This window comes from Rubrivivax rivuli, from assembly GCF_004016505.1.
Taxonomy (GTDB): Bacteria; Pseudomonadota; Gammaproteobacteria; order Burkholderiales; family Burkholderiaceae_C; genus Rubrivivax; species Rubrivivax rivuli.
This window is the reverse complement of the sequence record NZ_SACR01000006.1, coordinates 1-112,961: the sequence shown is the minus strand read 5'-3', so window position 1 is coordinate 112,961 and position 112,961 is coordinate 1. Positions and strand designations below refer to the sequence as shown.

The following is a 112,961-nucleotide window of genomic DNA, read 5'->3' as shown; positions in this document are numbered from 1 at the left end:
TTCTGCAGCATGGCCTTGGCCTTGGCCTTGTCGCCGAAGGCCAGCGGCCAGCCCGGCACCTTGTAGTAGAGGACGCCCAGGCTGTTGTAGGCGCTGCCGTCCAGCGCGTTGGCATCGATCTGCATCGCCTGCTCGTACAAGGCCTTGGCCTGCTTCACCAGGCCCAGCGCGCCCAGGCCGCCCTTCTCGCCGGCCAGCGAGCTGACGACGATGCCTTCCCAGATCAGCGGTTCGCTGCGGCCCGGGAAGGCCTCGGTGGTCTGGTGCGCCTTGGCCACCAGCGCCTCGTAGCGCTTCTCGCGTTCGGCGGCGGGGGTCTGGTAGCGCACCACCTCCCAGCCGCGCTGGAGTTCCTGCACGGCGTCGTCCACGGGCGCGGCGTTGGCGGTGAATGCGCCCAGCGGCAGCAGGGCGGCGGCGGCCAGCAGGCGCACCAGGGTGCTCTTGACAGGGGTGTTCATCGGTGTGTTCACGTCGGTCTCCTCAAGGGGTGGAAGGGGTGGAAGGCGCGGTGGGCTGGGCGCTGCCGACCTGCCCGGGCAGGCTGCGGCGGTGGGCGGCGAAGCTGCCGTCGAGCAGCGCGCCGAGCAGGCCGTTCAGGCGCACGGCCAGGCGTTCGGGCCAGCCGATGAAGCGTTCGGCGGCGCCGCTTTCGATGAGCCCGCGCAGCGCGCGGGCCACGGTCTCGGGGCTGTCGCTGGCGGTGCCGGTGGCGGCGTGGTGGGCCTGCACCTCGGCACTGTTGAAGCTGGTGCGGGTGGCCCGCGGCGCCAGCGTCTGCACGCGCACCGGGCCGCCGGCCAGTTCACGGCGCAGGGCTTCTGCGAAGCCGTGCAGGCCTGCCTTGCTGGCGCCGTAGACGCTGTAGCCCGGCACGCCGATGCGGCCCAGCGCCGAGCCGACGAAGACGATCTGCGCCGCCGGCAGGCGATGCAGATGCGGCAGCAGCGCCTGCACCAGCAGCAGGGGCGCGAGCAGGTTGCTGTGCAGCACCGCCGCGGCCTCGGCGCCGGGCACCTGCGCGAAGGCGCCGAAACACGGCTGCCCGGCCGCCAGCACCACCACGTTGCAGCGGTGCGTGGCCGCGGCGCGGGCCACGGCCAGCACGCCCTCGGGCGTGTTCAGGTCGGCCTGCACCCAGGCGTCGAAGGCCGCCGGTTCGGGCGCGCTGGCCCCGCGGCCCACGCCCACCACCTGCGCCCCGGCGGCGCGCAGTTCGGCAGCGGCGGCGCGGCCGATGCCGCCGCTGGCCCCCGTCATCAACACCCGGGCGTCGGCGGCCTTCATGCCAGGGCCTCGGCGGGCTGGGCCGGCGCGGCGGCGGGGCTGGCCACCGGCTGCGGCAGCGGCAAGCCCCGGAAGACATCGCCGTACAGCCGGAAGAAGGCCCGTGCGGCGTGCACGATGTCGGCCTGGTCTTGCGGCTGCTCGATGGCGTCCATCAGCGTGGCGAAGTGCGCCGTGTGCTCCACGTCCAGCGTGCCGTGCGAACGCAGGTAGCTGAAGGCGCTGTCGGGCAGGTGCAGCGGCTTCTGGATGGCGTCGGCCGCCATCAGCGCCAGCGAGACGCTGGTGCCTTCCAGCACGTGCACCATGCCGAAGAAGCCCAGCGGATTGCCGCGTGCGATGGTGTCGTAGGCGTAGGCCACCATCACCTCGGTGGCGTGGCCCGGGCGGCCGTGGCGCACGGCCTCGGCATCACCGCCGCAGGCGGCGATGTCGTCGAGGATCCACTCGTCGTGGCCGGCTTCTTCTTCGATGTACTCGTCCACCGCCGGGGCCAGCCAGGCGTGGTGGGCCGGCAGCGCGGCGCGCAGCGCCTGCAGCAGCGGCACCGTGTGGCGCACGTGGTGGTAGGCCTCGGTGAGGAAGGCGATGTAGCTCGGCAGCGAAACCTGGCCGCGCAGCGCGCCCTGGATGATGGGCGTGGCCAGCAGGCCCTGGCGCGCGGCGGCGGTGTCTTGCAGCAGACGTTGGTGGAAGGACATGGACAACTCCGGAGTGGAAAGGGCGTCGCGGTGGGCGGCGAAGATGGCGGCGCGCTGCGGCCGGCCGTTGGCGGTGGCCAGGCCGGTGCTGGCATCGAAGGCGGCGCGGCCGCGCACCCAGCGCTGGATGCGGGCGTAGTCGGGCAAGGTGGCGTTGGCGGCATCCACCGCCTGTTGCAAGGCGTCATCCGGCAGGCCGGCCTGCGTGGGCCAGAGCACGGCCGAGAGGGCAGGCTCGCCGTCGCCGAACACCACCGCCTGCAGCACGGCGGGGTGGCCCTTCAGCGCGGTCTCCACCCACTCGGGGCTGAGGTTGCGGCCGTAGGAGGTGATGAGCACGTGTTTCTTGCGGCCGTGGATGAAGACGCGGCCGGCTTCATCCACGCGGCCGAGATCGCCGGTGGGCCACCAGGCGGGCACGGGCGTGGGGTCACCGAGATAGCCGCTGAAGAGCGCGCCGGCCACGAGGATCTCGCCGTCCTCGGCCACGCGCAGCTGCGCGTGCGGCAGCGCGCGGCCCACGCTGCCGGCACTGTCCGGCGCGGGCGGGCACAGTCGGCCCTCGGCATCCAGCGCCGGCAGGTTGAGCGTCTGCACCGAGCCAGCTTCCGAGAGGCCGTAGCCCTCGGCCACCGGCAGCCCCAGCGCCCAGGCCGCGCGCACCAGCGGCGCCCCGGCGGCGGCTCCGCCCACGGCCACCAGCTTCAAGCCGGCCGGCGCGCGCTGGCCGCTGGCCATGAGGTGCCCCACCCAGGCGCGCAGCATCTGCGGCAGCAGGATCAGGCTGTGCGGCGCGTGCTCGCGCACCGCGGCGTCGAAGCGCGCGGCGTCGAAGCGGGACGAGCCCTGCAGGCCCAGGCTGGCCAGCGGTGGCGCGATGACGGTGGCGCCCTGCAGGCGCGGCGCCATCAGGCCGGCGATGTTCTCCAGCAGCACGCCGAAGGGCAGCGCGCAGAGGTGGCGCTGGATCTGCAGCGGCGCCAGGGCCTGCACCAGCGAGCCGGCGACCGCCTGCAGCGCTTCGCCACCCAGGCAAACGCCCTTGGGCGTGCCGGTGGTGCCCGAGGTGAAGGTGATCTTGGCCGTGCCTGCCGGCAGGGGCACGGCGGCGAACGGCAGGCGGGCCTGCACCAAGGCGCCCGTGGGCAGCACGGCGGCCATGGGCGGCAGCGCCGCGAAGCGCAGGCCCGGTGTGGCCTCGGCCCACAGCGCCGCGTGCGGCGCCGTGAGGACCAGCGTGTCCACACCCGCGGCCTGCAGCGCGTGCTGCATCTGCGCCGGCGTGAAGAAGGGCGGCAGCGGCACGTGCACCACGCCTGCGGCACTGGCGGCTTCGTCGAGCACGACGAAGGGTGCGCCGTTGTCCAGCACGGTGGCCAGCACGCGCGTGCCCTGTTCTTGCAGCTGCCGGGCCATCGCGGCCACGGCTTGCGCCAGCTGCGGCGCGCTGAAGGCCTGCTGGCCGTCGAAAAGCGCGGTGGCGGGGTTCATCTGGGCGGGGCTCATGCCTCGGTCCTCGGGGCCAGGCCGCGGCGGGCCAGGGCTTTCAGCGCCAGTTCGATCTGCCCGGCCAGCACCACGGGGTGGTGGTCGTAGTAGCTGCCCCAGTGCGCGGCGCCCTCGCCCAGCAGCGCGGGGTCGGCCGCCCCCAGGCTCAGCGGCGCGATGCCCAGGCGCAGGAAGAGGTGGCGCAGTTCTTCGGTGAGCGTGCTCACCACCCAGCGGTAGCCCTCGGCCGCGAGGTGCGGCCCCAGCAGCAGGATGAGGCGGCGGCCTTCGCCCGCACGGGCGGCGGCGAGGTGCCCCACCTCGGCGATGTGCGCCCGCGCCGGCGCCGGGACGCCGGTGGCTGCCAGCATCTGCTCGGCCGGCGCGCCGAGGTAACGCTCCAGGAACAGCGGGCCGCCATCGGCGCTGCGGTAGCCGGCGGCCGCCACGATCTCGCCCTCGGCGTCGCGCAGGCTCACGAGCACGGGCGCGAAGCTGCGCACGTCGGCGCCGTAGCGTTCGGCGAACACGCGGTGGATGAAGGCTTCCACCGCCTCGCGGCCGGCGTCTTGCGGGCCGTGCACACGCAGGGACGGGGCCGCGCGGTGCGGGAGCGGAGCGGGGGGCGCGGAGGTGATCAGGCTGAGCATCGCTGGGTCCATGCAGACCGGGGGTCCGGTCTGTCGATGGAAGGGATGCTCGGCCTGGCGGATTAAGGGCGCCTTAAGCCACGGGGCTTCAGCCCGTCATCGCCACTGGATCACCGCCGTGTCCCGCTCATCGGCGGAAGAAGTCACGGGCCACAAGGTGCGGTCGCCGAACGGGATCGCCAGACTGCCCACCAGTTCGCTCGCTTCCAGCCGGATCAGCGCAGGCGCAGGCTGGTTGCGCACATCGCCCGCCCCTGGGTCGAACAGCGCCAGCACGGCATGCCCGGTGGCCGGCGTTCTGGGGTCGCCCGTGAGGGACGCGAAATCGCTGCCGGGGATCGTCCAGCGCCCGCCTGCGGCCACCACCCCGAATGGCCACTGTTCGCGCAGGCGCGGGGGCAGGGGCACGAGCGCGGCCTGGGCCGATGCCAAGGTTTCGGGCACGCCCACGGGCGCGCCGTCGGCACCCAGGCGCCAGGCGCGTGCCAGGCCATCGTCGGCCCGCCAGGCCAACCAGCGCGCGGCGCCGTCCACGATGAGCCGCACCATCGGCACGCTGCGGTCGCTGACCTGGTAGGCGCGGTCGTTGCGCACCGTGCCGTCGTTGCCCAGCGTGCGCACACGAACGCGCTCGGGCTCCTGCACACCGCCTTCGCGCAGCACCAGCACCAGCTCATCCGGCAAGGCCTCGACCTGCGGTGTGCCTCCAAACGTCCCCGTGGGCAGGGCCCATTGCAGCCGTGCGCCCAGGGGCTGCCCATTGGCGTCGAAGCGCTGCACCACCAGGTACCGGATGGTCAAGCCGTTGCCCTGGTCGATGGCCTCGATGTAGGACATCCAGATCACCGGCGAGGCGCGGTGCGAAGCCAGCGTGACGAAGCTCGGCGTGCTCAGGATGAAGCCGTCACCGCTTTGCACCGGCAGGGTGCCCAGGCGTGCGCCCAGCAGCCGCCCGTTGGCGTCCAGTGCGTCGAGATTGAAGCGGTCGGTGACGGAAAAGCGCGCCAGCGTGGCGACCCGCAGACCCGCCGACGTGGGCAGCAGGCGGGCGGCGTAGGGCTCTTCGGGGGCGCGCACGATGCTGCCGCTGGCCACCTGCTTGCCGCTGCGGTCGGCAACGATGGTCTCGGTGTTGTTCAGCGTGACGTAGCCGTCCTCCAGCACCGCACGCGCCGACAGCGTGCCCACGGCGCTGGTGGTGACGGCGCCAAAGCCGCGCCCACCGCCATCGAAACCCACCAGACGGTCGTCGCTTTCGGTCGCCGTGCGCGTGGCGTCGGTCCACTCGACACTGCGCACCACGCCGATGTCGGGCGCGTACCAGGTGCTGGCGTACAGCTGCGTCGTTTGCGTGCCATTGCGCAGCGTGGCGCGGTCGTCGACGCGCAGCGCGCGCACCGGGTTCGGCGAGGCGGGCACCAGCACGTCTTCGAAGCCCGCCACGACACGCCAGAACGCGATGTCGATGCCGTCGGTGCGGGCGTCGTACACCGTGAACTGCTGCCCCGCGCGCAGTTCGCGCGGCAACTCGACACCGCTGATGGTGAGCGAGCGCCCCGCGCCCAAGGGCACGCTGATGCTGCCGATGGTCTGGCCCTCGGCGTTGCGGAAGAGCTCGGTGTCGGCCAGGCTGGTGTCGCTGCTGCGCTCGATCACCCGGCCGGCGGTGCCTGCCAGCATCGTCACACGCGTGCGGCTGGGGCCGATGAAGGGCGTGAACTGCCGGTACTGCCAGGACAAGCCCACCGACAGCGGCCGCAGTGGGGCACTGTCGCTCACCAGCACCTGGCCGGCCGCCGGCGCAACGGGCACGAGCCCGGTGCTGCCGCCCGTGGCCGGCGAGTTGACGGTGCCACCGCCCGTGCCCCCGCCGGCGGCCGGTACACCGTCGCCCCCTCCCCCGCCGCCGCAAGCCACCAGCATGGCAGCCACCAGGGTGATCCCTCCGAGGGTGCCGATCCACCGTCTGCTCGCCATGAGGCCGTCCATCCTGCTGCCGAAACCGAAGGCCATGCTATCGGGCGCCCATGTCCTTGGCAGGGCCTGGTGCTCGGCGGCCCTGCCTCCCTTGAATGGGTGGTGCCGCGCCACTGCTGCTCTCAGGGGCACTGCATCAACTGTCATTTATGGGCATCATCTCGGAACGTTCATCTGATCGAGGAACCGACATGCAAACCTGCAGCCTCTTCACTCGCACTGGTTTGTCTGGCATGGCCCTGGCCGCCGTGGCCCTGCTCGGCAGTGGCAGCGCCCAGGCCGTCAGCATCACCGACCCCGTCGGCGACTTCCTGCCCACCTTCGCAGGCAGCGTGCTGAGCGCCGATCTCGACGTGATCGACGCCACCGTCACCTACAACCCCACGACGAACATCTTCACGCTCAGCAGCACGCAGGCGGGGGCCGTGGGCCTCACGCCCACCGGCACCTACATCTGGGGCGTGAACCGCGGGGCTGGCGTGGCCACCTTCGCCAGCATCGGCATCACCGGCGTGCGTTTCGACGCCACCGTGCGCCTGAACCCCAACGGCACGGGCTCCATCGGCGCCACCGCGCTGCCGCCGGGCGCTGTCACCGTCTCGGGCAACGTCATCTCCGCCAGCTTCAGCGGCAGCCTGCTGCCCAGCACCGGTTTCAACCTGATCGACTACACCTGGAACCTCTGGCCGCGCGACACCGCCTTCACTGGCACGGCGGCCATTTCCGACTTCGCGCCGAACAACGCCAACTTCACCGTCACCGTGGTGCCCGAGCCGGCCACCGCTTTGCTGATGCTGGGTGGCGTGGCGGCGCTGATGCTGCGCCGCCGCTCGACAGCGGCGCGCTGAGCGCAGCCTCTACAACCGGGCTTGCCGAACTCGCGCGGCCAGTTTCTCGGCCTCTTCGCGCCTTTCGCTGTAGCGGTCCACGAGGTAGGGCGCCACCTCGCGCGTGAGCAGCGTGAACTTCATCAGCTCTTCCATCACGTCGACCACACGTTCGTAGTAGGCCGAGGGCTTCATGCGCCCGGCGTCGTCGAACTGCTCGTAGGCCTTGGCCACCGACGACTGGTTCGGGATGGTGAGCATGCGCATCCAGCGCCCCAGCACGCGCATCTGGTTGACGGCGTTGAAGGACTGCGAGCCGCCACTGACCTGCATCACCGCCAGCGTCTTGCCCTGCGTCGGGCGGATGGCGCCGAGGTTCAACGGCAGCCAGTCGATCTGCGCCTTCAGGACGGCCGTCATCGCGCCGTGGCGCTCGGGCGAGGTCCAGACCATGCCTTCGGCCCAGGCGCAGGCCTCGCGCAGTTCCTGCATCTTGGGGTGGGTGTCGGGCGCGCCGTCGGGCAGGGGCAGGCCGTCGGCGTGGAACACGCGCACCTCGCCGCCCAGCGCCGTGAGCAGGCGCGCGGCTTCCAGCGTCAGAAAGCGGCTGTAGCTGCGTTCACGCAGCGAGCCATACAGCAGCAGGAAGCGCGGTGCGTGTGCAGCCGCCAGCGGCGGGCGCAAGGCCGCCAGGTCGGGCAGCGCGAAGTGCGCGGGGTCGAGGTTCGGCAGGTCGTCGATGTTCATGAGGTGCTGGGTTCGGCCGTGCCGAACCAGTGTTGCGTGCGGTTGGCCAGCGCCACCAGCGAGAGCATCACCGGCACTTCCACCAGCACGCCCACCACGGTGGCCAGGGCCGCGCCGGATTGCAGGCCGAACAGCGAGATGGCCACGGCCACGGCAAGTTCGAAGAAGTTGGACGTGCCGATGAGGCTGGCCGGCGCCGCCAGGTTGTAGGGCAGGCGCAGGCGCTGCGCCGCGAAGTAGGTGATGGCGAAGATGCCGTAGCTCTGCAGCACCAGCGGCACGGCGATCAGCACGATGTGCAGCGGCCGGCTCACGAGCGTGGGCGCCTGCAGGCCGAAGAGCAGCACGACGGTGGCAATCAGCCCGGCCACCGCGGCCGGCTTGAGCGCCGCCACGCGCTGAGCCAGCAGCGCCGCCCCGCCCTGCCCCAGCCACAGCCGGCGCAGCACGGCGCCAGCCAGCAACGGCAGCACCACGTAGAGCACCGTCGACAGCAGCAGCGTCGACCAGGGCACCACCACTTCCGTCACGCCCAGCAGGAAGGCCGCGATCGGCGCGAAGGCCAGCACCATCACGAGGTCGTTCACCGAGACCTGCACCAGCGTGTAGGCGGCGTCGCCCTTGGTGAGTTGGCTCCAGACGAACACCATCGCCGTGCAGGGCGCCACGCCCAGCAGGATCATCCCGGCGATGTACTCGCTGGCGGTGGCGGGGTCGACCCAGGGCGCGAACACGTGCTCGAAGAACAGCACCGCCAGCGCCGCCATCGTGAAGGGCTTGATGAGCCAGTTGACCACCAGCGTCAGCACCAGGCCGCGCGGCTTGCGGCCCACGGCGCGGACCGACGCGAAGTCGATCTGCACCATCATCGGCACGATCATCACCCAGATGAACACGGCCACCACGAGGTTGACCTGCGCGAACTCCAGCGCCGCGAGGGCCTGGAAGAGGCCTGGTGTGGCCAGGCCCAGCCCCACGCCGGCCGCCATGCCCAGGCCGACCCAGACGGTGAGGTAACGCTCGAAGACGCCCATGCGAGGTGCCGCGACCGTGCGCTTCAGCGCGTGCCGATCTCGCGCACTTCTCGCTGCAGCGAGAGGCGGTCGAGACTGGCCATGGGCAGCGCGAGCATCAGCTCGATGCGGCGCTTGAGCGTGGTGGCCACCGAGAGGAAGGCCCGTGCTTTCTCTTCATCGCTGCCGCCGAGGGCCCCGGGGTCGGGCACGCCCCAGTGCGCCGTCATCGGCTGGCCGGGCCACACGGGGCAGACCTCGCCGGCGGCGTTGTCGCAGACGGTGAAGACGAAATCCATGACCGGTGCGCCGGGCTGCGCGAACTCCGCCCAGTCCTTGCTGCGGTAGCCCTCGGTGGGCAGGTACCACTGCGCCAGCGTCGCCAGGGCCAGCGGGTGCACCTGACCGCTGGGCTGGCTGCCGGCCGAGTGCGCGACGAAGCGGCCGCGGCCGAGGTGGTTCATCAAGGCCTCGGCCAGGATGGAGCGGGCCGAGTTGTGGGTGCAGATGAAGAGCACGTGGTGCAGGCTCATGGGGGTCTCCATGCAAGGGATCTTCGGGTGTTCAGCAGCTCGTGCAGGCGCCGTTGCCGGTGGCGGCGGGCGCGTCCACACCGCAGGGCTGGCCGCCGCAGCAGTGCGCCACCAGGTAATCGGTGAGCGCGTTCATGCGCGCCAGCTCGGGCCGGTAGATGAGGTGGCGGCCGTCGCGCTGCTGCGTCACCAGGCCGGCGTGCACCAGCTCCTTCAGGTGGAAGGACAGTGTGCTGCTGCTCACGCCCAAGGTGGCGGCCAGCACGCCGGGCGTGAGGCCCTGCGGCCCGGCGCCCACCAGCGCGCGGAACACGCGCAGGCGCATGCCCTGGGCCAGCGCGGCCAGGGCGGTGACGGCGGTGTGTTCGTCCATGCGGGTCTCCTTCAGGCCGGCGCGGTGAGTGCGCGCCGCGTGGGCAGGTTCAGCGTCAAGGCCCAGCACAGCACCAGCATGACGCCCGAGCCGATGAGCGCGCCGGCCAGGCCGAAGCCCTGGTACAGCAGGCCCGACATCAGCGTGCCGAAGAAGCGCCCCAACGCGTTGGCCGCGTAGTAGAAGCCCACGTCCTCGGCCGCCTTCTCGCTGCCCGCATAGGCCAGGACCAGGTAGCTGTGCACCGACGAATTCACGGCGAAGGCCACGCCGAAGAGGCCCAGGCCCGCCACCACCACCCATTCCAGCGGCGGCAGCTGCGGCAGGTCGGCCAGCACCAGGCCCGCCAGCACCAGCGGCACCAGTGCCAGCACGGCCGACCAGCCGCGCGCGGCGGGCACCTCGGTGCTCAGGCCGTCTTCGCTGCGGCTCACGATCTGCGGCGCCAGGCCCTGCACCACGCCGTAGCCGATGGTCCACAGCGCGAGGAAGGCGCCCACCATCGTGAAGGTCCAGCCCACCGAGTACAGGAAGACCGGCACGCCCACCACGAACCACACGTCGCGCGCGCCGAAGAGCATCACGCGCGCCGCGGCCAGCAGGTTGATGCCGCGGTTCTTGGCGAACAGCTCCTTGGCCGACTTCGAAGCCTTGGCCTTGCCCATGAGAGGCGGCACGAAGAACAGCACACCGCCCAGCACCAGCGCCAGCAGCCCGGCCATCAGCCACAGCGCATGCTGGAAGCCCAGGCCCTGCAGCAGCACACCGCCGAGGAAGAAGCCCACGCCCTTCATCGCGTTCTTGCTGCCGGTGAAAAACGCCACCCACTTGAAGAGCTGGCCCGAGGCCGTGCCTGCGGTCAGCTTGATGGCCGATTTGCTGGCGGTCTTGGTGAGGTCTTTGGCGACACCGCACACCCCTTGCGCCAGCACCACCCAAGCCACCGACATCACCGCCGTCCAGCTGGGCGACAAGGCCGAGAGCAGCAGGAAGCCCGTGATCTGCGTGGCCAGCCCCACCACCAGCATGCGCTGGATGCCGTAGCGCGTGGCCAGCCAGCCGCCCACGAGGTTGGCCACCACGCCCATGGCCTCGTACAGCAGGAACAGGAAAGCCAGCGTGAAGGGCGAGTAGCCCAGGCGGTAGAAGTGCAGCAGCACCAGCATGCGCAGCGCGCCGTCGCTGAGCGTGAAGCCCCAGTAGGCCGCCGTGACGATGGCGTAGTTGCGCGTGCCGGTGTTCATCGCATGCACCCTGCGCTCACAGGCCTTGCGCGTCGATGTGGCAGGCCAGGTCCACCATGCGGCAGGCGTAGCCCATCTCGTTGTCGTACCAGGCGTAGACCTTCAGCAGCGTGCCGTCGGTCACCATGGTGGACAGGGCGTCGACGATGCTGCTGCGGGTGTCGCGCGCGTAGTCGGCGCTGACCAGCGGGCGCGTCTCGTAGCCCAGGATGCCGGCCAGCGGGCCTTGGGCCGCCGCCTCGAACAGCGCGTTCACTTCTTCCACCGTCGTCTCGCGCTTGAGCTCGAAAACGCAGTCGGTTAATGAAGCATTGAGCACCGGCACGCGCACCGCGTGGCCGTTGAGCTTGCCCTTGAGCTCGGGGTAGATCAGCGCGATGGCCGTGGCGCTGCCCGTGGTGGTAGGCGCCAGGCTGGTGAGCGCGCTGCGCGCGCGGCGCAGGTCCTTGTGCGGCGCATCGACCACGACGTTGGTGTTGGTGGGGTCGTGCAGCGTGGTGATCTGCCCGTGGCGGATGCCCAGGGCCTCGTGCACCACCTTCACCACCGGCGCCAGGCAGTTGGTGGTGCAGCTGGCGGCGGTGACGATGCGGTCGCGGGCGGGCTGGTAGAGGTGTTCGTTGACGCCCACCACCACGTTGAGCACACCGCCGGTCTTCACCGGCGCGGCCACGATCACGCGCTTGGCGCCACGGTCGAGGTGGCCCTGCAGCACCTCGGGCGTCAGGAACTTGCCGGTGCACTCCAGCACCAGGTCCACACCCAGCTCGCCCCAGGGGATGTCGGCCGGCTGCGCGTGCGCGCTGAAACGCAAGGCGCGGCCGTTGATCTGCAGGCCGTCTTCGCCCGTGGCGCCGATGTCGGCGCGCCAGCGGCCCTGCACGCTGTCGAACTGCAGCAGGTGCGCGGTGGCCGCGGCGCCGCCCTTGATCTCGTTGCAGTGCACCACCTCCAGGCGGTTGCCGCCGCGGGGGTCATCGTGCGGGCGCTCGGCCGCGCCCATCGCAGCGCGCAGCGCCAGGCGGCCGATGCGGCCCATGCCGTTGATGCCGACTCTCATCAGGGATCTCCTTGGAGGTTCTTCCATATTTTGATGAATGTCGAAATATACGCCCGGTCGATGACGTCGGCGTGACACTGGCGGCCGCCCAGTGGACGCTGCACGGCTGCTGTTGTGCAATGTCGCGGATGGTGTGGTTCGTTTCGTGGTGCAGGTTGGTGTGCGGCTGGGCGGTGGCCTGGAGCCTGGCAGCCTTCGCGGGGTTCGCAGCGGCCGCGGGCATTGCGCCACCCACCCCCACTGAGGCGGGCTGGCGCCTGGTGCAGCAGGCTCAAGCCGAGGCGCAGGCCCAGCGCTGGCCGAAGGCCACGGCCCTGCTGACCAAGGCCGTGGCGCAGCTGCCGCAAGCCGCCCATCCGCGCGAGTTGCTGATGCGCAGCCTGGCGAAGCAGGGTCGTTACGCGGAAGCCGCGCAGGAGGGCCAGGCCGCCCTGGCCCTGTCCAGCGACCTGGCGCTGGTGCTGTATGTGACCCGGTTGCACATGCTGCTGGGCGACTGGGGCCAGGCAAAGGCCCTGTTCGCGTTGGCCGTGCACCGCGACCCGCTGGCCCCCATCCTGCCCATGCGCCAGGCCGAGGTGGCGTTGGCCACGGGCGATCGCGCTGCGGCGCGCCGCTACTACGCGCAGGCGCTGCCGCTGATGGAAGACGACAGCGCGCTGGACGAGGCCCCGGAGGCTGAGCGCGCCTGGCTGCGGCAGGCCTACACGGCGGGCCGCGCCCACCGGGCCGCCTGGCGCGCGTGGCTGGCCGCCTTGAAGCAACCCAGCCCGGCGCGCTGGCAGCAGGCCCTGGCCCAGGTGCGGGTGGCCTTCGGGCCGCAGCACCTGATGGTGGCCCAGGTGCTCTACGACCAGGCCCGCACCGCCCGGACACCGGCCGAACATCAGGAGGCCCTGCGCTTGCTGAACCAATCACTGGCCCTCAGCGAACAGGCACTGGGCGCGAACCACCCGCTGGTCTTGGCCTGCCGCGAGCAGATGGCCTTCGTGCTGAACATGCTGGGCCGGCACGCGGAGGCGCTCAGCCATGCCGCCGCGGCCGTGGTGGGCTACGACCGTGTGCTGCGGCCGGGCGACCTGAAGGTGCTGGGGCCCCTGGGCACGCTCGCCACGGCGGCGCACTTCCTGGGCCATGCCGTGTTGGCCGGGGCCGCGTGGCAACGTCGCGATGCGCTGGCGCACGCGCAACGCGGGCCCTTCAGTGCCCTGGCCCTGGGCACACGCATCGATCTTGCCCAGCATCACGCGAACCTGGGCGATCTGGCGCGCGCCGACCGTCTGGTGCGCGAGGTCGAGGCGCGGCTGCCCGAGGCTGCGCAAGACGCCGATCTGGCCCCTGCCCTGCGCAGCCTGGCCGCCCTGCTCGGCGGCTGGGGCGAGGCCCAGAAGGCCGCAGCCTTGCTCGGACAGGCCAGCCGCCTGCAGCCCAATCCGGCCCTCGCCGGGTTCGCCACGGAACAGCTGCAGGTCCAGCGTGCGCAAGAGCAGCTGGCGTCTGGCAACCACGACGCGGCGCTGGCCGCGCTGCGCGCGCTGCAGCAGCAGGCCGAGCGCGAGCACGGCGCCCAGAGCCGGGAGGCCCTGAGAGCCGAAGGCCGCGTGCTGGACGCCCTGACGCAGGCGGAGCGGAACGACGAGGCCCTGGCCCTGGCGCGGCTTCGCCTGCCGCGTCTGCAGCGCCTGGCCCCCGAAGCCTGGCCGCTGCGTTGGTCGAACGCGCTGTACATCGCGCTGCACAGCCCCGACCCGGGCGAGCGCCGCGACACGCTGCGCTGGATGCAGGCCGTGGCGCTGGCCGCTCCCATCGCCGCCACCTCCCGGCGTGAACTGCACTGGCACCTGGCCAGGATGCTGCCGGACCACCAGGCGCCCGCCACCGGCTTGCTGCACGGGCGCGTGGCCGTGGCGCTGACCGACACCACCCGCGCCGACCTGGCGGCCGCGGGCGCGGGCGCGGGCCGGGCCTTCGCCGTCAGCAGCCACGAGAAGTACCGCGACCTCGTGGTCGCGCTCCTGCGGCAGGGCCGCCACGCCGAGGCCGAGGCCGTGCTGCAGCGCATGCGCAGCGACGGCCTGGCCGAGCTGGCGGGCAGCGACGCCAGCCCCTCGGCACTGAGCTGCGTGCAGGACGAATGCCGCTGGCTGGCGCAGCTGACCGACATGGGCCGGCAGCTGCTGGCCCTGGAGCGGGCCGAGCCGCATGTGCGTCTGGCCCAGACGCCAGCGCTGAGCGCCGAGTGGGAGCGCCTCACCCGCGAGTTCGAAACCAGCCAGCGTGAAGCGGCCCAGCGTGCCGGCCTCACCAGCACCGAGCTCACGGCCGGCCTGCCCCCGGGCGCGGTGCTGCTGCGGGTGCTGGTCGACTGGGGCGTCGTCTGGCTGTGGGGTCACGCCCCCGGGGCGCGCGATGCGGCCGACCGGCACTTCGTCATCAGCGTTCCGCTTCCCAAGCAACCCCTGGACGAACTGCTGCAGGACCTGCGTTCGAAGCTCGGCGATGCCAAGAGCGACCTGCCCGCCCTGCGCCAGCAGCTGCAGGGCCTGCATGGGCTGCTGATCGCGCCGCTGCAGCCCTGGCTCGACCGTGTGACCGCCGGCGTGCCCGTGCCGCTGCTGCTGGTGGCGCCCGACCAGGCGCTGGCGCAACTGTCCTTCGCAGCCCTGTTCGATGGTCGGCGCTACCTGGTGGAGCGCTACGCGGTGGGCTATTTCAACGATGGCGCGCGTGCCCACATGGCCGCGGCACCCACGCTGCGCCGGCAGGCGGCCTTCGGCCTGACGGAGGGGTTGCGCGGCTACCGCCCGCTGCTACACACCCAGGCCGAGGTGGTGACGCTGGCGCAGCGCGTCCCGGGCCTGCCGCCCCGCCTGGACGGTGCCTTCACGCGGCCGGCCTTCGAGGCGGTGCTGCAGGCCAACCGCCAGGGTGGCCCCGAACGCACGCCCATCGTGCACGTGGCCAGCCACTTCGAGTTCGGGCCCGCCGAAGACCCCGACAAGGGCCTGCTGCTGGGCGATGGCAGCCTGTGGCCCTTGAGCGAGCTGCGCCGTGTGGACTTCACGGGGACCGAGCTGCTGACGCTCTCGGCCTGCCAGACCGCCGAATCGCGTGGCCTCTTGCGCCGGCGCTGGCTGGAGGTGGACGGTTTCGCGCAGCTGGCGCTGAAGAACGGCGCGCATGCCGTGATGGCGACCCTGTGGCCTGCCTACGATTGGGCGGCTGCGCCTTTGATGGGCCGCTTCTATGCGCAGTGGGGCCGGCCTGCCGAAAGCGACGCGTTGTTGAGCAAGCCACACGCTCTGCGCCAGGCCCAACTCGACCTGATGAAAGGCCAGGCCGACGGGCAGCCGCTGCGTTCCGCGCGGGGCCGCCTGCTGCAGGCGCGCCACCCGGCCGAGTGGGCGCCGTTCGTGGTGCTGGGCAACTGGCGTTGAGAGGTGCTGGGCCGCCGTGGGGCGGCCCGCACGGGCGCCCGGGGCGCACTGAAGTTGTTGCTCTGGCGCTTGTTCCCCGTCCAGGACTCCAGGGGCAGGTGGCGCTATCGAGTGCGCCCTCAACAACTACACCGTCGCGATTGTTGTCTTCGCGGGCGATTGTCGATCGTATGAATCTCTGGATTTGGGCCGAACTCAATTCGGCCAACTTCAGAATCCGCGGAGGTGGTCGATGGCTTCGGATCCTCGACTGAATGCCGCCGAGTGGGTCCTGTTCCAGTTGGAACTGGTCAACCTCATCTATCACCGGGATGAACTGGTCATGCCGGCTTCGTCTATCGACTGGCCGGCCTGCGAGCAGGCCTGAGGTCCCAGTGAGAATTTAGTCCAGCGCATGCACCAAAGTCGGATTGGTCGCACTTCAGCGGCGAGCGCTGCTTTCGGCACGAATGGTTGCAGCGGAGGAAGCGCGCATCGAACTGCGGCACAACTGTGCGCGGGTGGGTAAGGCCGCCGACGCCTAGGTATTGGGCTTCATGAGATCACTCTTGTTCGGGATGCTGCACATGGCCGGCGAGGTCAACGGTGTGCTCAAGGCAGGCAGCGACCCCACTCTCATGCATTCGAAGACCTCGGTTCCGCAGGAGTGCAACGGACTCGGGGGCAGCGCTGGCGACGTGACCCACGCGGTGCTCTGCGCCGCTGCGTACAACCTGCAGCTGACCCTGACACGTCTGCGGGTGCTTCGCTGAGTCCTACGCTCGCTGATCCCATCCAGGCGTATCGGCAACGCGGTGCTGCTCGGATTGCCAAGGGAGAATCCAGCTACCGAGGAGGTTCGGCATCCTGACGAGCCGCGCGCACGTTGCAGTACGTGCCCAGTGACTTCCAGAACGTCTCGACTCTGAGTGCAACCATTGAGTCGAGAGCTGCCGGATTGAGTTCAGTGCAGCCCACGTAGATCCAATTGAAGATCGTTGCTTGAGGCTCGCGATTGAGCCGTCACGCCTTGGAAGGCAGCCGCTCCTCTCCAGTGGCAGCCGCTTGCCAGACCCTCATGGCTTACCCCCCGCTGTCAGCGCGGCGTCTTGCCCGAAGTGCTGGATGACGGGAGACTGGGTCGAGCCAGTGGCATCCAGGGTACGCTGGCGAGCCCAGGGCCCCAGAGTCATGACGCTGATCTGGCCCTGGGCAGTCTTGGGGGCCGCACCGCGCAGGCCTTCGAGCAATTGCGCTGTAAAGACCCCGTTGGTGCCCGGACGACCGTCCTGGGCCTGTTCGGTAGCCTGAGCGCTGGCATAGAGGTGCAGCCCCATATTGCGGGCCAGCAGGCTGACACGGGCGTCATACAGACCACTCAACTTGTTGTCCAAACCACCGGCGTGGCACGTGTCGAGCACCACGAGCTGGCGCATGGCCTTGATCTTCTTGCTGGCCTCCAGGATCTCGTTGCTGGTTATGTGGCCTGAGATCTCCGTGCAACTGGTATTGAGGCACTGGGTGTCATGCGCCACGATGCCGAACAGACTGTTGGCGTCCATGAGACCGTGACTAGCCACGAACCACACGAAGGTGTCGCCCGGGCGCGCCTGAGCGGACACCTTATCCAGACTCTGCAGGATGGCAGCCTTGGTGGCGGCGCCATCGAGCAGCACATCCACGACACGGATGTTCTCTGGCTGGAACAACGTGCCGGCACGGCCATCCTCGGCGCAAGGCTGACCGCTCGCGGCCAAAGCGGTGCGGCCTGCGTAGGTGCAAGCGAAGTCGAGAGCATCCTTGCGAGCGTTCTTGAGCGCGCTAATGCCCTTGAACTGGTCGATGCCCACGCTCAACAACCACAACCGCGACGGCTCAGGCGGCAGTGTGGAGCGAAAGCTCACGCTGGCGGGCAGGCTCTGAACGGTGTTGTCTCGGTTGAAGGCAACCACAGTAATGGTGTTCTCCGCGCCAGGGATGACGTCTATCTCCAGCGTACCGCTACAAGGGTCGCCAGGTTCGCCTGGCCTGCATCTCTTTTCTGGGGCAGCGCGAACCACGCTTTCGGCTGGTCCGGCCTGGGAACTGGATGCCGGCACAAAGGCACTGGCATTACGCCGGGCCTGTGCGAAACGAGCGGCGGCCGTGCTGGAGCCTTCCAGCGGAGCGTAGGTGAGGCCTTGCGCGTCGCGGTAGCTGCCATCGCTGGCGATGAGCTTGCCGTTGTGGAAAGCGCGGACCTCGGCTACGCCGCCACCGTCGGGGCGAACTGCAAAACGCACCGTCTGCCTCGTGCCGGCCACGGTGCCCTGAGGACCCTGCAACGTCACTACCGGAGGCGGGTTACGCAAAGCCTGGACGATGGCATCGGTTCTGGCTTCAGGTACCAGACCACGGCCCTCGACTACTGCTTCCACCAAGTCAGGACGGTAGAACACATCCCAGAAAAGATTCAACGGATCCAGGCGCTCGCCGTGCGCCAGGCTTAGGTCAGAAATGGCCGATGGGTGGCTAACGGTGAAGAATCCCGAGTCCGACAGCACGGTGGCCGACTGCCCATGGCCGAGCGCAAGCAGGTGCGAGGAGCGCCCGTCTCGCACGTGTACGAACTCAAGATAAGCGGCGTCGCCAACCAACACAGCACGCTCGCCGTCAGCTGACACCAGCACACGCGAGATTTCTGAGTGCGCTCGCGACTCGCGAGCTTCAGAAACTCGGCCCTGAGCGTCAACCCAACGCCAGCGGCCATTACCATCGGACACGATAACGTCACCGCGCTCGAGGTTGCCACCCCGCGCTTGCGCTTCGCCCAACGGCACGCCCACAAGGAAGAACTGGAAGTCACAACTGCCCGGCTTCGGGGCCTTGAGCGCGCTGAGTTTATAGCCGAAGACAGGCTGGTCGGGCCAGATCATCTGCCGCTTGTTGACTCCCCTGTCTGACTTGAAGAACCAGTGGATGTCGAGTTCCCGGCCTTGCTCCCACTTGCACAGCACACGGCCCGAGCGCATGTCCACCTTCAACATCGCCCTCTCAAATGAGGCATCGCGAAACAAGCCCCCAGGCACGTATCGACTACCCCAGGCGTACACGAACCGCCCCTCGTCAAACACCGCGTCCTGCAGGACCCAGTCGTCGGCAACGGCCGTTACCACCGGCGGAGATGAGAGCGCGAAACCCACACGGCTCCAGCGCCCGCCAGTAGTCGTGAAGTGCAGACTATCGGCCCCTACACCAACGGCCGTGACCGTGGACGGCTGGACCTGCACTTGAGCGGTTAGCCGTACACCCTTCGCTTCTACCGCATACAGCCGCCGACCCAGACCGACTGCGAACACCGTGCCCTCAGCATTGCTCGCGGCCACTGCCGTCTGCGGATCCACCTCGACATCACCGAGTGCGCCCAGTGCGGTGCTGGCCAAAACGCGACCGCTACGCAGATCCAGGACGTAAAACCAAGCTGAGGAGTCAAGTACGTACACCCGATCGGAGCCGCGCACCTTTTGAGCCAGCACCACCCGTGCGCTGGCACCCTGCAGCCCTTGACGCAGCGAGCGATTCTCGAGCCCTGAGATAACACCATCCTCAAACAAGAATTCGTCACCGACGCGGGCACGAATAGGCGAACTGCTCTCCACGCGGCTCAGCGTACTACCAGCACGAGCCAGCTTCAGCAAGACCTTGCCGGACTGTACGAGCACTCCTCCGTCGGCCTCATCAAAAAACAGGCCAAGGCCGAGGGGCACGCCACGTGGACCGGGAAAGTAGGAACTGAGGTCAACTTCGCGGCGGCCACGCTCATCTGACACCAGTAGTGCAGCGCCACCACCCCGCTGGTACTCCAGCGCGGCGCGGCGCTGACCGTCGCTGGACTGGGCGAGCGCACGGTAGGCCACAGTTGGCTCGAAAGGTTGCGTGCTGCGGCGCTGACCGTCGCTAGGCTTGGCGAGCGCCCTTTTGTTGGCCGCAGCCGAGTCGAAAACAAACGTATGGCGCGCGGAATCGAGATCCAACGAGACGATGCGAAGCGGCCCGTTGCCATGGAAGGCGCATTCGTAGAGGAAGCGCCCTCGGTCGGTGACGAGGATGGGGCTGTTCCTCCAGAAGCCGCCCCAATTGTCGACGGCTGGGCACAAAAGCGCCGAGGCGAGCACCTCCTGTGTGCTTCCGTCAATCTTGTACGCCCGGTACTCATTCGCGGCCAGAATCGTGCGCCCATCGACGTGCCAGCGCGCAGTCTTTAGCCTACTGTTCGAAGCGGGTCCTGTGGTGCCCCAGGCAGACAGTGGCCACCCGATTTCGGCGAGCACCCGCCCACCCACAATATCGTAGGTGACCAGTCTTCTCGGCGTAACGACTAGAGCGCGCGTGCCGAGCACATCCACCGCCAGAGTGTCTTCGATAGCGAAACGGCGATAACGGCGCGTACCACGCGCTTCCACGAAGGACACCTCGCTCTGGGAGAACAGCGCCAGAAAGCGATCAGGGCGCGACGAAGACACGATGCCAGCCTCGATGGATTGGCTCGTGTGACCAACCAGTCGCCATGTCGGATTCGCCGGGGCGCCAAAGGCAGAGCTGAAGGAGCCAAATAGAATAAGGCTCACTAAGGCGAACGAAAACAAAGACATGGAGCCACGCATAGTCATGTCGATTTATAAGTACTGTTGGCCGGCGGATGAGGAAATAGGTCCAGCTAGCGGATAAATCCTACGTTCCAAACAAAACAAATCCAGCCCAGAAACGGGGATCGGACAGTCGAGGAAGTTTACGGAATGCTCGCTTGGTTTCGCTCAAGGCTTCAGCGTGGGTTGCCCCGCCTACGACCTCAGCGAAGAACAACTCCATGAACTTAGCAGTAGCGTCATCGTCAACAGGCCAAAGGGTCAACAAGGTGTTCGTGTTGCCTGCGACAAACAGGGCGTAAGGCAGACCCGCCACAGCATCGCCAGGCACTGCGCGACCGACCGCCGTATCGCAGGCGCTCAAGACGACCAGATCGCTGCGCATGTCGAGAACCGGCCATTCGGCCGCGGTAACGTATCCGTCTACTCCCTGTGGGTTGCCCCGCTGGCTGAGCACAAGGGCTGAATCCGAAGGGCGGTTCGAGACGTGTCCATGGCCACTGAACAGCAGATACTTGAACTGCCGAAGTTTTCCAGACTCGCTCAAGCGTCGAAGTGTCAACTCGCTGGCTGCCAGGCCGCTGAAGATCTCGATCAGGCTCTTTTGTCCGGGTGCAGCATTGCTGAACCGCTTAGCAACTGCGTTCACCTCCGTTGCGGTACCTGGTAGGTTTTCCCAGAAGATCTGCGGACGGTCAACAGAACCGGTGGGTTCGGTGATTGCTATTGAGGCAGGAGACGAAAACTGAGTGGCATTGCGCTGCTCTGCAACAGTACCAGGACTTTGCAGGCGGGCCGGTCGCCTATCCGGCCATCCATCGTTGTAGAACGCATTGCCAAAGGCAAGCAACTGCATGTTGCGAACGATTCGTTCGTACTGCCTTTCCCGAGCCTTGAGAGAAGCCAGGACGCCGAAGCTCTGAATCAGAGAAAGGGTGTGCGTTTCAACCAAATACTTCCTCTGCCCGGCGTCGAGTGCATGCATGAAGAGCGCATCAAAGGGCAGGAGTGCCAACTCCCGGTCCGGACTGATGATCCACCGTTGGTCTCGCTGTAGCTCAGGACGCAGCGGCTCGACCAGTCTCTCCTGCCAGTAAGCCTGAAGCAAGGCTGCAGCCTCTTCCCGCGTCCCTGCAGCAACTTTGCCCCCAAAGGGCATCTCTTCATTCAGTTGCTTCCACGCGAATCCTCCACCGAGCAATGTGATCAGCTGATGCCTTGGCGCGCCCTCGGCTTGTGATCCGAGCACTTCGCGCGTGGCGGCGACCGTGTGCTCGAAGTTGAGCAACCCTCCGAGTTGAATCCGCCGAACAGGATCATCGCGACGGACGAGATAAGCGTATGCGCGGCCATTCCGACGGACGCTGATACTGACGAAAACCTCATTGGGCCGGAGCATTGTCTTCGCGCTCTTCACCGACACCGGAGGCTGCAGCTCGCTCACTCGCGCGAAGTTTGGAGATTGCTTCCTGAGCATCGTCAAGAGCGCCGCAGAAGTTTCCTTGGCAGATTGCCATTCCGCTTGGGCTGCGCTGAGTTGCTGCGGCGTAGATCTGGATGTCAGCGCCTCATCCAACAAGAGACGAGCTTTTCTCTCGGCGCTAACGGCACCATCGAGTCGAAACCTGTCCTGTTGCGCCAGAGACGCCGCGGCAGAAGCACTGCGGATTTCATCGACCAGCCCCCGAGCTTTCGTGAGATCTACAAGGTCGAAGGACTTCTCCAGATCGTCGGTCTCAGCCAGCCATCCAGCAAACTCAAGATAGGTCTCTATCTGGGCGGCGAGGTAACTGGCGCGCGCACCATCCCACAGAACAGGGGTAGCGCGAACTCTCTCCGTTGCGGCGACGAATTCAAGTGCCAATGAGACAGCCTCTTTACTCTGCCCGGCCTTCCAGAGTGCAGAGGCAAGCGCTTGCAACGTTTCCAGCGTGCTGGTGTGTTGTTCGCCCAAGTGGCGCCGCTTGGCTGCATGTATCTCGCGAAGAAGTGAGGCCGCTGCTGTGGACTCACCCTGGCTCGTGAGCATCGCAGCGAGGTTATGCCGAGCGACCAATGTGTCCGGGTGCAAGTCACCGAGCAGGTTCTGCAGGCGAGCGATAACCTTTCGTTGCGCAGATACCGCCTCACCGGTCAAGCCGGTTGCCAGATAGCTGGCGGCCAACTCGCCTGCCGCGTTCACGACATCCCGCGCATCAGCACTTGCAAGAGCCTCGGGGTTGTCGAGTACTCGGTTGTATGCGCGGATCGCGTCGAAATGCCTGTCCAGAGCGGCGTAGGTCTGCGCCAGTCCGATCTGACTCACAAAAGTCTGTCGATGAGCGGGCCCCCAGCGTTTCATTTGCAGCGAAGCGGTCTCCTCCTGCAGTTTCAGCGCCAAGTCCTTCGATCCCAGTTGCCGATAGTACTTGGCCAAGTTGATGCGCCAACCTAAGGTGGACAGCGAGTCCAGACCCTGGGCCTCCCCCGACAAGGCCACGGCTTCCTCGCCCAACTCGACGGCTTTACCCAATTCACCGCTCTGGCTGTACGCTTCAGCAAGGTTGCCGAGAGCGCTGATGGTGCCCAGATGCCTGCGTCCCTGCGCTTTTGCCAAGCCTTCAACCTGGCGTCTGCGCAGTTCGAGGGCCTGAATGACGAGACCCTGCGCCGAATAAATCGAAGCCAGATTTCCCATGGCGAGCATGGTCTCGCGATGGGCATCACCCAGGCTCGCGGATCTTCGGCTCAGAACCCGCTCCTGGAGACTGCGTGCCTCCTGCAGGCGACCCAGGCGAAGGTACATTGCCGCAACACCGTTCATGCTGCTCAGTGTTTCATCATGATTCTCGCCATGCTTGTTGGTGTAATGCATCAACACCCGTTCATGAACATCCAGCGCGTCTTTGGTGCGGCCCAGTTGATAAAAGGTATTTGCGAGATTTCGGGCTCTGAACATTGCCAAGTCACTTGCGTCACCGAATAGCCGCTTCGTTAGCTCGACAGAAGCGGCTTGGTGGTCCAGCGCAAGTTCATACTGACCAAGCATGTAGCGCTGCGCGCCAATGTTGGATTGCAATCTGGCCGTCATTGGGGACTCAGAACTCCCTTGCTTACGGAGGATTCCAAGCGCAATCGAGAAAGATCCGATAGCCTCGCTATGCCTCCCAGCGGCACCCTTCTCGTTTCCAAGGCGTTCATGCTCGACCGCAAGCGGCAGCCCATCTTGCCCGAGAACGAGTGCAAGTGCGTCAATGACTTGCTGGCGCAGCTCTTTCGTCTTGTCAAACGAACTGTCAGCTCCGGCTTCGCGCTCAAGTTGGATGCGAATGCTGGCAACATCACGCCACCTCTGATTCCACTCTTTTTCCAACCAGCTCAAGCGGCGCGCTTTGAGCTGCTGCCGCTGAAGACGATGAGAAGGCGAAACGTCCAAAAAGTGCGCCAGCTCGTTTCGACGCTTCGAGTATTCGCCCGGATCCTCAATGCCAGCCAAGGCCCAGCGCAAGTATTTGTCTGCCGCGTTGGCATCACCAAGTAGGTCTGCCGAAATGCCAGCGAAGAACGCCGCATCACTCTCGGCAGGATTGTCCTTGTAGATGGCCAAACAAGTCGATAACGAATCCGCGGGATCTTGAGTCAAGACTGAGATCCGGCACTTCGCCCGTAGCACGCCTTCGTCGTGAGGGAATCGCTTCAGCCCAGCCGCAATGGCGGCTCGTGCATCGCCGAATCGCCCGGTATCTGCGAAGATGCCAGCCAGCCTCTGGTAGTCGCTTCCAGCTGCCGTTTCGGAGGCGATGAGCTCTCTTGTCAACGCTTCCGCTTGGTTCCTATCGCCGTTCGCCAGCAACTCACGCGCTTTCGCACGTCTATCGGTGTCGGCGTGAGTCGGTCCTGCTGTCACAGAGAGAAGCAGAATGGTGCAGACAAGCCATGCGCCCAGTCGGCAACCCAATCGACCCGCCATTCGACAATTCCCTATCACTTCTGCCGATTCAATTCACGCATCAGTTGCAGCCCATCAGCCACCCCGCCCGCCGTGGACCGGCCTACAGCCACAGGCAAGTCGGCCATCCGTACTTGGCGCGCGGGAGCTTGCGTGGGCGTGGCCGACTGAGGACATCTTTGTATGTCATGAGCTCACTCATCAGTTGAGAGGTGAGACTGATCCTTTCGCTGACTGAACTTTTGGCCAACGCTGTCGGCAAATCGGCCTACGTCATCTGGTAAACACAAACGGCATCACGCCCGACGATCTTCCTGCTGCGTCAAATGCCTCAATCTGCGCTGCGAAAGTTCCACGCAACGCAGGAGCCCACAAGCTGGTGCATACGCAAGTCACGCGGTCGCTGCCGCTACAGGTGAACTGGAACGACCGCCCCGGTATCCGCAAGGTCGCCCGACTTGCTGCGGGCCGGACATCGAAGACGATGACTGGCGAGCCTGCTGCATTGACGGTGATGTTTGAGATGACAGGTCCCGACGATGCGGGCACGGGTACTGGTTGCGCTGGACTGGGTGGCGTCATGCCGACTGGGGGCACGGGTAATGGCTGGATTGGCTGTGGTGTCGCCATCTGAACCGTGTACTTGCCTCGCTGCGTCACGACCGATCCATTGGTGCTCGTCAAGCGAATCTCGAAAGGCCGGTCGATCCCTGCCTGCGAAATCGGCCTGCTGCGTGCCCACTGGTTTGGCCCGATTTGCGTCATGGGCTCGGGTGGTGCGCCGGCATCCAGAAACACAACCTCAGCCTTGGCTAGCAGATTGGGGTTGGCAACCGATACGCTGAAGGTGATTGGCTGTCCTGCCAGGCTCAGAGAGGGATTAGCGGCTATCTGCTGAATGGCCAGCAACGACGCTGGCCCCAATGGTGGTGCGGACTGTGTCGAGTTGCCTTGCTTGGCTGCAAGCAGTGAGTGTGCCCGCACCAATACTGCCTCAGATTCACTTGCGGACAACTGTCGGTCAGGGAACGCATTGATCCCTGCCGCCAGTTCGTTAGCCTGTCCTTGCACGATTCCATGCGCTGACAGCACCCCCAGCAGCGTTGCGACTTCGCCGAATGGGGCATCAGCAAACGTGAGCGCAGATTGGGGCGCGCGTGGCAGCCCAGGCGACAGCAAAGTCAGCGTGCGGCCGAGCAGCAAGAACGCTTCGCCACGCGTGATCGCGCGATTGGGCTCGCTGAGGTTGCTTCCTTGAATGATTCCGGTTGCGACCGGGTCCACTGGCGTTCGCACTGCAGACAAAAGCTTCTGCAAGAACGCCTGACGCGTGACACGCTGCCCCGCTGGTATCAAGTTTGGGTCTAATGTGACCGCACCAGCGCCTGGCGCATGGTAGCCAGCATAGCTAGCGCGAGCGGTCAAGTTTGTGTGTGACACACGAGTGATCGGCGGGCAGGCTGAGGTAAACGCCAATTCGTTACCGTGACCTGCCACTTCGGTCGCTGAGATCTTGACCGCGACATGACCATAGGCGCCGAACCGATAGAAGATCAGCGCACCAATCGGTGCGGTCTCGAACCCAGCGGTGCTTGCGCGGCCCTGATCCAGCAAGTTATCGAAAGCGTCATTTGCGCTGCCCATTGCGGGCAAGCCTACAGCCTGGCGTGCGAACCGATAGCAGTAGGTTCCGCGCTTGCCTGCACCCGCTTCCCAGCAGTCCGTCCATCGCGCCCGCCCCTCGAGGTAGTTGTTGACAAATGCGAGCGACGATTGTTGCCAGGGTTGAAGCACGGCAGGTACAGGGCTCAAGGGTGTGGGCTGCGGTTGCTGGCCAACTGTCGAAGCGACGGTGTAGCTTCCGGACTTGGTGATCCACACTCCGCTGCGTGTCTGGAGTCGGACTTCAACCGGGCGATTGACGCCGGCTTGTGTGATGGGCCGGCTGCGGCTCCATTGCGCAGGTCCGGTCTGAACCAGCGGTTCCGCCACACCGCCCGCGTCGACAAAAATCAGTTCACCCCGAACCACTTCTGCCGCCCGATCGAGCAGAGCGGTGAATGTGAGATTCTGTCCGGACTGCGCAGGTTGTGGCGTTATCGACAACTGAACGATGATCGGGGCTGGGGAGGCAGATGGCGGTGGCGCCAAGTTGGGCGTTGGCGTGAGGACGGGCGGGACTGCAGGCGTCGGCGACGGCACCGCCTGCGCTACCAGCGGTTCGATCCGCAACGGCAAAGGCGCCGACAGTGCGCTGCGGCCATCCGCCGATTGCACCTGAGCGATCAAGAAGTAATCGCCGGGCTTCAGAGCCGGACTCACTGGTGCAGAGTACTGCCACGGCTCGGTGCTGCCAGCCGCGGCCAACTTCAGGTTGAACGGCGCCTGAAACACCGTGGCGCCGCGGAGGTCGTTGACAACGAGTGACGGGACCAGTCCGGCAGCGGCCGATGTTTCTGCCCGCACCGTGAGCAGACCGTCCGGCCGTGAAACTGTGTTCGCGGTGAGCAAACGGACCGCCAGCGCGGCCTGCGCTGCGCGTTGAACGGTCAGCCCCTCCAGCGCTGACCACGCGCCCTTGTTGTCCATACCTACCACCACAGCCCGCAGACTGTAGGGGCCTTCAGGTACACGGACGAAGGCGGTACCTACCGATAGATCTAGGCTCCATTGCTCAGCGCCATGGCCAAACGCCGCTGTCTGGGCCATGGGCGCGGCAGCTACGATCTGCCCAGCCGGACTCAGCAATTGCAAAGTCACTCCTTGATTGGGCAGGCTTGCCCTGACCCTGACCGGAAATGCAGCAATGCCGTTCCAAGTATTGGTGGCCGGGCGCTCCAGCGTCGCAGTTGGTGGGGGCCCTGTGTGGGCCGCTGTCTCAAACCGAACGCCGGCATACTGGTCAACTGCCGGCGGACTTGCCATCAGCGCGCGCGCTCCGCTGCGCACGTTCTCCCAGTAAGTCGACTGCACCAAGCGAAGTACATCACCCGCCCAGCCATCCCACCAGTTGCTGTGCAGGGATGCGACGCCGCTATGCCCGACGCCGTATCGCGCGGCGATCCGCGTCACGGCTTTGCTTATCCGCAAGTCCTTTGAGGTCGCCAGGACAGTCCGTTCGTCGACAGCCAGCCCATACGTCCTGAAAGTCGGCTCCCAGCCGCCCAAGCGCAACACTTCACCCATTACGACGCGGGCTCCATCAATGGTGCTGGCTTGGTACTGTTCCTTGCTAGCTTGAAACAAGGCCATTGAGTAGCCCATGATTTCGGCCAAGCGAGTGTTCACGTAATCGTTGAGCTTGGAGACGCAATTGAGCGACGCAGCACTGACCTCGCCCGGGCGCAGGGAAGCCACCGCCATCTCCGCGCCTTTGCAGGCCGTCCACGTAGCGGTGGCATGGCCCAGGATCTCAACGGCGTTCTGAACGCCAGTGGGAAGATCACTCGCCGTACGGAAGAATTTGCCGGTAAGACTGCTCAGCGCCGTTTCGACGAGCGCCCCACTGGCGGCCAATGCTGAGCCCATGTTGCCGCTCGTGGCGGCACGACCGAGGTCAACTGAACTGCCGACCCAGGCGGCCAGGAACTGCGCCCACTGCTGCAGCCGGCTTGAATCCGACGGCTGCCCCGACAGGGACCGAACCAGGTCGAACAACTTGGCTGTCGAACGGACCGCGTCTGCGCACTTGACCACGTTGCGCTCTGCACATGCGGGCACCTGCGCTACGAGCTTGAGCGACTCCGCCACGAACGTGTAGGTGCTTTCCGTCGCAGGACTACAGGCTGAGCCGTTGCTGCAGAAGAGCCGCGAGGCAAAGACCGCTCCCTCTTTGAGCACACCTGCCGCGGCTTTGCTCAGCGCCTTACCTGACTCGCCCCTGGCCAGTTCAACGTTGTAGGCGGCCTTGGCGACCAGCAGATCGACACCAGCCTTAACTAGACTGCTCTTGACTGCCAAGTCTGCTGCTTCGCGACCCCATCGCTCGCCATTGACAGTCCAGGGTCCTGCGCGGGCAGCACTGGCGTCATGCTCCATTTGTCGGGCAGTGCGGCCAAAGAATGCCAGCGCGCGCTGGCGCCCAGCACAGTCCAGGCCCTGTGAGCGAGTCGAGACCTCGCCAAGATTGGTTGCAGCCACCGTGAAGTGTGGGACCGTGCAGTCCGCCGAAACCGGCGCAGTCGCAGAAGTTTGGGCGTATGTTGTGCTCGCGCCGAACATCAGCAAGCCGACTGCGATACCGGTAGCCCAGTGCCGCGCTTGCAGAATGAGTATTGGGAAAAACAGCTTGGACTGCAAGTGGCAATGAATCAACATCACTCGCCACGCACTGTCAGCAACCAGGCGCCATAGCCCACGAATGGGCTGTGGTTTGTTGGTGTCACATCTTTGCTTGGAACGAATGCCGTTGCATTACGGAGTGCTCCGCAGGGCCCAGAACCGAGCGTGAAGGGGGTGGCGTTGCGCTGCCCTTCTGCCGCGCAGGCAATGCTCTGGCTGATCGCGGCGCTGAGAGCAACTTTGTGCCCGGCTTTCGCGTCATTCAAGACGGCTGTCCAATTCACTGGCTCCCGGGTGTAAAGAACCAGAAAGCGATTGTCGCCCGCAGGTTCAGTAATCGTGGTCGGACCGAGCAGCGTAGTGCTGGATGGACGGACGGGATGATTGCTGAGCAGAGCCTGAATGTCCTTACGGTCCGAGCCAACGTAAAGCACACTCAGGAAGCCAGGGTTGCGCACTGAGTAGTGCAGTTCAACTGGCTGTCCCAGAGCCACACGTTGACGCGAGAACCACGCACTGGCACCAAGATTCGGGTTGGAGTTGCTGGCTACCTGCTCAAAGACCCTTTCGACTCGCTCGGCTTCGCTCACAGACGAAGAGCCCGGCGCCGCACTGATCCTGACGTTAGCCAATGCCTTGTGCACATTGCTATACACCTCTACATTGTGCGGCCGGTGTGCCGAAGTGATCGTCGGTACCAGCGAGTTGATTCGCTGCTGTGCGCAGCGGCGCAGCTCGTCTACGTTCACGATGCCGGTGCCGCTGATGTTGCTCACGCCATCCCGTGCACATTGCAACAAGGCGGTGGTCGCCAGTCCACCTTGATTCTCAAGATCGAGCGCCTCCTCATCTTCGCGAGCGGCGGCTACGAAGGTGAAGTTTCTGCTCAATGACAAGCCCATCCCTCGGGCCGACGAATCTCCGGCGGGAGCAAACGCCTTGAACGAGGATCTGTTGGCAACGTTTAGGCAATGCTCTCCGCCGCGAATAGGTACCGACTTCCCGGTCAGACCGGGTGTCCCCACCTGCTGCAAGCCGCTTCGTGCGGAGGTACCGCTGGAGGCGACCAGATCCCGCAATCCGCCTGCGTGGCAGGCGTCGAAGAAGACGAATGCGTCGGAGAGCTTGTCGCGAACACCGTCCAGCGCCTTGATCAGATCGGAAGTACGTACCAAGCCAGGTACACCCAGCGCAGAACCTGCGTCCTGCGGCACCAGCGCCTCGGCGCAACCTCCAACGACCGGAAAGCTGGCTCCATGGCCCGAGTAGTACAGGAAGAGACGATCACCTTCGCGTACTTGCCCTGTAAGTGCAGTGACTGCGCGCAGTATTCCGTCTCCGGCCAACTCGGCATTCGATAGCGAACGTGCCTGCCGGGTGTCGTAGCCCAACAGCCGCGCTAGTTCGAGTGCGTTTTCGCGGTCATGTCGAACTCCAGGGAGAGGCTTGACGTGGCTGTAGTCGCTGATCGTCAACACCAGCACATGGTCCGCAGCACATGCCCAACTCGGCAACAAAATCAAGCCAAATAGACTGCAAGCCGAAAACAGAATTGAATATGCGCGGTGACGCAGGCGGACGCCATTCATGCTGATTTTCATAGACGACGGAAATGACGCACAGTGATGTCATGCACGATCACTTGGCCTGGTGCAAAGTCTTTACCCGTGCCAAGCACACCTACATTGGTGTTTCCGGAGGTCGCCGGGACAGTCAGCGTCAACCCGCGTACGGCAGCGCTGCTTGCTAATGCGCCACGCGCGCCAGTGATGAGCTTTTCGCAACGCGGCAGCTTGCCGCGAAACGGCAATAGGTTGGCTTGCATGGCAATAGCTTCAGGCAGGCATGGTTCGTACTCGATACGCAAGATCTCGTCGCCAGGGTTGTTGTCGACCTGAATGCCCCCGCGACGCTCACGAGGCAAGCGGTTGCTGCCCCCCGGCTCGACGACATACGTGTCTAGCACCTGCGAGCGCGTTGCGTCGATGCTCGTCAGCCGTACCAAGCCAGGCGTGGTCGGTATGAAGTAGAGCGCAAATACATCTCCTGAGTAAACGGTCAGGCTCAACGGCTGACCCTCACGCGACATCAAAGGTACCTCTGGCTCGGTTGGGCGAGGCAGCGCGTCTGCTTGCGGACCATTCAGGAAAACGGCCTTCATGCCCAACATCGGTTGCTCAACTGCGAGTTGAACGCCGTATGCCTGCTGATCCGCGCTGGGAAATGTCTGGGGCGGGCCGCCGGCAGGGTCGCTGATCGTCATCGCGCCCGCTGGTTGGTACGGTACTGCTTGTGCCGGTAGGGTCGAGTAACTTGGCGACGCAGCTCCTGAGGGAGATCCTGGCGGCTGCACCTTGCCGAATAGCCAGTTGAACCAGCTAGCCGAAGAACTGGTCACGCTGTAGTAGAACTGTTGTTTCAAAGCCAGCAAGAGCAGTGCACCCAGTCCCTTGCTCCCTGCGTCCTCGCCCGCAGGCCTTGCTGCCACAGCGCTGGATTGAGGCGGTACCGCGTTACCCGCGTCTTGTGCATGCAAGGCGGAGGAAGCGAATACTGTCACGATCGCCAGCGACAGCAGTCCTGCTGGAAGCAGCAGCCTGCGCTGTGATTTGCGATTTTCGATCAGAGCCTTCATACACAGCCTTCACGTTAATGGTCCGAAAGGGTTGCCGGTCTTTGTATGCCACTTCGACAATCCAGCTCCTGATACGGATCGTCCAATGATTGACGCGCTGGTTGCAGTTGCGGCTTGTACTGATTCGGGCGCCAGTTCTTCCCTTTGCGATCCACTTGAGGAGCGAACTCGCGGACGTTGCCGGGGTCGACCCAACACACGCCTTCCGTCAACTCCGAAAACAAGTTTGTGCGAGCCGAGCGACAAGTCACCTTGCAACAGAGAGGGACTTGGTAGCCTGCACGCTTGGATGCTCAAGCTAGCATCTCGCTTGTCCATTCCGTTGGACAACCTCGCGGCGGCCTTCGTCCATTGATCCCGCATTTGCAGGGGTAGGGGCTAGCAGCTCATCCGTTTGTCAAGCCGCGCTACCCCTCAGCCCTCACCTGTAAGTGGTCCACGATTTCTGGAGGAGTAGCGCTGTTTGAATGCTTTGGGACGGTACCTTCGGGATCGCTGCAAGGAACTGGGGCTGACCAGCAGTGAGCTGGCACGTCGTTCAGGCAAGAGCAGGCAGACGATCCTCAGTGCAGGGACTCATGGTGGCGGCCTACCCGCAATCGAGACCTTGGTTCAGCTTGCATTGGTGCTCAAGGTCCACCCGTTGCGGCTGATGCAGCTGGTGTTTGAAGATCTGGAGCTTCCAGCACGTCAGCAACAGGCCTATCGTCAACGCGGCGACAAGAGCGCGTTCGTTGCTGACGTCACCATCCCAGACGGCCACCCGGTGATGGTTGGCAGTACCTTTACCAAGACTTGGGCCGTGCAGAACGTAGGGTCGGTGCCATGGGAGGACCGCTATCTGAACTGCATGGACGATGAACTGCTCGTCATGACGAAGAGCGGCGAGAGGCTCGTTGTCGCGCAGCGGCTGCGGCCAACGGTCCAACAGGTTGCGGTGCCATACACAGCACCCGGTGCGATCGTGGAACTTTCTGTTGACTTCCGAGCGCCAGACGCTCCCGGCACTTGCGTCTCGTACTGGAAGAGCCATCACGCGGACGGCCGTCTCTGTTTTCCGAAGGCGGTAGGTCTGAGTTGCTGTGTGAGCGTGATCAGTTCGCGCGCCGCAGGTGACGAGCTGGGCTGATGCGGCCGGCTGGATGCGAGCTCTCTGCATCATTGCGCTTAGCTGATCGCAAGGCCTGAAAGGATGCAACACACTGGCGCGTCGGAATTTCAAGCTTGATGGGGACATCCATCGCTGTGGCTGCCACCAACCAAGGTGGTGTCACGACTGGGTGCGCTGCGCCTCCGGTGGACTGACGTTGAGCTGCGCCCTGCGGCACCCATCGTTCAGTCGAATTCTTGCGACGTGCGTCGCGACTGACCCGGCGCACGGTCTCATCCGGTCTTGGGAGCCGGGCCGTCAGCGCCGCCGCTGCAGCGCCTCGCGGAAGCGGCGCATCTCGTCTTCGCTGGGTGCGGAGAAGATGTCCTCCATCTTGCTGCCGCGCTGGCCGCGCTTGACGGCGCTGACGATGAAGAACTTCGGCTTGGCCACGGTGTCGGCGATGACGGCCTTCTTCGTGGACGGATCGATCTTCAGCGACATGCCGCCCACCACCTGGTTGCCCAGGGTGGCACTGGCCGACGCGGTGGCGTCGGTCTCGAAGGTCTCGCGCCCGTAGATCAGGCCCCGCACCACCAGCACGGTCTGGGTCTCGTCGCCCAGCAGCGCTTCCTTGCAGGCTGCGCTGGTCTTGAAGTGGCGTTCCAGCGCCTGCGGGCTGAGCAGCACCTGGCGGGTGTCGGCGATGCCGTACTGCAGGGTCTGCTTCTGGCTGCCGGCCACGCTGAACATCTTCAGCTTTTCCAGCGCCAGGCCGATCAGCGGGAGGTTCAGGCTGCCCGAGGTTGCCTGCACCTCGGTGTACATCGGCACTTCACGGATGAGCTGCTCTTCGGGCAGCGCGGCCTTGGGCACGACGCAGGAGGTGTCCTGGTCGGCCTGGTTGGCCGGGTCGAGATCGACGATGGTGCCGATGGCCGGCACCACGCCCCACACGAGTTCGAGCTGGTAGCTCGGCCTTGCCGCCTGCTTCAGCACCTGGTCCCGGAAGAACCTCATGTGCTCGCGCAGCGCCTGTTCGTAAGCTTGCGCGGCGCTGATGTTGCCCTGCACCGCGGTCTGCGTCGGGGTGGCGGTGCTGGCCCCGGCCGGGCTGGTGGCCATGGCCAGCGCCAGACCCGCAGCCAGTGCCGGCGCCCATGCCTGTGCCCGCAAAGTGGCCGAGGGTCCCGCCAGCCGGCGCTTCGCGGCTGAGGATCGGGTGCTGGGCGTGCGGACGGCAGGGAGGTTCGAGATCATGTGCAAAGCAGCGCTGCGTGCGCCTGGTCTTGGCTCAGTGGAAGAAGGCATAGCCCACGAGGATGGCGCCCACCACGCCCACGAAATCGGCGAAGAGGCCGCAGCTCAACGCGTAGCGCGTCTTGCGGATGTTGACGCTGCCGAAGTAGACCGCCAGCACGTAGAAGGTGGTTTCGGTAGAGCCCTGGATGATGGCCGCCAGCTTGCCCTGGAAGGAATCGACGCCGTAGGTCGTCATCACGTCCACCATCAGGCCGCGCGCGCCGCTGCCCGACAGCGTCTTCATCAGCCCCACCGGCAGCGCCGGCACGAAGTCGGCGTTCATGCCCAGGGCCACCACGGCCGCGCCGATGCCACCCACGATGAAGTCCATGCAGCCCGTCGTGCGGAAGACCGAGATCGCCACCAGGATGGCGATGAGGTAGGGAATGATGGTGATGGCCACGCCGAAGCCTTCTTTCGCGCCTTCGACGAAAGACTCGTAGACGTTGATGCGCCGCGCCGCGCCCACGCCGACGAAGAGCACGATCACGCCGAAGATCACCAGGCTGCCGATGAGCCCGATGGTGGCGCTCATCTCGGCCGGCGGCAGGCCGCGCAGGCCCAGGTACATCAGCCCCATCAGCGCCGCGAAGCCGCCGAAGAAGGCCACGATGGGCCACTGCAGCAGCTTGATGCGCTGCACGTAGGCCACCGCGATCAGCCCCGCCGCGAAGGAGATGAAGGTGCCGATCAACGTGGGCAGGAAGATGTCGGCGGCGTTGAAGTTGGTCAGCCCCTGGCTGGCGGCCATGCTCTGGCGGATGGCGATCACCGAGGTGGGGATCAGCGTGATGCCCGCGGTGTTGAGCACCAGGAACATGATCATCGGGTTGCTGGCGACCTCCTTGTTGGGGTTGATCTCCTGCAGCTCGCGCATGGCCTTCAGGCCCAGCGGCGTGGCCGCGTTGTCCAGCCCCAGCATGTTGGCGCTGAAGTTCATCACGATGCTGCCGCCGGCCGGGTGCGCGCGAGGTATCTCGGGGAAGATGCGGCGGAACAGCGGGTCCAGGCCCTTGGCGAAGAGCGTGATCATCCCGGCGTGCTCGCCGATCTTCATGATGCCCAGCCACAGGCTCATCACGCCCACCAGGCCCAGCGAGATGTCGAAGCCGGTCTTCGCGGTGTCGAAGAGGCCGGTCATGATCTTCGTGAAGATCAGCATGTCGCCCTGGGCCAGCTTGACCAGGGCCACGAGGAAGCCGATGAGGATGAACCCCACCCAGATGATGTTCAGGACCATCGTGCGACTTTAGCGGCCCCGCAGGCCCGCGTTGGCTGGCGCCGGCGGGCCGGCTAGCGCCCGCTGCGCCGCACGAAGCAACTCTTCTTCTGGCCGTAGGCCGGGTCGTCGCCGAAGGTGTTCACGTCGCAGGGCATGCCGTTGTTCGCGCGGCGCACGATGAACTTGCCGTTGACGCCGTAGCGCACCTCACCCGGGCCGTTGAAGCTGCAGTAGCCGCCTTCGGAGCCGCAGTACTCCCAGCCGCTGCCGTGGTTCACGCTGCCGTAGCCGCCGCCGGTGGGCATGTACTCGCAGGTCTTGTGCACGCCGTAGGCCGGGTCGCCGAAGATCTTGTACGAGCACTGGATGCCGCCCGTGACGTTGCGGTACTCGTAGCGGTTGTCGGCACCGTAGCGCACGCGCGCCGTGCCATTGACCTTGCAGTACTGGTCTTCGCTGGCGCAGCGGGTCCAGCCGGCGCCGTCGTTGAACTGCCGGTAGCTCGATTGCTGCCGGCGCTCTTCCACGCCCTTGTTGTAGCCGTCGCTGTATTCGCTGCCGCTGCCGCGGCTGTGGTAGCTGTTGTTGTAGAGCCCGTCGCGGTAGCCGCGCTCGAAATCGGCGGTTTGCTGCTCGTTGTAGTCGCGGTCGTCGCGGTGGTGCGATTTGTGGGCCAGCGCGGCGATGCCCAGCAGCGCGGCAGCGCCCACGGCCACCTTGGCGCCGTCGCTCATGCCGCCTTCCTTCCTGGTCTGCCCGCAGTCCGAAGCGTCGGCATCGGCCAGGGCCTGGTAGCGGCCTTCGCGCGTGGTCACGCGGATGCAGCTGCGCTTGCCGTTGTGCCACCAGTAGCTGAAGGCTGCGTTGCTCGACTTGCTGGTGTCGATGTGGGTGTAGCCGCGGCGCTCCAGCTCGGCCTCGCCGCCGGCGCCCCTGGCGCCGACGAGGTCGCGCAGTTCGTCAGCGGGGCCGGCCCAGGCGCTGGCCGAGGGCAGGCTCAAGGCCACGGCCAGCAGGCCAGAGACGGTGCGAAGGGTGCGTCGGGGCTGCATCGGGGGTCTCCTGCGGGCCGGTGGATCTGGGGCGCCCCGGCGCCAGCCGCGTTGCCGGAGACGGATTCATTCTTGCCGCCGCCCCGGGCCCCGTCCACCCCCGGCCGCTGGCTGCAGGCCTGCAAATCCCTAGGCCCCTGCCGCCTGCTCGCGCCTAGCATGCAGCCATCCCGATCGCCTGGAGCCCGCATGCCCGCCTTGCAGACCGACTACCTCGTCATTGGCGCCGGTGCCACCGGCCTGGCCTTTGCCGACACCCTGCTGGCGCACAGCGACGCGCACATCACCTTCGTTGACCGCCGCGCCCTGCCCGGCGGGCACTGGAACGACGCCTACCCCTTCGTCACGCTGCACCAGCCTTCGGCCTTCTACGGCGTCAACTCGCTGCCGCTGGGCAGCGGCCGCAAGGACACGCTGGGCCCCAACGCCGGCCTCTACGAGCAGGCCACCGGCGCCGAGGTCTGCAGCTACTTCCAGCAGGTGATGCAGCGCCGGCTGCTGCCCAGCGGGCGTGTGCACTTCCTGCCGCTGCACGAATGCCGGGGCCAGCCGGGCGAGCGCGCGCAGGCGGTGTCGTTGCTGAGTGGCGCCGTCACCGAGATCACCGTGCGCCGCCGAGTGGTGGACGCCGCGCACTTCATGCCCGAGGTGCCCGCCACTACGCCGCCGGCCTACCACGTGGCCGCGGGGGTGCGCCTGCTCTCACCCACGCAGCTGGCGCAGATCGGCCACCCCGCCCAGGCCGCCGAGCCCCCCGCCGGCTACTGCATCGTGGGCGCCGGCAAGACGGCGATGGACACGGGCGTTTGGCTGCTGTCGCAGGGCGTGCCGCCCGAGCGCATCCACTGGGTGGTGCCGCGCGACTCGTGGCTCGTCAACCGCCTGACCACGCAGCCCGGGGCCGAGTTCTTCATGGCCTCGATGGGCGGGATGCTGGATCAGATGCGCGCCTTTGCGGCGGCGCGCGACGTGCAAGACCTCTTCCTGCGGCTGGAATCCACCGGGCAGATGCTGCGCATCGACCCCACGCAGACGCCGCGCATGTTCCATTACGCCACGCTGGCCGAGGCCGAGGTGCGGCTGCTGCGGCAGATCACGCAGGTCATCCGCCGCGGCCGCGTGCAGGCCATCGAGCCCGACGCGCTGGTGATGGCGCAGGGCCGCGTGGCCATGCCGCCGGGCCTGGTGTACGTGAACTGCACCGCCTCGGCGGTGCGTGCGCGCCGCAACGAACCCATCTTCCAGCCCGGCCGCATCGTGCCGCAGCTGGTGCGGGTGCCGCTGGTCACCTTCAGTGCCGCGGTGTGCGCCTACGTCGAGGCGAACTACCCGGATGACGCCACGCGCAACGCGCTGTGCCGGCCGGCGCCTTTCCCGAGCGGGGTGGAGGGCTACATCGCCGCCACGCTGGTGAGCCAGATGAACCAGCACGCCTGGAACCAGGACAAGGCGCTGCGCGACTGGATGCGCGGCACGCGGCTGGATGGCTTCGGCCAGCTGGCGGCCGAGGTGAGCCGCGACGATGCCGAGAAAATGGCGGTGCTGGGCGAACTGCGCCAGACCCTGGCCCCGGCCATGGCCAACGCACAGCGGCTGCTGGCCGGACTGCAGGCCCCGGCCTGAAGGGGCGTGGGCGTGCGGCCTGCAGCCCTTGCCCCGGACCCACCCCGATTCCCGATTCCAGATTCCCGACACCCGCTTCCTGCATGCCGACACTTTTCGACCCCTTGCCGATGGGCGCGCTGACGCTGCCCAACCGCATCGTCATGGCCCCGCTGACGCGCACCCGCGCGGGCCGCAGCCACATCGCCAACGCCTTGATGGCCGAGCACTATGCGCAGCGCGCCAGCGCCGGCCTGCTGATCGCCGAGGCCACCATGGTGGCGGCCGATGGCTGCGCCTTCACCGGCGAGCCCGGCATCTTCGATGAAGCCTGCGTGCAGGGCTGGCGCAGGGTGACGGACGCGGTGCATGCCGCCGGCGGGCGCATCCAGCTGCAGATCTGGCACCCGGGCCGCTCGGCGCACAGCAGCCTGAACGGCGGCGTGCAACCCATCAGCAGCGGCGAGCGTGCCATCCAGGGCCTCATCAACACGCCCAGTGGCAAGCAGCCCTACGAAACCCCACGCCGCCTGCGTGACGACGAACTGCCGGGCATCGTCGAACTCTTCCGCCAGGCCACGCGCCGCGCACTGCAGGCCGGCTTCGACGGCGTGCAGCTGCACGGGGCTCACGGCTACCTGCTCGACCAGTTCCTGCGAGACGGCGTGAACGACCGCCGCGGCCCGGGCTTCGAGCGTTACGGCGGCAGCCTCGAGAACCGCGCCTGCCTCTTGCTGGAATGCGCCGATGCCGCCATTGCCGAGGCGGGGGCCGACCGCGTGGGCGTGCGTCTGTCGCCGCTGGCCGGCAGCAACGATCTGCAGGACAGCGACCCCGAGGCGCTGGTGGCGCACCTGGCGCAGCAACTGGGCCGGCGGCGCATCGCCTGCCTGGAACTGCGCCACATGGACCCGGCGCTGGCGAGCGAGCGCCGCATCGCGGCGGTGGCACGCCAGCACTTTCCCGGCGTGCTCCTGCGCAATGGCGGCTTCACTGCCGCCACGGCGCAGGCGGCGCTGGATGAAGGCAGCGCCGATGCCGTCGCCTTCGGCCGCGCCTACATCGCCAACCCCGACCTCGTGGAACGCCTGCGCGCCGGCGCCGCCTTGAACGAGCCCGACCCCAGGACTTACTATGGCCTGGGCGCCGCGGGCTACACCGATTACCCGCGGCTGAATGCGGCCGCGGCCGCCGGCAGCGAACAGGAGCCTTGCGCATGAAACGCGTCACCGGCATCGGCGGCATCTTCTTCAAGGCGCAGGACCCGCAGGCCCTGGGCGCCTGGTACCGGCAGCACCTGGGCATCGCCGTGGAGGACTGGGGCGGCGCCGCCTTCCGCTGGGCCTCGCCCGACAACCCCACGGGCACCGGCACCACGGTGTGGAGCCCCTTCAAGGCCGACACCGCCTACTTCGCGCCCAGCACGGCCAGCTTCATGATCAACTACCGCGTCGACGACCTGCACGCGCTGCTGGCCCAGTTGCGGCTGGAAGGCTGCCAGGTCGACGACAAGGTCGAAGCTTCGGAGTTCGGCAAGTTCGGCTGGGTGTTCGACCCCGAAGGCAACAAGATCGAGCTTTGGGAGCCGCCGGCAGGGCAGTGAGCCAGGCCAGCAGGGTGCGCGCCGGGCCAGGGCCCGGGCCGCAGACTTCCTCAAGCGCCGCGCGCCGCTGCCGAAATTCCCAACATGCGACCCGGCCTGCAAGGATTCTTCGTCAGGCAGCCCTTGTGGGTGTCCATTCCGCTGATCGTGGCGCTGAGCGTGGCGTCGTCGGTCGGGGCGCTCTTCCTGCTGACCGAACTGATGGGCCTGCCCTATGGCCCCAGCTTCAGGCGCAGCCTCACCGTGGCGATCACCGCCCCGGTGCTGGTGTCGGCGCCCATCGGGGGCTGGATCGTGCACCTGCTGCGCGAGGTGGAACTCGCGCGCCAGCAGGCGCAGGCCCTGGCCTGGAACGACGAGCTCACGGCGCTGATGAACCGGCGCCGTTTCACCGAGATCGGCCAGCGTGAGCTGGCGCTGTCGCAGCGCGCCGGGCGCCAGCTGGTGGCGATGCTGCTCGACATCGACGACTTCAAGCGCATCAACGACGAACACGGCCACAGCGGCGGCGATGCCGTGCTGCAGGCGATGGGTGTCACGCTGCCCCGCGAACTGCGCCGCACCGACCTGGTGGCACGCTGGGGCGGGGAGGAGTTCGCGCTGATGCTGCCGGACACCACGCTGGCCGATGCCGCCGTGCTGGCCGAGCGCGTGCGCAAGGCCGTGGAGCAGATGGACGCGCGGCTGCCCGGCGGCCGGCGGCTGCGTTGCACCGTGTCCATCGGCCTGAGCGAGGCGGCGGCTGCCGACAGCTTCGACACCCTGATCGCCCGCGCCGACAAGGCCATGTACCTGGCCAAGGCGGGCGGCAAGAACCGTGTGGTGGTGCAGGCGGGCTGAGCCGCGCTAGAAGCACCCTGGCGGGTGCTGGCTCACTGCCCGGCCACGAGGTGCGGAAACATCGCGCGGCGCGCCTCGTCGTCCATCTCGGTCTTGAAGCTGTGCTTGTCCTTCAAGGCGGCCGCGCGCTGCGCTGCGGGGCGCTCTGTCACGGCGTCGAGCAGGCGCTTGACGTTCGGCAGTTGCGCCCAGGCCTCGGGCCCCAGCGCGAAGGGCACCGCGCGGGCCCAGCCCCACACGGCCATGTCCAGCACGCTGTAGCTGTCGCCCAGCATCCAGGTTCGGCGGGCGAGGTGGGCTTCGAGAATCTTCCAGTGCCGCCAGGCCTCGAACTCGTAACGCTGCAGCGCGTAGGGCAGCTTCTCGGGCGCGTAATGCTTGAAGTGCACGCACTGGCCCGTGAAGGGGCCGATGCCCGAGGCCACGAACATCATCCACGAGAGCAGCGCGCCCCGGTCTTGCGCGGCGGGCAGGAACTGGCCGGTCTTCTCGGCCAGGTACAGCAGGATGGCCGAGCTGTCGAAGACCGTGGTGTCACCGTCCACGATGACGGGCACCTTGGCGTTCGGGTTCAGCGCGGTGAAGGCCGGCAGGTGCTGCTCGCCTTTGCGCGTGTCCACCGGAATGGCCTCGTAAGGCAGGCCGGCTTCTTCCAGGAACAGCGCCACCTTCATGGGGTTGGGGGCGAGCGAGAAATAGAACTTCAGCATGGCGGCAGCCTTCGTCGAAGGGCGATGGTTTGGTGGAGCTTCATTCTGTCGCCTCGCGCAGCGCATGGTCCAGCAGATGCAGGGCCAGCGCCACTTCGTCTTCACTGATGTTCAGTGCCGGCATCAGCCGCAGCAGGTTGGGGCGCGGTGCGTTCAGCAGCAAGCCGTGCGGTTGCAAGTCGCGCGCAGCGCCCACCACCGCGTCGGCGCGGGCCGTGGGCAGCACCAGCGCCCGCAGCAGGCCGGCGCCGCGTTCGGCCACGAGGCCGTGCGCCTGCACCAAGGCTTGCAGGCCCACACTCAGTTGCCGAGCGCGGGCGCGCACCTGCGCCAGGAAGTCTTCGCGGCAGACCTCGTTCACCACCGCCAGCCCCACCGCGGCCATCAGCGGGTTGCCGCAGTAGGTGCCGCCCTGGTCGCCGGGCTCGAAGCAGTTCAGGCGCTCCTGGCACAGCAGGGCCGCCAGCGGCACGCCGCCGCCCAGGCCTTTGGCCAGCGTCATCACGTCGGGCTCGATGCCGTAGAGCCCGTGCGCGAAGGCCACGCCGCAGCGGCCGATGCCGGTCTGCACCTCGTCCACGATGAGCAGCAGCCCGCGCGCCTGCGTGAGCGCACGCAGCTCGCGCACGAAGCCGGGGTCGGCGATGTTCACGCCGGCTTCGCCCTGCACGAGTTCGATCATCACGGCCACCGTGGCCGGCGTGATGGCGGCTTCCACCGAGCGCAGGTCGTTGAAGCGCGCCTTGGCAAAACCCGTGGGCATGGGCGGGTAGCGCGTGTCCCAGCCGGGCTTGCCCGAAGCCGCCATCATCGCCAGCGTGCGGCCGTGGAAGCCGCCTTCGAAGCCGATGATCTCGTGCGCGCCGCCGCGCATCTTCTGGCCCCAGCGCCGCGCCAGCTTCACGGCGCCTTCGTTGGCCTCGGCACCCGAGCTGGCGAGGAACACGCGGCTGAAGCAGCCCAGGCCCGCCAGCCGCTCGGCCAGCGCCAGCATCGGCCGGTTGTGGAAGGCCGGGCCGGGGTTCACCAGGCGCTGCGCCTGCGCAGCCAGCGCCTGGGCCACCACCGCCGGGCTGTGGCCCAGGCTGTTGACGGCCCAGCCCTGCACCAGATCGAGGTAGCGGCGCCCGCGCTCGTCCACGAGCCACGAGCCCTGCCCTTCCACGAACACGGCCGCGGGCCGCTGCGTGATGGTGATCAGGGCCTGCCCCGGGTCTTGCGCGGTGAGGTTCATGGCTTGCCTGCTCCAGTCGAAATCCATCTGCTGCACAGCGCACTGTGCCGAAACACCACCGTGGCGACCATGACGCTGTTCCCACCTTTTCCGCCATGGCAGTAGCTTCCGCAGCGCGGCATCATCCCGCCCATGGCCTGTCGCATCACCTTCGTGCTCTTCCCCGGTTTCCAGCAGCTCGATCTGGCCGGGCCCATGGCCGTGTTCGAGGTGGCCGTGCTGCAGCGCCCGGGCAGCTACCGCTGGCGCCTGGTGGCCAGTGCGCCGCCGCAGGCGCGCAGTTCGGCCGGTGTGGCCTGGCCGGTGCAGGGCTTGCCGCGGCAGCTGGGCGAAGGCGACCTGGTGATGGTGATCGGCGGTGACGGTGTCGATGCCGCCTGCGCCGATGCGCGGCTGCTCGCCTGGCTGCAGCGCGCCGGCCGTTCGGGCGCGCGCATCGCCAGCATCTGCAGCGGCAGCCTGGTGCTGGCGGCCGCCGGCTTGCTGGACGAGCGCGGTGCCACCACGCACTGGTCGCGCAGCCGGCAGTTCGCCTGCGACTTTCCGGCGGTGCAGCTGCAGCCCGACCGCGTCTACGTGCGCGAGCCCGCCCGCCGCCGCCGCGGTGCCACGGCGCCCGCCCTGCCCGAGATCTGGACCAGCGCCGGCATGACCGCCGGCATCGACCTCTGCCTGGCGCTGCTGGCGCACGACCACGGCGAAGACCTCGCGCGTGAGGCCGCGCGGCAGCTGGTGGTGGAGCGGCGGCGGCCGGGCGGGCAATCGCAGTTCTCGCCGCTGCTCGAGCTGCAGCGGCCCGAGGGCCGCTTCGGCACGCTGCTGGAGCAGGTGCGCCACCGGCTGCATGAAGATCTCAGCGTCGAGGCCTTGGCCGCGATGGCCTGCATGAGCCCGCGCCACTTCGCGCGCTGCTTCCGCGCCGAGACCGGCACCACGCCGGCCCACGCCATCGAACGCCTGCGCGTGGACGCCGCGCGCGCTGCGCTGGAAGGTGGCGAGCCCTCGGTGCAGCGCGTGGCCACCGGCTGCGGCTTTGGCAGCACCGAGCGCATGCGCCGATCTTTCCAGCGGCTGCTAGGCCGCCCGCCGGCGGCGTTCAGGAAGGGGCTGTCAGCGGCCTGAGGGCGGCTGCGCAGATCCGGCGGCACCCGGCGTGCAGGGGCCTCTCACTTCGGCAGGCAGGCCAGCATCTGCTGGATGCGTTCCGGCGTGTAGGCCGCGGCGGCGGCGGCCATCGACTGCAGCGAAACCTCTTCCTGCACCGCCATGCCTTTGCGCGGCAGCGTGGCCTGGCCCAGGATCACGTAGTCGAGCACGGCGTCGATGCCCTGGTAGGCGCGCACGTCTGACGGCGTCGTTGGCGTGCGGCCCGGCCGGCAGCGGTCGGCGCTGCCGCCGCCGGGGCGCGAGACGAACGGGGGCTTCAGGGCCAGTTCGCCCGGCCCGCAGCGCTGCTCGCGCGGGATGGGGCCCGGCTTCTGCGGTGTGACGGTGCCGGTGCGCAGCAGCTGGTGCAGCGCGATCGACCCTTCGCCGAAGGCCGGGCCGCGGTCGCCGATGAGGGCGAGGGCCGGCTGAAAGCCCGCGCCGCCCACCCACACCAGCTTGCCCATGTACTCGCGCGCCGGCGCCACGGCGATGGGCAGCGCCTCGGCGTCCAGGTAGCGCGTCTCGCCGGCTACGCGGTGCGTGACGGACGTCATCGAGCGGTAGGTCTGCACCGGCTGGCCCGCGAGGCCCTCCACCACCGGACCGGGCTTGGGCTTGCCCAGGCCGTTGCCCACCACCCACTTGCCCGCCCCGCAGGCCGTGCGGCTGCCGCCTGCGGTGAAGGGCTCGACCTCGATGGCATAGACGCAGAAGGCCGGCGAGCCGGCACCGAAGCCCATCTGCTCGGCCTTCAGGAAATCGGGGCGGCAGCCGCCGGCCTGGCAGCTGGTGGTCTTGCCGTCGGCCCAGCGGTCCAGGCCGTTGGCGATGTAGGTGAACCCGGCGTCACCGGCGGTGTACGACGCAGCGCCCCCATCGGGGTTGACCGCCAGCCGTGCGCGCACGGCCACCGAACCATCCGCGAACACGCGCGTGGCGGTCTGGGTGGTGCCCTTGCCGTCGGCCGTCTTCACGGTCATGGTGCCGGGCGTGCCGCAATCGGGCTGGGCGCCGGCCTGCAGGGGCACCAGCAGCGGGGGCAGCAGCGCCAGCAGCGCGGCCACCACTGGGCGGGCGGTAGGGAGCGGATGGCTTGCTGGCATGCGTGTCTCCTGGAGGCGGTTGGTCGGCCGAGTGTGGCAGCACGGGCTCGCGGGGACCATCCCGCTGTCGGCGCGCCTCCATCGTCGGGACGAGGCGCGGTCTTCACGCCGGAAGGCCGGCAACTTGGGGCAGAGGACGGCCGCCTGGTACCGGCCCGGCCACCTGTTCGAGCCCGAACGCAACCCGGTCGGCCGCGCGCCTGGATCCACGTGTCGCCGAAGGAGAACTGGGGCATCGCGGGGGCAGCGCCGCGGTTTTAGGTTTTTTTCGGACGGCTGCAGAGGCGCTCGGCAGCATGGGTGCATCAACGCTTCCAGCGCCGCCTGCCGAGGACCTTGCCCATGACCGCCCTGCGCCCGCCTGTGTGGATCCACCTTGCCTCCGTGTGGGGTGCCTTGATTGCAGGTCCTGCCGTTGCGGCAGAGACGCCTGCGCAGGGCCTGGCTGCCCTCGCGGCCCATGGGAGCCCCCGGTGAACGCGGCCTCGATCGACGCGCAGTCTCCTGCCCCCACAGCCCCAGCGTCAGCGCAGGCCATCGCTGGCAGCCAGCGCAGCCTCTGGCGCAGCCGCTACCTGTTCGTGCTCACCTGGGCTTTCACGCTTCTGAATTCGGCCCGCGTGCTGTCTTACCTGCCCACGCTCTGGGCCTTGGTCAGCAGCGGCGATTCGAGCCAGCACTCGCTGTGGACCTGGGGCCTGTGGATGTGCGCAAACATCACCATGGCCGCGTGGTTGTACGAGCAGCAGGGCCAGCGCTGGAACCGTGCGGTGGCGGTCAACCTCGTGAACGCCTCGATGTGCGCGGCCACCTTCATGGTCATTGCGGCGCTGCGGATGTGAGCAGCGCCGGGCCGTCGGCCAGCGCCAGCGCCGCAGCGAACACGGCGGGCGCTGCATCTTGTGCGCGGCCTTCGGCCCGCAGTGCCGTGTGCAAGGCTTCGCCGAGCGCCGCGCGCAACGCCGCCTCCACCGCGGACACCACCCGCGTCTCCAGGGCCTGCCTGGTGTCGTTCTGGCGCGTGTAGGCGGCATCGGCCAAGCCGAGCAGGCGTGCTGCGGTGCGGGGCCGGCCCTCTTGCCAGGCCAGCAGCGCGAGGTGGTCGGCCCACCATGCATCGGCATCCAGGCCGCGAGCCTGGGGCCAGCCTTCTGCGGCGGCCGCGCGGGCGCCGGGCAGGTCGCCCAAGGCCAAGCGGGCCGCCACCAGCGAAGGCAGCAAGTAGGCATGCAGGGCTTCGCGGTCTGCCTGGCGGCGGGCCATCTCCACAGCCTGCTGCAGGCGTGGCAGTGCGGCGGCCGCCTCGCCGCTGAGCAGTTCGTCATGCGCCAGTGAGTGCAGCGCGCGCACGAGCTCGAGCTCTGACTCCCCGTACTGGCGCGCCAGCCGCAGGTGTTCACGCCAGGCCGTGATCGCCCTCGGCAGGTCGCCCGCCGACCCCGCGACCAGGCCTTCGGCATACCAGCGCAGGCGCTGGCGGCCCGGGGGCGAGGCCGGATCGTCGAGCTCGCGCACCCGCTGCAGCACGGCCTCGGCCTCGGCCAGCCGGCCGGCGAATGCGTGGGTCTCGGCCAAGGAGGCCAGCGCGCGGAGTTCGCCCGCCAGATCGCCTGCGTTGTGCCACGCGGCCACCGAGCGCTGCAGCATCGCCAGCTTGGCGCCCCAGTCCGAGTGCCGGACCAAGGTGGTGGCCGTCAGCAGCAGCCGGCCCTGCAGCGCTGCGGACAGTCCGGCCTCATCGGCGCGCTCGCTCGCCGCCTGCGCCCAGCGCAGGCGCTCGGCCACGGGGTGTCTCTTGGCGATGGTGTGCACCAGGCAGCACATCCGGGCGAGCACCGTGGCCGAAGCCAGCCCCGGCGCCTGCAAGGCCGCTTCAAACGCGGCCGCGATGTCGGCCGGCCCGGGCATGGCGGCGCGCAGCGCAGGCTCATCGGGCGGCGGGCGCTCCCCCCGCCACAGGGCGGCGTGCCACTGATCGCCCAGGGGCGCCAGCGCCCGTGCCAGCCGGGCCAGCACGAGCGCCCGTTCGCCCGCGGCGGCCAGTTGCTCCAGGGCCAGCGCTCGGGGTGCTTCCAGCAGCCGGTAGCGAGGCGCGTCCTCAGGCGCCGCATCGGGTGCCGGTGCGCACTGCACGAGGGAACGGTCGACAAGGTCGGCCAGGGCCGTCGTCACGGCGTCGATCGCATCGGGCTCTTCGCTGTCGGCGGCCAGGCCCTGCACCAAGGCGAGTGGCAGCGGCCCCTGCGCGATGGCCAGGCGCCGGAACACCCGTTGTGCGGCCGGACCGAGCAGGTCGTGCGACCAGCTCAGCGCCGAACGCAGCACGTTGGCGGCGGGGTCGACCGCCGCCTCCTCGGGGCCCGTGTGGGCGCGGGCCAGCCGCGACCGCACGGCAGCCAGCGGCATCTGACCCAGCAGCGCTGCGGCCAGTTGCACGCCCAGCGCCGAGCCACCCAGGCTGGCGCAGATGGCCGCCACGTCTTCCACCTGCGCATCTTCAAGGCGGAAGCGCCGGTCGGCCTGCCGAGCCTGGGCCACGAAAAGCGCCACCGCCGCGTGGCGCAGCGCTTCAGCCGCGCTGCACGGCGCCGGCGGCACCGACAGGCCCCGGAGCGCATGCACCGTCTCGCCTGCACCATGCAGCGGTGCCTGGCTCGTCACGAGCAGCCGCACCCCGGGCGCTTCACGCCGCAGTACGGCGGTGAGATCGGCCACGGCCTGCAGCACGTGCTCGGCGTTGTCCAGCACCAGCAGCAGCCGTGCATCGCGCAGTGCCTGCGCCAGCTTCAGGGCCTGACGCGGCGGGCCGGGCACCTGGGCGGCCAGCGCCACCGCCGGCACCACCGCGTCGGGCCGGTTGACTTCCAGCAGGTCGACCCAGACCGGCGCCCGGCCGTCGACCAGGCCGCTGCGCGCAGCGACGTGCCGGGCCAGCAGCGTCTTGCCGCTGCCGCCCGCGCCCGTGATGGTGACGAAGCCGCCCTGCGTGGGGTGCGCCAGCGCTTGGGCCACGCGGGCGAGGTCGTCGTCGCGGCCCAGCAGCGGCGTGAGCGCGGCGAAGGCCGGCACGGCGCTGTCTGCGCCGGTGCTGCTGGGCGCAGGCAGCGCGCGGCCGCCCTGCAGCGGCAGCACGAACTGGTAGCCGCGGCCGGGCACCGTGGCGATGGCCTCGCGGCCGATGGCCTTGCGCAGCGCGGTCATCTGCACGTGCAGGTTGGCTTCTTCGACGATCACGTCGGGCCACACCCGGTCCATCAGTTCGGTCTTGGTGACCATGCGCCCGGCGCTTTGCACCAGCACGCACAGCAGGTCGAAGGCACGGGCGCCCAGCTCGACGGGCGCACCACCTTGTTCGAGTCTGCGCTCGTTCGCGTCGAGCCTGAAATTGGCGAACAGGATCGGCAGCATGCTCACATCGCCCCCCTGCCCGAAAGCATACGGGACCGGTGGCGCCTCAATCGCACATCAGCTCGGTCACCAGCTTGCGCACCAGCGGCAGCGCCGGTGGCTCGGCCCGGCGGGCGAGCGTGACGATGCCGAAGCGCGCCGTGGCGTTCAAGGCCGGGCGCAGGGGCAGCTCCACCAGGTCGGGCGCGGCGGCGCGGATGGCGATGAGCACCGCGTCGCTGTGGCGCACCACCTCCACCAGACTGGGGATCTCCTCGCAGCGCAGGGTCACGCATTCGGTCGGGTGGGCGCCGGGCCCGTATCGCTCGACCAGCGTGCGCGCCACCTCCTCGCTCAGCGGTGTGGAAGCGATGGGGTACTGGCGCAGCGTGTCGAAGCGCAACGTGCCTTTCCAGCGCGCGAGCGGATGGCCCTCGCGCACCAGGAAGGCGCCGCGCATCTCGACCAGGCTGCTCACGCGCAGGTCGCCAGCGGGCGCCAGGGAGCGCGCATCCACCACCAGGGCATCGAGCTCGCGCTCACGCAGGCGGCGGATCAGCGCGTCGGTGTGGCCACGCGCAATCTCCAGGTGCACCCCCGGGTGCGACCGGGCCATCGTCATCAGCAGCGGCGTCATCAGCATCGCGCCCGGTCCCGAACCCAGGCCGATGCGCACCGTGCCCGAGCGGCCCTCGCGCATCTGCCGGCCGCTGCCGGCCAGCTCGTCGGCGTCGAAGACGAGTTGCCGGGCGCGCCGCAACGCCTCCTCGCCGAAAGGCGTGAGCACGCTGCGCCGGCCCACGCGGTCGAACAGCGGCTGCCCGAGCTCGTCTTCCAGCGCGCGGATGCTGCGGCTGAGCGCGGGCTGCGTCAGGAACAGCGCCTCGGCCGACTTGGTGAACGAGCCGCTCTGCGCGAGCGAGATCAGGTGGCGGAGCTGAACCAGGGTCATGGGGTCAACCCGGAAAATGCATGAGATGAACTCATCATATAGAACCGAAGAATGCATTGGACGTTGTATCCGGCGGCTCCTACATTGGCTGCACACCCCAACCACCCGGCCCTGAAGGAGATGTCATGACGAGGTTCCAACGGTCACTGTCCCTGCTGGCGGGCTTGCTGCTCAGCGCCGGCGCCGTGATGGCGCAAAGCTGGCCGGCCAAGCCGGTCAACCTGATGGTTCCCTACCCAGCAGGCGGCCCGTCGGATGCCATCGCGCGCATCTTTTTCAACCCCCTGGGCAAAGAGCTCGGCCAGCAGGTGCTGGTGGAGAACCTCGGCGGCGTCAGCGGCGCGCTGGCGGCGCAGAAGGTGCTGGCCGCGCCGGCCGATGGCCACTTCGTCTTCCAGGGTTCGCCCAACGAGGTGATCCTCTCGCCGCTGGCCAACGCCGCGGTGAAGCTGAAGACGGAGGACTTCCGCCTCGTGCATCCGGTGGCCGATGCGGTGATGGTCTTCGTCACGCGCAAGGACCTGCCGGTGAGCAACGTCGACGAGCTCATTGCGCTGGCCCGCAAGTCGGCCGACAGGCCGCTCACCTACGGCAGCGTGGGCGTGGGCTCGCTCTACCACCTGATCCTCGAGAACGTGCAGGCGCAGACCGGCGTGAAGCTGGCCCACGTGCCCTACAAGGGCAACGCGCCGCTGCTGCAGGACATCGGTGGCGGCCAGGTCGACTTCGCCGTGCTGGTGTACAGCGCCGCGATGGGCGCGCTGGCCGACCAGGGGCGGCTGAAGGTCATCGGCCAGCTCGGTGCGCAGCGCTCGGAGCTGCTGAAGAACGTGCCGACGGCCGGCGAGAGCCAGGCGCTGAAGAACTTCTCGTACAAGATCTGGACCGGCTTCATGGTGCCGCGCAGCACGCCGGAAGACGTGGTGGTGCGCCTGCACGCGGCCATCGGCAAGACCCTGAAGGACCCGACGGTGCGTGCGCAGCTGGCGGCACAAACACAGGTGGCCGCAGCCCCGATGACGCTGGCTGAGTCGGCCCGCTTCTTCGAGACCGAGACGGCGCGCTACCGCGCCATCGCCCGGCAGATCAACCTGCAGCCGCAATGAGCCGGCAGTGACCTACCTCCTGCAGGCGCTGCAGGCGCGGGCCGGTGAATTCATCAGCCTGCGCCGCGACATCCACCAGCACCCGGAACTGGCCTTCCAGGAGCACCGCACCGCGGCCCTGGTGGCCGACAAGCTCGAAGCCTGGGGCTACGAGGTGCACCGCGGCATCGGTGGCACCGGCGTGGTGGGCACCCTGGTGCGTGGCACGGGCACCCGGCGCCTGGGCCTGCGCGCCGACATGGACGCCCTGCCCATCGCCGAGGCCAGCGGCCAGGCCTGGGCCAGCGTGCATGCCGGCGTGATGCACGCCTGCGGCCACGACGGCCACACCGCCATGCTGCTGGCGGCGGCGCGCCACCTGGCCGAGCACGGCCGCTTCGAGGGCACGCTGCACCTGATCTTCCAGCCCGCCGAAGAAGGCGGTGGCGGCGCGCTGCGCATGATGGCCGACGGCCTGTTCGAGCGTTTTCCTTGCGACGCGGTCTTCGCCATGCACAACATGCCGGGCGTGGCACCGGGGCACTTCGTGCTGCGCGAAGGCGCGGCCATGGCTTCTTCCGATTACGCCACCCTCACGCTGCACGGCACCGGCGGGCACGGCGCCATGCCGCACCGTGCGGCGGACCCCATCGTGGCCGCGGCCAGCATCGTGATGGCGCTGCAGACCGTGGTCTCGCGCAACATCGACCCGCTGCAGGCGGCCGTGGTGACGGTGGGCGCGCTGCACAGCGGCCAGGCCAACAACGTGATCCCGGCCAGCGCCACGCTGGAACTCAGCGTGCGCGCGCTCGACCGCGAGGTGCGCGCCACGGTGGAGCGCCGCATCCGGGCGCTGGTGGCGGCGCAGGCCGAGAGCTTCGGCGTGCGGGCCCAGCTGGATTGGCGGCCGGGCTATGCGGTGCTCGTCAACGCACCGGCCGAGACCGCCTTCGCGCGCGAGGTGGCCACCGAACTGGTGGGCGCGGCGCGCGTGACGCCGCAAGGCCCGCCGCTGACCGGCAGCGAAGACTTTGCCTTCATGCTGGAGCGTGTGCCCGGCAGCTACGTGCTCATCGGCAACGGCACCGACGCCAGCCCCGGCGCGGGCGGCTGCATGGTGCACAACCCCGGCTACGACTTCAACGACGACAACATCGCCACGGGCAGCGCCTACTGGGCGCTGCTGGCCGAGCGCTTTCTCGCACCCCAGGAGGCCGCCACGGCCGCATGACCCCTTGATCTTCCGCAGGAGAGCGCCCCGGCCGCGGCCGGGGCCACCGAAGGCGCAATCTCCCATGAACGCTCAGGTCCCGTACTGCACCACACCAACGCCGTCTGGAGAGCCGTCACCCGCGTGACGCACCGAAGGAGCAAGGCCCGGGCAGGCGCCCGCGCTGAATCTCTCAGGTACCGAGGACAGGGGGAGCGGCACACCACCCGGCCCGTTGCACGGCCGGGCGGGCCACCCTTCCTTCGGAGCTCTTCATGCAAGTCATCGTTCTCGGCGCCGGGCTGCTCGGCATCACCACCGCCTACTTCCTGCGCCAGCAGGGGCACGAGGTCACCGTCATCGACCGCCAGGCCGCCGCGGCGGCCGAGACCAGCTTCGCCAACGGCGGGCAGATCTCGGTCAGCCACGCCGAGCCCTGGGCCAACCCGGGCGCGCCGCTGAAAGTTCTGAAGTGGCTGGGCCGCGAAGACGCGCCGCTGCTCTTCCGCCTGCGCGCCGACATGCGGCAGTGGCTGTGGGGCCTGCAGTTCCTGCGCGAGTGCACGCCGGCCCGCACGCGACACAACATTGAACAGATCGTGCGCCTGGGCACCTACAGCCGCCAGACGCTGCAGGCCCTGCGCAGCGAGCTCGGCCTGGCCTACGACCAGCGCACCCAGGGCATCCTGCACTTCTACACGAGCACGCAGGAGTTCGACAGCGCCGAGGCCCCGGCCGCGCAGATGCGCGAGCTGGGCTGCGACCGGCGCGTGATCTCGGCCGACGAGGCCGTGCGGCTCGAACCCGCGCTGCGCCACATCCGCCCGCAGCTGGCCGGCGCCACCTACACCGCCGAAGACGAATCGGGCGATGCCCAGCGCTTCACGCGCGAACTGGCTGCACGCTGCCGCGCCGAAGGCGTGCAGTTCCTGATGAGCCACAACGTCACCGCGCTGCGCGAGGCCGGCGGCGAGATCGACCACGTGGAAGTCACCGATGACGAGGGCCGATTCCGTCGCTTCAAGGCCGACGCCTACGTGCTGGCCATGGGCAGCTTCAGCCCGCTGCTGGCCGCGCCGCTGGGCATCCGGCTGCCCATCTACCCGGCCAAGGGCTATTCGGTGACGATGCCGGTGAAAGACTCCTCGATGGCGCACCAGGTCTCGCTGACCGACGACGAGCTCAAGCTCGTCTTCTCGCGCCTGACCACGCCGCCTTCGGCAAACGGCCCCGGCACCGACCGGCTGCGCATCGCCGGCACCGCCGAGCTGAACGGCTACGACCGCGACCTCAACCGCGTGCGCTGCGAGGCCATCGTCAAGCGCACCGAGGCGCTCTTCCCTGGCGCGGGCGACACGGCACAGGCGCAGTTCTGGACCGGCCTGCGCCCGGCCACGCCGTCGAACGTGCCGATCATCGGCCGCTCGAAGGTCGGGCGCCTGTTCCTGAACACCGGCCACGGCACGCTGGGCTGGACCCACGCCTGCGGCTCGGGCAAGAGCCTGGCGCGCATCGTCAGCGGGCTGGCGCCGGAGGTCGATTTCGCCTTCACCGGCCTGCCCGCACGCCGGGTGGCCCCCCGGGGCGGCGCGGTGGTGGGGGCGCCGAGCTGAGCGCCCGCGCCGCGCGGTGGCGCACGGGGGCGGCCCGGACCGACGCCGCTTAAAGTGCAGCGCTGGCCGGGCTCAGCCACCCGATCCGCCGGCGTGTATCGACCAGCCCGCATGCCCGCCGGCGCGCTGTACCGTCGGGCTGGGTCCGTCAAGGGGGGTGTGACATGCCGGTGTCTTTGCGCCGATTGAATGCCGTGAACGCCGGGCAGCTGGAAGACCTGGCCGAAGTGCTGCACGACTGCGTGCACGGCGGCGCTTCGGTAAGCTTCATGCTGCCTTTCAGCCTGGACGAAGCCCGCGCCTTCTGGCGCGGCGTGGCCGAGGGCGTGGCGCGCGGCGAGCGGGCGCTGGTGGTGGCCGAGGTGGACGGCCGCCTCCGCGGCACGGTGCAGCTGGTGCTGGCGCAGCCGCCCAACCAGCCGCACCGCGCCGACCTGGCCAAGATGCTGGTGCACCGCCAAGCACGCCGGCTGGGGCTGGGTGCCTTGCTGCTGGCCGAGGCCGAACGCTTAGCCCGGGCCGAGGGCAAGACGCTCTTGGTGCTGGACACCGCCAGCCCCGAGGCCGAGCGCCTGTACACGCGCGGCGGCTGGGTGCCGGCCGGCGTGGTGCCGGGTTACGCGCTGCTGCCACAGGGCGGGCTGTGCGACACGCGCTACTTCTACAAGGCCTTGGCCTGAGCGGCGCTCAGGCCTGCGGCCCGCGCACGGCCTGCGCCACGGTGTAGGCCGGCCCGCGCTGGATGCGGGCGAAGTAGGAGGCGTGCGCGTCGCTGCCCGCGGGCCACTGGCGCAGGAACTCGGCTTGCGCCACCGCAGCGTCGGTCTCCACGGCCAGCGCGTCGACATGCACCGCGCCACCGCCGGTCTGCAGCACCACGCCGAAGCGGCGGGTTTCGGCCGCGCTGGGCGTGAGCGCCAAACGTGTCAGCAACCCCGCCGCATCCCCCGCGAAGTTGGGCATGCCGGTGGCGCCGTTGTTGAAGACCCACCACGGCCTTCCTTCGCCCTCTGCAAAGTGCTGGAAGACGGGCAGGCAGGTGTGCGTGCAGGCGAAGGCGTCGACACCCGAGCGCGCGAACCAGCCGCGCACCGCTTCGCGGTGTGCCGCTTCCTGCAAGTGTTCTTGCGCAAAGCCCCAGCCGGCCAGCGAGCAGGCGTCGCCGTGCACGATGCCCAGCTGCAGGCCGCCCACCTCGGCGCGCAGCCACATCGGCAGCGCTGCGAGTTCGGCGCGCTGCGCGGACGTGGTGGCGCGGCGCAGCGTGGCCAGGATGCGGTTGCTGCGGCTCACCACCTCGTCGCCCACCCAATCGGGGTAGGCACAGCCGCAGCCCGCATCTTCATCATCGCCACTCACTTCGGCGGCCAGCTCGGTCTCGACGTTGCCGCGCAGCGCGGTGTGCGCCAGCACGCCCTGCTGCACGGCGGCGAAGACGGCAGGGTCGGCGTCGAACCAGTGGAAGTCGCCGTTGAAGACCAGGCGCTTGCGGCCACGCTCGGCCTCGAACATCGCCAGCACCCGCTGCAGCGCCAGCAGGTTGCCGTAGAGGCCGCCCACCACGTACAGCACCTCCAGGCCTTGCAGTTCGGGTGCGGGTGGCGCGCGGAAGACCTCGGGCGCGTAGCGGTAGTGCAGCGGGCAGCTGCGGCCGGGGGCCGTGTCTTCGGCGGTGGGTTGAGGTTCAGGGTTGTGCATGGGCCAGCGTGTGTGGTGTGGGGTGAACTGGGCTGTGCGTGGCGGGCCCGGCCGCTGCGCCGGCGGGCGTGGTGTACAGCGCCTGCAGCGCGGCCTCGCTCACGGCGGCTGCGGGCAGGTCCCACTGCAGGCGGCCTTGTGCCAGGCCCAGCACGCGGGTGGCCAGGGCGGGCAACAGCTGCAGGTCGTGCACCACCGTCACCAGCGCCTGGCCCGGGCCGGCAGCAGCAGCGCACAGCGCGGCGCAGGCCTGCTGCGTGGCGCTGGGGTCCAAGGCCGAGGTGGGCTCGTCGGCCAGCACAAGGCGCGGGCGCTGCAGGCGCAGGCGGGCCAGGCTCACCTTCTGGCGCTCGCCGCCGGAGAGGCGCTCGGCCCGCACGTGGGCCAGGTCTTGCAGGCCGAGGACGGCCAGCGCGGTATCGGCCTCGGCTTGCAAGGCTTTCGGGAACACGCGCGCCCAGCTCAGCAGCGCGGCCCGGCCCTGCAGCCGCGCCAGCGCGCCGATGAGCACGTTCTCGCGCGCGCTCAGGCGCGGCACGAGGTGCAGGCCCTGCATGACGAGGCCGACTTCGCTGCGCAGCGTGCGCCACTGCGCGCGTGTGAGTGGCGCGGTCGCTGCAGGGCCGATCTCGCGTGCCAGCACCCGCACCTGCCCGGCCACATGCACGGGGCCGGCCAGCCCGGCCAACACACGCAGCAGCGTGCTCTTGCCAGCGCCATTGGGGCCCACGATGGCCACGCGCTCGCCGGCGTTGATTTGCAGCGCCGGCACCTGCAGCAGCGTGCGCGGGCCGGCCGTCACGGCCAGGGCCTGCACCTGCACGAGTGGCACGGGCGCCTGCATCACAGCAAGGCCACGCGGATGCGCCGCGAGAGCGCGTCGAAAGCCATCACCAGCGCAATCACCACCAGCAGCAGCGTGGCCAGCCGGCTCCACTGGAACAGGCTGACCGCCTCGCTGATCAAGAGGCCCAGCCCACCGGCGCCGATGAGGCCGAGGATGGTGGAGTCGCGGATGTTGAACTCCCACACGTAGAGGTGGTTGCTGACGAACTGCGGCAGCACCGAGGGCCACACCGCGTGGAAGAACACCTGCGTGGGCGTGGCGCCGGTGGCGCGCACGGCCTCCACCGCCGACATGTCCAGGGTCTCGATGCTTTCGGCGTAGAGCTTGCCGTAAGTGCCCATGGCGTGCAGCGCGATGGCCAGGATGCCCGCGGTGGGCCCGAGGCCGACGATGCCCACCAGCACCAGCCCGAACACCAGCGTGTGCACGGCACGCGCCACGTCCAGCACGCCCTTGGCGGCCCAGGCCAGCGGGCGCGGGGCGCGCAGGTTGCGCGCCGTCAGCACGCCCAGCGGCAGCGCCAGCAGCGCGGCCAGCAAAGAGCCCAGCGTGGCGATCTGGAAGGTCACCCAGGTGGCGCGGCCCAGGGCGGCGAGGAAGTTCGCCTCCACCTCGCGGCGGTTCTCCACGCGCAGCAGCGTGCCGTCGTCGCTGCGGTACTCCAGGCGTTCGGGGCCGAACCACACGTCCAGGAAACTCGGCCGCGCAAAGTCGCCCAGCGACTTCAGCAGGTTCTCCCAGGGGTTGCGCCCGAAGCTCAGGTCGCCCGCGGCCAGCAGCGTGAAGAGGCAGGCCGCCACCAGCAGCGCGTAGGCCGCCACCAGGGCCGCGAAGCCGCGGCGGCCCTGGTTCAGCACGCGCAGGCCCTGCAGCCGGCCCTGGCCGGGGGCGGTGGCGCCGTTCACTTCGCGGCCAGCTTGCCGGTGGCCAGGCCGGCGTCGCGGATGGGCTTGTAGAAGCTATTGCCCGCGGCCACGAAGCCCGTGTAGTTGGCCGGCAGCAGCGCGGGCTGCGTCTTCAGCAGCGGGCCGACCTCCACCAGCGCGGCCTGCAGGCGCTGCACAAACGCGGTGTCCTTGAACAGCGCCTCGCGCACGGCCACGGCGTCGTTGGGCAGCGGGGCCGATTGCCAGATGATCTTGCTGCGCTCGGCCTTGATGAGGCCCTGTTCGATCATCGCCGTGCGGTTGCGGTTGTAGTCGGCGCCGGCGTCGAGCTGGCCCGCTGTCACCTGCGTCTGGATGGCCTGGTGCTTGGTGTAGAGCACGCGGGCGAAATGCTTCTCAGGGTCGATGCCGCGCTGCTGGAAAAGGTGGAAGGGGATGAGGTAGCCCGAGGTCGAGCCCTTGTCGCCGAAGGCGAAGCTGCGGCCGCGGCCCTTGGGGCCGAGCAGGTCGTCGATGCTCTCCAGCCCCGAGCCCGGGTGCGTGACGATCATCGCGAAGTACTCGGGCTTGCCCTGGTAGAGGATGGTGGCCACGGCCTGCGCGCCGGCGTGGTGGTTCGCCAGCACATAGCCCCAGGGGCCCATCAGCGCGATGTCGGTTTCGCCGTTGGCCAGGCTCTTGGCCAGGCCTTCCCAGCTGTCCACGGTGCGCAGCGCCACGGGGCGGCCCAGGCGCTGTTGCAGGTGTTGGGCCAGCGGGCGGTAGGTGGCGTCGTTCTTCTCGCGGTCGGGCTGGAACATGCCGACGCCGAAGTTCAGCGTGGCGCCTTGGGCGTGCACGGTGGGGGCGCCCAGGGTGCTGGCGGTGATCGCAGTGACCGTGGTGTGGGCCAGCAACTGGCGGCGGGTGAGGCTCATGCGGGGTCTCCAGGTTCGACGATGGCGGGTGATGGCGCGCAGGGCGCGAAGCGGCGGATGAAGCCGCGGTCGATGCGGTCTTTCCAGCGCCAGGCCCAGGCGCCTTCCAGGCCGAAGCGCCCGCGCGAGGCGATGGCACGGCCGTCGGCCGTGGCCAGCAGCGCCAGGAAGTGGTGTTGCGGCGTGTAGCGCCGGGGCTCGCCCTGGCCGAGGGCCGCGCGCAGGTTCTTCGTGAGCACCGGGCCCATGCGCACGGCGTACACGCCGGCCTTGGGCAAAGGTTGGGCCCAGGCGGCGCAGTCGCCCACGGCCAGCACCTGCGGGTGCGAGACCGAGCGCAGTTGCGTGTCCACACGCACGAAGCCACCTTCGTCCACGGCCAGCGCGCCGCGGCGCTGCGGGTCGCGCTGCCAGGCTTGGGCCTGGGCGCCGGTGGCCCAGAGCAGCAGGTCGGTGTGCGCTTCGGCTTCGCTCGAGGGCCAGCCCTGGCCCAGCTGCACCTGCACGCCGGCCCGCTGCAGCGCAGCCCCCGCCGCACGCCGCGCCGCGGGGGCGATACCCGGCAGCAGTTGCGCGCCGCGGCTGACGAGCCGGGCGCGGATCTCGCGGCCCGGTTGTGAGGCGCGCAGACGCGCCAACACGGCCAGCAGCGATTCAAAGCCCGCGGCGCCACCGCCCACGGCGGTGACCTCAAACGCACTGCCGGCGGCCGGCGCGGTGCTGTCGGCCCAGGCCTGCAGCAGCGCGGCATAGCACGCGTGCAGCGCTGACAGGGGCCGCAGCGGCAGCACCGTGGCCCCGGGGCACACGGGTTCGTCGAGCGTGGAGCCCACGTTCAGCGAGAGCAGGTCGTAGGGCAGCTCTTCACCGGTGCTCAAGCGCACGCGGCGGCGCGGTGCATCCAGGCTATGCAATTCGGCCGCCACCCAGCGCGCACCCGCACGGGCGCAGAGCGCGGGGAAGTCGATGACGATCTCGTCGAAGCGATAGGCCCCCGCCAGCCAGCCCGGCACCATGCCCGAGTAAGGCGCCTGCGCCTGTGGCGACACCACCACCAACTGCACGCCCGGCACGGGCGCGCGCGCCCAATCCAGCAGCACCTGCGCGTGGGCGTGGCCGGCGCCCATCAGCAGCAGCTGTTTCATGCGCGCTGCGCTCGTTCGGGCCAGCCGGCGGGCAGGTGCACCAGGTCTTGCGGCAGGTCGATGTCGGGCACCGCAGGCAGCTCGGCCCAGCGCAGGCCAGCGGCACGGGCGCGTTCGCGGGTCTGCGCCATCACGGCCTCGGTGCTCCAGGCGATGCCTTCGAAGAGCTGCGGCGCAGGGCGCGACAGGCCCACCAGCGCATAGCCGCCGTCCAGCGCGGGCACGAAGACAGCATCGTGGTCGGCCAGCGCGGCACTGGCCGCATGCAGCACGGCGGCATCGAGCGAGGGCGCATCGGTGCCGATCAAGAGCGCCGGTCCTGCCGTGGCCAGCGCGGCGTACAGGCGGCGCTGCATGCGGGCGCCAAGGTCGCCTTCGCCCTGCAGCGTCAGCGTCCACATCGCGTGGGGCTGCTGCGCAAGCGCCTGGAAAGCCGGGTGCGTGGTGTCGGGGCTGACGCACAGCTCCAGCGCCCGGAAGCCCGCCGCTTCGGCCGTGGCCAGCGTGTGCTGCAGCAGGCGCGCGGCCAGCGCGGCGGCGCCGGTCGCACCCAGGGCCGGGATGAGCCGTGTCTTGGCCTGCCCGGCCACGGGGGCCTTCGCAAAGACGATCAGGCGTGCAGCCGGCCCCTTCATCCACGCTCCCAGGCGTGGAACTTGGCCACCCAGCGCAGCAGGCCTTGCGGCGCGTGGGCGCGTTTCCATTCGCCGGCCGCGTACTTGTTGGCCTCGGCCAGCGTGGGGTAGGTGTGGATGGTGCCGAGGATCTTGTTCAGGCCCAGGCCGTGTTTCATCGCCAGCACGTACTCGGCCAGCAGGTCGCCCGCGTGTTCGCCGACGATGGTGACGCCGAGGATCTTGTCCTGGCCCGGCACGGTGAGCACCTTCACGAAGCCGTGCGCGGTGCCGTCCGCGATGGCGCGGTCGAGGTCGTCGATGCCGTAGCGCGTGACTTCGAAGGCGATGCCCTGCTCCTTCGCGTCGGTCTCGCTCAGGCCCACGCGGGCCACTTCGGGGTCGGTGAAGGTGGCCCAGGGAATGACGCGGTAGTCGGCCTTGAACTTCTTGAAGCGGCCGAAGAGGGCGTTGACGGCCGCGTACCAGGCCTGATGGGCCGCGGTGTGCGTGAACTGGAAAGGCCCGGCCACGTCGCCCACGGCGTAGATGTTGGGGTAAAGCGTCTGCAGGTAGGCGTTGGTCTCGATGGTCTTCTTTGGCGTGAGCGGGATGCCGAGTACTTCCAGGCCGTAGCCGGTGACACGCGGGCTGCGGCCCACGGCGCAAAGCAGCTCGTCGAAGGGCAGCGCGATCTCCGCACCAGCGTGCTGGACGATGAGGCGCTTCTCGCCATCACCCTGCTCCACGCGCACGGCCTGGTGGCCGGTGAGCAGCGTCACACCGTCGGCCCGCAGCGAGGCCGCCACGAGTTCCGACACTTCCGGGTCTTCACGCGACATCACGCGCGGGCCCATCTCCACCTGCGTGACCTGGCTGCCCAGGCGCGCGAAGCTCTGCGCCAGCTCACTGCCGATGGGCCCGCCGCCCAGCACCACCAGGCGGCGCGGCAGCGTGCGCAGGCCCCAGACGGTGTCGCTGGTGAGGCAGCCCACCTCCTTCAGGCCCGGGATGGGCGGCACGAAGGGGCTGGCCCCCGCGGCGATGACGATGTTGCGTGTGCTCAGCGTGCGCTTCTCGCCGCCCGGCAGCGTGACTTCCACGTGGAAGGGGCTGGTGATGCGCGCGTGGCCTTGCAGCACCTCCACGCCCAGGCCGGTGTAGCGCTCGACAGAATCGTGCGGCTCGATGTCGGCGATGACGCGGTGGATGCGGTCCATCACGGCGCCGAAATCCACCTCGCCGCTGGCCTGGCTGAAGCCCAGGGTGTGGGCTTGTTTCAGCTGCTTGGCCATCTTGGCCGAACGGATGAGCGCCTTGCTGGGCACGCAGCCGTAGTTCAGGCAATCGCCGCCCATCTTGTGGCCTTCGACCAGCGTGACCTTGGCTTTCACCGCCGCCGCGATGTAGGCCGAGACCAGACCCCCCGCGCCGGCGCCGATGACGACGAGGTTGCGGTCGAAGCTGGCGGGCTGTGGCCACTTCGCGTAGACCTTGCGCCGCTGCAGCCAGCCCACGCCGGCCTTGGCCAGCAGCGGGAACAGCCCCAGCAGCACGAAGCTGCCCAGCAGGCCCGGCGAGACGATGTCGCCCGCCGACTGGATGGCCGCCAGCTGCGTGCCGGCGTTCACGTACACCGCCGTGCCGGCCAGCATGCCGATCTGGCTGACGACGTAGAAGCGCCCGGCGCCGATGGGTGTGAGGCCCATCAGCAGGTTCACCAGCCAGAACGGAAACACGGGCACCAGGCGCAGCGTGAGCAGGTAGAAGACGCCGTCTTTCTGCACGCCCTCGTTGATGGGGGCCAGACGCGGGCCGAAGCGGCGCTGGATGCCATCACGCAGCAGGTAGCGCGAAGCCAGGAAGGCTAGCAAGGCGCCCAGGCTGGAGGCGAAGGACACGATCAGCAGGCCCAGGCCGAGGCCGAACATCGCGCCCCCGGCCAGGGTGAGGATGAGCGCGCCGGGGATGGAGAGTGCGGCGGCGGCCACGTACACGACGAAGAACAGCCCCACGGTGGCCAGCGGTTGAGCCTGGTAGGCGCCCACCAGCGCGTCGCGGCTGGCTTTCAGGCGATCGAAGGTGAGCAAGCCGCCCAGGTCGTAGTGGCGGTACAGCAGCACGGCCACGACTGCCAGCAGGGCCAGGGCAGGCCACAGCCAGCGGGGGCGTGTCGAGGCGGGGGTGGTGTTCATGGAGGGCGGTGGTGCCGGCGGGCTGTGCTTGAGTCGGTGGGCGAGCGCCAACCTTACACGGGCGCCCCGCTGGGGCTCAGGCGAGGTCGGCGGGGCGCAGCAGGATGCGCCGGTAGCGCGCCATCACCGAGGGGTCGCTGACGCCCAGCCACTGCTCGAGTTCGGCCTCTGGCGTGCCGCGGCGCAACTGGCGCAGGGCGAAGGTGTGGCGCAGGCGGTAGCTGCCGCCCGCGGTGCTGCCCTCCCCTGCGGTGGCGATGCCGGCGGCCAGCAAGACGGCAGCGGTGGCTTGGTAGTGCGACACCTTGCTCCAGACCTTGCCGCCCGTGCGCGTGCCGGGAAAGAGTGCCGTGCCGGTGATGCCAGCCTCGGAGCGCACCTGCAGCCAATGGCGCAGCACCTGAGCGGCCCAGCGGGCCAGTGGGGTTTCGCGCTCCGGGGTGAGCCCGTCGCTGGCGATGTGGAGTTTCCAGGGCAGGCCGGATGTGGCGGCTTCGGGGCGGGGGGCCGGCAGCACATCGGTGCAACGCAGGGCGCGCACCTCGCCCGGGGCCAGGCCGGCACCGAGCATCAGGGCCACCGAGGCGCGGTTGCGCACTTCTTGCCAGGGCAAGGTGTCGCCGGGTGGTCGGGCTCGCCGACGCGGACGCAGCGCCGAGAGGTGGGCGACGAGCCGCCGGGCGTCTGCCGGCTGCAGGTAGGCGGGCAGGTCGTCACGCTGCACGGCATTGGCGTGGCGGATGTCGGCGTGCGTGTCCAGCAAGGCCGGCACGGCCGCGTTGCGGCTGCGCTGCCGCTGTCGCGCGTGGGTGGCCAGCACGCGGTCGACCAGCGCCAGCAGGCGCCAGGCGTAGCGCGGCGTCAGCGTCTCGGCGGCACCGCTGCGGCTTTGCAGGTAGGCGTGGAGGTCGGTGGCCTGCAGCCGCACCAGCGCGATGCCCTGCCCCACCGACCAGGTGGCCAGGGCTTCCCACATGTGCTGGTAGACCTGGACCGTGGTGGCACGGCGGATGCGGCCGGCATGGCGGGCTTCGGCCAGCCAGAGGGCGAATGCTGCTTGGTAGTCGGCCCAACGTGCCGCCCGGGATGACGATGCAGCCATGATTCAAAAATGAACTAACGCCATTCCGCAAGTCTACTCGCCATAATCGATGCACCCTGACGCGCCACGAAGCACCCAGGAAGGGTGCCTGCCGTTCACCCAAACTGGCGTTAGTTCATTTTCTGCAGGCGGTGGCGACCATGCACCCACATTGCCGTGGCCCATCTCGCCGCCCACGCGGCACGGGCACGGGCACCTTCACCGCCCTGGCGGCGAGAATGCCCCCATGCCCGTCTCCCTGCCCTGGCGCCACTTCCTGCTGGCCGTTGCGGTGGTGGCCATCTGGGGCAGCAACTTCGTCGTCATCAAGCTCGCGCTCGCGCAGCTGCCGCCGCTGCTGCTGGCCACGCTGCGCTACACCTTCGCCCTGCTGCCGGCCGTGTTCTTCCTGCGCCGTCCGGCGGTGCCCTGGCGCAACCTGGCCACCTACGGCGTGCTCATCGGCGCCGGTCAGTTCGGGCTGCTCTTCATCGCGATGAACGGGCACATCTCACCCGGCCTCGCCTCGCTGGTCATCCAGACGCAGGTCTTCTTCACCATCGGCCTGGCCATGCGCAGCGCCGGTGAAAAGCTGCAGGCCGTGCAGTGGGTGGCGCTGGGCATCGCGGCCGTGGGTCTGGGCACCATCGCCACCCACACCGATGGCAGCACCACGGTGCTGGGCCTGGCGATGGTGCTGATGGCCGCCTTCAGCTGGGCCGCCGGCAACATGACCAGCCGCGCCGCCGGCCGCGTGGACATGCTGGCCTACGTGGTGTGGGCCAGCGCCTTCGCGATACCGCCGCTGCTGCTGATGTCGCTGCTGCTCGAAGGCCCGGCGCGCATCGGCCACGCGCTGGCCCATGCCGATGCCGTGGCCTGGGGCGCGGTGCTGTGGCAGGCCGTGGGCAACACGCTCTTCGGCTATGCGGCCTGGGGCTGGCTGCTGGCGCGCCACCCGGCGGCCACCATCACGCCCATGGCGCTGCTGGTGCCGGTGTTCGGCCTCACCAGTGCCGCGTGGTGGCTGGGCGAGCCGCTGCCGGCCTGGAAGCTGCTCGCCGCCGCGCTGGTGCTGGGCGCACTCGCGCTGAACCTGCTGTGGCCGCGCTGGCGGTTGCGGCGGGCCGCGCGCACGGGCTGAACACCCGCCCGCGCACCGCGCGGTCCGGCATCAAGCCAGCTGGAAAGGCAGCTGCCGCAGCGGCTTGCCCGTCAGCTGGGCGATGGCGTTGGCAAACGCCGGTGCCAGCGGCGGCAGGCCGGGCTCGCCCATGCCGGTGGGCGGCTCGGCGCTGGGCACGGTGTGCACGCTGATCTGCGGCATCTGGTGGATGCGCGGCAGCGCGAAGTCGCCGAAGTTGCGCTGCTCCACCACGCCCTCCTTCAGCGTGATGGCGTGGCCCGGCAGGCAGGTGGCCAGGCCCATCAGAACCGAGCCCTGCACCTGGGCCTCCACGGTCTTGGGGTTGATGACGACGTTGCAGTGCACGCCGGCCGTCACGCGGTGCAGCATGGGTTGGCCATCTTTCAACGAGGCCTCCACCACATAGGCCACCACGCTGTCGAAGCTCTCGTGCACCGCCACGCCCCAGGCGCGGCCGGCCGGCAGCTTCTTCTTGCCGTAGCCGCTCTGGTCCACGGCCAGCTGCAGCGCCGCGCGGTGGCGCGGGTGCTTGTCGCCGATGAGCTTCATGCGGTAGGCCACGGGGTCTTGTTTCGTGGCCCGCGCGATGTCGTCGATCAGCGTCTCCATGACATAGGCCGTGTGCGTGCTGCCCACGCTGCGCCACCACAGCACCGGCACGTTCTGCCTGGGGTGGTGCACGCTCAGGCGCATGGGCAGCGGGTAAGGCGCGCGCATGCCTTCCACGGCCGTCTGGTCGACGCCGTTCTTCACCATGCCGCCTTCGAAGGGCGAGCCGGTGACGATGGACTGGCCCACGATCACATGGTCCCAGGCCAGCACCTGGCCCTGCGCATTGAAGCCGATGCGCGCGGTGTGCAGGTGCATGGGGCGGTAGTAGCCACCGGCGATGTCGTCCTCGCGGCTCCACACCGTGCGCACTGGCGCGTTCAGGCCGGCCGCGCGCGCGGCCTTGGCGATGCCGCAGGCCTCCACCACGTAGTCGCTGGTGGGGATGGCACGGCGGCCGAAGCCGCCACCGGCCATCTGCACATGCACCTTCACCTGCTCGGGCTTCAGGCCCAGTACCGCGGCGGCGGCCATGCCGTCCAGGCCCGGCATCTGCGAACCCACCCACAGCTGCGCGCCCTCGGCGCCGATCTGCACCGTGCAGTTCAGCGGCTCCATGGGCGCGTGCGCCAGGTAGGGGAAGACGAACTCGGCGTCGATCTTCAGCGGCGCGGCAGCAAGAGGCGCCATGTCGGCGTCGAAGTGGCGCGCGCCGGGCTGCTTGGCCAGCTCACGGTAAGCCACCAGTTGCCGGGCGCTGTCGACCTTCTCCACCGCGTCGGTGGCCCACTGCAGCTTCAGCGCCTCGCGGCCTTGGCGCGCCGGCCAGTAACCGGTGGCGATGACCGCCACGCCCTCGGCGCCGCGGTCCAGCGGCACGCGCAGCACGGCCTTCACGCCGGGAATGGCACGCGCCGCGCTGTCGTCCACGGAAGCCAGCTTCGCGCCGAAGACAGGCGGGCGCGCCACCAGCGCCGTCAGCTGCCCCGGCAGCGCCATGTCGATGCCGAAGTTCTGCCGGCCGCTGCTCTTGGCCTGGGCGTCCAGCCGGCCGGTGGCCTTGCCGATGAGGCGGAAGTTCTTCGGGTCCTTCAGCGTCACCTGCTCGGGCACGGGCAGGGCCATCGCGGCCTCGGCCAGCGCGCCGTAGCCCAGCTTGCGGCCGTCGGGCGCGACCACGAAGCCGGCCTGCGTGCGCAGCACCGCAGGCTCCAGCTTCCACTGCGCGGCAGCGGCGTTCACCAGCATGGCGCGGGTGCGCGCACCGAGTTCGCGGTACTGCGTGTAGCTGTGCTTGATGGCCGTGCTGCCGCCGGTGAGGTGCATGCCCCAGAGCGGGTCAACGTAGGCGCCGTCGTTGCTGCCGTGGCGGCTGCGCACCAGGGCCCAGTCGGCATCCAGCTCTTCGGCCAGGATCATCGGCAGCGCGGTCTGCACACCCTGGCCGAAGTCGAGCCGGTTGACGACCACGGTGACTTCGCCGTTCTTCGCGATCTGCACGAAGGCCAGCGGCTGCTGTGTCGGTTTCAGGCCCGCGGCCGCGGCGGGCGCCCCCTGGGCCAGCGCGGCGGCCGGGAAGGCGCCGAGCGCAAAGCCGCCCAGGCCGCTGGCGCCCGCCAGCTTCAGGAAGCTGCGGCGCGGCAGGGCTGCGGCCTCGGCGGGCGCGTCACGCATCAGCATCTTCTGCAGCGCGTGCGGCAGTTCGTCGGTGTGGGGGGAGTAGTGGGGCAGCATGTCGGCTCCTTCAGGCCAGGGCGCGCGCGGCATCGGCCACGGCAGCGCGGATGCGGGCATAGGTGCCACAGCGGCAGAGGTTGCCGGCCATGGCGGCGTCGATCTCTGCGGCCGTGGGCTGCTTGCCCTTGGGCAAGGTCTTGAGGAAGGCCGTGGCGCTCATGATCTGGCCGCTCTGGCAGTAGCCGCACTGGGCCACGTCGTGTTTCACCCAGGCCGCGTGCACGGCCTTGCCGATGCGGTCCGACCCGGCCGTCACGGCCTCGATGGTGGTGATCTTCTGGCCCGCGGCTGCCGAGATCGGCGTCACGCAAGAGCGGATGGCCTGGCCGTTCAGGTGCACGGTGCAGGCGCCACACAGCGCCGCGCCGCAGCCGAACTTGGTGCCGGTGAGGCCCAGGTTGTCGCGCAGGGCCCAGAGGATGGGCGTGCCGGGGTCGGCGTCCAGGGCCTGTGGGCGGCCGTTCACGTTCAAGGGGGTCATGGCAGGGGCATGGAGGCGATGAAGGCCCGCAGTGTGGCGCGCCCGGGGCGCCGCGCGTTAGCCTGATCTTGCGGTTTGCTTGCCTGATCCTCTGGCCGTGTGGGCAGGACCGGCAGGCTTTGGCTAGCATCCGCCGCATGCCCTCGCCTTTGCTCCCGCCACCGCCGGCCGATGCCCTGGCCGCCACGCGCAGCGCCCTCGCCACGCGGCTGCTGCGGCAGGCCCCCGGCGAAGGCCTGCACACGCTGGAGGCCCTGCCCGGTCTGATGATCTACCGCGCCGACCAGCTCAGCGGCAGCGTCTGCGGCGTCTACGAGCCCTGCGTGGCCGTGGTGGTGCAAGGCAGCAAGCGTGTGGTGCTGGGCAGCGACACGCTGGTCTACGACAGCACGCGTTACCTGCTCACCTCGCTGAACCTGCCCACGGTGGCCACCATCCTGGAGGCCAGCCCCGAGCAGCCCTACCTGGCGCTGGTGCTGAAGCTCGACCTGCGCGAAGTGGCCACGCTCATGCTCAGCGGCACCGTGCCCGCCGCACCACCGCCCCCGCGCGAGCCCGAAAGCCAGGAGCACCGCGCCATGGGCACCGGCCTGCTGACGCTGCCGCTGCTGCAGGCCTTCGAGCGCCTGCTCGACATCGCAGCGCAGCCCGAACACGCGCCGGTGCTGGCCCCGCTGGTGCTGCGCGAGATCCACTACCGGCTGCTGGTGGGCGAACAAGGCGGCCGGCTGCGGCAGATTGCCGCCGTGGGCAGCCAGGGCCACCAGATTGCGCGGGCCATCGACTGGCTCAGGAGCCACTACGCCGAACCCCTGCGCGTTGAAGACCTGGCGCGCGAGGTGCGCATGGGGCTCTCCACCTTCCACCACCAGTTCAAGGCGCTCACGGCGATGAGCCCGTTGCAGTACCAGAAGCAGATCCGCCTGAACGAAGCGCGCCGGCTGATGCTGGTCTACGACCTCGACGCCGCCACCGCGGCCTACCGCGTGGGCTACGAGAGCCCCTCGCAGTTCAGCCGCGAGTACAGCCGCCAGTTCGGCGCGCCGCCAGTGCGCGACATCAGCCAGTTGCGCCAGGCCCCGCCCGCCCTGCTGGGGGCCTGAGCGGGCCGGGCGGCCGGGTCCAGAATCACACCGTGCCCAGCGCCCTGCCCGCCCCCACGCCCACCGCCCGTGCCCCTGGCCGCCGGCGCCGCATGGCGGCGCTGGCGCTGCTGTTGGCGCTGGGGGTGCCCGGCGGCCCGCTGCTGGCCCAGGGCGCGCGGCCCAAACCCTTGCCGGCGGCTGCGCCGCCAGCGGCCGATCCGGCACCGGCCCCGGCCGCCGCAGCCGCCTTGCGCTGGCCGGCCACGGCCCCGCTCATCGACGCCCGCGCCGAGGCCATGCCGCCGGGCACGCACGCCACGCCCGAAGCCCTGGCGCTGGCCCTCACCGCAGGCCTGACGCAGGACGTTGAGAAGCTCTACGCGCTGTACCGCTGGGTGACACGCCACATCCGCTACGACACCGTCTCCTACTTCGCCGGCGACCTGCGGAACGCCGCCGGCTCGGCCAACGCCTTCAGCCGCGGCCAGGCCGTGTGTGACGGCTTTGCCGAGCTGATGCAGGTGATGGCGGGCGCGGTAGGGCTGAAGCTGGAAAAGGTGGTGGGCTATGGCAAGGGCCTGGGCCACGGCGACGGCCGCATGCCCGAGCAGACCAACCATGCCTGGAACGCCGTGCAGCTGGGCGGCCGCTGGTACCTGATGGACGCCACCTGGGACGCCGGCAGCGTGCACCCCGGCACGCAGCAGTTCACGCGCAACGAGAAGGGCTTCCGCTACTTCCTGGCCGACCCCGAGTACTTCAGCACCAGCCATTTCCCGGCCGAAGAGCGCTGGCAGCTGCAGCGCGAGAAGATGGACTTCGGCCGTTTCCTGCAGCTGGCCCGGATCCGGCCCGACATCGGTGTCTTCTCGCTCGACGTGCGCGCCTACCGCGAGCGCCAGCAGGGCGGTGGCGCGGCGCCGCTGGCCTTCGATTTCGGTCCGGCGGTGCAACACCTCACGGCCCACGTGGCGCAGGGTGGCCGCCGGCTGGAAGGCCCGTGGACGCTGTTGCAGCGCGGCCCCGAGGGCCCGCGCCTGCTGGTGGCCGCACCGGCCCCCGGCGACTACGAGCTGACGGTGTTCGCGCCCCGCCAGCCGGCCGACACGGTGCTGGAGCAGGTGCTCGAGTACCGCGTGGCCCTTGGCAACCCCGGCCCCTATGCCCAAGGCTTCGCGGCCGCCTTCCGCGAGTACAACCAGCGCCCCGTGGAACTGCAGGCCCCGCTGCAGGGCGTGCTGCCGGCCGGCAAGCCGGTGGGCTTCGCGTTGCGTGTGCCCGAGGCGGTGGAGGTCTTCCTCATCCACGGCAACCAGGTCTACACCCCGCTGCCGGCGCTGGGCGAGGGCCGTTTTGGCGGCGAGCTGCAGCTGGGCGCCGGCCTGGCCACGATCTATGCCCGCTTCGACCCGCAAAGCCGCACCGGGCAGGCGCTGCTGCGCTACCGCGTCGAGTGAGCGGCGGCGGGTGCGAAACCCCAACCCGCACCGCCATCCCGCTCAGCCGGCCGCACGCATCAAGGTCACCACCAGCACCACCACGCCCAGCGCCAGGTTGACCGAGACCCAGGTGCGGACCTGACCCAGGGCGGCGGCGCCCGCGGGCCAATCGGCAGCGACCACGGCGCGGTCGAGCCGCTTGTACAGCGCGAAGCGGATGTGCATGAAGATGGCCACCATGGCCACGCCCAGCACGGCCATCACCGTCCAGGCCAGGGGCATCTCGAAGCTGCCGCCCGACTGCACCACCTGCTTGGCCACCCGGCCCAACATCCACACGCCGCTGCCCAGGGTCAGCAGCGAGGCCACCAGCACGGCCTTGAAGAAGCGGCCCAGCACCTCGTGCATCAGGCGCAGCCGCTGCGGCGGCTCCAGCTGAGCCAGCGCGGGCCGCAGGAAGAAGTGGGCGAACACCATGCCACCGAGCCACACCACGATGGCCAGCACATGCAGGGTCTTGAGGGTCGCGTACAGCATGGCGGCGTTCCAGGCCTGCCGTTCAGGCCGCGTGGCGCTGCGCCCGGCGCGCGTGGGGCATGGCCTCTTCGCCATCCACCAGCTGCCAGTGGCGCCGCGCCGCGTCGACCACGCAGGTCTCGCCTTCGGCCAGGTGGCCGTCGGCGCGTGCCGCGGCCAGGCACAGGCGCAAGACCTTGCGCTGCAGCCCGGGGTCGGAGATCTCGGCCATCAGGGCCGCGAGGGTGGCGTCATCCACCTGGCCCGCCAGCGAGCCCGCCTGGTGCCCGCTCATCAGCAGTTCTTCGCACAGGGTGTGCACGATGTGCGGCAAGAGCTGCGGCTCCAGCCCGAGTTCGCGCTCGGCGCCCAGCTGCCTGAGGATGTCGAACTCGGAGCTGCACACATGGCCGTCGGCGATGAGCACCAGGGCAACGATGCGGGCGGCGGCTTCCGGGCTGTTGTGGGGGTAGCTGCGCATGGGGATCAGGCTTTCTCGAGGGGCGGGCGTTGGCTCCAGGCGAGGAGCAGCCCCGAACTGTGCGCGCGCGTGGCTTTCGAGAAAATCGAATATTTCTACGACTTCATTCAGATAAAACCGAAGTCAGTCCGAGGCCACCTGTTTCACGCGTAGTGCAGCAGGTCGCCAAAGACGGTGTGCCCGCCTTCGCGCCGGTCGGCGCCCGGCGCGTCGTACAGCACCAGCCAGCGGGCCTGGCCACCGGCCAGCTCTGGGGGCAGCGCGCACAGGGCCTCCGCACGGTTGGTGCCGCGACCGTGGGGCAAGGGCACCGAGGCGGTGAGTGCCGCTTCGAAGCGCACCGGCTCCCGGCTGGCGGCCAGCAGTGGCCGGGCACCCGGCCACTTGAAGACGCGGATGTCGCCGTTGAGCACCATCGTCGGCCCGGCCAGGATGTAGAGCTCATCGCCCGAGAAATGCAGGTCGCGGATGCCCAGGCCGTCGAGCTGCAGGAAGTGCTTGCGGATCAGCGTGCCGCTGTCGTCCAGCGGCACCAGGCGCAGCTGCTCACCCCGGGCTTCGACCTCGATCTCCAGCAGTGCCGACCAGCCACGCAGCACCGGGCCGCGCAGGCCCAGCAGAAGGCGCTGGCCGTCCACGGCCAGGCCCTCGATGTCGAAGCCGTTGTCCTTGCCGGGGATGGCCAGGAATGGCCCGAAGTGGGGGTCGTCGGCCAGCGCACGGGTGAGCGGGTTCGACAGCGCGTCGCCCTTCAGGCGCTGGGCCTGGCGGCCGTCTTGCGCCCGCCGCACCAGGCAGGGCTCGCCCTGCGCGTTGTTTTCAATGGGCAGGCGCGCCAGCAGCCGGCGGTTGCCGTCGAGGGACACCTTGGCGAGCCGCTTCGCGTTCTCGGCATGGTCGCGCCCGGGCTTGGCGTTCTTGCGCTTCAGGCCGTGCGAGCCCACCACCCAGAGGTAGCCGTCGGCCACCGCCATGCCTTCGAGATCGGCCTCTTCGTCGGCCGCGCCGGGCAGGTCGAGCAGATCGGCCAGCGGGAAATCGCGCACCTGGCCGTAGCGCAGGGCCTCGCGGCCCACGGGATCGAGCCGGCGCAGGCGGTCGACGCCACAGGCCTCGTCGCCGGCCACCCACAGCCAGTCGCCCGTGAAGGCCGCGCCGGAGAGGTTGGTCTGCACGAGGGAGTCGGTCGAGAACTCCAGACGGACGGCCAGGGCCGTGCGGGCATTCGGCATCAGCTTGCTCCCTCAGATCCAGCCCAGCATAAACGCCGGCCTTCCCGGCCCGGGGTGGATGAGCACAGGCCCGGCAAGGTTGCCGCAGCCGATGACGCCACTGTCCAGCGCCGCAGCGGGCGGGTCGCGCACCGGCAGGGCGCACCGCAGGGAGAGAAAGCCGCCGAAAGTGCCCCCACGCTTCGGGAATCTTGCCCAGGACAAGGCCTGCCGCCCAGCCCGCTGATGGCCACACGGGCAGCGCCTCATGGGTCGAAGAAAGCGGGCTGGGACCGCCAAAACGGTCTCTGCATGTCCAAGACACCACTCCATATGGTGTCATTTCGATCATTTAACATGCCAAAACTATCGCTTAAGTCGTCCGGCCTGCTTCCGATAGGCAAGCCGTGATGCGCCCCAAGCCGGTGGCGCCACCCTTTGAAAGATGCGCAGTGATGCAGTTCCACAGCCTTGGCCTGAGCGGCCGCCTCTACGCCATCGTGGCGCTCGTCCTGACGGCCCTGGCCAGCGTGCTGGTCTTCGCCTGGCTCAAGCTCGGGGCCGTGGCCGAAGCCGCGAGCGACACCGCGGAGGTGCGCGTGCCCCAGCTTGGCCGCATCGCTGCCATCGAGCTGAACATCACGCGGGTGTCACTGCAGGTGCGCCACGCCATGCTGTCGCGCTCGCCCGAGGAACTGGCCGCCACGCTGGCGGACATCGGCGAGAAGCGCCGGCAGATCGAGCAGCTGATGGCCGACTACGAGCGCGCCATCACCACCGGGAAAGGGCGCAAGCTCTTCCGCCAGCTGGAACCCGCCATCGCAGGCTTTTGGCAGACGGGCGGCGCCAACCTGAAGTTGGTGCAGGACGGCCAACGGGCCGAGGCCTTCGCCTTCCTGGTCGAGAAAACCATCCCGGCCCGCAACCTCGTGCTGCAGCAGGCCGAGGCCATGGTGCAGTACCAGCGCGGCATGCTCGAAGACGAGCTGGCCGGCGTCAGCCGCGAAGGCGCGGCCACCTTGCGCGTGCTGGCGGTCCTGGTCGCTGCGGCCATGGTGGGGTTGACGTTGTTCGCGTGGCGCTTCGTGGCGCTGCTGCAGCGCCGCCTGGCCGCCAGCCGCGCGGTGGCCGACCGTGTGCGCGATGGCGACCTCACGCAGCCCGTGCTCGACACGGCGCGCGACGAATTCAGCCCCTTGCTGAACGCCCTGCAGCAGATGCAGGACAGCCTGGCCCACGTGGTCGGCACGGTGCGCCAGAGCGCCGATGGCGTGGCCACGGCCAGCACCGAGATCAGCACCGGCAACCACGACCTCAGCCGCCGCACCGAGCAGCAGGCCAGCAGCCTGCAACAGACGGCGGCCTCGATGGAGCAGCTCGGTGGCACGGTGCGCCAGAACGCCGACAACGCGAGACAGGCCAACCAGCTGGCACAAGGTGCCTCCCGCGTGGCCCTGGAGGGGGGCCAGGTGGTGGCCGAGGTGGTGGGCACCATGAAGGGCATCCACGACAGCAGCCACCGCATCGCCGACATCATCGGCACCATCGACGGCATCGCCTTCCAGACCAACATCCTGGCGCTGAACGCCGCGGTGGAGGCGGCACGTGCGGGCGACCAGGGCCGAGGTTTTGCCGTGGTGGCCGGCGAGGTGCGCACGCTGGCGCAGCGCAGCGCCGAGGCGGCGCGCGAGATCAAGGGCCTGATCACGGCCAGCGTGGAGCAGGTGGCCCATGGCAACACGCTGGCCGAGCGCGCCGGCGGCACCATGGACCAGGTGGTGGCGGCCATCCAGCGCGTGACCGACATCATGGGCGAGATCAGCGCCGCCAGCACCGAGCAGAGCTCGGGCGTCAACCAGGTGGGCGCGGCGGTGACGCAGATGGACCAGGTGACGCAGCAGAACGCCGCGCTGGTGGAGCAGTCGGCCGCCGCCGCTGAAAGCCTGAAGCAGCAGGCGACCCAGCTCGTTCAGGCCGTGGCGGTGTTCAAGCTCGGGCGGGCCTGAACACGAGCCTGGCTGCGCGGCCCATCGATGCGCGGCAGGCCGGCGCAGAATGGGGTGACTTCATGCCGTGCGGGGCGGGTGGCAGGCTGGCGCCGAACCCGCCCAAGCCCAGGCGCCACCGGCGCAGCCCCGCAGCCCTGCCCTTCCGGAGAACCCCACCATGCCCCAGCGCCCCCTGCCCAGCGCCGTTGTCTTCGCGAAGGACGTGCCGCGCCTGGCGAGCTTCTACGCCCACGTCATCGGCATGACCGAGGTGGCCAGCGATGACCACCACGTGGTGCTCGGCGCCGAAGGCTTCCAGCTCGTGGTGCACGGCATCCCGGCGGCGATCGCGCGGCAGATCGAGATCACCAGCCCGCCCGAGCTGCGCGAAGACACGGCGCTGAAGATCTGCCTGCCGGTGGAGAGCATCGCAGCCGCCCGCGCACAGGCCGCCGCGCTGGGCGGTGGCGTGAAGGCGCCGCGCGCCGAATGGACAGCGCGCGGCTTCCGCGCCTGCGACGGGCACGACCCCGAGGGCAACGTCTTCCAGGTGCGCGAAGCGGCCGGCTGAAGCCGCCCGGGCTCAGGCAGGCGCCAGCGCGCGCCGCAGCAGCGTGGGCAGGTCGCCGTCGTGCACGAAGCCGGCGGCCTCGGCGGCCGGGGTGCGCAGCGGCGGAAAGCGCCCGAACAGCGCTTCGGTGCGCGCATCGGGCGCCCAGCGCACCAGCGCCTGCGCGGGCACACCGTGCACCTGCGCCACCGCGTCCACCATCTCGCCCAGGCTGAAGTGCAGCGTGGGCGGTGTCAGCGCACGGCCTGCGGGCCAGGCCGCGGCCGGCGTGCTGGCGGCATGCAGCAGTTGCGCCAGCACGCAGGGCAGCGATGAAGCCCAGGTGCGTGCCTGCGGCGATGTGGGGCAGACGCAGGGCCGGCCGGCGGCCAGCTCGCGCGGCAGATCACTGAGAAAGGCCGAGAGCTGCCCCGTGGGCGCCGGCGGGCGCGCCAGCACGCCGGGCAGGCGCAGGCTGCGCCCGCACACGGCGCCGCGGCGCGTGAAGTCGGCCACCAGCAGCTCGCCCACCACCTTGTGCATGCCGTAGCTCAGCACGGGTTGCAGCGGGGTGTGGTCGTCCACCGCCGCCGGCAGCGCGCCGAACACGGCGATGGAGCTGGCGAACACGAACACCGGCACCGGCCCGCCGGCCTGCACCTGGGCCTGCGCCGCTTCCAGCAGCACGGCGGTGGCGTCGATGTTCACGCGGCGCGCCAGCGCCACCTGCTGCTCGGCCAGGCCGCCGGGGATGCTGGCCAGGTGGAAGACCACGTCCACCGGCGCGGCGGCCAGGCGCGCGGCCAGGGCCTGCTGCGCGGCGGGGTCGGCCAGGTCGCAGGGCCAGGCCTGCACTTCGGGGGCCGGGTCGGCCCGCACGGGCTCGGGCGCGGTCAGCGCCAGGTCGAGCAAGCTCAGGCGCGTGACCGCGCGGCCGCCTACCGCGGGCGCTTGCTGCAAGCGCTGCGCCAGCGCACGCCCGACGAACCCGGCCGCGCCGGTGATCAACACATGCATGACGCGCTCAGCCCGCCGCTGGTGCGGCCACCACGCGCTGGTCGATCACGCCGAAGGGCCCCGGCCGGCCGTCTTCGAAGACCGCCTGCATGCGCACGCGGTCGCCGTACTGCATGAAGCCGGTGCGGATGTCGCCGAGGTCGATCTTCTCGATGACGCGCCGCTCGGCGATGCACGCGCTGCCGGCCGAGCGTGCGGCGTTGCTCACCGTGCCACTGCCCACGATGCACCCGGCCGTGAGCCGGCGCGTGCGCGCCGCGTGGGCGATGAGCTGGCCGAAATGGAAACCCATCTCGCCGCCGTGCGGTTCACCGAAACGCTCGCCGTTCCATTGCACCTGCAGGCGCAGTTGCACGCGGCCCTCGCGCCAGGCGCTGCCCAGTTCGTCGGGCGTCACGGCCACGGGCGCGAAGGCCGTGGACGGCTTGGCCTGCAGGAAGCCGAAACCCGTCTTCATCTCGTGCGGGCCCAGCGCGCGCAGGCTCCAGTCGTTGATCTGCACCAGCAGGCGGATGCAGCCCAGCGCCGCTTCGGGCGACACGCCCATCGGCACCGGCCCGGTGACGACACCGAACTCGCCTTCGAAATCGATGCCGTCGGCCGGGTTGGGCAGCGGCACGTCGTCGTGCGGGCCGAGGAAGTCGTCGCTGGCACCCTGGTACATCACCGGCACGGTGTCGAAGTGCGGGATGGGCGGCGTGCCGAAGGCCTGCTCCATCAGACGGCCGTGGTTGAGGAAGGCCGAGCCGTCCAGCCATTGCGGGCTGCGCGGCAGCGGGGCGGCGCAGGCCACGGGGTCGAAGGCGAAGCTGTCCGCGGGTGCGGGGCCGGCGCTGAGCGTGTCGTACGCGGCTTGCAGCGCGCCCTGCACGGCGGGCCAGCGCTGCAGCGCATCGAGCAGGCTGGGCGCGATGTGCGGCACGGCCAGCGCGCGCTGCAGGTCGCGCGAGACCACGAGCAGCCGGCCGTCCAGGCTGCCGTCTTTCAGGGTGGCGAATTTCATCGGGTGGGGGCTCAGTTGCGCACGGCGTCAGGGAAGGCGCGCAGCAAGGCCATGTAGCGCGCGGCTTCCCGCGGGTAGAAGGCCTGGGCTTCGGCCAGGGGCAGCACGGGCACCGGGTTGCTGCCGGTGCTGCGCGCCCAAGTCAGGAACTCGGGCTCGCTCAGCGTCGCGGCCAGCACCTGGTGCAGGCGCTGCAGCACGGCCGGGGGCGTCTCGCGGCGCGCGAAGACGCCGCCCCAGACATCGAAATCGAAGCCTTCGAAGCTGCGGTGGCCCGCAGCCAGCGGCGGCAGCTGCGGCAGCAGCACCGAGGGCCGCACCGTGCTGAGGCCCAAGGCGCGCAGCTTGCCTTGCTCCAGCTGCGCGGCGGTGCCGCCGGCCAGCGGCACGAAGGCCAGGTCGAGCTGCCCGCCCATCACGTCTTGCACCATGGGCGGCACGCCGCGGTAGGGCACGTGCGTGAGCGTCAGGCCGGCGGTCTTCTCGAACTGCAGGCTCATCAGGTGGATCAGCGAGCCGGGGCCGATGTTGCCGATGGACAGCGGGCGGCCGCCCTGCCCCTTGGTGGCCAGCACCTCGGCCAGCGTCTTCTGCGGCAAGGTGCTGCGGCAGCACAGCACATAGGGCACGCGGCCGAAGTGCGCCAGCAGCGTGAAGTCTTCGGCCTTGTAGCGCACGGCCGGGATCGTCAGCGGGCTCAGCACCAGCTCGGTGGGTGTGCCCACCAGCAGCGTGTGGCCGTCGGCGGCCTGCGCCATGGCCTTGGCCACGCCCAGCGTGCCGCCGGCACCGCCGAGGTTGTCCACCACCACCGGCTGGCCCAGGGCCTGCTGCAGCCCGGGCTGCAGCTTGCGGGCGATGGCATCCGAGGGTGCGCCTGCCGGCCAGGGCACCATCAAGGTCAGCGGCCGGGTCGGGAAGGCGGGCTGCGCCTGCGCCACGCGGGCGGCGGGAAAGGCCAGCGCCGCGGCACCAGCGGCCAGGGTGTGCAGAAGCCAGCGGCGGTGTGTCATGAGGGCGTACCTTCGCGGTGGTGCAAGGCTTGGGCGATGGCCGGCTCGTAGGCGCCGTCGACCAGCACGAAGAGCATGCGGCAGGGCCGCCCCGAGCGGTTGGCCCAGGCGTGGTTGGTGCCGCGCTGCACCACCACGCTGCCGGGCCGCAACAGCACCTCGCTGTCGTCGAGCACCAGCGTCATCTCGCCTTCGATGACCACGCCATAGTCCACCGATTCGGTGCGGTGCATCAGCGGGTGCGGCGAATGGGCCTTCACGGTCGAGGCCTGCTCGTCGCCGATCTGTGCGAAGGCGTCTTTCATCTTCGCGGCACCGTGGGCGAGGAACTCGGCCGTGTCGGGCGGGATGTCGACGAAGCGGATGCGCGTGCCGTGTTTCGGGGGCGGCAGCTTCAGCGCGCCGAGCGTGGGGTCGGCGCCGTTGTCGACACTGGCCGGCGCGCCGGCCGTGCTCCACACCTCGTGGAAAACGGTGCCGGGAATCGCGGCGATCTCCACCACGCTGGGCAGCGGCCCTTCGCTGGCAATGATCGCGCGGCCGTCGGCCGCATGGCCGGTGACGACACGGTGGATGGCTGGAAAGCTCATGCGATGGCTCCGTCTTCGAAGATGGCCACGGCCCGCGTCCAGCCGGCGCTGGCGCCGCGGATCTTGTGCGGGAAGCAGCTGATGGTGAAGCCGTGCGGCGGCAGGGCTTCCAGGTTGTGCAGCTTCTCCAGGTGGCAGTAGCCGATGTCGCGGCCGGCCTTGTGGCCTTCCCAGATCAGCGCCTTGTTGCCGGTTTCGGCGACCTTCTTCGCGGTGTACGAGAACGGCGCGTCCCAGCTCCAGGCGTCGGTGCCGGTCAGGCGCACGCCGCGCTCCAGCAGGTACATGGTGGCTTCGTAGCCCATGCCGCAGCCGGCGCCGAGATAGTCTGGGTGGCCGTAGCGGCTGCCGGCGCGCGTGTTCACCACCACGATGTCCAGCGGCTGCAGCGTGTGGCCGATGCGGGTCAGTTCACTTTCAACGTCAGCGGCGGTGGCCACATAACCGTCGGGGAAGTGGCGGAAGTCGAGCTTCACGCCGTTCTGGAAACACCACTCCAGCGGCACCTCGTCGATGGTGATGCTGGGGCGGCTGCCGCCGTTCTTGGCGTCTTGCGTGGAATGGAAGTGCCAGGGCGCGTCCAGGTGCGTGCCGTTGTGCGTGGTCAGCGTCACCCACTCGGCGGCGGCGGCTTCGCCCTCGGGGTAATCCTCGGGTCGGGTGCCCGGCAGCATGGCCATGAACTCGGGCAGCGTGTCGGCGTGCTTCTGGTAGGTGATCTTGGGCGCCAGCGGGGGCGGGTCGCTGAGCACGTCGTTTTCGAGATAGATCGAAAGGTCGACGAAGCGGCGGCGCGGCTTGGGCAGGCTCATGCCAGGGCCTCCTGCCGCGGTGCGACGGCGGTCTGTGCCGGGATGCGCGAGAAACAGAACACCGCCAGCGCGGCGATGAAGAGCGCCGCCAAGCCCAGGCTGCCGTAGCCGTGGGCCTTGACCAGCGTGCCGCCCAGGATGGGGCCGATGGCCGCGCCGATCATCACCATGGCCGGCGTGGCCGCCATGGCGCGCCCGCTGGTGTCCAGCCGCGCCAGCAGGCCGAAGGCGAAGGTGTGGGTGAAGATCATCACCGCCGCGAACAACGAAGCCGCCACCGCGTACGGCACAAAGGCCGTGGCGTTCATGATCGTGGCCACCAGCAGCGCCTGCAGCACCGGCCCCACCAGCAGCACCGTGCGCGCGGCCCAGCGTTTTTCCAGCAGCGCGGCGAGCACCGCGGGAAACAGGTTCACGAAGCCCAGCGCGATGAGCACGCCGGTGACGGCCTGCGGCCCGAAGCCGCGGTCGGCGCCCACGCGCTCCAGGAAGCTGAAGGTCATGCTTTGCACGAGGCCCATACCCGCGATGCCGGCGATGCCGAACCACACGGCGGCCGGGATGCCGCCCTGCCCGCCCCCGCCCGCGCCCGCGCCCGCGCCGGCCGGCGCGGCATCGGGCGCCGGAAAGGCCAGCAGCGAGACCAGCGTGGCCACGCCCATCACCCCCGCGAACACGACAAAGAGCGCCGGCCCGCCCACGCTCGCCACCACCTGCGGCGTGGCCCCGAGAAAGACGATGGCGAACACGCCCAGCGCCATGCCCACGATGGCAAACAGCCGGTGCGGGTTGGCGCTGCGCGCGATGGTGCCGTGCGTGACGCTGAGCGCCGCGCCCGCGGCCACGCCCGAGAGCGCGTGCAGCAGCGCCATGGTGCCGAAATCGGCCGTGCGGCTGACGGCGAAGAAACCGGCGCCGGCCAGGCCGAAGCCCAGCGTGGCCACGGTGCGCCCGGGCAGGCGGTGGAACAGCGGCGCCAGCACCACGCTGGCAAGCACGGCGCCCACCAGGAACAGCGTGGCCAGCAGGCCGGCCTGCTGCGGATCCAGCCTGTAACGGCTGATGAGCGTGCCCACCCAGACGGGCAGGGCCACGAGGTCGACCATGCCGGCGCAGTGCGCCACCATCAGGGCAATGCGGCCGCGGGCGGAATCGGTGCGGATCATGGGCACGTCCTCCGCTTCAGATGGGCTGGGCCAGCGCCATCAGGGAGGCGCGCATGATCTTCGCGTGCTCCTCCTTGTCGCCGCCGGCGACCTCGATCTCGCCGAGCCGCGCCGAGTTCTCCACGACCATGCGGCAACGCTCCCAGCGGCGTTCTTCGAAGGCAGCCAGAGCGGGCGCGATGTCATCGCTGCGGCCCAGTTCCTCGGCCAGCACCAGCGCGTCTTCGATGCCGATGCAGGCCCCGCTGGCCAGGTGCGGCGTGGTGGCATGCACGGCGTCGCCGATCAGCACCACACGCCCCTGCGACCAGGGCCGCGGCATCAGCAGGCCTTCCAGCGGGCGGAAGACGATCTGCGCGTGTTCGTCGATCTGTTCGCGCAGGGCGCGCAACGTGGGCGCCGGGAAGTCGGCCAGCAGTTCGCGCAGCCGCGCAGCGAAGGTGGCCGGGTCGACGTGCTCGTTGCTCGGCCGCGGTTCGGTGACGAAGAGGTAGAGGTGCGTCTTCGAGACCGGGTTCACGCCCGGCTTCACGCGCGGGCCCATCCACATCGTGCAGGTCTCGATCTCGGGCGGGCGCGGCAGCACGGCACGCCACACGGCCTGGCCGCTGTAGCGGGGCTTGGGCGCGTTGGGGAACACGGCCTCGCGTGTTTTCGAGTACAGGCCGTCGGCGCCGATGACGAGGTCGTAGCGGCGGCGCTGGCCGTCGGTGAAACCCACCTCCACGCCCTCGGCGTCTGGCTCGAGGTGGGTGAAGCTGCAGCCCAGGCGCACCACGGTGCCGGCGGCCCGTGTGGCCTCGGCCAGGATCTGCGCCAGCACCGGCCGCAGGATGGCGCCGCCGCCGGGCACCTCGGCCCCGGCGATGCGCGGCGTGGGCAGCTCGGCCACCTGCGGGCCGTGCGGCAGGCAGATCTTCACGCCATCGCTCGCGGCACCGCGTTCGAGAAAGGTGTCCAGGATGCCCAGCGTGCGGAAGGCACGCAGCGTGGCCCCGCCCAGGCTGATGCCGGCGCCGTAGCTGCGCCAGCCGGGGTCGATCTCGACGAGCTCGACCGCATGGCCCTGCTTGCGCAGCTGGATGGCGGCCGCCATGCCGGAAAAGCCGCCGCCGATGATGAGGATGCGGCGTGGGGTCGGGTTCATGCGGGGGTCTCCTGGAAGGTGTCGTCGGCGAGGTGGACCTCGCCGCTGGGGTGCACGGTGATGGGCATGGCCTGCAGATGCTCACCCAGGCAGGGGCCGAGGGTGCACAGGCCGGTGTCGATTTCGAAGAGCGCGCCGTGCGCCGCGCAGACGATGCGGTCGCGCGCGGCGTTCAGGTAGGCGTGCTGGCGCCAGGCCAGGGGCGTGCCGTGGTGCGGGCAGGCGTCGCGCCAGGCGTGCACACGCGCACCCTGGCGCACGAGCAGCAGGCTGTGCTGCCCGCTGTGCAGCGGGTCGAAGCCGCGGGCTTCGCCCTCGGGCAGTTCGCTGAGGTGGCACAGGCGCATGGCGGGGTGCTCAGGCCTTGGCTCAGACGCCCGGGGGCTTTCCACCCGCCCCCGGCGGCGGGCCGGAAGGCGCCCACTTCTCGCGGTGCTGGAAGAGGAAGAGCTGCGAGGCATCGGCGCCCATCGGCACCTCGCGCGCGGCCCAGGCGTCGTCATGCAGGTCCATGTCGGCGTCGTACTCCACGTGGCAGCCCAGCGGGCTGTTGAAGTACCAGAACCAGTTGCTGCCGAACTTGTGGCGGCCGGGGCCCCAGAAGCTCTGGTAGCCCTTCTCCACAAAACGCGAGCCGGCCAGCAGCACCTCGGTGGGGCCGCCCATGTGGAAGGTGAAGTGCTCGCAGCCTTTCATGAACGGCGGCGTCTGAATGAAGAACAGCGTGTGGTGGTCGGGGGTGCCGGCCGGGCGCAGGAAGGGGCCCACGCCGGTGAAGCGGTCGGTGCAGACGAAACCCAGGCGCGTGTAGAAGGCCTCGGCCTTGGCGCTGTCGGGCACGAAGTAGACAACGTGCGAAAGCGTGCGCGGCAGCGCCGGCATGTCGGGCGTGAAGGCCAGCTGGTTGGGCCCGCGCTGTGGCGCGGCGCCGGGGGCGTTCACGGTTTCGGCCGGCAGGCTGAGCGGGCGGCGCACCGTCACCTGGAAGGCCAGCGCGAAGCCCATGTCGTCGACCACGCGCAGCACGCCCGCTTCGCGGTGCACGGCGCGGTCGCGCTGGAGCTCGGCCTCGATGGCGTCCAGCGTGGCCGCGTCGGCCACGCCGTAGACGGTTTCGCGCAGCAGGCTGGCCGTGCCCAGGGCGGGCGGCAGGCTGGCGTCGTCCTGGTGCTTGATGACGACGGCGGTGCCGTCCAGCGCTTCGTAGCGGCCTTGCCCCACGTCCTTCAGGCCGTAGTCGCTGAGGTACTGACCGCAGGCGGCGAGGTCGTCCACGCCGAAGACGAGGGCGTCGGGTCCGATGATGTTCATGGGGTGTTCGTCCTCCTGAGGGTTTCAGAGCGCCGTGCGTGCGCCCAAGGTCTCGGCGACCCAGTCGGCGATGTAGTGCCCGGCATTGATGCTGTTGTCGAAGCTGCTGTGCTGCACGCCGCCTTCACGCTCGGTGAAGACCTTGAGCTCGCGCTTCGGGCTGTTGACGAGTTGCTCGTAGGTGCGCTCGGCCCACTTCAGCGGGATCTGGCTGTCCTTCGAGCCGTGCGTGACGAGGAAGGGCACGCGGATCTTCTCGACCACACCGTCCAGGTGCACGTTCTCGGCGATGCGCATGAACTCGTCCATGTCCTTCGCGCCCCAGACCCACATCACGTGCGCCCAGTAGTGCGGCACGGGGAAGTTGCCTTCCTTCTCCAGGCGGCGCTTCTGCACGTCGCGCCAGTCGTGGTTGGCGCCCCAGCACACACCGGCGGCAAAACGCGGCTCGAAGGCCACGGCGCGCGGGCAGTAGTAGCCGCCCAAGGAAACGCCTTCCAGGCCGATGCGCTGCGGGTCGACATCGGCGCGTGTTTCCAGCCAGTCCACCACGCGGCTGGCCCAGTGTTCGCTGTCAAAGCGTGCCTTCAGGTTGTGCAGGCGCAGGGCTTCGCCGGTGCCGGGCTGGTCGACGATCAGCGAAGACACGCCACGTTTCGCCAACCATGCCGGCAGGCCCACCAGGTACTTCATCTCCTTGGTCGAGTCCAGGCCGTTGACCTGCACCAGCAGCGGCGCGCGTTCGCCGGGCTTCAAGCCCTGCGCGGGCAGGTACAGCGCCGAGAGGTGCGTGCCTTCGTAGGGAATCTCCACGCGCTGCACACCGTCGCCGAGCAGCCGCGAACCTTCCAGGAACAGGGCCAGTTCGCGCTCGTAGAGCGCACGGCGGCCAGGGCTGTCGTGCGCCTGCAGGCGCTCGGCGGTGATGAGGTAGCTGCTGGCGCGGCGCAGCTTCTCGCCGGCCGAGAAGAACCGGCCGCGGCCGCGGTCTTCTTCGGCCAGCACGCACAGCTGGTCGGCCATCTGCACCCAGGTTTCTCGGAAGGCTTTGGTGCCGGCGGCATCGGGCGCCTTGGCAGCTTCCTGCAGCGGGGCGCACATGGCCTCGATCTCGCCGATGCGAGCGCCCATCTCGATGGCCAGGTCGACCGAGAGATTCCAGACGTAGTTGGTGGGGAAGTACTTGAACATGCAGGTCGCTTTCAGCGGGCCGAAGGAAGAGGGGCGGCCACCGCCGACGCCACCGGCGCCGGCGCGGCAGGCCGCAGGAGGAAGTGCGCCAGCGCGGGCAGCAGCACGAGGGCGCCCAACATGTTCCAGAGGAACATGAAGGCCAGCAGCAGGCCCATGTCGGCCTGGAACTTGATGGGGCTGGCCACCCAGGTGATGACGCCGATGGCCAGCGTCACGCCCGTGAGCATCACCACCTTGCCGGTGAAGAGCAGCGCGCGGTAGTAGGCCTCCGACAGGCTCTTGCCCTCGCGCAGCTGCGCCATCGTCACGCTCAGGATGTAGAGCGCGTAGTCCACGCCGATGCCCACGCCCAGGGCGATGACGGGCAGCGTGGCCACCTTCACGCCCATGCCCAGGGCCACCATCAGCGCCTCGGCCAGGAAAGAGGTGACGACCAGCGGCAGCACCGCCACCACCACCGCGCGCCAGCTGCGGAAGGTGATGAAACACAGCAGCACCACGGCGCCGTAGACCATCACCAGCATCAGCCGCCAGGCGTCGTGCACGACGATGTTGGTGGCGGCCTCGATGCCGGCGCTGCCGGCGGCCAGCAGGAACTGCACCTCGGCCGTGTTGTTGGCCTGCGCGAAGGCCTCGACGTGCTGCACCACGCGCGTGAGCGTCTCGGCCTTGTGGTCGCGCAGGTAGGCGTAGACCGTGAGCAGGTTGCAGGCGTCGTTGTACAGGCCGCGCGGCGCGCTGGCCGTCACGGTGTTGAGCATGTCCTGGTTGGGCAAGAACTCGTACCAGCGCGGGTTGCCCTCGTTCAGGCCCGAGAGCACACGCCGGTTCAGCAGCGCCAGCGTGTTGGTGTTCTCCACGCCGTCGATCTGGCGCAGCTGCCACTCCAGCGCGTCCACCTTGTTCAGCGTCTCGTAGGCCGAGCACTGGCCGTCGGGCGTCTTCACCATCACCGCCAGCACGTCGCTGCCGGCGCCGTAGGCGGCGTTCATGAAGGCCACGTCGCGGTTGTAGCGGCTGTCGGCGCGCAGCTCGGGCGCGCCGGGGTCGAGGTCGCCGATCTTCAGCTGCAGGCTGGCCGCGAAGCCGCCCACGCCCATCAGCAAGCCCGCCACCACGGCCGCGGTGGCCCAGCGCCGCTGCGTGAAGCGGTCGAGCAGGCGCCACAGCGGGTGGCGCGCGGCGCCGCTGGCGTCTTGCTGTTCGTCGCGCAGGCTGCGCTGCGCGGCGCGTGCGCTCACGCCGGTGTAGCTCAGCAGCACCGGCAGCAGGATGAGGTTGGTGAAGATCAGCACCGCCACGCCGATGGAGGCGGCAATGGCCAGCTCGCGGATGACCTGGATGTCGATGACGAGCAGCACCGCGAAGCCCACCGCGTCGGCCAGCAGCGCCGTCAGGCCCGCGAGAAACAGGCGCCGGAAGGTGAAGCGCGCGGCGACGAGCTTCTGCACGCCGCGGCCCACGTCCTGCATGATGCCGTTCATCTTCTGCGCGCCGTGGCTCATGCCGATGGCGAACACGAGGAAGGGCACGAGGATGGAATACGGGTCGAGCGCGTAGCCCAAGAGCGGCAGCAGCCCGAGCTGCCACACCACCGCCACCAGCGAGGCCAGCACCACCAGCAGCGTGCTGCGCACGCAGCGTGTGTAGGCGAAGACCATCACCGTGGCGATGACCACCGCCAGCGCAAAGAACACCAGCACCGCGCGCACGCCGTCGATGAGGTCGCCCACGATCTTCGCGAAGCCGGTGATGTGCACCGACACGCCTTCGGCCTGGTACTTGCTGCGCAGGGCCTCCAGCTGGCCCGAGAGCGCGGCGTAGTCGATGGCGCGGCCTTCGGCGTCACGCGCCAGCAGGGGCACGAAGATCACGCTCGATTTGCCGTCGCGCGCCACCAGCTGCCCGATCTCGCCCGAGCGCGCCACGTTGGCCTGCAGCTGCTGCAGCTTGGGCGGGCTGCCGTCGTAGCCGTCGGGAATGACGGGGCCGCCTTCCAGGCCGTCTTCCGTCACGCCCACCCAGCGCGTGCTGGGGGTCCACAGCGACTTCATGCGCGCGCGGTCCACGCCCGGCAGCAGGAACACTTCGTCGGACAGGCGGCGCAGCGTGTCCAGGTACTTCGCGTCGTAGATGCCACCCTGCGGCGCGGCCACCGCGATGCGCACCGCGTTGCCCAGCCCGCTGAGCTCGGCCTGGTGCTGCAGGAAGTTCTGGATGTAGGGGTGCCCCGTGGGGATGGTTTTCTCGAAGCTGGCGTTGAGCTGCAGGCGCGTGGCCTGCCAGCCCAGCAGCACCGTCACCAGCGCGCACAGCAGCAGCACCACCCAGCGGTGGTTGAAGAGCGCGCGTTCGATCAGCGAGCCGGAGCGCGGGTCGAAGGGCGCGGCCGCGTCCAGGGCGGCCGGAGAGTGCATCGGGTTCACGGGCGGGCTTCTTCGAGAGCGGGCAAGGTCAGCGTGCTGGCGCCGGCCAGGCCCAGCGCGAGCAGGCGGCCTTCGGCCAGCGGCAGCAGCGCGGCCGGCAGCGTCAGCGGCGGGGTCTTCAGGGGCAGCAGGCGTTCGCCTTGCAGGCGCATCAGCACGCCGGCCTGGCTGGCCAGCAACAGGCCGCCATCGGGCAGCGTGCTCATGGCCGTGACGGTGGCCGGCACGGGGTTGGCCAGCGCGGACCAGGTGGCGCCGGCATCGGTGCTGCGCCACACGTTGCCGCGCAGGCCGGCCAGCACGGTGCTGCCATCGGCGCGCAGCTCGCCGGTGAACCAGCTGCCCTTGTAGGGCGAGGCCAGCGCGCGGAAGCTGCGGCCGCCGTCGTCGCTGCGCGCCAGCAGGCCTTGTTCACCGGCCAGCAGCAGCGTCTCGCCCTGGCGGCGCGCCACGTACCAGTGCAGGCCCTTGGGGTTGGGCAGGCGGGCCATCCAGGGCTGCCAGGTCTGGCCGCCGTCTTCGCTGTAGACGGCCAGGCCGAAGGCGCCCACGGCCAGCAGGCGGCGTGCGTCCCACAGCAGCACGTCCAGCAGCGGCTTGTCGGGGCCGTCGGCCAGCAGGCGCTCGGCCTCGCGCTGGGCCTCGGGCGTGGTGGCGGCGTCGCGCGCCAGTGCGGCCAGGCGGCGGCCGTCCAGGCGCAGCTGCCAGCTGGCACCCGCGTCCTGCGTGGTCAGCACCGTGCCGCCGTGGCCGACGGCCACACCTTGTTTGTCATCGGCGAAACGCACGGTGGTCAGCGTCACGCTCACCGGGCTGGGCGCCTGGCGCCATGTGCGGCCGCCGTCATCGCTCAGCGCCACCAGCCCGCGCTCGCCCACCGCCACGATGCGCGCGCCGGCCTGCGCCGCCGAGAGCAGCGCGGCGCGCTGCGGCGCCTTCACCGTGAGCGCCGGGCGCTGCAGGGCTTCGGCCACGGGCGCGGCGTGGGCCGGCAGGCCCAGCGCTGCGCCCGCCAAGGCCACCAAGCAGACGCCGCGGAACCGGCTCCGCCGGGCCGCTGGGGTCGCTCCCCCGGGGGGGAGGCGCCGCAGGCGCTTCGGGGGGGATCTCACCTGACGCCCTCACCCGCCATCGCGTCAGGCGTGAAGAAGCTGTCGCTGCGCCGCGGCACGATGCGGTAGTGCGTGGGGCGCTCGTTGACCACGCCGCTGGCGTACCAGGCGCCGGAGATGAGGTCGTTGAAGCCCCACTGCTGCTGCGGCGTGGTGGCCGGCAGGTCGGGCATCACCACCGGGTGCGCCCAGATGGTCTTCCACAGCTGGCCCTTGGCGTCCCAGCGGTCGCCCAGCACCGCCACCCAGGTGTCTTCGTCGATGTAGTAGCGGCTCTTCGGCGCCTGGTGGCGCTGGCCGGGCTTGAGCGTGGCTTCCACCACCCACACGCGGTGCAGTTCCCAGCGCACGTGGTCGGGGTTCAGGTGGTGGGCCAGCAGCACATCGCTGTCTTTCGTGGGCGTGTGCAGGCGGTTGCTGTTGTAGGGGATCAGCATCTCCTGCTTGCCGACGATCTTCCAGTTGAAGCGGTCGTTGCGGCCCGCGAAGACGTCGATCTCGTCGAAGCTGGCCACGCCCGCGGTGGCCGGCGTGGGCGTGTCGCAGCAGGCGTTGGGCAGCTTGCGCACGCGGCGCTGGCCGGTCAGGTAGACCCAGGTGGCGCTCTTGTCGGCGTCCAGGTTCAGGCGGCCGGTGATGGCCTCGCCGGCACGCACCGGCGGGCCGCTGTTGACCAGGCGGATGAGCCAGTAGTCGCCCGCGAACTTGGCCTCCTGGCCCTGGGCGTAGTACGGCATCTGCCACTCGCCCGTGCCTTCCACCGACAGCACGCGCTGGCCGCTGGCCGTGCCGAGATAACCGCGGAAGTCGTTCTGCCAGGCCTCGCCGCGCCAGTGCTGTTCGTGGTTGGCCATGACCTCTTCACCCGTCTTCGGGATGGGGAAGGGGATGCCGCCGTAGGCGCCCTTGATCTCGGCGCCATCGAGCCTGGCGCTGGTGGCGTTCTTGAAGGTGTTGTCGTACACCCACTGCGGCGCGGCCGCGGTGCGGTGCGTCTTGTAGACATCGACGCGGAAGCTCTGCGGGTACTTCTTCAGCATCGCCTGCGTGCCTTCGCTCAGCTTGGCGGCGTGCTGCGCCATGTTGGCCGCGGTGATGCTGTACAGCGGTTTCTCGTTGGCGAAGGGGTCGGCACGGCGGCCCCCGTTCTTGAAGCCGGGGATGGGCGTGGTGTAGCCGCCCGTCCAGGGCGGGATGCTGCCGTCGGCGTTGCCGGCCTTCTCGGCGCCCAGCGGCGTGAGCGTGGTCTTGAGCTTGGCCGCTTCTTCGGCGGTGACGGCGGCATGGGCCAGCTGCAGCAGGCCGGCGCCGGCCATGGCAGAGACGATCAGCGCACGCGCGAAGGCGGTGCGGCGGGGGGTGGTGGGCATGGTGCTTGTCTCCAGGTCTCAGAAGGTGGTGCGCAGCGAGAAGGTCACGAAGTTGCGGTCCTTCAGCGCCTGCTTGAACTGGGCGTTGTTGCTGTTGTCCAGGGTCGGGCCCTCGGGGCCGAGGTAGCGAACGAAGTTCAGGTTCGCGTTCCAGCTGCCCAGGTAGACGGCGCCCAGGCCCAGGCTGAAATCGCCGCCCTTGTCCACGCCGAAGGCGGGGCCCACGGCGGCAGACTTGCCCCAGGCGTAGCCCAGGCCCACGCTGGGGCTCAGGTCCAGGCCGGGCAGCACCTGGCGGTAGCTGGGCGAGAACACCATGCGCAGCGCCGTGGCCGTCTTGTCGGCGTTCGGGTTGAGCATCTGCGGGTTCTTGGTCACCTTGGCGCGCTGGTTCCAGGCGATCTCGCCGACGAAGCTGGCCTCCTTCGACAGGAAGCTCGGCCCCAGGCTCGCGATCCACGACAACTGCAGGTGCGCCGTCTCGCCCACGGCGTAGCCCGGGTTGTCTCGGTTGTCGAAGGCCACGCCCACGCCGATGGCCGGGATGACCGATTGCCCCGAGCTCGCCAGCGGCGTGTTGCGCCGGTACGAGGCTTCACCGGCCAGGCCCCACTCGCCCACCGTCTTGGCGAAGCTCACCCCGTAGGCCTCGATGCCCTCGTGGTAGACCCAGCGGTAACTGTTGGCCGTGACGGCCGGCGGGCGGCCGTTGAGCGTGTTCCAGATGTTGCTGGGGCCGGTGGCGTGGTAGCGGATGGCGTAGAAGCCGAGGTCGGTGTCCAGCGCGTCCACGCGCCAGCGCAGCTGCACGCCGCCCTGGCCGCTGTTGCTGGCTTCCAGGTCGGGCTGGCGCTGGAACACGCCCGTGGGGCCGGCGTTGATGCGCTGCGCACCCGGGCCCAGGGTGTCGCTGCCCGAGAGGTAGGCGCCGGCGGGCATCAGCCGCGTCTTCTGCCACTCGTAGGCGAGGTAAGCGCCCAGCGTGAGCTCGGGCGTGAGCTGCACCTGGCCCGAGAGCTTGCCCGTGGGCCGCGCCACTTCCTTGAAGGTGGCGTTGGGCACCGACTGCAGCTTGATGAGGTCCAGTGGCGCCATGCCGCCGGCGATGCCGTTGGCGCCGAAGAACAGGCTCTCGCCCCACAGCAGCGAGTGGCGGCCCAGGCGCACCGTGGCGGGCTTGTCGCCCAGCTCGAAGCGGCCGAAGACGAAGGCGTCCAGGAACTCGGCCTTGCGGCCCATGAGCTGGCGCGTCTCGGGCGCGAACTCGTTGCGCGGCGTGTTGTTGGCGCTGGTGGTCTGGTTCTGGTTGCCGCGGTTGTAGACGGCGTCGTACCAGGCCGCGGCACTCACGCGGGCGCCGAAGTTGCCGTAGGCGGCGTCCAGCTCGCTCAGCAGGTCGAGCCGGTTGCTGACGATGCCGCGGCTGAAGTTGTTGTTGCCGTCGTCCTGGTTGCCGTTGTTCGGGCCCACCACGCCAGTGGGGCCGAACACCGTGCGCGAGAGCCCGGGCGAGGCTTTCTCCAGCCGCGCCATGCTGCTGTACTTGACGGTGTTGTCCCAGCGCAGCTTCAGGCCGCTGTCGCCGGTGTCGATCTCGAAAGCCTGGGCCTGGCAGGCGGCCAGCGCGGCCACAGCCAGCAAGGTGCGCCGGCGGGCGGCGGGTTTCAGCAAGGTGTTCATCGGTCTCCTTCGGGGTTGTTGTTCAGGCTCGGGCTGGGGCTGGGGCCGGGGTTCAGGCCGGCTCGGCCACCAGCGGTTGCAGGGTCTCGGCGAGCGCGCGCAGGTCGGTGCCGGCTTCGGGCTGGAGCTGCCAGCGCGCGGCCTGCAGCGCCACCTGCAGCACCTGTTGCACGCGCGGCTGGCGGCGCGCCATGAAGGCCGGGCCCAGTGCGCGTGCCGCCAGGCCGCTGCGCAGCAGCGCGCCCAGCACGCAGGCGTCCTCCACGGCCTGCGCGGCGCCCTGGCCGAAGTGCGGCGGCAGGCGGTGCGCACTGCGGCCGATGCGCAGCGCCGCGCCGGCGTACCAGCGGCCGGGCAGCAGGCCCGCGGACACACGGCGCGTGTGCACGGGCGTGCCGTCGTGCAGCTGCGCACCCAGGCCGCGCAGCAGCGCGCACTCACCGGCCAGCCGTGCGCGCAAGGCAGCCGGGTGGGTCTCGGCCTCGGCCGGCAGCAACAGCGCCAGCCCCACGCGGCGCGCGTCCACCGGCACCAGCGCGGCGCGCATCAGCCCGCCGACCGCGCGGCACAGCACCCACGCGGCACCGGCCAGGGTCACGGGGCGCGGCAGCAGGCAGTGGCACCACTGCTGGGGCAGCGTTTCGGCCGGCACTGGCGCGGTGGCGCGGCCGGCCATCGTGGGCAGGCCGTTGCCGGCCGCCACGATGCCCAGGTCGAAAGCGTGGCAGCGGCCGTCTTCGGTGTGCACGGTGGCATCGCCGTCCACGGCGCGCACCGGGCGGCCCAGGTGCAGCTGCACCCCCAGCGCCAGCGCGGCATCGCGCAACAGGGCCAGCAGGTCAGCCAGCACCAGCCCCAGCGTGGGCGGCCAGGGCGGGCCGGCCAGGTGCGGGGCGGGCAGTTCGTCGCGCTGGCGGCCTTCGCTGTCGATGAGCACGCAGCTGTGGAAGGGGAAGCCCTGGCGCACGCAGGCCTCGGCCAGGCCCAGGCCGGCCAGTTCACGCAGCAGGTTGGGCACCACGTCGATGTGCGCGGCCGGCTGGGCGATCTGCGCCCGGGCCTCGAACACCTGCACCTGGCAGCCCGCGCGTGCCGCGGCCACGGCCGCAGCCAGCCCGGTGAGGCCGGCGCCGACGATGCCCACACGCTGCACGGCGGCCATGTTTCAGGCCACCCGCAGCGGGGTTTGAGAAATCGCGGGCGTGAGTTCGCCTGAGGCTTGGCGCGGGGCCATTCCTTGTCTCCGTAGGTGTGTGGGGATCGGGTAAGCCAGAGACTACGGAGATCCAAGCCTCATGAAAAATGGCTTGTATCCATTCGACGATTCGATGCCGTGAAGACTTTTCGGGTTAACCCCCAAGCCTCCGGGCGAACCCCATGCGCTTCAACCGCCTTGACCTGAACCTGCTGGTGGCGCTGGACGCCCTGCTCACCGAGTGCAGCATCACCAAGGCGGCCGAGCGCCTGAACCTGAGCCCCTCGGCCACCAGCAATGCGCTGGCGCGGCTGCGCGAGTACTTCGACGACGAACTGCTCGTGCAGGTGGGCCGCCGCATGGAGCCCACGCCGCGCGCGCAGGGCCTGCATGAAGCGGTGCGCGACGTGCTGGTGCGCGTGGACAGCGCCATCGCCATCCAGCCCGAGTTCCAGCCGGCGCAATCCGACCGTGTCTTCCGCGTCTTCGTCTCCGACTACACGCAGATGGTCTTCGTGCCGCACGTGCTGGCCCTGGCCCAGGCCGAACGCTGCAGCGCGCGTTTCGAGTTCCTGCCGCAGGTGAGCAACCCGCAGCGCAGCCTGGAGCGCGGCGAGGCCGACCTGCTCATCATTCCGCGCGGCTTCGTCTCGCCCGACCACCCGGAAGAGAAGCTCTACGACGAAGAGTTCACCTGCGTGGTGTGGCGCGACAGCGCCCTGGCGCGCGGCGAACTCAGCTTCGATCGCTACGTGGCCGCGCGGCACGTGGTGATGCAGCCCCCGGGCTCGGTGGGCGATTCCTTCGAGGCCTGGTTCGTCAAGCGCTACGGCATCACGCGCCAGGTGGCCGTGACGAGCTACGGCTTCTCGTCCTTGCCGCCGATGGTGGTGGGCACCGATTTCATCGCCACCGTGCACAAGCGCCTGGCGCTGCAGATGCAGGCGGCCTTCCCGATCGAGCTGCGGGCGCCGCCGCTGCCCATGCCGGCCATGGAGCAGGGCCTGCAGTGGCACAAGTACCGCACGCAGGACCCCGGCCTGGTGTGGCTGCGCAAGCTGCTGCACCGCGCTGCCCGTGCGATGGATGGGGAGGCCGGCTGAGCCGCTATCCTGCGCGGCCCACCCCTCACCCCTTTCGAGCAGTACCCCCGATGCGCAACCTCACGCTGCGTGGCCTGCGTGTCTTCGAAGCCGCCGCCACCACCGGCAGCTTCTCGCGCGCCGGTGAACTGATGGGCATGACGCAGAGCGCGGTGTCGCAGCAGATCCGCCAGCTGGAAGACGAGCTCGGCACGCGGCTCTTCGACACCCAGGCCCGCCCCATCCGCTTGAGTGACGCCGGTGCCGAGCTGCTGCGCCACTGCCGCGTGATCCTGGCGCAGGTGAGCGTGGCCGAGGATGCACTGAGCACGCTGCAGGGCCAGTTCCGCGGCCAGCTGCACGTGGGCGTGGTCTCGCCCGGGCAGTACTTCGTGCCGCGGCTGCTGGCCGCCTTCCGGCGCCAGCACCCCGAGCTGCGCCTGAAGCTCAGCCAGGGCCGGCGCGACCACCTGCTGATGATGCTGGCCGAGCGCCAGATCGACCTGCTGATCGGCGGCTACCCGCCGGCCGAGGCCGAGGTGGAGGCCGAGGTCTTTGCGCGCCACCCGCACTGCGTCATCGCCGCGCCCGACCACCGGCTGGCCGGCCAGCACGCCCTGCCCTGGGCCGCGCTGCGCGACGACACCTTCATCCTGCGCGAGGCCGGCTCGGCCACGCGCGCCTTCCTGGAACACCTGCTGCAGATGCAGCGCCTGCAGGTGCGCGCCGACGTCGAGCTGCAGGGCCCCGAGGCCATCAAGGCCGCGGTGATGGCCGGCATGGGCATCAGCTTCGCCTCGGCCCACACCTTCCAGAGCGAGCTGGCCGCCGGCCGCCTGGTGGTGCTGGACGTGGTGGAAACGCCCAAGCAGCTCGACTGGTGCGTGCTCACGCGCCGCGACACGCCGCTCTCGGCCACGCAGCGCCTGCTGCGCGACCACATCCTGGCCCACGGCACGCAGGCCGCGGCCTGCCAGCTGGGGCCCTTCTCGGCCTGAGAATCCCTGGCACCACGGCGCAACCGCGCCGCCACCCTGGAGACGACGAACGATGTTTTCGCACCTGATGATCGGCACCAACGACCTGCCCAAGGCCAAGGCCTTCTACGACAGCCTGCTCGGCACCCTGGGCGTGAAGCCGGGCTTCGTCGACCGCCATCGCGTCTTCTGGCGCACGCCCACGGGCATCTTCTCGGTGACGCAGCCCATCAACGGCGAACCGGCCACCGTGGCCAACGGCAGCACCATCGGCTTTGCCGCGCAGTCCGAAGCCGAGGTGCAGGCCTGGCACGCGGCCGGCATCGCGGCCGGCGGCACGACCTGCGAAGACCCGCCCGGCGTGCGCGAAGGCACGGCCGGCAAGCTGTATCTCGCCTACCTGCGCGACCTGGACGGACACAAGCTCTGCGCGATGTACCGGCTGCCGAAGGCCTGAAGATCCCTGCCCACCCCCGGAGCCCGACCATGCACCTGGAAACCCAGCCCCCTGGGCCGCAGCACCGCCGGCCCTGGCGCCTGATGGCCTGGGGCAGCGCAGCCCTGCTGTTGCTGCTGCCAGCCGTGTTGATGCAGTTCACCGCCGAGATTCGCTGGGACGCAGCCGACTTCCTCGCCTTCGGCACCATGCTGCTGGTGGCGGGCCTGGCCGGTGAGGCGGTGGCGCGCTGGGTGCGCAGCCCGAAGCACCGCCTGATGCTGGGCGGTGCCATCGTGCTGGCTTTCCTGCTGGTGTGGGTGGAAGCGGCTGTGGGCATCTTCCACTGAGCGGAGCCGGGGCCGCGGTGGGGACGCTCAGTCGCGTCCGCGGCCCAGCAAGGCGTCGCGCAAGCCGCTGTCCACCGGATCCTTGCCGAACCAGATGCCCAGCACGAGGCGGAAGAACTCGTCGTCGCCCACCGGCGCGCCCTGGGCCTGGCCCTGAATGTAGAAGGTGGTGCCCTTGCCGGGCTCGAAATCCATGGCGAAGGTCTCGCCCGGCATCATCTTCGCCCGGCCCGAGAACACGTCGATCAGGCGTGTGCTGGCCAGCGTGTGGCGGTTCATCTGCTGCGGCGTGGCGTTGTCACTCATGCCGCGCAGGAAGAGGCGGCCGAGCTCGGTGCCCGGCAGCTCGCGCTGGGCGATGAAGAACAGCCGCTTGGGGCCCGGCAGCGCCAGCAGCGCTTCGGGCGTGGTCACCTTCTGCGCGGTGTACAGCGCCATTTCGTAGACCCTGAAACCGAAACGCGTGCGCAGGCCGCGGCCGTGCAGCAGCAGCGCAGTGCCGCCGACCGTGGCCGCGGGCTCGATGCTGGCGGCCGCCGCCGGGCGCAGGGCACCGGGCACACCGAAGGCCAGGCCGAGAGTGACGAGCAAGGCGCGGCGGGCGGCCACGGCGGGGCGTGCGGGGTGGGGCAAGGCGAACTCCTCCAGCGTTGTTGTGGGCCGCGGGCGCGGCTTCTTCGGGTGCACTGAAACGATAGCAAGGCCGCGCCAGCGATCAGGGCCTGTGCGTGACCCCAAGAAGGGTGAGCCGCCGCTACTGCAGCAAGGCCACCGACTTCACCTGCAGCCACGCGCGCTGCCCCGCCTGCAGGCCCAGCGCGTCGGCCGCGCGCGCGGTCACGCGGGCCAGCAGCAAGCTCTGGGCGCCGCCCGCGTCCACCTGCGCCTGCACCAGCACTTGCGACGGGTGGCTGTCGGGGCCCATGGCGGCGATCACGCAGGGCAGCTGGTTCTGGATGCTGGTGCCCTGCGGCGGCTCGGTGGCCAGGCTCACATCGCGCGCCAGCACACGCAGCCGCACGCGCCGGCCCACGGGCAGGCCGGCATCGCGCAGCCACAGGCTGCCACCGGCAAAGTCCACGCGCGCCAGATGCCAGCGCTCATCGCGCTCCGCGATCTCGCCCGGCAGCAGCGTGCTGGTTTCGTCGCCCGTCAGCACCGGGCTGTCCAGCGCGGCCAGCACCGCGGCCGCCGGCCCCTGGGCCTGCACGCGGCCCGCTTCGAGCAGCACCACGTGGTCGGCCAGGCGCGCCAGCTCGTCGGCCGAGTGCGTGACGTAGAGCATGGGCGTGCGCAGCTCGTCGCGCAGGCGCTCCAGCCAGGGCAGGATCTCGCGCTTGCGGGCGTGGTCCAGCGCCGCGAGCGGCTCGTCCAGCAGCAGCAGGCGGGGCTGCGTGGCCAGCGCCCGCGCGATGGCCACGCGCTGGCGCTCACCGCCTGACAGCTGCGCCGGTGCACGGCCCAGCAGCGCCTCGATGCCGAGCAGGCGCACGGCCTCGGCCAGCACACGCGCGCCCTCGGGCGAACGGCTGCGGCGCAGGCCGAACTGCAGGTTCTGCTGCACGCTCAGATGCTCGAAGAGAGAAGCTTCCTGGAACACATAGCCCAGCGGTCTTTGCCAGGTGGGCAGCCAGCGGCGCGTGGCGCTGTCCTGCCAGGCCTCGCTGCCGATCTGCACGCGGCCCAGCGGCGCGCGCTCCAGCCCCGCCACGCAGCGCAGCACCGTGGTCTTGCCCGAACCCGAGGCGCCGAAGAGCACCGTGATGCCGCGGCCGGGCAGCTGCAGGTCGACATCCAGCGTGAAGCCGGCGCGCGGCAGCTGCAGGCGGATGTGCAGCGCGTCTTCGCCCGGCGTGCTCATGGCAGCACCCGGCCCACGCGGCGTTTCATCAGCGCCAGCGCCAGCAGCACCGCGAAGGACAGCACCACCATGCCGGCGGCCAGCACATGGGCCTGCGCGTACTCCATCGCTTCCACATGGCCGTAGATCTGCGTGGAGACCACCCGCGTCTGCCCGGGGATGTTGCCGCCGATCATCAGCACCACGCCGAACTCGCCCACGGTGTGCGCAAAGCTCAGGATGGCGGCGGTGAGCAGCCCCGGCCGCGCCAGCGGCAGCGCCACGCTGAAGAAGGCATCGAGCGGCCGCGCGCGCAGCGTGGCCGCCACTTCCATCGGCCGCGGGCCGATGGCCTCGAAGGCGTGCTGGATGGGCTGCACCGCAAAGGGCAGCGAGAAGACGATGGAGCCGATCAGCAGGCCCGTGAAGCTGAAGTTCAGCGTGCCCCAGCCCAGCGCGGTGGTAAGGCGGCCCACCGCGCCATCGGGCCCCATCAGCACCAGCAGGTAGAAGCCCAGCACCGTGGGCGGCAGCACCAGCGGCAGGGTGACGAACGCGTTCACCGGCGCGCGCCAGCGCGAGCGGGTGTTGGCCAGCCACCAGGCCAGCGGCGTGCTGATCAGCAGCAGCAGCAGCGTGGTGGCGGTGGCCAGTTCGAGCGTCAGGCGGATGGCCTGTGCGGCTTCAGGGCTCAGGGGCATGCGATCGCGGGTGACGAAGGCGCGTCAGAGGTCGTAGCCGAAGCTGCGGATGATGTCGCGGGCCTTCTCGCCCTTCAGGTAGGCCAGCAGCGCGGTGGCCGCGGGGTTGCTCTGGCCGGCCTTGAGCAGCAGCGCGTCCTGCTTGATCGGCGTGTGCATCGAGGCCGGCACCACCCAGGCCGAGCCGCGCGTGAGCTTGCCTTCGGCGTACACCTGTGCCATCGCGACGAAGCCCAGTTCGGCACTGCCCGTCTCGGTGAACTGGAAGGCCTGCGCGATGTTCTGGCCGAGCGCGAAGCGCGGTGCCAAGCTTGCCGCCAGCCCCAGCCCCTGCAGCACCTCCATCGCCGCGGCTCCATAGGGTGCGAGCTTGGGCTCTGCGAGCGCGAGGCGGCGGAAGCTGCCGCCCTTCAGCACCGCGCCCTGCGCATCGACCCGGCCTTCGTCGCGGCTCCAAAGCACCAGCCGGCCGATGGCGTAGGTGAACTGCGAGGCCGCCACACCCGAACCTTCGCGCACCAGGCGCGCAGGCGTTTCGTCGTCGGCCGACAGCAGCACCTGGAAGGGCGCACCGTTCTTGATCTGCGCGTAGAACTTGCCCGTGGCGCCGAAGGACAGCACCGCGCGGTGCCCGGTGTCGCGCTCGAACTCGGCGGCGATCTTCTGCATCGGCGCGGTGAAGTTCGAGGCCACGGCCACGTTCACCTCGGCCGCCTGTGCGGCGCCCAGCAGCAGACCGAACACCAGCCCCAGCAACGGCCTCATGCCAGACCTCGCTATTCCTTCGATGAATAGCGAAAGTGTAGCCCGCAGGCCGCCCGGCCTGCTTAGCATCGGTGCCATGCCCAGCCGTTCATCCACCTCACGCCACCGCCCGGCCCTGGCCGAAGTGCTGGGCCAGGCCAGCACCGACAAGCGCATCGACATCCTGCGCCGCCTGGGCGAATGCGGCTCCATCTCCGAGGCCGCACGCCAGGCCGGGGTGAGCTACAAGGCCGCGTGGCAGGCGCTGGAGACGCTGTCCAACCTGGCCGGCACGCCGCTGGTGGCCAAGGCGGTGGGCGGCAGCGGCGGGGGCGGTGCGCAGCTCACGGCGGCGGGCCTGCAGGTCTTGCAGGCCGCGGCGCAGCTGGACGCGGCGCGCACGCAGGTGCTGGCCGCGCTGGCCCCGGGCGAATCACGCAGCGGGCCCGGCCTGGCGGCCCTGGCGCTGCGCACCAGCTTGCGCAACCAGCTGCCCTGCGCCGTGAGTGCCTTGCGCCAGACGGCCGGCCAGGTGCGCGTGGCGCTGGCGCTGCGCGACGGGCAGCTGCTGCACGCCCGCATCACGCGCGAGAGTGCGCAACTGTTGCAGCTGGCCCCGGGGCTGGCAGTGCTGGCGCTGTGCAAGGCCACGGCCGTGCGTGTGGCGCCCACACTGGCCGCCGCCGATGGCCGCAACCTGCTGCAGGGCACGGTGTCGCGCGCCTCGCGTGCGGCGACGGGGGGCGAGGTGGCACTGCAGCTGCCCGGGCCGCTGAGCCTGGTGGGCTTCAGCACGGGCACCGCCGGGCTGCGGGCGGGGCAGCCGGCCATGGCGGCCATCGACGAAGCAGGCGTCGTCATCGCCAGCACCGGCTGAAGGCGGGCGCAGGCGCCGACAAGCTAGGGGCCAGCGCTGGTTCCAGCCCGCGAACTGGCGTAGCCTGCCGCCACCTCCAAGCCGGACCGAGGAAGAGCCATGATCCCGCCCCTGAACTGCGTGCGCTACCTCGGCAGGCCGGAATTCGATGCAGGGGTTGCACGAATCGTCGTCGACGCCTTGCGAGACCACCTCAGCAGCAACCCGGCGGCTTCCACGCTGTCGGCCGACTGCGTGAAGATGCACGAGTACATGGACCGCTACCTGCGCATCATGTACCGCGAGCCCGACCAGGGCCTGCAGGTGGAGACCGTGGCCGCCCTCACCAAGCGCTGGATCAGCGTGGCCTGGGGCGGTGACCTGATGTCCGACCCGCGCAGCGGTGCCCCCTTCAAGTGGAAAGTGAGCGAGAAGGCCTTCGACTACGGCAACCGCGAACGCATCCTGCCGCCCGCCGAAGCCACGCAAGACGCAGGGCGCTTCGCCGAGTACCGGCCTTACGGCTCCATCCCCGGCACGATGCGCCTCTTCAAGGGCAAGACCATGTGGTGGGTGACGAACAACGGCACCCACGGCAGCGTGGCCGATTGCCGCAGCGCCGATTGGTGGGTGTGGCCGATGTCGTCGGCCAACTGGTTCCGATGGACCGTCACGGGCGCCACGGCCGCCAGCGGGCCGGGGGCGCAAGGCGTGGCCGTGCCGCTGCCGGCCGACCTCTCGCTGAAGCTCTCGCCGCGCGAGCTGAAGGTGCTCAGCCTGATGCGCGCCAACCACGACAACGCCATGGACGACAGCCACTTCACGTCGGTGCAGTTGTGGCACGACGCCGGCGTGATGCTGGCCTGAGCGCGGCCCGCGCCCGGGCCGCGCTCAGGTGCCGCAGAAGGTCTGGTAGGCCGCGGTCTCTGCCAGCGGCGCCGGCACGGCGTAGGGCGCCAGCGCCGGGTCGCTGTCGAAGGGCCGCTGCAGCGCGGCCAGCAGCGTGTGGAAGGGCGCCATGTCGCCCGCCGTGGCCGCGGCGAGTGCGGCTTCCACCTGGTGGTTGCGCGGGATGACCCAGGGGCTCACGCGGCGCATGGCCGCAGCGCGTTCGGCGGGCGGCAGGGGCAATGCGGCGTGGTCTTGCGCCAGGCGCTGCTGCCAGCGCTGCAGCCACGCATCGAGCGCAGCGCGGTCGCGGAACTGGTCGCGCAGCGGCTCGGGCCGGCCTTCGGCTGCGTCGGCCAGCAGCCGCCACGCGAGCGTGAAATCCACCGCCTGGTTTTGCAGCAGCGCGAGCCAGGCATCGACGAGGCGGCCGTCTTCTTCGTCATCGGCCGTGGCCTGCAGGCCGAGCTTGGCGCGCTGCCCTTGCAGCAGCGCCTGCGCGCACCAGACCGGGAAGCCGTCGATCACCGCCGTGGCCTCGGCCACCACGCGCTGCACGGCGGCTTCGTCGTTTTCGTCGGCCACCAGCGGCAGCAGGGTCTCGGCCAGGCGCGCCAGGTTCCAGCGCGCGATGCCGGGCTGGTTGCCGTAGGCGTAACGGCCGCCGTGGTCGATGCTGCTGAAGACGGTGTCGGGGCTGTAGGCCTCCATGAAGGCGCAGGGGCCGTAATCGATGGTCTCGCCCGAGATCGTCATGTTGTCGGTGTTCATCACGCCGTGGATGAAGCCCACGTTCATCCATTGCGCGATCAGCCGCGCCTGGCGCTGCGCCACCGCGCGCAGGAAGGCCATTTCGCGGCCGGGCGTGCCGGCCAGTGCGGGGTCGTGCCGGGCGATGGCGTAATCGAGCAGCTGGCGCAGCCTGGGCAAGTCGCCCTCGGCCAGGAAAAACTGGAAGGTGCCCACACGCAGGTGGCTGGCGGCCACGCGCGTCAGCACGGCGCCGGGCCAGGGCCTCTCACGCAGCACACGCTCGCCCGTGGCGGCCACGGCCAAGGCGCGCGTGGTGGGGATGCCCAGGGCGTGCATGGCTTCGCCGATCAGCACCTCGCGCAGCATCGGGCCCACCGCGGCCTTGCCGTCGCCGCCGCGGGAGTAGGGCGTGCGGCCCGAGCCCTTGAGCGCGATGTCGCGGCGTTGGCCGTGGCTGTCGATCACCTCGCCCAGCAGCAGCGCGCGGCCATCGCCCAGGCGCGGCGAAAAGCCGCCGAACTGGTGGCCGGCGTAGGCCTGCGCGAGCGGCTCGGCGCCCTCGGGCACCACGTTGCCAGCGAACACCGCCGCGCCGGCCTCGCCCTGCAGCGCGGTGGCGTCCAGGCCCAGCTCTTCGGCCAGCGCGGCGTTGAAGTACAGCGGCTGCGGCGCCGGCACGCGCGCGGGCTGCCACGCGGTGTAGAAGCCAGGCAGCTCGCGGGCGTAGGTGTTGTCGAAGCGGAAGGCGGGCATGGGCAGACCGGGCCTGAGGAAGACGGCCCCGCAGTGTGCCCGCAAGGCGCGGCGCGCGTGCGCTCCCGCGCCGGCCGTTCAATCCACGGAGACGGCCGCGTCGCCTGCGTGACGCTCGGGCTCGGTGGTGCGGAGGATCTCGTCCAGCACCACGGTGGCGTAGGCGCCTGCCGGAAGGGTGAAGGCCAGCACCAGCTGGTCGGGCAGCGGCCAGGCCCAGCTCAGCTCGGCCGGCTTCACCACCAGCGCGCGGCGCTCCTGGTCCAGGCCGGCGTGCTCCATGCCGTCGCAGAGGACGGCGTGGCGCCCGGCCACGGCGTTCTCCAGGGCCTGCGCCTGCTCGGTGGTGGCCACCCGGCCGCGCCCCCACAGCGGGCCGGTGGGGTGGCCGGCATCGTCCAGCACATCACCGGGCAGGGTCTGGCCCCACAGCCCCTGCTGGATGCGCTGTGCCAACACCTCGTTGAAGACGAAGGAGCGCACCGCCGAGAGGTACAGGCCCTTCTTCTTCGGGTTGCGCACACGGATCTCGCGCGCCAGCATGGCCCGGCCCTGCTCGACGTTGCCACCGTCGAAACCGAAGCGCTGCGCGCCGAAGTAGTTGGGCACGCCCTGCGCTGCGATGGCCTGGAGATTGGCCTCCACCGCGGCGCGCTCACCCACCACCTTGCGCAGCACGATGCGGAAGCGGTTGCCCTGCAGGTCGCCGGGGCGCAGCTTCTTCACATGGCGGCTTTGCGCGAGAACCTTGAACTCCGGGTGCTGCAGCTGCTTCAGGTCGGGTGTCTCGCCCTTCGGCAGGTAGAGGCTGAACCATTGGCGCGTGAGGGCGTGGCGGTCCTTGAGGCCGGCATAACCCACGTCCCTGTCCTCCACGCCAGCAGCAGCGGCCAGCTGCTGCGCGACGAAGGCCGTGTTGGCGCCGTTCTTCTCGACATCCAGCCACACATGTTCGCCCTCACCGGCGGGCAGCTGCATCGGCAGCTCGGTGACGACGAAATCCTCGTGGAGGTGTTTGAGGGTGGCGTGGGCGCCGCTGGCCGGGTAGGCGTGGGGCCACTTCGGCAAGGTCGTGGGAGGGACGTCGGTCATGAGGAAACTGACGGCGGCAGCGGTGGGTGGGGACGGGATGTCCAGCCAGCGCGTGGCTCGCTCGGGCGGTGATTGTCGTTCGGCCTGCGTGGAAGGCCGTCTCCAAACCTCACGCGCCGTCTTGAACGCTCGTTTCGCTGCTTGCGATGCGTGTCAGCGCCGACAGCCGCTGCCGCTGCCGCCCTGCCTCATCAAAGTTCGCTGGCCGGAGCCAGGTCTCGTAAGCCCGCTGCAGCGCTGGCCATTCCTCATCAAGGATCGAGAACCAGCTCGTGTCGCGGCTGCGGCCCTTGACCACGGCGGCCCGGCGAAAGTGGCCTTCATAGACAAACCCGAAGCGCAACGCCGCGGCACGCGATGGCGCATTCAGCGCGTTGCACTTCCATTCGTAGCGACGGTAGCCAAGTTCGAACGCGTACTTCATGAACAGGTACTGCGCCTCGGTCGAGATGCGCGAACGGGACATCTCCGGGCCCCAGTAGATGCTGCCAATCTCGATGACGCGGTGGGTCGGTTCGATGCGCATGAGCGCTTGACGGCCGAGAGCCCGACCACGGGTCGCGTCGATGACCGTGAAGAACAACGGGTCCTGGCTCTTCGCCTTGTCGGTCATCCAGGCGTGCATCTCCGCCACCGATCGGGGAGGCTCTTCCGACAGGTAAAGGAAGCGTGCGCCCGCGTCTGGGGGCGTGCAGGCCTGAAAGAGACCCTCTGCGTGGCGCGAAGCATCAAAGGGCTCCAGGCGGCAGTAGCGTCCTTCCAGCGTGATGCGCTCAGGCCGCGGCGCGGGCCCGGTCGCGACAAGCCGGGGCCCGATGGGCAAGCCGCTTGCGACATCGGTTTCACGGGGAATCTGCGGGTCGAAGTGCATGTCAAAGTCGGTCATGTCGGTGCCGCCGGCCAAAGTGGCGCTAAGCGGCCGCCCCCGATGCTGGCTCTACCGGGCCTGCACCGGCCTGCGGCCGACGCCTGGGTGTCTGGCGATGACCCACTCGGCAACGCCAAGGTTGATGAGCCAACCAGCGGCCATGCAAAGGGCTCGCAAGGTCTCGCCGTGCCATGCTGGAAACAAGAGCCAAGGCAGGTGCGTGAGAACCTGCGTGCCGGCCCCGAGCGCGAGCGCGTAGGCGCGCAGCATCCAGCGCCGGTGCTGCGCCAGCCGGCGTTGCACTGCGGCGCGATACCCGAGCCACAGCGTCAGCACCATGCCAAACCCAACACAGAGCCTGATGACCTGCAGCGCAGGACCATCGAAGTTCATCGTTGCCGGCGGATAGAACTGGGTCATCCACAGGCCGGACAGTGCCGACAGCATCCCGAAAGCCACCAGCATGCGCCCAAGCATGCGATGCAAGGCGGGGCGGCTTTGGCGCAGAGACGGAAGAAGCTGCAGCGCGCCCCCCACGCCAAACGCCAGCGACCCCACGATGTGAAGTACCACCGGCCAGGGCGAAGCGAAGAAACGCGCGTTCTCAGGCGTGACGGCCCCGCCGACGTACAACTGCACGAGGCGGGCCACTCCTGCCACGGCAGGCACCAGACAAAGCGTTATCAGGCCAGCCAGCACCAGCCCTTCTGCAGTGCTTGTGGCCGATCCCCCTTGCACCGGGGTCGCCGCAGGGCCGGGCGAAGCAGCGTCAGCGCTCTGAGGCGTTTTGCCACGCGCTGTGTGGGATGGAGCGTTCATGTCTTTCACAGCGTGAAGTGGAGCCCAAAGGCCCAGGACTCGGCCTTGACCGCGTTCGCAAGCTCGCCGCAGTGGTCGAAGTTCAAGGTCAGCGCCAGAGCTCGCCGGCCCGGCCCCGGTCATCGGAAGAGCAGCGCGTGGCGGGGCCGGCCAAGGCGAACCTGCTGATGCCAAGCTCGGCTCGAACGTAGGCGCCGAAGATGCCGTCATTCGGGCTTGCTTGTGCTGCAGGAAGCTCGATGAAGAGCATCAACAAGAGCGCAAAGCAGCGTGATGGCACGGAAACTGGAGCGGTCTGACGGCATGTCGAATCCATGCGAATCAGTCTATCTGTGCATCAATGAATATGATTCGGTCACAATTTGCCAACTGATATGCAAACTCGCATGGATTGGCGGGCCGTCAAATTCGACTGGAACCGGGCCCGGGCGTTTCTCGTCACGGCAGAGCAGGGCTCCCTGTCGGCCGCGGCCAAGGCCTTGGCAGTGGCCCAGCCCACCCTGGGCCGCCAAGTGGCAGCACTGGAGCGGGAACTCGGCCTGAAGCTGTTCGAGCGGCGGGGCCGGGGCCTGGTGCTGACACCCAGTGGCGCGGCACTCGTCGACCATGTGCGCGCGATGGGCGAGGCAGCCGGTCGGCTCTCGCTGGCTGCCGCGGGCAGGGCGGACGACATTCAAGGCAGTGTGCGTGTCAGCGCCAGCGAAGTCATGGCCACCTACCGGTTGCCGGAGATCGTCGCTGCACTGGGCCAGCAGTTCCCCGCGCTCAGCGTGAGCATCGTCGCGTCCAACACGGCCAGCGACTTGAAGGGACGCGAAGCTGACATCGCCATCCGGCTGTTCGAGCCAACGCAACCCGATCTGATCGTGAAGCGCGTGGGCGAGTTGGTCGCCCACTTCTACGCGACGCCAAGCTACCTGAAGAGCATCGGGAACCCGTCTCGGCTCGCCGATCTGCAACACGCTCGCTTCATTGGCGCCGAAGCCAACGACGGTTTCATCGCCTTGATGAAGGCCGAGGGCCTGCACCTGTCCGCGCCGAACTTCACGCTGACGTCGGACAGCCGCATCGTTCAATGGGAGATGGTCAAGCGCGGGCTGGGGATCACGGTCATGCCGGACTTCGTCGGCGACGCCGAGCCGCGCGTTCAGCGCTTGGGCGTGAGCGTCGATCGGCTGCGAGGCCCGATGTGGCTGGTGGCCCATGGAGAGTTGCGCGGCAGCCGCCGCATCCGCACCGTGTTCGACTTCATCGCGCAAGCGCTGGCGTCTTGATGCCCGTGTTTCCACGCAAGTGGCGCACCCGCTGCCTGCAGGCCACCCGCACCAGCCGGCAGCAGGCCCTCAGCTCACGGTGTCCGCTACCAGCCCCTGCGCATGCGCGCACCAGCGCGCATGCAACGCCGTCAGCGCCGCGCCGCCCAGCGGCACCGCCGGCTGTGTGGCCGGGCTGGTGACCGCAGGCTCGGTCCAGTGCGCCAGCATCCAGGCGCCGCGGGCCGTGCCTTCCAGCGGGTCGGCGCTCACCATCAGCGCCTCGCGCGGCAGCAGCGCCGCCAGCACGCCGGTGTAGACCGGGTTGCGCGAGAAGGGGCCTTCCACGATGGTGGGGCCCAGGCCACCCAGGCGTTCGATGATCCAGGCCGTCACTTGCGCGGCGTACATCGCGGCCAGCGTGGCGCGTTCGCTGGGGCTCAGGGCCTGCAGGGCGATCTCGCCTTGAGCGTCGACCACGGTGCCCGCCCGCTGGCGGAAGGGGCCGCCCTGGGTCTCGAAGCCTGGCCAGGCCATCACGCCGCGCTGCAGCAGGCGCTGCAGGTCGGCTTCGTTCGCGAGCTCGGGCTCGGCGCCGGCGCACAGCTGCTGCAGTTCACGCCCGCCCATGAAGCGGCCGGTGGGCACCCGCTCGTGCCGCACCGAGACATTGCCCAGCAGGTCGAGTTCGGCATCCAGCCGCCGCTCGGGCGCGCCCGGGGCCATCACCACGATCCAGGTGCCCGTGGTCACCAGCGTCATGCGCGGGTGGCTGCGCAGGTAGCGCGCCAGGCAGGCGTTGCTGTCGTGCGCGCCGGTGTGCACGCGCAGCGATGGCGGCAGACCCAGGCGCTGCGCCAGCGCCGGGCGCACAGGGCCCAGCACCTCCCAGGCGCGGCGCACAGGCGCCAGGCGCCCGGCCCAGCCGCGCCGCTGCGCCAGCAGCGAAGGCTGGCCGCTGGTGGGGTTCCACAAATGCGTGTGGCAGCCCAGCGAACTGGCCTCGCTGGCGGCCACGCCGCTGAGCCACCAGGCCCAGTACTGCGCATAAGGCAGCAGCTGGCCGCGCGCGAAGGTTGCGGGCGCGTGGCGCTCCAGCCAGTCGAACTGCGTGGCAGCGTTCAGGCCGCGCGGCAGGTCGGGGCTCTGCGTTTCGGTGAAGGCGCCGATCTGCTGCGGCCAGTCGGCCGGGCGCTCGTCGAAACCCTCGAACTCGTAGTCGGGCACGGGCCAGCAAAGGCCTTGGTCGTCCACCGCGGCGAAGGCCGCGCCGTGCGCGCTGGTGACCACGCGGGCCAGTCGCTGGCGCAGCGGGCCCAGGGCTTCCATCGCCCCGTGCAACCAGGCTTCGATGCCGGGGGTGTCCAGCGCGCCCCACGGGCAGGCCGCGCTGGCCGGCAAGGCGCCGCTGGCGTGGTCGGCCTGGGCCACCACCTGGCCGGCCCGGTCCAGCACCAGCAGCTTGCTGCGGGTCTTGCCGATGTCGAGCATCAGGTCCAGCGGACCCTGGCCCCCACCCAGGGCCGCCTGTCTAGACAATGCCGCCCCCACCGCCGGCGCGCGCCGGGCGTGCGGCGCCCACGCGGGCGCGGTAGCCGCTGGCGCGGTAGGTGGCGATGGGGTCCACCGCCGCCCCCGCGCGCAGGCGCACCTGCTGCAGGAGGGGCTGCACGTCGGTCTGGAAGGCGCGCTTGAGCAGCTTGGTGGCGGCCAGCGCGTCGTTGGCCTGCTGCGCGGCATCCAGCGCGGCGCGGTCGACCAGCAAGGCCTGCGCATAGGTGCGCTGCACCTGCTCGGCGCTGTCGATCAGGCTCTCGATGGGGTCGGTGACGTTGTGGCTCTGGTCCAGCATGTAGGCCGGGTTGAAGCCGGCCACGCCCTCGTGCGCCGCGGCCACCAGTTCGTTGAACACGAGGAAGAGGCGGTAGGGGCTGACGCTGCCGGCATCGAGGTCGTCGTCGCCGTACTTGCTGTCGTTGAAGTGGAAGCCGGCGAGCTTGTTCGCCGCGATCAGGCGCGCCACGATGAGCTCGATGTTGACGTTGGGCGCGTGGTGGCCCAGGTCGACCAGGCACTGCACCTGCGGGCCCAAGGCGGTGGCAGCCAGGTAGCTGCTGCCCCAGTCCTGGATGACGGTGCTGTAGAAGGCCGGCTCGCAGATCTTGTGCTCGAGGAACATGCGCCAGTCAGCCGGCAGCGCGGCCACGATCTGGCGTGTGCTGTCGAGGTAACGGTCGAAAGCGCGGCGGAAGTGCTGCTGGCCGGGGAAGTTGCTGCCGTCGCCCACCCACACCGTCAGCGCCTGGCTGCCCAGGGCCTTGCCGATCTCGATGCACTCGATGTTGTGCGCCACCGCCTGCGCGCGCGTGCCGGCGTCGGTGTGCGTGAGGCTGCCGAACTTGTAGCTGTGCGGCTGGCCCGCCTGGTCGCTGAAGGTGTTGCTGTTCATCGCGTCGAAGCCCAGGCCGTAGGCCTGCGCCTGGCCGCGCAGCTCGCTGTAGTCGCTGCACTTGTCCCAGGGGATGTGCAGGCTCACCGTGGGCGTGGCGCGGCCCAGCTGATGGATGACGGCGCAATCCTGCAGCTTGTCGAACACGTCGCGCGGCTCGCCGGCGCCGGGAAAGCGCGCGAAGCGCGTGCCGCCCGTGCCCACGCCCCAGCTGGGGATGGCCACGCCGAAGGCCGCCACCTGCGCGGCGATGCGCTCGATATCGACGTCGCGCCGGGCCAGCTGCTCGCCCAGGTGTTCGTAGTCGTTGCGCACATGGCGTTCCAAGCGCGCGTTCTGGTCCGCAATCAGCTGCGGATCGATGGGCAGTGAGGTCATCATGGGCTTACCTCGTGAACGCGGGCAGGTTGCCGGCGTCGACGTTGAGGATGTTGCCGGTGCACTTGCCCGACAACTGCTCGGCGGCGAAGAAGTACACGCCTTCGGCGATGTCTTCCGGGTAGACGCTGCGCTTGAGCATGCTGCGCTCGCGGTAGAAGGTCTCCAGGTCGCCTTCGTCGATCTTGTTGGCCGCGGCGCGCTCGGCGCTCCACTGCCCCGTCCAGATCTTGCTGCCGCGGATGACGGCGTCGGGGTTCACCACGTTGCTGCGGATGCCCAGCGGTGCGCCCTCCAGCGCGAAGCTGCGGCTCAACTGGATCTCGGCCGCCTTGGCCGCGCAGTAGGCCGTGGCCTGGTTGCTGGCCACCATGCCGTTCTTGCTGGCCACGACGATGATGTTGCCGCCCGTGCGCTGGCGCTTCATCACGCGGAAGGCCTCGCGGCCCACCAGGAAGTAGCCTGTGGCCAGGATGCTCTGGTTGCGGTTCCACAGCGCGAGGCTCGTGTCTTCCAGCGGCGCCGCGCTCGCGATGCCGGCGTTGCTGACGAGGATGTCGACACCGCCGAATTCCAGGCTGGTGGTGTCGAAGGCGGCAATGACGCTCGCCTCGTCGGTCACGTCGCACCTCACGCCGCGCACGTGGTCCTTGCCGTGGGCCTTGGCCAGCTCGGCGCTCACGCTGGCCAGGGCCTCGGTGTCGATGTCGGCCAGCACCACGCAGGCCCCTTCGGCCAGCATGCGCCGCGCAATGGCCTGGCCGATGCCGCCGGCACCGCCCGTCACCAGCGCCACCTTGCCCACCAGGGGTTTCGGCTTGGGCATGCGCTGCAGCTTGGCTTCTTCCAGCAGCCAGTACTCGATGTCGAAGGCCTCCTGCTCGGGCAGGCCCACGTACTGGTCGACCGCGTTGGCCTCGCGCATCACGTTGATGGCGTTGACGTAGAACTCGCCGGCGATGCGCGCCGTGGCCTTGTCGGCGGCCACTGTCACCATGCCGATGCGCGGCAGCAGCAGCACCACCGGGTTGGGGTCGCGCAGCGCGGGGCTGTTGGCGCGCTTGCAGCGCTCGTAGTAGGCGGCGTAGTCGGCGCGGTAGGCGGCCAGCAGTTGATCGAGCTTGGCCTTGAGCGCGTCACCGTCCAGGCGCCAGACCTCTTCGTGGATGACCAGCGGGCGGATCTTGGTGCGCAGGAAGTGGTCGGGGCAGCTCGTGCCCAGCGCCGCCAGCGGTTCGAGGTCGGCCGAGTTCACGAACTCCATCACCTCGGGTGACGTGTTGACGTGCAGCAGCTTGGGCTTGCCCGCCGAAGCCACGCCGCGGATCACGGGCAGCACACGCGCCAGCACGCTGCGGCGCTCTTCATCGGCCAGCGCGTCGAAGCGCGCGCCGCCGAACACCACCGCCTTCTTCGCCGCGCGCTCCTGCGCCAGCCAGGCCTGCGCACGCTCGATCAGCGAGACGGTGTTCTCGTAGCAGCTCTGCGAGGTCTCGCCCCAGCTGAAGAGGCCGTGGCCCCCGAGCACGATGCCGCGCAGGCCCGGGTTCGCTGCGTTGTAGGCCTTCAGACGGCAGCCGAGCTCGTAGCCGGGGCGCATCCAGGGCATCCAGCCGACCGTGCCCTCGAAGACCTTCTGGGTGATCTCTTCGGAGTTGGCCATCGCGGCGATCGCGATCACCGCATCGGGGTGCATGTGGTCCACGTGCGCATAGGGCAGCTGCGAATGCAGCGGCGTGTCGATGCTGGCGGCGCGCGGGTTCAGGTTGAAGGTGCAGTGCGGCAGGTAGCCGACCATCTCGTCTTCGTGTTCGAGGCCGCGGTACAGGCCCTGCAGCGCGTGCAGCTTGTCGAGGTAGAGCGTGGAGAAGCCGTCGCGCTTCATCGAGCCGATGTCGCCGCCCGAGCCCTTGACCCAGAGCACGTCGACCATCTGCCCGGTGAGCGGGTCTTGCTGCTTCACCTTGGCCGAGGTGTTGCCGCCGCCGTAGTTGGTGATGCGCAGGTCGGAGCCGAGCAGGTTGCTGCGGTAGAGCAGCAGGCCGGGTTCATCCAGGCCGGCGGCGTGTTCGGCATTCCAGAGTGGGAAGGGGCGGTGGTCGGTCATGTTCGGGGTGCGGCGCGGGGCCGGCGGCAGGGGCAGGAGGAGGCACTGACAGGGGCACCCGGGAAGAAGGCGCGAGCCGCTGTTGCCGGGGCGACTGTAGGCACCGGGACCCCTCCTCACAATCCGCGTCGGCTACTTCGCAGGATTAGCTTTGCTTATCGAAGCCCTTGGCGATGCTGCGCGGCCCAGCGCAGCACCCGGACTGTTCAAGGCAGGGCGCCGCGGGACAGGCCGCACGAGATGCAGGCAAACCCCTAGAGGCGAGTGCGCCGCACGGCCCATGGCGCGGTGCAGCAAGCTGCGCGACACCGCGGGCATCTCCGCTTCGTGAAGACAGCGCCCCTGCATGAACATTTCCGGGCGACGAGAGGGCGACGCCGAGCGGGCGTCGACACACCCCGCACCGGATGCCGCGGCCTGACGCCGCGCCGGCGGGACAGCGATTCATCCACCACCGGCGGAGCCCACCGCCGCGACCGCATCGGAGACACGTTCATGCACCACCACGCCAGCGCTGCGCGCACCCCGCGGCCCCATTGCATCGCCCTGGCCGTGAGCAGCCTGCTCATCGGCGCCACGGCCTTCGCGCAGACCGCCGCCCCACGGCCGGCCGCTGCGGCCTCTGCACCGGCCGCCGCTGCCCGCCCGGCCGCAGCCGCAGCACCGGCTGCCGGTGCGCAGCAGGTGGTGGTGACCGGCACGCGGGCCTCGATCCAGGGCTCGATCGCGCGCAAGCGCACCGCCGCCACGGTGTCCGACAGCATCGTGGCTGAGGACATCGACCAGTTCCCCGACAAGAACGTGGGCGAGGCCCTGTCACGCGTGTCGGGGGTGCAGCTGACGCGCGAGTTCGGTGAAGGCTCGCAGGTGTCCATCCGTGGCGTGGAGCCCGACCTCAACCGCGTGGAGATCAACGGTGCGTCGGTGCTCTCCACCAACGGCAGTGCCGGCCGCGGCGCCGAGCTGCGCGAACTCGCGGCCGAGCTGATCAAGTCCATCGACGTGATCAAGGGCAGCACCGCCGACCTCACGGAAGGCGGTGTCGGCGGCACGGTGCAGATCAGCACGCGCAAGCCGCTGGACTTCAACAAGACCACCGTCGCCGTGAGCCTGGCCGCCGAGCAGAGCACCTCGCGCACCGGCACGCAGCCGCGCGCCACGCTGCTGCTGGCCGACCGCTTCTTCGGCAACAAGCTGGGCCTGATGGCCAACATCGTCTACGACGAGGTGCACACCCGCAACGACTACTCGCGCAACACCTCCTGGAACTTCCTGCGCGACTGGGACCTCTCGCCCGAGAAGACCGTGGTCAGCCTGAACCCGGCCTTCGCCGCGGTGCAGACCTTCGCCGGTTGCGCCACGGCCTTCGCCGGCACGGCCAACGCGACCAACCGCACCAACTGCGAACGCCAGTGGTTCGACTATGCGCCGCGCATCGCGCGCTACGGCATCTGGGAGCGCGACCACAAGCGCTCGTCGGCCGAGTTCACGCTGCAGTACGAGTTCAGCAAGGGCTTCGACGCCTACATCAGCCACCAGGTCAACACGCAGAAGCAGCGTCTGAACGACATGAACTTCGGCACCGACTTGCTGGCCATCTCGCGCCTGGACGCAGCCGGTACGCTGCCCACCTACAACGCCAGCGGCGTGCCCTCCGGCGGCACCTGCCCGAGCGTGAGCGCCACCGCCACGCCCGCGGGCATGGTGCTGGAGAACCACCACGTCACGCGCTACGTGGTGGGCACCTGCGCCGCGCTGGCCAACCGCGGCGGCCAGGCTGCCTTCAGCACGGCCGCGCGCAACTTCGCGCTGGACATCGATTCCACCTACACCACGGCCGGCTTCAACTTCCGCAACGAGCGCTGGCGTGTCGATGGCCTGCTGGTCGACTCCAAGTCGGACTACGTGGCGCAGAGCAACAACATCGTGCTGACGCAGAACGCGCCCGGCCTGATCGTGCAGCTCGACAGCCAGCGCCTGCCGCGCTTCACCTTCCCCACGGGCTTCAGCCCCGACGACGCCAGCTCCTACGTGCAGGCCCAGCTGCAATGGCGACCGAGCTCCACCGCCAACACCGAACGCCAGGGCAAGCTCGACTTCCAGTACACGCTGGGTGACGGCTTCTTCAACCGCCTGCGGTTCGGCGCCCAGGGCCGCGAAGGCAGCTCGGTGCAGTACGGTGGCGGCGGCTACCTGGCCAGCGGCGGCGCCAACCTGGCCAGCACGGCCGACGACGTGAATGTGCGCGGCGCCAACGTCAACCAGACGATCGTGTACGACCCCTTCTACACCGGCACCGCCCAGCGCCCGAACGACGCGCAGAGCTTCATCAACGGCGCCTTCCGCACCAGCTATGTCAACGGCGCCACGATGCGCCAGCTGATCGAGTCGGTGCGCACCCGCTCGCCAGGCACCTTCTTCGGCGGCTACAACGGCATCAGCGGCCTGCCCTCGAGCTGGACGGCGCCGAGCTACGACGCCGCCTTCAAATCGGGCGCCTTCGACACCAGCGCCTTCAACTACGACAACGTCTACAGCGCCATCGGCAGCGACGGCAACGTGTACCCGCAGATCCCGGTCTTCGACATCAAGGAGCGCATCCAGGCGGGCTACATGCGCCTGGACTTCGGCACCGAGATCGCCGGGCTGCCGCTGGACGGCAACCTGGGCATCCGCTACGCCCGCACCAACGTCACCAGCTCCGGCCTGTTCAGTGACCGCGTGCGCGAGGCCAGCTCGCCGGGCAGCAGCACCTTCACCGACCGCGTGCGCGCCAACACCATCGTCTCCATCGACAACACCTACTCCGACGTGTTGCCGAGCCTGAACGGCACGCTCCAGATGATGGGCGGCCGTCTGCTGCTGCGCAGTGGCTATGCGAAGGTGATGTCGCGGCCAGCGCTGAACCTGCTGGCCCCGAACGTCACCTGCACCCAGGGCAGCGGGCTGGCACAGTTCGGCGGCGACGGCGTGGACGACTGCACCGCCGGCAACCCCGACCTGAAGCCCTACCGCGCCACGAAGTACGACCTGAGCCTGGAGTTCTACCCGAGCCGCGACACCCAGCTCAGCGCCGCCGTTTTCCGCACCGACATCGACACCTACGTGCGCACCGGCATCCGCCGCCCGGGCATCGACTTCTTCGGTGACGGACGCCTGTACGACGTGACGCAGCCCATCAACGGCGAAGGCGCGCAGACCACGGGCGTCGAGATCGCCGGCCGCACGGCCTTCACCTTCCTGCCGGGCTGGCTGAAGGGCTTCGGCGTGGACGTGAACTTCACGCGCATGAACTTCAAGTACGCGCAGGGCAACGAGCTGCTGAACCCGCTGGACGACAGCGTGCTGCCCTACCCGGGCCTCTCGCGCAACGCGTACAACGTGGGCCTGTGGTACGACCAGGGCATGGTCAACGCCCGCATCGCCTACCACCACCGCGACAAGTACTACACGGGTGCCAACGACATCTCCGGCAACCCCAACTTCCGCGACGCCACGGGCTACCTCGACGCCAAGCTGCAGCTGCGCCTGACGAAGAACTTCACGCTGTCCTTCGAAGGCAAGAACCTCACCGACCAGGCCGAACTGACCTACGCCGGTGAACTCAGCCGGCCCAACGAGCTGGCGTGGTCGGGCCGCCGCTACTACGTGAGCGTGTCCTACAAGCTCTGAGCGCCAGAGGCCCCGTGCGCAACGCCCCCCCTCCCGCTGGCCGCTGGTCTGCGGCCCCCGCAGGCCGCAGCGGGCAGGGGTGGCTGGCGCCGGGCTGCATGGCCATCGCGGTGCTGGTGGGGGCCGGCTGCACGACACCGCGGGCGCCAGAGGGCGAAGCCCCCTCGGCGGTGCCCCCGCGCAGCACCTCCGCGGCACCGCCCGCACGCCAGGCCGAGCGCCTGGACCGCGGCGCCGTGGCCCTGCCCGCGGCCGGCGGGCGCCTGCTCACCTGGCGAGCCCTGGGCACCGACGCGTCCGACCTGCTGTTCCACGTCGAGCGCGACGGCCGGCGGCTCACCACGCAGCCTCAGGCGCTGACCCAGTTCCTCGACACCGAAACGCTGCCGGCGGGCAGCGCGCCGGCCTACCGCATCACAACCGTGACGGCCGGCGGCCGCAGCGCCGCACCCGAGGCCGCCCTGTGGCTGCCCGAAGGCGCGCTGCGCCTGCCGCTGCAGACGCCGCCCCCGCACGTCGGCGCCGATGGCGTGCCCGTGCCCTACGAAGCCAATGACGGCGCCCCGGCCGACCTGGACGGCGACGGCCGCTACGAGATCGTGCTGAAGTGGCAGCCCGCGAACGCCAAGGACAACTCGCAGGCCGGCCACACCGCGCCCACACTGATCGACGCCTACCGCCTCGACGGCACGCGCCTGTGGCGCATCGACCTTGGCCCCAACATCCGCTCGGGCGCGCACTACACGCCCTTCGCGGTGTACGACTTCGACGGCGACGGCCGTGCCGAGCTGATGGTGCGCACGGCCGACGGCACCGTCGACGGCACCGGCCGCGTGCTGGGCCAGGCGGGCGTGGACCACCGCAACGAACGCGGCTATGTGCTGCGCGGCAACGAGTTCCTCAGCGTCTTCGACGGTCGCAACGGCGCCGTGCTGGCCAGCGCGCCCTACACCCCGGCACGCGGCGATGTGGGGGCCTGGGGCGACACCTACGGCAACCGCGTCGACCGCTTCCTGGCCGGCGTGGCCTACCTCGACGGCCAGCGGCCCAGCGCCGTCTTCAGCCGCGGCTACTACACCCGCGCCGTCATCGCCGCGTGGGACTGGCGCGGCGGCCAACTCTCGCAGCGCTGGGTGCACGACAGCGCCGCCGACACGCCCGCCGGGCGCGACGCGCAAGGACGCACCGCCTTCGGCCAGGGGGCGCACTGGTTTGCGGTCAGCGACGTGGACGGCGATGGCCGCGACGACATCGTCTACGGCGCCGCCACCCTCGGCAGCGGCGGCCAGCTGCTCTACAGCACCGGCCTGGGCCACGGCGACGCGCTGCACGTCGGCCAGCACGACCCCGCGCGGCCCGGCCGGCAGATCTTCATGGTGCACGAGAGCCCCAAGAGCTAC

93 protein-coding genes, 1 pseudogene and 1 riboswitch (1 of these 95 running past the window's edge) are annotated in these 112,961 nt (G+C 69.7%); of the genes and pseudogenes, 29 read left to right on the top strand and 65 right to left on the bottom strand.

The genetic code is table 11. The features are described from left to right. The 6 genes and pseudogenes from EOE66_RS19045 to EOE66_RS22000 form a co-directional block, all read right to left on the bottom strand. Positions 1-461, bottom strand: the 5' portion of a protein-coding gene (locus EOE66_RS19045) for a tetratricopeptide repeat protein (RefSeq protein ID WP_205702766.1). It extends 202 nt beyond the left edge of the window; 461 of the gene's 663 nt are visible here — the first part of the coding sequence; its start codon is at positions 459-461; its stop codon lies off the left edge, out of view. Between the two features lie 22 nt (positions 462-483). Continuing rightward, entirely contained in the window at positions 484-1,287 is an 804-nt protein-coding gene (locus tag EOE66_RS19040) for an SDR family oxidoreductase (protein ID WP_128230331.1), read from the bottom strand. Continuing rightward, positions 1,284-1,988, bottom strand: a complete 705-nt coding sequence (locus EOE66_RS22005) for an iron-containing redox enzyme family protein (protein ID WP_205702765.1) — start codon at positions 1,986-1,988, stop codon at positions 1,284-1,286. The genes EOE66_RS19040 and EOE66_RS22005 overlap by 4 nt, the downstream gene beginning before the upstream one ends. Positions 1,989-2,033: 45 nt before the next feature. Next, positions 2,034-3,479: pseudogene (locus EOE66_RS19035) on the bottom strand (AMP-binding protein); the annotation flags it as partial. Between the two features lie 11 nt (positions 3,480-3,490). After that, positions 3,491-4,126 carry a thermostable hemolysin gene (locus EOE66_RS19030; protein WP_128230329.1) on the bottom strand — a complete coding sequence of 212 codons (636 nt, stop codon included), beginning with the start codon at positions 4,124-4,126 and terminating at the stop codon, positions 3,491-3,493. A gap of 96 nt (positions 4,127-4,222) precedes the next feature. Then, a complete protein-coding gene (locus EOE66_RS22000; protein ID WP_205702773.1) occupies positions 4,223-6,058 on the bottom strand; it encodes a hypothetical protein in 1,836 nt (611 codons plus the stop codon). Positions 6,059-6,294: 236 nt separating this feature from the next. On the opposite strand from EOE66_RS22000, the gene EOE66_RS19020 reads away from it, so the two are divergent. Beyond that, positions 6,295-6,951: a PEP-CTERM sorting domain-containing protein gene (locus tag EOE66_RS19020; RefSeq protein WP_205702752.1), complete on the top strand. Its 657-nt coding sequence runs from the start codon at positions 6,295-6,297 to the stop codon at positions 6,949-6,951. 9 nt (positions 6,952-6,960) lie between these two features. On the opposite strand, the gene arsH is transcribed toward EOE66_RS19020, so the two are convergent. From arsH to EOE66_RS18990, 6 genes are read right to left on the bottom strand one after another with little or no spacing between them, the layout of a single operon-like run. Further along, a complete protein-coding gene (gene arsH / locus EOE66_RS19015) occupies positions 6,961-7,677 on the bottom strand; it encodes an arsenical resistance protein ArsH (RefSeq protein ID WP_128230327.1) in 717 nt (238 codons plus the stop codon). Continuing rightward, positions 7,674-8,711 carry an ACR3 family arsenite efflux transporter gene (arsB, locus tag EOE66_RS19010; RefSeq protein ID WP_128230326.1) on the bottom strand — a complete coding sequence of 346 codons (1,038 nt, stop codon included), beginning with the start codon at positions 8,709-8,711 and terminating at the stop codon, positions 7,674-7,676. The genes arsH and arsB overlap by 4 nt, the downstream gene beginning before the upstream one ends. Before the next feature lie 23 nt (positions 8,712-8,734). Beyond that, entirely contained in the window at positions 8,735-9,223 is a 489-nt protein-coding gene (locus EOE66_RS19005) for an arsenate reductase ArsC (RefSeq protein WP_128230325.1), read from the bottom strand. A 31-nt stretch (positions 9,224-9,254) separates the two neighbouring features. Beyond that, complete coding sequence (locus tag EOE66_RS19000) at positions 9,255-9,596, bottom strand: ArsR/SmtB family transcription factor (RefSeq protein WP_128230324.1); 342 nt, start codon at positions 9,594-9,596, stop codon at positions 9,255-9,257. A gap of 11 nt (positions 9,597-9,607) precedes the next feature. After that, entirely contained in the window at positions 9,608-10,840 is a 1,233-nt protein-coding gene (arsJ, locus tag EOE66_RS18995) for an organoarsenical effux MFS transporter ArsJ (protein WP_128230323.1), read from the bottom strand. A 16-nt stretch (positions 10,841-10,856) separates the two neighbouring features. Then, positions 10,857-11,900, bottom strand: coding sequence for an ArsJ-associated glyceraldehyde-3-phosphate dehydrogenase (locus EOE66_RS18990; RefSeq protein ID WP_128230322.1), 1,044 nt, complete (start codon positions 11,898-11,900; stop codon positions 10,857-10,859). Between the two features lie 260 nt (positions 11,901-12,160). Here EOE66_RS18990 and EOE66_RS18985 point away from each other — a divergent pair, with 260 nt between their 5' ends. From EOE66_RS18985 to EOE66_RS18980, 3 genes are all read left to right on the top strand, one after another. Continuing rightward, positions 12,161-15,337: a CHAT domain-containing protein gene (locus EOE66_RS18985; RefSeq protein ID WP_164885173.1), complete on the top strand. Its 3,177-nt coding sequence runs from the start codon at positions 12,161-12,163 to the stop codon at positions 15,335-15,337. Positions 15,338-15,569: 232 nt separating this feature from the next. Next, positions 15,570-15,704 carry a hypothetical protein gene (locus tag EOE66_RS22295; RefSeq protein WP_259376400.1) on the top strand — a complete coding sequence of 45 codons (135 nt, stop codon included), beginning with the start codon at positions 15,570-15,572 and terminating at the stop codon, positions 15,702-15,704. Positions 15,705-15,885: 181 nt separating this feature from the next. Then, on the top strand, positions 15,886-16,089 hold the full coding sequence (locus tag EOE66_RS18980) for a hypothetical protein (protein WP_128230320.1): 204 nt from the start codon (positions 15,886-15,888) through the stop codon (positions 16,087-16,089). 303 nt (positions 16,090-16,392) lie between these two features. On the opposite strand, the gene EOE66_RS18975 is transcribed toward EOE66_RS18980, so the two are convergent. The 5 genes from EOE66_RS18975 to EOE66_RS18955 all read right to left on the bottom strand — a co-directional run bounded on the left by EOE66_RS18975 (position 16,393) and on the right by EOE66_RS18955 (position 30,785). Continuing rightward, positions 16,393-19,947, bottom strand: a complete 3,555-nt coding sequence (locus EOE66_RS18975; RefSeq protein ID WP_164885172.1) for a caspase family protein — start codon at positions 19,945-19,947, stop codon at positions 16,393-16,395. A gap of 79 nt (positions 19,948-20,026) precedes the next feature. After that, positions 20,027-23,773, bottom strand: a complete 3,747-nt coding sequence (locus EOE66_RS18970) for a CHAT domain-containing protein (RefSeq protein WP_205702751.1) — start codon at positions 23,771-23,773, stop codon at positions 20,027-20,029. 369 nt (positions 23,774-24,142) lie between these two features. Then, complete coding sequence (locus EOE66_RS18965; protein ID WP_128230317.1) at positions 24,143-28,168, bottom strand: hypothetical protein; 4,026 nt, start codon at positions 28,166-28,168, stop codon at positions 24,143-24,145. A 17-nt stretch (positions 28,169-28,185) separates the two neighbouring features. Beyond that, the gene (locus tag EOE66_RS18960) at positions 28,186-29,739 is read right to left on the bottom strand and encodes a caspase family protein (protein WP_164885170.1); all 1,554 of its coding nucleotides are present in this window, start codon (positions 29,737-29,739) and stop codon (positions 28,186-28,188) included. An 8-nt stretch (positions 29,740-29,747) separates the two neighbouring features. Continuing rightward, complete coding sequence (locus tag EOE66_RS18955) at positions 29,748-30,785, bottom strand: hypothetical protein (RefSeq protein ID WP_128230315.1); 1,038 nt, start codon at positions 30,783-30,785, stop codon at positions 29,748-29,750. 463 nt (positions 30,786-31,248) lie between these two features. Between EOE66_RS18955 and EOE66_RS18950 the strand changes: the two genes are divergently transcribed. After that, complete coding sequence (locus tag EOE66_RS18950; protein WP_128230314.1) at positions 31,249-31,914, top strand: NBR1-Ig-like domain-containing protein; 666 nt, start codon at positions 31,249-31,251, stop codon at positions 31,912-31,914. A 279-nt stretch (positions 31,915-32,193) separates the two neighbouring features. On the opposite strand, the gene EOE66_RS18945 is transcribed toward EOE66_RS18950, so the two are convergent. The 3 genes from EOE66_RS18945 to EOE66_RS18935 all read right to left on the bottom strand — a co-directional run bounded on the left by EOE66_RS18945 (position 32,194) and on the right by EOE66_RS18935 (position 35,451). Beyond that, positions 32,194-33,000, bottom strand: a complete 807-nt coding sequence (locus EOE66_RS18945; protein ID WP_128230313.1) for a hypothetical protein — start codon at positions 32,998-33,000, stop codon at positions 32,194-32,196. Positions 33,001-33,169: 169 nt separating this feature from the next. After that, on the bottom strand, positions 33,170-34,417 hold the full coding sequence (locus EOE66_RS18940) for a spore maturation protein (RefSeq protein ID WP_128230312.1): 1,248 nt from the start codon (positions 34,415-34,417) through the stop codon (positions 33,170-33,172). A 53-nt stretch (positions 34,418-34,470) separates the two neighbouring features. After that, positions 34,471-35,451: a hypothetical protein gene (locus EOE66_RS18935; protein ID WP_128230311.1), complete on the bottom strand. Its 981-nt coding sequence runs from the start codon at positions 35,449-35,451 to the stop codon at positions 34,471-34,473. A 189-nt stretch (positions 35,452-35,640) separates the two neighbouring features. On the opposite strand from EOE66_RS18935, the gene EOE66_RS18930 reads away from it, so the two are divergent. From EOE66_RS18930 to EOE66_RS18915, 4 genes are all read left to right on the top strand, one after another. Further along, entirely contained in the window at positions 35,641-37,074 is a 1,434-nt protein-coding gene (locus tag EOE66_RS18930; RefSeq protein ID WP_128230310.1) for an NAD(P)-binding protein, read from the top strand. A gap of 83 nt (positions 37,075-37,157) precedes the next feature. Continuing rightward, positions 37,158-38,273 (top strand): alkene reductase, encoded by a 1,116-nt coding sequence (locus EOE66_RS18925; protein WP_128230309.1) that lies wholly within the window; start codon positions 37,158-37,160, stop codon positions 38,271-38,273. Further along, positions 38,270-38,656 (top strand): VOC family protein, encoded by a 387-nt coding sequence (locus EOE66_RS18920; protein WP_128230308.1) that lies wholly within the window; start codon positions 38,270-38,272, stop codon positions 38,654-38,656. Before EOE66_RS18925 ends, EOE66_RS18920 begins: the two co-directional genes overlap by 4 nt. Before the next feature lie 84 nt (positions 38,657-38,740). Then, positions 38,741-39,496, top strand: coding sequence for a GGDEF domain-containing protein (locus tag EOE66_RS18915; RefSeq protein ID WP_128230307.1), 756 nt, complete (start codon positions 38,741-38,743; stop codon positions 39,494-39,496). Positions 39,497-39,528: 32 nt separating this feature from the next. On the opposite strand, the gene EOE66_RS18910 is transcribed toward EOE66_RS18915, so the two are convergent. Together EOE66_RS18910 and EOE66_RS18905 are read right to left on the bottom strand one after the other, a co-directional pair. Continuing rightward, complete coding sequence (locus EOE66_RS18910) at positions 39,529-40,206, bottom strand: glutathione S-transferase family protein (protein WP_128230306.1); 678 nt, start codon at positions 40,204-40,206, stop codon at positions 39,529-39,531. Positions 40,207-40,246: 40 nt separating this feature from the next. Then, positions 40,247-41,440, bottom strand: a complete 1,194-nt coding sequence (locus EOE66_RS18905; RefSeq protein ID WP_128230305.1) for an acetylornithine transaminase — start codon at positions 41,438-41,440, stop codon at positions 40,247-40,249. A 132-nt stretch (positions 41,441-41,572) separates the two neighbouring features. On the opposite strand from EOE66_RS18905, the gene EOE66_RS18900 reads away from it, so the two are divergent. After that, positions 41,573-42,562 (top strand): GlxA family transcriptional regulator, encoded by a 990-nt coding sequence (locus tag EOE66_RS18900; protein ID WP_128230304.1) that lies wholly within the window; start codon positions 41,573-41,575, stop codon positions 42,560-42,562. Positions 42,563-42,606: 44 nt separating this feature from the next. Here the strand turns inward: EOE66_RS18900 and EOE66_RS18895 are convergent, their stop codons facing one another. After that, a complete protein-coding gene (locus tag EOE66_RS18895) occupies positions 42,607-43,692 on the bottom strand; it encodes a hypothetical protein (RefSeq protein WP_128230303.1) in 1,086 nt (361 codons plus the stop codon). Positions 43,693-44,165: 473 nt separating this feature from the next. Between EOE66_RS18895 and EOE66_RS18890 the strand changes: the two genes are divergently transcribed. After that, positions 44,166-44,534, top strand: a complete 369-nt coding sequence (locus EOE66_RS18890) for a hypothetical protein (RefSeq protein ID WP_128230302.1) — start codon at positions 44,166-44,168, stop codon at positions 44,532-44,534. On the opposite strand, the gene EOE66_RS18885 is transcribed toward EOE66_RS18890, so the two are convergent. Both EOE66_RS18885 and EOE66_RS18870 read right to left on the bottom strand, forming a co-directional pair. Further along, positions 44,512-47,100 (bottom strand): ATP-binding protein, encoded by a 2,589-nt coding sequence (locus tag EOE66_RS18885; RefSeq protein ID WP_164885169.1) that lies wholly within the window; start codon positions 47,098-47,100, stop codon positions 44,512-44,514. The two genes, EOE66_RS18890 and EOE66_RS18885, sit on opposite strands and share 23 nt — an antisense overlap. Before the next feature lie 46 nt (positions 47,101-47,146). After that, positions 47,147-48,031: a LysR family transcriptional regulator gene (locus tag EOE66_RS18870; RefSeq protein ID WP_128230300.1), complete on the bottom strand. Its 885-nt coding sequence runs from the start codon at positions 48,029-48,031 to the stop codon at positions 47,147-47,149. Between the two features lie 125 nt (positions 48,032-48,156). Between EOE66_RS18870 and EOE66_RS18865 the strand changes: the two genes are divergently transcribed. From EOE66_RS18865 to EOE66_RS18850, 4 genes are all read left to right on the top strand, one after another. Further along, positions 48,157-49,137 (top strand): tripartite tricarboxylate transporter substrate binding protein, encoded by a 981-nt coding sequence (locus EOE66_RS18865; protein ID WP_128230299.1) that lies wholly within the window; start codon positions 48,157-48,159, stop codon positions 49,135-49,137. 7 nt (positions 49,138-49,144) lie between these two features. After that, the gene (locus EOE66_RS18860; protein ID WP_128230298.1) at positions 49,145-50,347 is read left to right on the top strand and encodes a M20 aminoacylase family protein; all 1,203 of its coding nucleotides are present in this window, start codon (positions 49,145-49,147) and stop codon (positions 50,345-50,347) included. Positions 50,348-50,441: 94 nt separating this feature from the next. After that, positions 50,442-50,546, top strand: a riboswitch (glycine riboswitch). A gap of 55 nt (positions 50,547-50,601) precedes the next feature. Beyond that, positions 50,602-51,939 carry a D-amino acid dehydrogenase gene (locus EOE66_RS18855; RefSeq protein WP_128230297.1) on the top strand — a complete coding sequence of 446 codons (1,338 nt, stop codon included), beginning with the start codon at positions 50,602-50,604 and terminating at the stop codon, positions 51,937-51,939. A 164-nt stretch (positions 51,940-52,103) separates the two neighbouring features. After that, positions 52,104-52,619, top strand: coding sequence for a GNAT family N-acetyltransferase (locus EOE66_RS18850; protein WP_128230296.1), 516 nt, complete (start codon positions 52,104-52,106; stop codon positions 52,617-52,619). Between the two features lie 7 nt (positions 52,620-52,626). On the opposite strand, the gene EOE66_RS18845 is transcribed toward EOE66_RS18850, so the two are convergent. From EOE66_RS18845 to EOE66_RS18810, 8 genes are all read right to left on the bottom strand, one after another. After that, a complete protein-coding gene (locus EOE66_RS18845) occupies positions 52,627-53,637 on the bottom strand; it encodes a metallophosphoesterase family protein (protein WP_128230295.1) in 1,011 nt (336 codons plus the stop codon). Next, positions 53,624-54,469, bottom strand: coding sequence for a phosphonate ABC transporter ATP-binding protein (locus tag EOE66_RS18840; RefSeq protein WP_205702750.1), 846 nt, complete (start codon positions 54,467-54,469; stop codon positions 53,624-53,626). The genes EOE66_RS18845 and EOE66_RS18840 overlap by 14 nt, the downstream gene beginning before the upstream one ends. An 11-nt stretch (positions 54,470-54,480) precedes the next feature. Then, on the bottom strand, positions 54,481-55,389 hold the full coding sequence (gene phnE / locus EOE66_RS18835) for a phosphonate ABC transporter, permease protein PhnE (protein ID WP_128230293.1): 909 nt from the start codon (positions 55,387-55,389) through the stop codon (positions 54,481-54,483). Beyond that, positions 55,386-56,288, bottom strand: coding sequence for a phosphate/phosphite/phosphonate ABC transporter substrate-binding protein (locus EOE66_RS18830; RefSeq protein WP_128230292.1), 903 nt, complete (start codon positions 56,286-56,288; stop codon positions 55,386-55,388). Before EOE66_RS18830 ends, phnE begins: the two co-directional genes overlap by 4 nt. After that, entirely contained in the window at positions 56,285-57,433 is a 1,149-nt protein-coding gene (locus tag EOE66_RS18825; protein ID WP_128230291.1) for an FAD-dependent oxidoreductase, read from the bottom strand. Before EOE66_RS18825 ends, EOE66_RS18830 begins: the two co-directional genes overlap by 4 nt. Next, positions 57,430-58,068 (bottom strand): TIGR04282 family arsenosugar biosynthesis glycosyltransferase, encoded by a 639-nt coding sequence (locus tag EOE66_RS18820; RefSeq protein ID WP_128230290.1) that lies wholly within the window; start codon positions 58,066-58,068, stop codon positions 57,430-57,432. The genes EOE66_RS18825 and EOE66_RS18820 overlap by 4 nt, the downstream gene beginning before the upstream one ends. Further along, entirely contained in the window at positions 58,065-60,242 is a 2,178-nt protein-coding gene (locus tag EOE66_RS18815; RefSeq protein WP_128230289.1) for a dihydrolipoyl dehydrogenase family protein, read from the bottom strand. Before EOE66_RS18815 ends, EOE66_RS18820 begins: the two co-directional genes overlap by 4 nt. A 76-nt stretch (positions 60,243-60,318) precedes the next feature. Next, positions 60,319-61,344, bottom strand: a complete 1,026-nt coding sequence (locus tag EOE66_RS18810) for a tyrosine-type recombinase/integrase (protein WP_128230288.1) — start codon at positions 61,342-61,344, stop codon at positions 60,319-60,321. A gap of 226 nt (positions 61,345-61,570) precedes the next feature. Between EOE66_RS18810 and EOE66_RS18805 the strand changes: the two genes are divergently transcribed. Then, on the top strand, positions 61,571-62,467 hold the full coding sequence (locus EOE66_RS18805; RefSeq protein WP_128230287.1) for an EamA family transporter: 897 nt from the start codon (positions 61,571-61,573) through the stop codon (positions 62,465-62,467). A 30-nt stretch (positions 62,468-62,497) separates the two neighbouring features. Here the strand turns inward: EOE66_RS18805 and EOE66_RS18800 are convergent, their stop codons facing one another. Further along, the gene (locus EOE66_RS18800) at positions 62,498-64,753 is read right to left on the bottom strand and encodes a xanthine dehydrogenase family protein molybdopterin-binding subunit (RefSeq protein WP_128230286.1); all 2,256 of its coding nucleotides are present in this window, start codon (positions 64,751-64,753) and stop codon (positions 62,498-62,500) included. 10 nt (positions 64,754-64,763) lie between these two features. Next, positions 64,764-65,237, bottom strand: coding sequence for a (2Fe-2S)-binding protein (locus EOE66_RS18795; protein ID WP_128230285.1), 474 nt, complete (start codon positions 65,235-65,237; stop codon positions 64,764-64,766). Positions 65,238-65,374: 137 nt separating this feature from the next. On the opposite strand from EOE66_RS18795, the gene EOE66_RS18790 reads away from it, so the two are divergent. Together EOE66_RS18790 and EOE66_RS18785 are read left to right on the top strand one after the other, a co-directional pair. Beyond that, on the top strand, positions 65,375-66,340 hold the full coding sequence (locus EOE66_RS18790; RefSeq protein ID WP_128230284.1) for an AraC family transcriptional regulator: 966 nt from the start codon (positions 65,375-65,377) through the stop codon (positions 66,338-66,340). A 32-nt stretch (positions 66,341-66,372) separates the two neighbouring features. Beyond that, complete coding sequence (locus tag EOE66_RS18785) at positions 66,373-67,779, top strand: transglutaminase domain-containing protein (RefSeq protein WP_128230283.1); 1,407 nt, start codon at positions 66,373-66,375, stop codon at positions 67,777-67,779. A 42-nt stretch (positions 67,780-67,821) separates the two neighbouring features. Here the strand turns inward: EOE66_RS18785 and EOE66_RS18780 are convergent, their stop codons facing one another. From EOE66_RS18780 to EOE66_RS18770, 3 genes are all read right to left on the bottom strand, one after another. Further along, complete coding sequence (locus tag EOE66_RS18780) at positions 67,822-68,298, bottom strand: CopD family protein (RefSeq protein WP_128230282.1); 477 nt, start codon at positions 68,296-68,298, stop codon at positions 67,822-67,824. A 22-nt stretch (positions 68,299-68,320) separates the two neighbouring features. Further along, positions 68,321-68,758, bottom strand: coding sequence for a tellurite resistance TerB family protein (locus tag EOE66_RS18775; protein WP_128230281.1), 438 nt, complete (start codon positions 68,756-68,758; stop codon positions 68,321-68,323). Positions 68,759-68,901: 143 nt separating this feature from the next. Further along, positions 68,902-69,990 carry a DUF3616 domain-containing protein gene (locus tag EOE66_RS18770; protein WP_128230280.1) on the bottom strand — a complete coding sequence of 363 codons (1,089 nt, stop codon included), beginning with the start codon at positions 69,988-69,990 and terminating at the stop codon, positions 68,902-68,904. Between the two features lie 434 nt (positions 69,991-70,424). Here EOE66_RS18770 and EOE66_RS22415 point away from each other — a divergent pair, with 434 nt between their 5' ends. Both EOE66_RS22415 and EOE66_RS18760 read left to right on the top strand, forming a co-directional pair. Beyond that, positions 70,425-71,975: a methyl-accepting chemotaxis protein gene (locus EOE66_RS22415; RefSeq protein ID WP_128230279.1), complete on the top strand. Its 1,551-nt coding sequence runs from the start codon at positions 70,425-70,427 to the stop codon at positions 71,973-71,975. Positions 71,976-72,135: 160 nt separating this feature from the next. Further along, positions 72,136-72,528 (top strand): VOC family protein, encoded by a 393-nt coding sequence (locus tag EOE66_RS18760; protein WP_128230278.1) that lies wholly within the window; start codon positions 72,136-72,138, stop codon positions 72,526-72,528. A 12-nt stretch (positions 72,529-72,540) separates the two neighbouring features. On the opposite strand, the gene EOE66_RS18755 is transcribed toward EOE66_RS18760, so the two are convergent. From EOE66_RS18755 to EOE66_RS18685, 15 genes are all read right to left on the bottom strand, one after another. Beyond that, positions 72,541-73,524 carry an NAD-dependent epimerase/dehydratase family protein gene (locus EOE66_RS18755; RefSeq protein ID WP_128230277.1) on the bottom strand — a complete coding sequence of 328 codons (984 nt, stop codon included), beginning with the start codon at positions 73,522-73,524 and terminating at the stop codon, positions 72,541-72,543. A gap of 7 nt (positions 73,525-73,531) precedes the next feature. Continuing rightward, positions 73,532-74,527 carry a fumarylacetoacetate hydrolase family protein gene (locus EOE66_RS18750; RefSeq protein ID WP_128230276.1) on the bottom strand — a complete coding sequence of 332 codons (996 nt, stop codon included), beginning with the start codon at positions 74,525-74,527 and terminating at the stop codon, positions 73,532-73,534. A gap of 11 nt (positions 74,528-74,538) precedes the next feature. Beyond that, a complete protein-coding gene (locus tag EOE66_RS18745; RefSeq protein ID WP_128230275.1) occupies positions 74,539-75,540 on the bottom strand; it encodes a tripartite tricarboxylate transporter substrate binding protein in 1,002 nt (333 codons plus the stop codon). Then, a complete protein-coding gene (locus EOE66_RS18740; RefSeq protein ID WP_128230274.1) occupies positions 75,537-76,130 on the bottom strand; it encodes a cupin domain-containing protein in 594 nt (197 codons plus the stop codon). Before EOE66_RS18740 ends, EOE66_RS18745 begins: the two co-directional genes overlap by 4 nt. Beyond that, positions 76,127-76,942 (bottom strand): cyclase family protein, encoded by an 816-nt coding sequence (locus tag EOE66_RS18735; protein WP_128230273.1) that lies wholly within the window; start codon positions 76,940-76,942, stop codon positions 76,127-76,129. The genes EOE66_RS18740 and EOE66_RS18735 overlap by 4 nt, the downstream gene beginning before the upstream one ends. Beyond that, positions 76,939-78,108 carry an MFS transporter gene (locus tag EOE66_RS18730; RefSeq protein ID WP_128230272.1) on the bottom strand — a complete coding sequence of 390 codons (1,170 nt, stop codon included), beginning with the start codon at positions 78,106-78,108 and terminating at the stop codon, positions 76,939-76,941. The genes EOE66_RS18735 and EOE66_RS18730 overlap by 4 nt, the downstream gene beginning before the upstream one ends. Positions 78,109-78,124: 16 nt before the next feature. Next, a complete protein-coding gene (locus tag EOE66_RS18725; RefSeq protein WP_128230271.1) occupies positions 78,125-79,255 on the bottom strand; it encodes an FAD-dependent oxidoreductase in 1,131 nt (376 codons plus the stop codon). Continuing rightward, on the bottom strand, positions 79,252-79,602 hold the full coding sequence (locus tag EOE66_RS18720) for a Rieske (2Fe-2S) protein (protein ID WP_128230270.1): 351 nt from the start codon (positions 79,600-79,602) through the stop codon (positions 79,252-79,254). The genes EOE66_RS18725 and EOE66_RS18720 overlap by 4 nt, the downstream gene beginning before the upstream one ends. Before the next feature lie 22 nt (positions 79,603-79,624). After that, on the bottom strand, positions 79,625-80,566 hold the full coding sequence (locus EOE66_RS18715) for a VOC family protein (protein ID WP_128230269.1): 942 nt from the start codon (positions 80,564-80,566) through the stop codon (positions 79,625-79,627). 24 nt (positions 80,567-80,590) lie between these two features. Continuing rightward, complete coding sequence (locus tag EOE66_RS18710) at positions 80,591-81,757, bottom strand: alpha/beta hydrolase family protein (RefSeq protein WP_128230268.1); 1,167 nt, start codon at positions 81,755-81,757, stop codon at positions 80,591-80,593. Between the two features lie 11 nt (positions 81,758-81,768). Continuing rightward, complete coding sequence (locus EOE66_RS18705) at positions 81,769-84,177, bottom strand: efflux RND transporter permease subunit (protein WP_128230507.1); 2,409 nt, start codon at positions 84,175-84,177, stop codon at positions 81,769-81,771. 5 nt (positions 84,178-84,182) lie between these two features. After that, on the bottom strand, positions 84,183-85,208 hold the full coding sequence (locus EOE66_RS18700; RefSeq protein WP_245479104.1) for a WD40/YVTN/BNR-like repeat-containing protein: 1,026 nt from the start codon (positions 85,206-85,208) through the stop codon (positions 84,183-84,185). An 86-nt stretch (positions 85,209-85,294) separates the two neighbouring features. After that, complete coding sequence (locus EOE66_RS18695; RefSeq protein WP_128230266.1) at positions 85,295-86,668, bottom strand: DUF1329 domain-containing protein; 1,374 nt, start codon at positions 86,666-86,668, stop codon at positions 85,295-85,297. Between the two features lie 18 nt (positions 86,669-86,686). Then, complete coding sequence (locus tag EOE66_RS18690) at positions 86,687-88,348, bottom strand: DUF1302 domain-containing protein (protein WP_128230265.1); 1,662 nt, start codon at positions 88,346-88,348, stop codon at positions 86,687-86,689. 52 nt (positions 88,349-88,400) lie between these two features. After that, entirely contained in the window at positions 88,401-89,510 is a 1,110-nt protein-coding gene (locus tag EOE66_RS18685; RefSeq protein WP_128230264.1) for an FAD-dependent monooxygenase, read from the bottom strand. A 215-nt stretch (positions 89,511-89,725) separates the two neighbouring features. Between EOE66_RS18685 and EOE66_RS18680 the strand changes: the two genes are divergently transcribed. Genes EOE66_RS18680 through EOE66_RS18665 form a run of 4 tightly spaced genes read left to right on the top strand, consistent with a single transcriptional unit; the run spans position 89,726 to position 92,388 of the window. Beyond that, complete coding sequence (locus EOE66_RS18680; protein ID WP_128230263.1) at positions 89,726-90,646, top strand: LysR family transcriptional regulator; 921 nt, start codon at positions 89,726-89,728, stop codon at positions 90,644-90,646. 50 nt (positions 90,647-90,696) lie between these two features. Then, on the top strand, positions 90,697-91,623 hold the full coding sequence (locus EOE66_RS18675; protein WP_128230262.1) for a LysR family transcriptional regulator: 927 nt from the start codon (positions 90,697-90,699) through the stop codon (positions 91,621-91,623). Positions 91,624-91,675: 52 nt separating this feature from the next. After that, the gene (locus tag EOE66_RS18670; RefSeq protein ID WP_128230261.1) at positions 91,676-92,059 is read left to right on the top strand and encodes a VOC family protein; all 384 of its coding nucleotides are present in this window, start codon (positions 91,676-91,678) and stop codon (positions 92,057-92,059) included. A 29-nt stretch (positions 92,060-92,088) separates the two neighbouring features. Then, on the top strand, positions 92,089-92,388 hold the full coding sequence (locus EOE66_RS18665; RefSeq protein ID WP_205702749.1) for a hypothetical protein: 300 nt from the start codon (positions 92,089-92,091) through the stop codon (positions 92,386-92,388). A gap of 27 nt (positions 92,389-92,415) precedes the next feature. Here the strand turns inward: EOE66_RS18665 and EOE66_RS18660 are convergent, their stop codons facing one another. The 4 genes from EOE66_RS18660 to modA form a co-directional block, all read right to left on the bottom strand. Next, positions 92,416-93,021 (bottom strand): chalcone isomerase family protein, encoded by a 606-nt coding sequence (locus tag EOE66_RS18660; protein ID WP_164885168.1) that lies wholly within the window; start codon positions 93,019-93,021, stop codon positions 92,416-92,418. A gap of 121 nt (positions 93,022-93,142) precedes the next feature. Beyond that, on the bottom strand, positions 93,143-94,249 hold the full coding sequence (gene modC, locus EOE66_RS18655; RefSeq protein WP_128230259.1) for a molybdenum ABC transporter ATP-binding protein: 1,107 nt from the start codon (positions 94,247-94,249) through the stop codon (positions 93,143-93,145). Then, on the bottom strand, positions 94,246-94,929 hold the full coding sequence (gene modB, locus EOE66_RS18650; protein WP_128230258.1) for a molybdate ABC transporter permease subunit: 684 nt from the start codon (positions 94,927-94,929) through the stop codon (positions 94,246-94,248). The genes modC and modB overlap by 4 nt, the downstream gene beginning before the upstream one ends. Before the next feature lie 24 nt (positions 94,930-94,953). After that, on the bottom strand, positions 94,954-95,694 hold the full coding sequence (gene modA / locus EOE66_RS18645) for a molybdate ABC transporter substrate-binding protein (RefSeq protein WP_128230257.1): 741 nt from the start codon (positions 95,692-95,694) through the stop codon (positions 94,954-94,956). A 76-nt stretch (positions 95,695-95,770) separates the two neighbouring features. On the opposite strand from modA, the gene EOE66_RS18640 reads away from it, so the two are divergent. Both EOE66_RS18640 and EOE66_RS18635 read left to right on the top strand, forming a co-directional pair. Continuing rightward, the gene (locus EOE66_RS18640) at positions 95,771-96,550 is read left to right on the top strand and encodes a TOBE domain-containing protein (RefSeq protein ID WP_128230256.1); all 780 of its coding nucleotides are present in this window, start codon (positions 95,771-95,773) and stop codon (positions 96,548-96,550) included. 99 nt (positions 96,551-96,649) lie between these two features. Continuing rightward, positions 96,650-97,396 (top strand): hypothetical protein, encoded by a 747-nt coding sequence (locus EOE66_RS18635; RefSeq protein ID WP_128230255.1) that lies wholly within the window; start codon positions 96,650-96,652, stop codon positions 97,394-97,396. 24 nt (positions 97,397-97,420) lie between these two features. On the opposite strand, the gene EOE66_RS18630 is transcribed toward EOE66_RS18635, so the two are convergent. The 5 genes from EOE66_RS18630 to EOE66_RS21860 all read right to left on the bottom strand — a co-directional run bounded on the left by EOE66_RS18630 (position 97,421) and on the right by EOE66_RS21860 (position 101,958). Then, positions 97,421-98,923, bottom strand: a complete 1,503-nt coding sequence (locus tag EOE66_RS18630; RefSeq protein WP_205702748.1) for a protein adenylyltransferase SelO — start codon at positions 98,921-98,923, stop codon at positions 97,421-97,423. Between the two features lie 78 nt (positions 98,924-99,001). Further along, positions 99,002-100,015, bottom strand: a complete 1,014-nt coding sequence (truD, locus tag EOE66_RS18625; RefSeq protein WP_128230254.1) for a tRNA pseudouridine(13) synthase TruD — start codon at positions 100,013-100,015, stop codon at positions 99,002-99,004. A gap of 109 nt (positions 100,016-100,124) precedes the next feature. Then, positions 100,125-100,901 (bottom strand): GNAT family N-acetyltransferase, encoded by a 777-nt coding sequence (locus EOE66_RS18620; RefSeq protein ID WP_205702747.1) that lies wholly within the window; start codon positions 100,899-100,901, stop codon positions 100,125-100,127. Between the two features lie 51 nt (positions 100,902-100,952). After that, on the bottom strand, positions 100,953-101,582 hold the full coding sequence (locus tag EOE66_RS18615) for a DUF2306 domain-containing protein (RefSeq protein ID WP_205702746.1): 630 nt from the start codon (positions 101,580-101,582) through the stop codon (positions 100,953-100,955). A gap of 208 nt (positions 101,583-101,790) precedes the next feature. After that, positions 101,791-101,958, bottom strand: a complete 168-nt coding sequence (locus tag EOE66_RS21860) for a hypothetical protein (protein WP_164885167.1) — start codon at positions 101,956-101,958, stop codon at positions 101,791-101,793. A gap of 130 nt (positions 101,959-102,088) precedes the next feature. On the opposite strand from EOE66_RS21860, the gene EOE66_RS18610 reads away from it, so the two are divergent. Beyond that, positions 102,089-102,976, top strand: coding sequence for a LysR family transcriptional regulator (locus EOE66_RS18610; protein ID WP_205702745.1), 888 nt, complete (start codon positions 102,089-102,091; stop codon positions 102,974-102,976). 69 nt (positions 102,977-103,045) lie between these two features. Here the strand turns inward: EOE66_RS18610 and EOE66_RS18605 are convergent, their stop codons facing one another. From EOE66_RS18605 to EOE66_RS18595, 3 genes are read right to left on the bottom strand one after another with little or no spacing between them, the layout of a single operon-like run. Continuing rightward, on the bottom strand, positions 103,046-104,446 hold the full coding sequence (locus EOE66_RS18605) for an FGGY-family carbohydrate kinase (protein ID WP_128230251.1): 1,401 nt from the start codon (positions 104,444-104,446) through the stop codon (positions 103,046-103,048). A gap of 40 nt (positions 104,447-104,486) precedes the next feature. Beyond that, positions 104,487-105,782: an L-rhamnose catabolism isomerase gene (gene rhaI / locus EOE66_RS18600; RefSeq protein ID WP_128230503.1), complete on the bottom strand. Its 1,296-nt coding sequence runs from the start codon at positions 105,780-105,782 to the stop codon at positions 104,487-104,489. Between the two features lie 7 nt (positions 105,783-105,789). Continuing rightward, a complete protein-coding gene (locus EOE66_RS18595; RefSeq protein ID WP_128230250.1) occupies positions 105,790-107,889 on the bottom strand; it encodes a bifunctional rhamnulose-1-phosphate aldolase/short-chain dehydrogenase in 2,100 nt (699 codons plus the stop codon). A 495-nt stretch (positions 107,890-108,384) separates the two neighbouring features. Between EOE66_RS18595 and EOE66_RS18590 the strand changes: the two genes are divergently transcribed. Continuing rightward, positions 108,385-111,561 carry a TonB-dependent receptor gene (locus EOE66_RS18590; RefSeq protein ID WP_128230249.1) on the top strand — a complete coding sequence of 1,059 codons (3,177 nt, stop codon included), beginning with the start codon at positions 108,385-108,387 and terminating at the stop codon, positions 111,559-111,561. 98 nt (positions 111,562-111,659) lie between these two features. Next, positions 111,660-112,961, top strand: a 1,302-nt coding sequence (locus tag EOE66_RS18585) for a rhamnogalacturonan lyase family protein (RefSeq protein ID WP_441347003.1), incomplete at its 3' end; no start/stop codon positions are given.

What these genes read in the sequence shown, in the direction of transcription:
- EOE66_RS19040 (WP_128230331.1), bottom strand. Translation starts at nt 1,287, where the DNA reads ATGAAGGCCGCCGACGCCCGGGTGTTGATGACGGGGGCCAGCGGCGGC.
- EOE66_RS22005 (WP_205702765.1), bottom strand. Translation starts at nt 1,988, where the DNA reads ATGTCCTTCCACCAACGTCTGCTGCAAGACACCGCCGCCGCGCGCCAG.
- EOE66_RS19030 (WP_128230329.1), bottom strand. Translation starts at nt 4,126, where the DNA reads ATGCTCAGCCTGATCACCTCCGCGCCCCCCGCTCCGCTCCCGCACCGC.
- EOE66_RS19020 (WP_205702752.1), top strand. Translation starts at nt 6,295, where the DNA reads ATGCAAACCTGCAGCCTCTTCACTCGCACTGGTTTGTCTGGCATGGCC.
- arsH (WP_128230327.1), bottom strand. Translation starts at nt 7,677, where the DNA reads ATGAACATCGACGACCTGCCGAACCTCGACCCCGCGCACTTCGCGCTG.
- arsB (WP_128230326.1), bottom strand. Translation starts at nt 8,711, where the DNA reads ATGGGCGTCTTCGAGCGTTACCTCACCGTCTGGGTCGGCCTGGGCATG.
- EOE66_RS19005 (WP_128230325.1), bottom strand. Translation starts at nt 9,223, where the DNA reads ATGAGCCTGCACCACGTGCTCTTCATCTGCACCCACAACTCGGCCCGC.
- EOE66_RS19000 (WP_128230324.1), bottom strand. Translation starts at nt 9,596, where the DNA reads ATGGACGAACACACCGCCGTCACCGCCCTGGCCGCGCTGGCCCAGGGC.
- arsJ (WP_128230323.1), bottom strand. Translation starts at nt 10,840, where the DNA reads ATGAACACCGGCACGCGCAACTACGCCATCGTCACGGCGGCCTACTGG.
- EOE66_RS18990 (WP_128230322.1), bottom strand. Translation starts at nt 11,900, where the DNA reads ATGAGAGTCGGCATCAACGGCATGGGCCGCATCGGCCGCCTGGCGCTG.
- EOE66_RS22295 (WP_259376400.1), top strand. Translation starts at nt 15,570, where the DNA reads ATGGCTTCGGATCCTCGACTGAATGCCGCCGAGTGGGTCCTGTTCCAG.
- EOE66_RS18975 (WP_164885172.1), bottom strand. Translation starts at nt 19,947, where the DNA reads ATGTCTTTGTTTTCGTTCGCCTTAGTGAGCCTTATTCTATTTGGCTCC.
- EOE66_RS18960 (WP_164885170.1), bottom strand. Translation starts at nt 29,739, where the DNA reads ATGAATGGCGTCCGCCTGCGTCACCGCGCATATTCAATTCTGTTTTCG.
- EOE66_RS18955 (WP_128230315.1), bottom strand. Translation starts at nt 30,785, where the DNA reads ATGAAGGCTCTGATCGAAAATCGCAAATCACAGCGCAGGCTGCTGCTT.
- EOE66_RS18945 (WP_128230313.1), bottom strand. Translation starts at nt 33,000, where the DNA reads ATGGCCACCAGCCCGGCCGGGGCCAGCACCGCCACCCCGACGCAGACC.
- EOE66_RS18940 (WP_128230312.1), bottom strand. Translation starts at nt 34,417, where the DNA reads ATGGTCCTGAACATCATCTGGGTGGGGTTCATCCTCATCGGCTTCCTC.
- EOE66_RS18935 (WP_128230311.1), bottom strand. Translation starts at nt 35,451, where the DNA reads ATGCAGCCCCGACGCACCCTTCGCACCGTCTCTGGCCTGCTGGCCGTG.
- EOE66_RS18930 (WP_128230310.1), top strand. Translation starts at nt 35,641, where the DNA reads ATGCCCGCCTTGCAGACCGACTACCTCGTCATTGGCGCCGGTGCCACC.
- EOE66_RS18925 (WP_128230309.1), top strand. Translation starts at nt 37,158, where the DNA reads ATGCCGACACTTTTCGACCCCTTGCCGATGGGCGCGCTGACGCTGCCC.
- EOE66_RS18920 (WP_128230308.1), top strand. Translation starts at nt 38,270, where the DNA reads ATGAAACGCGTCACCGGCATCGGCGGCATCTTCTTCAAGGCGCAGGAC.
- EOE66_RS18915 (WP_128230307.1), top strand. Translation starts at nt 38,741, where the DNA reads ATGCGACCCGGCCTGCAAGGATTCTTCGTCAGGCAGCCCTTGTGGGTG.
- EOE66_RS18910 (WP_128230306.1), bottom strand. Translation starts at nt 40,206, where the DNA reads ATGCTGAAGTTCTATTTCTCGCTCGCCCCCAACCCCATGAAGGTGGCG.
- EOE66_RS18905 (WP_128230305.1), bottom strand. Translation starts at nt 41,440, where the DNA reads ATGAACCTCACCGCGCAAGACCCGGGGCAGGCCCTGATCACCATCACG.
- EOE66_RS18900 (WP_128230304.1), top strand. Translation starts at nt 41,573, where the DNA reads ATGGCCTGTCGCATCACCTTCGTGCTCTTCCCCGGTTTCCAGCAGCTC.
- EOE66_RS18895 (WP_128230303.1), bottom strand. Translation starts at nt 43,692, where the DNA reads ATGCCAGCAAGCCATCCGCTCCCTACCGCCCGCCCAGTGGTGGCCGCG.
- EOE66_RS18885 (WP_164885169.1), bottom strand. Translation starts at nt 47,100, where the DNA reads ATGCTGCCGATCCTGTTCGCCAATTTCAGGCTCGACGCGAACGAGCGC.
- EOE66_RS18870 (WP_128230300.1), bottom strand. Translation starts at nt 48,031, where the DNA reads ATGACCCTGGTTCAGCTCCGCCACCTGATCTCGCTCGCGCAGAGCGGC.
- EOE66_RS18865 (WP_128230299.1), top strand. Translation starts at nt 48,157, where the DNA reads ATGACGAGGTTCCAACGGTCACTGTCCCTGCTGGCGGGCTTGCTGCTC.
- EOE66_RS18855 (WP_128230297.1), top strand. Translation starts at nt 50,602, where the DNA reads ATGCAAGTCATCGTTCTCGGCGCCGGGCTGCTCGGCATCACCACCGCC.
- EOE66_RS18850 (WP_128230296.1), top strand. Translation starts at nt 52,104, where the DNA reads ATGCCGGTGTCTTTGCGCCGATTGAATGCCGTGAACGCCGGGCAGCTG.
- EOE66_RS18845 (WP_128230295.1), bottom strand. Translation starts at nt 53,637, where the DNA reads ATGCACAACCCTGAACCTCAACCCACCGCCGAAGACACGGCCCCCGGC.
- EOE66_RS18830 (WP_128230292.1), bottom strand. Translation starts at nt 56,288, where the DNA reads ATGAGCCTCACCCGCCGCCAGTTGCTGGCCCACACCACGGTCACTGCG.
- EOE66_RS18825 (WP_128230291.1), bottom strand. Translation starts at nt 57,433, where the DNA reads ATGAAACAGCTGCTGCTGATGGGCGCCGGCCACGCCCACGCGCAGGTG.
- EOE66_RS18820 (WP_128230290.1), bottom strand. Translation starts at nt 58,068, where the DNA reads ATGAAGGGGCCGGCTGCACGCCTGATCGTCTTTGCGAAGGCCCCCGTG.
- EOE66_RS18815 (WP_128230289.1), bottom strand. Translation starts at nt 60,242, where the DNA reads ATGAACACCACCCCCGCCTCGACACGCCCCCGCTGGCTGTGGCCTGCC.
- EOE66_RS18810 (WP_128230288.1), bottom strand. Translation starts at nt 61,344, where the DNA reads ATGGCTGCATCGTCATCCCGGGCGGCACGTTGGGCCGACTACCAAGCA.
- EOE66_RS18805 (WP_128230287.1), top strand. Translation starts at nt 61,571, where the DNA reads ATGCCCGTCTCCCTGCCCTGGCGCCACTTCCTGCTGGCCGTTGCGGTG.
- EOE66_RS18800 (WP_128230286.1), bottom strand. Translation starts at nt 64,753, where the DNA reads ATGCTGCCCCACTACTCCCCCCACACCGACGAACTGCCGCACGCGCTG.
- EOE66_RS18795 (WP_128230285.1), bottom strand. Translation starts at nt 65,237, where the DNA reads ATGACCCCCTTGAACGTGAACGGCCGCCCACAGGCCCTGGACGCCGAC.
- EOE66_RS18790 (WP_128230284.1), top strand. Translation starts at nt 65,375, where the DNA reads ATGCCCTCGCCTTTGCTCCCGCCACCGCCGGCCGATGCCCTGGCCGCC.
- EOE66_RS18780 (WP_128230282.1), bottom strand. Translation starts at nt 68,298, where the DNA reads ATGCTGTACGCGACCCTCAAGACCCTGCATGTGCTGGCCATCGTGGTG.
- EOE66_RS18775 (WP_128230281.1), bottom strand. Translation starts at nt 68,758, where the DNA reads ATGCGCAGCTACCCCCACAACAGCCCGGAAGCCGCCGCCCGCATCGTT.
- EOE66_RS18770 (WP_128230280.1), bottom strand. Translation starts at nt 69,990, where the DNA reads ATGCCGAATGCCCGCACGGCCCTGGCCGTCCGTCTGGAGTTCTCGACC.
- EOE66_RS22415 (WP_128230279.1), top strand. Translation starts at nt 70,425, where the DNA reads ATGCAGTTCCACAGCCTTGGCCTGAGCGGCCGCCTCTACGCCATCGTG.
- EOE66_RS18760 (WP_128230278.1), top strand. Translation starts at nt 72,136, where the DNA reads ATGCCCCAGCGCCCCCTGCCCAGCGCCGTTGTCTTCGCGAAGGACGTG.
- EOE66_RS18755 (WP_128230277.1), bottom strand. Translation starts at nt 73,524, where the DNA reads ATGCATGTGTTGATCACCGGCGCGGCCGGGTTCGTCGGGCGTGCGCTG.
- EOE66_RS18750 (WP_128230276.1), bottom strand. Translation starts at nt 74,527, where the DNA reads ATGAAATTCGCCACCCTGAAAGACGGCAGCCTGGACGGCCGGCTGCTC.
- EOE66_RS18745 (WP_128230275.1), bottom strand. Translation starts at nt 75,540, where the DNA reads ATGACACACCGCCGCTGGCTTCTGCACACCCTGGCCGCTGGTGCCGCG.
- EOE66_RS18740 (WP_128230274.1), bottom strand. Translation starts at nt 76,130, where the DNA reads ATGAGCTTTCCAGCCATCCACCGTGTCGTCACCGGCCATGCGGCCGAC.
- EOE66_RS18735 (WP_128230273.1), bottom strand. Translation starts at nt 76,942, where the DNA reads ATGAGCCTGCCCAAGCCGCGCCGCCGCTTCGTCGACCTTTCGATCTAT.
- EOE66_RS18730 (WP_128230272.1), bottom strand. Translation starts at nt 78,108, where the DNA reads ATGATCCGCACCGATTCCGCCCGCGGCCGCATTGCCCTGATGGTGGCG.
- EOE66_RS18725 (WP_128230271.1), bottom strand. Translation starts at nt 79,255, where the DNA reads ATGAACCCGACCCCACGCCGCATCCTCATCATCGGCGGCGGCTTTTCC.
- EOE66_RS18720 (WP_128230270.1), bottom strand. Translation starts at nt 79,602, where the DNA reads ATGCGCCTGTGCCACCTCAGCGAACTGCCCGAGGGCGAAGCCCGCGGC.
- EOE66_RS18715 (WP_128230269.1), bottom strand. Translation starts at nt 80,566, where the DNA reads ATGAACATCATCGGACCCGACGCCCTCGTCTTCGGCGTGGACGACCTC.
- EOE66_RS18710 (WP_128230268.1), bottom strand. Translation starts at nt 81,757, where the DNA reads ATGTTCAAGTACTTCCCCACCAACTACGTCTGGAATCTCTCGGTCGAC.
- EOE66_RS18705 (WP_128230507.1), bottom strand. Translation starts at nt 84,177, where the DNA reads ATGCACTCTCCGGCCGCCCTGGACGCGGCCGCGCCCTTCGACCCGCGC.
- EOE66_RS18695 (WP_128230266.1), bottom strand. Translation starts at nt 86,668, where the DNA reads ATGCCCACCACCCCCCGCCGCACCGCCTTCGCGCGTGCGCTGATCGTC.
- EOE66_RS18690 (WP_128230265.1), bottom strand. Translation starts at nt 88,348, where the DNA reads ATGAACACCTTGCTGAAACCCGCCGCCCGCCGGCGCACCTTGCTGGCT.
- EOE66_RS18685 (WP_128230264.1), bottom strand. Translation starts at nt 89,510, where the DNA reads ATGGCCGCCGTGCAGCGTGTGGGCATCGTCGGCGCCGGCCTCACCGGG.
- EOE66_RS18680 (WP_128230263.1), top strand. Translation starts at nt 89,726, where the DNA reads ATGCGCTTCAACCGCCTTGACCTGAACCTGCTGGTGGCGCTGGACGCC.
- EOE66_RS18675 (WP_128230262.1), top strand. Translation starts at nt 90,697, where the DNA reads ATGCGCAACCTCACGCTGCGTGGCCTGCGTGTCTTCGAAGCCGCCGCC.
- EOE66_RS18670 (WP_128230261.1), top strand. Translation starts at nt 91,676, where the DNA reads ATGTTTTCGCACCTGATGATCGGCACCAACGACCTGCCCAAGGCCAAG.
- EOE66_RS18665 (WP_205702749.1), top strand. Translation starts at nt 92,089, where the DNA reads ATGCACCTGGAAACCCAGCCCCCTGGGCCGCAGCACCGCCGGCCCTGG.
- modC (WP_128230259.1), bottom strand. Translation starts at nt 94,249, where the DNA reads ATGAGCACGCCGGGCGAAGACGCGCTGCACATCCGCCTGCAGCTGCCG.
- modB (WP_128230258.1), bottom strand. Translation starts at nt 94,929, where the DNA reads ATGCCCCTGAGCCCTGAAGCCGCACAGGCCATCCGCCTGACGCTCGAA.
- modA (WP_128230257.1), bottom strand. Translation starts at nt 95,694, where the DNA reads ATGAGGCCGTTGCTGGGGCTGGTGTTCGGTCTGCTGCTGGGCGCCGCA.
- EOE66_RS18640 (WP_128230256.1), top strand. Translation starts at nt 95,771, where the DNA reads ATGCCCAGCCGTTCATCCACCTCACGCCACCGCCCGGCCCTGGCCGAA.
- EOE66_RS18635 (WP_128230255.1), top strand. Translation starts at nt 96,650, where the DNA reads ATGATCCCGCCCCTGAACTGCGTGCGCTACCTCGGCAGGCCGGAATTC.
- EOE66_RS18630 (WP_205702748.1), bottom strand. Translation starts at nt 98,923, where the DNA reads ATGCCCGCCTTCCGCTTCGACAACACCTACGCCCGCGAGCTGCCTGGC.
- truD (WP_128230254.1), bottom strand. Translation starts at nt 100,015, where the DNA reads ATGACCGACGTCCCTCCCACGACCTTGCCGAAGTGGCCCCACGCCTAC.
- EOE66_RS18620 (WP_205702747.1), bottom strand. Translation starts at nt 100,901, where the DNA reads ATGACCGACTTTGACATGCACTTCGACCCGCAGATTCCCCGTGAAACC.
- EOE66_RS18610 (WP_205702745.1), top strand. Translation starts at nt 102,089, where the DNA reads ATGGATTGGCGGGCCGTCAAATTCGACTGGAACCGGGCCCGGGCGTTT.
- EOE66_RS18605 (WP_128230251.1), bottom strand. Translation starts at nt 104,446, where the DNA reads ATGCTCGACATCGGCAAGACCCGCAGCAAGCTGCTGGTGCTGGACCGG.
- rhaI (WP_128230503.1), bottom strand. Translation starts at nt 105,782, where the DNA reads ATGACCTCACTGCCCATCGATCCGCAGCTGATTGCGGACCAGAACGCG.
- EOE66_RS18595 (WP_128230250.1), bottom strand. Translation starts at nt 107,889, where the DNA reads ATGACCGACCACCGCCCCTTCCCACTCTGGAATGCCGAACACGCCGCC.
- EOE66_RS18590 (WP_128230249.1), top strand. Translation starts at nt 108,385, where the DNA reads ATGCACCACCACGCCAGCGCTGCGCGCACCCCGCGGCCCCATTGCATC.